At 70.4% G+C, this 91,109-nt stretch carries 80 protein-coding genes and 4 pseudogenes; 47 read left to right on the top strand and 37 right to left on the bottom strand.

What is annotated here, in order from left to right; genetic code table 11:
* Positions 1 to 139 precede the first annotated feature (139 nt).
* Complete coding sequence (locus ACZ53N_RS27125) at positions 140 to 502, bottom strand: SPDY domain-containing protein (protein WP_469143417.1); 363 nt, start codon at positions 500 to 502, stop codon at positions 140 to 142.
* Between the two features lie 548 nt (positions 503 to 1,050).
* Positions 1,051 to 1,314, bottom strand: a complete 264-nt coding sequence (locus ACZ53N_RS27120; RefSeq protein WP_469143416.1) for a hypothetical protein — start codon at positions 1,312 to 1,314, stop codon at positions 1,051 to 1,053.
* Positions 1,315 to 1,421: 107 nt separating this feature from the next.
* Here ACZ53N_RS27120 and ACZ53N_RS27115 point away from each other — a divergent pair, with 107 nt between their 5' ends.
* On the top strand, positions 1,422 to 2,570 hold the full coding sequence (locus ACZ53N_RS27115; protein ID WP_469143415.1) for a hypothetical protein: 1,149 nt from the start codon (positions 1,422 to 1,424) through the stop codon (positions 2,568 to 2,570).
* A gap of 233 nt (positions 2,571 to 2,803) precedes the next feature.
* Here the strand turns inward: ACZ53N_RS27115 and ACZ53N_RS27110 are convergent, their stop codons facing one another.
* A complete protein-coding gene (locus ACZ53N_RS27110) occupies positions 2,804 to 3,940 on the bottom strand; it encodes a helix-turn-helix domain-containing protein (RefSeq protein ID WP_469143414.1) in 1,137 nt (378 codons plus the stop codon).
* A gap of 877 nt (positions 3,941 to 4,817) precedes the next feature.
* The gene (locus tag ACZ53N_RS27105) at positions 4,818 to 5,858 is read right to left on the bottom strand and encodes an MSCRAMM family protein (protein ID WP_469143413.1); all 1,041 of its coding nucleotides are present in this window, start codon (positions 5,856 to 5,858) and stop codon (positions 4,818 to 4,820) included.
* Between the two features lie 328 nt (positions 5,859 to 6,186).
* Here ACZ53N_RS27105 and ACZ53N_RS27100 point away from each other — a divergent pair, with 328 nt between their 5' ends.
* The gene (locus tag ACZ53N_RS27100; RefSeq protein ID WP_469143412.1) at positions 6,187 to 6,384 is read left to right on the top strand and encodes a hypothetical protein; all 198 of its coding nucleotides are present in this window, start codon (positions 6,187 to 6,189) and stop codon (positions 6,382 to 6,384) included.
* Positions 6,385 to 6,408: 24 nt separating this feature from the next.
* Here the strand turns inward: ACZ53N_RS27100 and ACZ53N_RS27095 are convergent.
* The 18 genes and pseudogenes from ACZ53N_RS27095 to ACZ53N_RS27010 all read right to left on the bottom strand — a co-directional run.
* A pseudogene (locus ACZ53N_RS27095) lies at positions 6,409 to 6,522 on the bottom strand (hypothetical protein); the annotation flags it as partial.
* Between the two features lie 273 nt (positions 6,523 to 6,795).
* Entirely contained in the window at positions 6,796 to 7,290 is a 495-nt protein-coding gene (locus ACZ53N_RS27090; RefSeq protein WP_469143411.1) for a hypothetical protein, read from the bottom strand.
* A 32-nt stretch (positions 7,291 to 7,322) separates the two neighbouring features.
* On the bottom strand, positions 7,323 to 8,183 hold the full coding sequence (locus ACZ53N_RS27085) for an SPDY domain-containing protein (protein ID WP_469143410.1): 861 nt from the start codon (positions 8,181 to 8,183) through the stop codon (positions 7,323 to 7,325).
* A gap of 45 nt (positions 8,184 to 8,228) precedes the next feature.
* Positions 8,229 to 9,494, bottom strand: a complete 1,266-nt coding sequence (locus ACZ53N_RS27080) for an MFS transporter (RefSeq protein WP_469143409.1) — start codon at positions 9,492 to 9,494, stop codon at positions 8,229 to 8,231.
* Positions 9,491 to 10,066, bottom strand: a complete 576-nt coding sequence (locus ACZ53N_RS27075) for a hypothetical protein (protein ID WP_469143408.1) — start codon at positions 10,064 to 10,066, stop codon at positions 9,491 to 9,493. The genes ACZ53N_RS27080 and ACZ53N_RS27075 overlap by 4 nt, the downstream gene beginning before the upstream one ends.
* Positions 10,063 to 10,956 (bottom strand): winged helix-turn-helix transcriptional regulator, encoded by an 894-nt coding sequence (locus tag ACZ53N_RS27070; RefSeq protein ID WP_469143407.1) that lies wholly within the window; start codon positions 10,954 to 10,956, stop codon positions 10,063 to 10,065. The genes ACZ53N_RS27075 and ACZ53N_RS27070 overlap by 4 nt, the downstream gene beginning before the upstream one ends.
* Before the next feature lie 32 nt (positions 10,957 to 10,988).
* Positions 10,989 to 11,402, bottom strand: coding sequence for a hypothetical protein (locus ACZ53N_RS27065; RefSeq protein ID WP_469143406.1), 414 nt, complete (start codon positions 11,400 to 11,402; stop codon positions 10,989 to 10,991).
* 12 nt (positions 11,403 to 11,414) lie between these two features.
* Positions 11,415 to 11,849 carry a hypothetical protein gene (locus ACZ53N_RS27060; protein ID WP_469143405.1) on the bottom strand — a complete coding sequence of 145 codons (435 nt, stop codon included), beginning with the start codon at positions 11,847 to 11,849 and terminating at the stop codon, positions 11,415 to 11,417.
* A gap of 8 nt (positions 11,850 to 11,857) precedes the next feature.
* Entirely contained in the window at positions 11,858 to 12,313 is a 456-nt protein-coding gene (locus ACZ53N_RS27055) for a hypothetical protein (protein WP_469143404.1), read from the bottom strand.
* A 100-nt stretch (positions 12,314 to 12,413) separates the two neighbouring features.
* Entirely contained in the window at positions 12,414 to 12,755 is a 342-nt protein-coding gene (locus ACZ53N_RS27050) for an SH3 domain-containing protein (protein ID WP_469143403.1), read from the bottom strand.
* A 188-nt stretch (positions 12,756 to 12,943) separates the two neighbouring features.
* Positions 12,944 to 13,663, bottom strand: a complete 720-nt coding sequence (locus tag ACZ53N_RS27045) for a hypothetical protein (RefSeq protein ID WP_469143402.1) — start codon at positions 13,661 to 13,663, stop codon at positions 12,944 to 12,946.
* Between the two features lie 165 nt (positions 13,664 to 13,828).
* Positions 13,829 to 14,557, bottom strand: coding sequence for a hypothetical protein (locus ACZ53N_RS27040; protein ID WP_469143401.1), 729 nt, complete (start codon positions 14,555 to 14,557; stop codon positions 13,829 to 13,831).
* A 14-nt stretch (positions 14,558 to 14,571) separates the two neighbouring features.
* Positions 14,572 to 15,297, bottom strand: coding sequence for a hypothetical protein (locus ACZ53N_RS27035; protein WP_469143400.1), 726 nt, complete (start codon positions 15,295 to 15,297; stop codon positions 14,572 to 14,574).
* A 27-nt stretch (positions 15,298 to 15,324) separates the two neighbouring features.
* Entirely contained in the window at positions 15,325 to 15,537 is a 213-nt protein-coding gene (locus ACZ53N_RS27030) for a GNAT family N-acetyltransferase (protein WP_469143399.1), read from the bottom strand.
* A gap of 189 nt (positions 15,538 to 15,726) precedes the next feature.
* Positions 15,727 to 16,335, bottom strand: a complete 609-nt coding sequence (locus ACZ53N_RS27025; RefSeq protein ID WP_469143398.1) for a DUF3631 domain-containing protein — start codon at positions 16,333 to 16,335, stop codon at positions 15,727 to 15,729.
* Entirely contained in the window at positions 16,332 to 16,811 is a 480-nt protein-coding gene (locus ACZ53N_RS27020; RefSeq protein WP_469143397.1) for a hypothetical protein, read from the bottom strand. The genes ACZ53N_RS27025 and ACZ53N_RS27020 overlap by 4 nt, the downstream gene beginning before the upstream one ends.
* Positions 16,808 to 17,428, bottom strand: coding sequence for a DUF4913 domain-containing protein (locus ACZ53N_RS27015; RefSeq protein WP_469143419.1), 621 nt, complete (start codon positions 17,426 to 17,428; stop codon positions 16,808 to 16,810). Before ACZ53N_RS27015 ends, ACZ53N_RS27020 begins: the two co-directional genes overlap by 4 nt.
* 189 nt (positions 17,429 to 17,617) lie before the next feature.
* Positions 17,618 to 18,373, bottom strand: a complete 756-nt coding sequence (locus ACZ53N_RS27010) for a DNA-methyltransferase (protein WP_469143396.1) — start codon at positions 18,371 to 18,373, stop codon at positions 17,618 to 17,620.
* A 533-nt stretch (positions 18,374 to 18,906) separates the two neighbouring features.
* Between ACZ53N_RS27010 and ACZ53N_RS27005 the strand changes: the two genes are divergently transcribed.
* The 13 genes and pseudogenes from ACZ53N_RS27005 (at position 18,907) to ACZ53N_RS26945 (ending at position 32,441) form a co-directional block, all read left to right on the top strand.
* The gene (locus ACZ53N_RS27005) at positions 18,907 to 20,043 is read left to right on the top strand and encodes a C40 family peptidase (protein ID WP_469143395.1); all 1,137 of its coding nucleotides are present in this window, start codon (positions 18,907 to 18,909) and stop codon (positions 20,041 to 20,043) included.
* 137 nt (positions 20,044 to 20,180) lie between these two features.
* On the top strand, positions 20,181 to 20,489 hold the full coding sequence (locus tag ACZ53N_RS27000; RefSeq protein WP_469143394.1) for a DUF6112 family protein: 309 nt from the start codon (positions 20,181 to 20,183) through the stop codon (positions 20,487 to 20,489).
* The gene (locus ACZ53N_RS26995) at positions 20,489 to 21,169 is read left to right on the top strand and encodes a hypothetical protein (protein WP_469143393.1); all 681 of its coding nucleotides are present in this window, start codon (positions 20,489 to 20,491) and stop codon (positions 21,167 to 21,169) included. Before ACZ53N_RS27000 ends, ACZ53N_RS26995 begins: the two co-directional genes overlap by 1 nt.
* Positions 21,170 to 21,204: 35 nt before the next feature.
* Entirely contained in the window at positions 21,205 to 22,593 is a 1,389-nt protein-coding gene (locus tag ACZ53N_RS26990; RefSeq protein ID WP_469143392.1) for an SCO6881 family protein, read from the top strand.
* Between the two features lie 98 nt (positions 22,594 to 22,691).
* Positions 22,692 to 24,164 carry an SCO6880 family protein gene (locus tag ACZ53N_RS26985; protein ID WP_469143391.1) on the top strand — a complete coding sequence of 491 codons (1,473 nt, stop codon included), beginning with the start codon at positions 22,692 to 22,694 and terminating at the stop codon, positions 24,162 to 24,164.
* 26 nt (positions 24,165 to 24,190) lie between these two features.
* Positions 24,191 to 24,775, top strand: coding sequence for a hypothetical protein (locus ACZ53N_RS26980; RefSeq protein ID WP_469143390.1), 585 nt, complete (start codon positions 24,191 to 24,193; stop codon positions 24,773 to 24,775).
* A gap of 27 nt (positions 24,776 to 24,802) precedes the next feature.
* Positions 24,803 to 25,270, top strand: coding sequence for a DUF6238 family protein (locus ACZ53N_RS26975; protein ID WP_469143389.1), 468 nt, complete (start codon positions 24,803 to 24,805; stop codon positions 25,268 to 25,270).
* Between the two features lie 28 nt (positions 25,271 to 25,298).
* Positions 25,299 to 26,813: an ATP-binding protein gene (locus ACZ53N_RS26970; protein WP_469143388.1), complete on the top strand. Its 1,515-nt coding sequence runs from the start codon at positions 25,299 to 25,301 to the stop codon at positions 26,811 to 26,813.
* Positions 26,814 to 27,368: 555 nt separating this feature from the next.
* Positions 27,369 to 27,533: a hypothetical protein gene (locus tag ACZ53N_RS26965; protein WP_469143387.1), complete on the top strand. Its 165-nt coding sequence runs from the start codon at positions 27,369 to 27,371 to the stop codon at positions 27,531 to 27,533.
* Positions 27,534 to 27,649: 116 nt separating this feature from the next.
* A pseudogene (locus tag ACZ53N_RS26960) lies at positions 27,650 to 28,224 on the top strand (glycosyltransferase family 2 protein); the annotation flags it as partial.
* Positions 28,225 to 28,297: 73 nt separating this feature from the next.
* Positions 28,298 to 29,083 carry a glycosyltransferase family 2 protein gene (locus ACZ53N_RS26955; RefSeq protein WP_469143386.1) on the top strand — a complete coding sequence of 262 codons (786 nt, stop codon included), beginning with the start codon at positions 28,298 to 28,300 and terminating at the stop codon, positions 29,081 to 29,083.
* A gap of 874 nt (positions 29,084 to 29,957) precedes the next feature.
* The gene (locus ACZ53N_RS26950) at positions 29,958 to 30,287 is read left to right on the top strand and encodes a hypothetical protein (protein ID WP_469143385.1); all 330 of its coding nucleotides are present in this window, start codon (positions 29,958 to 29,960) and stop codon (positions 30,285 to 30,287) included.
* 204 nt (positions 30,288 to 30,491) lie between these two features.
* Positions 30,492 to 32,441, top strand: a complete 1,950-nt coding sequence (locus ACZ53N_RS26945) for a tetratricopeptide repeat protein (protein ID WP_469143384.1) — start codon at positions 30,492 to 30,494, stop codon at positions 32,439 to 32,441.
* 165 nt (positions 32,442 to 32,606) lie between these two features.
* On the opposite strand, the gene ACZ53N_RS26940 is transcribed toward ACZ53N_RS26945, so the two are convergent.
* Positions 32,607 to 32,912 (bottom strand): hypothetical protein, encoded by a 306-nt coding sequence (locus ACZ53N_RS26940; RefSeq protein WP_469143383.1) that lies wholly within the window; start codon positions 32,910 to 32,912, stop codon positions 32,607 to 32,609.
* 713 nt (positions 32,913 to 33,625) lie between these two features.
* Positions 33,626 to 34,369, bottom strand: a complete 744-nt coding sequence (locus tag ACZ53N_RS26935) for a hypothetical protein (protein ID WP_469143382.1) — start codon at positions 34,367 to 34,369, stop codon at positions 33,626 to 33,628.
* A gap of 568 nt (positions 34,370 to 34,937) precedes the next feature.
* Here ACZ53N_RS26935 and ACZ53N_RS26930 point away from each other — a divergent pair.
* The 22 genes and pseudogenes from ACZ53N_RS26930 to ACZ53N_RS26825 all read left to right on the top strand — a co-directional run bounded on the left by ACZ53N_RS26930 (position 34,938) and on the right by ACZ53N_RS26825 (position 54,332).
* A complete protein-coding gene (locus ACZ53N_RS26930) occupies positions 34,938 to 35,402 on the top strand; it encodes a hypothetical protein (protein ID WP_469143381.1) in 465 nt (154 codons plus the stop codon).
* The gene (locus ACZ53N_RS26925) at positions 35,399 to 35,752 is read left to right on the top strand and encodes a hypothetical protein (protein WP_469143380.1); all 354 of its coding nucleotides are present in this window, start codon (positions 35,399 to 35,401) and stop codon (positions 35,750 to 35,752) included. Before ACZ53N_RS26930 ends, ACZ53N_RS26925 begins: the two co-directional genes overlap by 4 nt.
* Before the next feature lie 398 nt (positions 35,753 to 36,150).
* The gene (locus ACZ53N_RS26920) at positions 36,151 to 36,834 is read left to right on the top strand and encodes a hypothetical protein (RefSeq protein ID WP_469143379.1); all 684 of its coding nucleotides are present in this window, start codon (positions 36,151 to 36,153) and stop codon (positions 36,832 to 36,834) included.
* Between the two features lie 93 nt (positions 36,835 to 36,927).
* Positions 36,928 to 38,184, top strand: a complete 1,257-nt coding sequence (locus ACZ53N_RS26915; RefSeq protein ID WP_469143378.1) for an MFS transporter — start codon at positions 36,928 to 36,930, stop codon at positions 38,182 to 38,184.
* A 28-nt stretch (positions 38,185 to 38,212) separates the two neighbouring features.
* Positions 38,213 to 38,710 carry a hypothetical protein gene (locus ACZ53N_RS26910; protein ID WP_469143377.1) on the top strand — a complete coding sequence of 166 codons (498 nt, stop codon included), beginning with the start codon at positions 38,213 to 38,215 and terminating at the stop codon, positions 38,708 to 38,710.
* 108 nt (positions 38,711 to 38,818) lie between these two features.
* The gene (locus ACZ53N_RS26905) at positions 38,819 to 39,262 is read left to right on the top strand and encodes a hypothetical protein (RefSeq protein ID WP_469143376.1); all 444 of its coding nucleotides are present in this window, start codon (positions 38,819 to 38,821) and stop codon (positions 39,260 to 39,262) included.
* On the top strand, positions 39,259 to 40,044 hold the full coding sequence (locus tag ACZ53N_RS26900; protein ID WP_469143375.1) for a hypothetical protein: 786 nt from the start codon (positions 39,259 to 39,261) through the stop codon (positions 40,042 to 40,044). Before ACZ53N_RS26905 ends, ACZ53N_RS26900 begins: the two co-directional genes overlap by 4 nt.
* A gap of 873 nt (positions 40,045 to 40,917) precedes the next feature.
* Entirely contained in the window at positions 40,918 to 41,613 is a 696-nt protein-coding gene (locus tag ACZ53N_RS26895; protein WP_469143374.1) for a hypothetical protein, read from the top strand.
* 30 nt (positions 41,614 to 41,643) lie between these two features.
* Positions 41,644 to 42,405, top strand: a complete 762-nt coding sequence (locus ACZ53N_RS26890) for a hypothetical protein (protein WP_469143373.1) — start codon at positions 41,644 to 41,646, stop codon at positions 42,403 to 42,405.
* The gene (locus ACZ53N_RS26885) at positions 42,402 to 43,064 is read left to right on the top strand and encodes a hypothetical protein (protein ID WP_469143372.1); all 663 of its coding nucleotides are present in this window, start codon (positions 42,402 to 42,404) and stop codon (positions 43,062 to 43,064) included. The genes ACZ53N_RS26890 and ACZ53N_RS26885 overlap by 4 nt, the downstream gene beginning before the upstream one ends.
* Positions 43,065 to 43,091: 27 nt before the next feature.
* Positions 43,092 to 43,490: a hypothetical protein gene (locus ACZ53N_RS26880; protein ID WP_469143371.1), complete on the top strand. Its 399-nt coding sequence runs from the start codon at positions 43,092 to 43,094 to the stop codon at positions 43,488 to 43,490.
* 101 nt (positions 43,491 to 43,591) lie between these two features.
* Positions 43,592 to 43,744, top strand: a complete 153-nt coding sequence (locus ACZ53N_RS26875) for a hypothetical protein (protein ID WP_469143370.1) — start codon at positions 43,592 to 43,594, stop codon at positions 43,742 to 43,744.
* 33 nt (positions 43,745 to 43,777) lie between these two features.
* A complete protein-coding gene (locus ACZ53N_RS26870) occupies positions 43,778 to 44,161 on the top strand; it encodes a hypothetical protein (RefSeq protein WP_469143369.1) in 384 nt (127 codons plus the stop codon).
* Positions 44,158 to 44,967 (top strand): SPDY domain-containing protein, encoded by an 810-nt coding sequence (locus ACZ53N_RS26865; RefSeq protein ID WP_469143368.1) that lies wholly within the window; start codon positions 44,158 to 44,160, stop codon positions 44,965 to 44,967. Before ACZ53N_RS26870 ends, ACZ53N_RS26865 begins: the two co-directional genes overlap by 4 nt.
* Before the next feature lie 156 nt (positions 44,968 to 45,123).
* On the top strand, positions 45,124 to 45,717 hold the full coding sequence (locus ACZ53N_RS26860; protein WP_469143367.1) for a hypothetical protein: 594 nt from the start codon (positions 45,124 to 45,126) through the stop codon (positions 45,715 to 45,717).
* Positions 45,714 to 46,481 (top strand): SPDY domain-containing protein, encoded by a 768-nt coding sequence (locus ACZ53N_RS26855; protein WP_469143366.1) that lies wholly within the window; start codon positions 45,714 to 45,716, stop codon positions 46,479 to 46,481. The genes ACZ53N_RS26860 and ACZ53N_RS26855 overlap by 4 nt, the downstream gene beginning before the upstream one ends.
* 31 nt (positions 46,482 to 46,512) lie before the next feature.
* Complete coding sequence (locus ACZ53N_RS26850) at positions 46,513 to 48,315, top strand: type IV secretory system conjugative DNA transfer family protein (protein ID WP_469143365.1); 1,803 nt, start codon at positions 46,513 to 46,515, stop codon at positions 48,313 to 48,315.
* Positions 48,316 to 48,507: 192 nt separating this feature from the next.
* Positions 48,508 to 49,383: an adenine nucleotide alpha hydrolase family protein gene (locus ACZ53N_RS26845; RefSeq protein WP_469143364.1), complete on the top strand. Its 876-nt coding sequence runs from the start codon at positions 48,508 to 48,510 to the stop codon at positions 49,381 to 49,383.
* Entirely contained in the window at positions 49,380 to 50,648 is a 1,269-nt protein-coding gene (locus tag ACZ53N_RS26840) for a DNA cytosine methyltransferase (protein WP_469143363.1), read from the top strand. Before ACZ53N_RS26845 ends, ACZ53N_RS26840 begins: the two co-directional genes overlap by 4 nt.
* Positions 50,648 to 51,790, top strand: a complete 1,143-nt coding sequence (locus ACZ53N_RS26835; RefSeq protein ID WP_469143362.1) for a DnaB-like helicase N-terminal domain-containing protein — start codon at positions 50,648 to 50,650, stop codon at positions 51,788 to 51,790. The genes ACZ53N_RS26840 and ACZ53N_RS26835 overlap by 1 nt, the downstream gene beginning before the upstream one ends.
* Before the next feature lie 50 nt (positions 51,791 to 51,840).
* Positions 51,841 to 52,065 (top strand): annotated as a pseudogene (locus ACZ53N_RS26830) (IS5/IS1182 family transposase); the annotation flags it as partial.
* A gap of 518 nt (positions 52,066 to 52,583) precedes the next feature.
* Positions 52,584 to 54,332, top strand: a complete 1,749-nt coding sequence (locus ACZ53N_RS26825) for a hypothetical protein (RefSeq protein ID WP_469143361.1) — start codon at positions 52,584 to 52,586, stop codon at positions 54,330 to 54,332.
* 356 nt (positions 54,333 to 54,688) lie between these two features.
* On the opposite strand, the gene ACZ53N_RS26820 is transcribed toward ACZ53N_RS26825, so the two are convergent.
* On the bottom strand, positions 54,689 to 55,411 hold the full coding sequence (locus tag ACZ53N_RS26820; protein ID WP_469143360.1) for a helix-turn-helix domain-containing protein: 723 nt from the start codon (positions 55,409 to 55,411) through the stop codon (positions 54,689 to 54,691).
* A gap of 68 nt (positions 55,412 to 55,479) precedes the next feature.
* Here ACZ53N_RS26820 and ACZ53N_RS26815 point away from each other — a divergent pair, with 68 nt between their 5' ends.
* Positions 55,480 to 56,133 carry a flavin reductase family protein gene (locus ACZ53N_RS26815; protein ID WP_469143359.1) on the top strand — a complete coding sequence of 218 codons (654 nt, stop codon included), beginning with the start codon at positions 55,480 to 55,482 and terminating at the stop codon, positions 56,131 to 56,133.
* Positions 56,134 to 56,308: 175 nt separating this feature from the next.
* Positions 56,309 to 57,736, top strand: a complete 1,428-nt coding sequence (locus tag ACZ53N_RS26810; RefSeq protein ID WP_469143418.1) for an IS1182 family transposase — start codon at positions 56,309 to 56,311, stop codon at positions 57,734 to 57,736.
* A gap of 491 nt (positions 57,737 to 58,227) precedes the next feature.
* Here the strand turns inward: ACZ53N_RS26810 and ACZ53N_RS26805 are convergent, their stop codons facing one another.
* The 10 genes and pseudogenes from ACZ53N_RS26805 to ACZ53N_RS26760 form a co-directional block, all read right to left on the bottom strand.
* Complete coding sequence (locus ACZ53N_RS26805) at positions 58,228 to 59,118, bottom strand: DUF5655 domain-containing protein (protein ID WP_469143358.1); 891 nt, start codon at positions 59,116 to 59,118, stop codon at positions 58,228 to 58,230.
* A gap of 678 nt (positions 59,119 to 59,796) precedes the next feature.
* On the bottom strand, positions 59,797 to 60,924 hold the full coding sequence (locus tag ACZ53N_RS26800; protein WP_469143357.1) for a hypothetical protein: 1,128 nt from the start codon (positions 60,922 to 60,924) through the stop codon (positions 59,797 to 59,799).
* Between the two features lie 22 nt (positions 60,925 to 60,946).
* Complete coding sequence (locus ACZ53N_RS26795) at positions 60,947 to 62,515, bottom strand: cell surface protein (RefSeq protein ID WP_469143356.1); 1,569 nt, start codon at positions 62,513 to 62,515, stop codon at positions 60,947 to 60,949.
* On the bottom strand, positions 62,512 to 63,690 hold the full coding sequence (locus tag ACZ53N_RS26790) for a hypothetical protein (RefSeq protein ID WP_469143355.1): 1,179 nt from the start codon (positions 63,688 to 63,690) through the stop codon (positions 62,512 to 62,514). The genes ACZ53N_RS26795 and ACZ53N_RS26790 overlap by 4 nt, the downstream gene beginning before the upstream one ends.
* Positions 63,687 to 67,337 (bottom strand): hypothetical protein, encoded by a 3,651-nt coding sequence (locus ACZ53N_RS26785; protein WP_469143354.1) that lies wholly within the window; start codon positions 67,335 to 67,337, stop codon positions 63,687 to 63,689. Before ACZ53N_RS26785 ends, ACZ53N_RS26790 begins: the two co-directional genes overlap by 4 nt.
* 53 nt (positions 67,338 to 67,390) lie before the next feature.
* On the bottom strand, positions 67,391 to 69,637 hold the full coding sequence (locus ACZ53N_RS26780; RefSeq protein WP_469143353.1) for a hypothetical protein: 2,247 nt from the start codon (positions 69,635 to 69,637) through the stop codon (positions 67,391 to 67,393).
* Between the two features lie 20 nt (positions 69,638 to 69,657).
* Entirely contained in the window at positions 69,658 to 72,855 is a 3,198-nt protein-coding gene (locus ACZ53N_RS26775) for a DUF6603 domain-containing protein (RefSeq protein WP_469143352.1), read from the bottom strand.
* 352 nt (positions 72,856 to 73,207) lie between these two features.
* Positions 73,208 to 73,321: pseudogene (locus ACZ53N_RS26770) on the bottom strand (ISAzo13-like element transposase-related protein); the annotation flags it as partial.
* A 1,060-nt stretch (positions 73,322 to 74,381) separates the two neighbouring features.
* Complete coding sequence (locus tag ACZ53N_RS26765) at positions 74,382 to 77,693, bottom strand: hypothetical protein (RefSeq protein WP_469143351.1); 3,312 nt, start codon at positions 77,691 to 77,693, stop codon at positions 74,382 to 74,384.
* 95 nt (positions 77,694 to 77,788) lie between these two features.
* Positions 77,789 to 78,508 (bottom strand): helix-turn-helix domain-containing protein, encoded by a 720-nt coding sequence (locus ACZ53N_RS26760; RefSeq protein ID WP_469143350.1) that lies wholly within the window; start codon positions 78,506 to 78,508, stop codon positions 77,789 to 77,791.
* A 1,238-nt stretch (positions 78,509 to 79,746) separates the two neighbouring features.
* Between ACZ53N_RS26760 and ACZ53N_RS26755 the strand changes: the two genes are divergently transcribed.
* Complete coding sequence (locus ACZ53N_RS26755) at positions 79,747 to 81,240, top strand: ABC1 kinase family protein (protein ID WP_469143349.1); 1,494 nt, start codon at positions 79,747 to 79,749, stop codon at positions 81,238 to 81,240.
* 767 nt (positions 81,241 to 82,007) lie between these two features.
* On the top strand, positions 82,008 to 82,181 hold the full coding sequence (locus tag ACZ53N_RS26750) for a hypothetical protein (protein WP_469143348.1): 174 nt from the start codon (positions 82,008 to 82,010) through the stop codon (positions 82,179 to 82,181).
* Between the two features lie 690 nt (positions 82,182 to 82,871).
* On the opposite strand, the gene ACZ53N_RS26745 is transcribed toward ACZ53N_RS26750, so the two are convergent.
* Positions 82,872 to 83,171 (bottom strand): polyhydroxyalkanoate synthesis regulator DNA-binding domain-containing protein, encoded by a 300-nt coding sequence (locus ACZ53N_RS26745; RefSeq protein ID WP_469143347.1) that lies wholly within the window; start codon positions 83,169 to 83,171, stop codon positions 82,872 to 82,874.
* Positions 83,172 to 83,189: 18 nt separating this feature from the next.
* Positions 83,190 to 83,432 carry a hypothetical protein gene (locus ACZ53N_RS26740; protein ID WP_469143346.1) on the bottom strand — a complete coding sequence of 81 codons (243 nt, stop codon included), beginning with the start codon at positions 83,430 to 83,432 and terminating at the stop codon, positions 83,190 to 83,192.
* 587 nt (positions 83,433 to 84,019) lie between these two features.
* On the opposite strand from ACZ53N_RS26740, the gene ACZ53N_RS26735 reads away from it, so the two are divergent.
* The 6 genes from ACZ53N_RS26735 to ispH form a co-directional block, all read left to right on the top strand.
* Positions 84,020 to 85,906, top strand: a complete 1,887-nt coding sequence (locus ACZ53N_RS26735) for a 1-deoxy-D-xylulose-5-phosphate synthase (RefSeq protein WP_469143345.1) — start codon at positions 84,020 to 84,022, stop codon at positions 85,904 to 85,906.
* A 188-nt stretch (positions 85,907 to 86,094) separates the two neighbouring features.
* Positions 86,095 to 87,102 carry a terpene synthase family protein gene (locus tag ACZ53N_RS26730; protein WP_469143344.1) on the top strand — a complete coding sequence of 336 codons (1,008 nt, stop codon included), beginning with the start codon at positions 86,095 to 86,097 and terminating at the stop codon, positions 87,100 to 87,102.
* A 2-nt stretch (positions 87,103 to 87,104) separates the two neighbouring features.
* A complete protein-coding gene (locus ACZ53N_RS26725) occupies positions 87,105 to 88,103 on the top strand; it encodes a terpene synthase family protein (RefSeq protein ID WP_469143343.1) in 999 nt (332 codons plus the stop codon).
* 190 nt (positions 88,104 to 88,293) lie between these two features.
* Positions 88,294 to 89,424, top strand: coding sequence for a flavodoxin-dependent (E)-4-hydroxy-3-methylbut-2-enyl-diphosphate synthase (ispG, locus tag ACZ53N_RS26720; RefSeq protein ID WP_469143342.1), 1,131 nt, complete (start codon positions 88,294 to 88,296; stop codon positions 89,422 to 89,424).
* A complete protein-coding gene (locus ACZ53N_RS26715) occupies positions 89,421 to 90,509 on the top strand; it encodes a polyprenyl synthetase family protein (protein ID WP_469143341.1) in 1,089 nt (362 codons plus the stop codon). The genes ispG and ACZ53N_RS26715 overlap by 4 nt, the downstream gene beginning before the upstream one ends.
* Positions 90,506 to 91,109, top strand: a 604-nt coding sequence (gene ispH / locus ACZ53N_RS26710) for a 4-hydroxy-3-methylbut-2-enyl diphosphate reductase (protein ID WP_469143340.1), incomplete at its 3' end; no start/stop codon positions are given. The genes ACZ53N_RS26715 and ispH, both read left to right, overlap by 4 nt.

Below are 91,109 nucleotides of genomic sequence, written 5' to 3'. Positions count from 1 at the left end.
CCATCGGGAAGAACGGATTGATGGCCAGATGGACCGTCGCCGAGCGGTCACAGGCGGACAAGCGGTCGATCAGCTCGCCGACCGTCATATGCGGGGTGTGCGGGTTCAACTCGTTGCTCCTTGCGATGGAGGTCCCGGGTCAGACGGGGGAAGCGAGGCGGGACGTGGCCAGGACGCAGGCCACAGCGGCGGCGACGACCTCAGCAGGGGTCTCGGCGTCGAAGGAAACGTGGTAGCCGGGCACCTTGGCGGTCCCGGTGACGGAAAGCCGCCAGCCCTCACCGTCGCTGCCGGGCCGGCCGGCGGGGAACCATCCGAGGTAGAAGCGGCCGTCCTTGCTGCCGATGTGAACATCGGCGCGGTCGTCCACGATCAGATGGAAGTCCTCCGACCCAAATTGGTCCGTCACGAGCCCCGGTTGGCCGGGACCCAGCCGCCACTGGCGCAGTCGCAGCGCGTCGATGCTCGTCGAGAATCCGGGACCGGCTACATCCACGGTCACAGCGCAATCACCTCTCTGACCTGCGGGTTTTTCACGAAGGCGTCTACGTTGACATGCCTCGCGAGCCTTGGCCAGCCGTTTCGCGATCTTTCCTGTCTGCCCGAGGCGAACTGCTAGGCCGCGCCGGTGTTGTAGGGTCCAGAATTTTGCGACACAGCCTCAACTGCGATGGCACCAGAAGGCACTTGTGCCGTCCACCTGAGATCCGCAGGTCAATCCGGTCATCCGTTCGGGTGATTCGACACGGTGCTGGCACCGCCGCGGATACCGCGCACTGATGGAGAAGATGACAGCCGCCTCCGCAATCCCGTGCTCAGCGCCGCCGCAACGCAGCGGCAACCGAGGCCGCCGCTTTGCCCGGTGCCCGTGCAGAGCGCGCCTAGCTGTGCGGACCCGCGGCGACAATGCGGCGTGCCCGCCCCGACGTGGTCGGCGAGAAGGAGGCGCCCTGATAGCACAGCAGCAGAAGCGACCCTCGGACCGGTTCACGGCCCGAGGCCCGCTCGTTTGCTGCGGTGGAAGGAACACACCGGTCGCGCGCCGGGAAACTACCTTCTGGAGATGGCGAGGAAGGCGGCGATCACACCCACGATCGTGACGACGAGGGTCACGCCAGCGACCGCGACTGTGAGCGGGGTCGCGAGCGAGGGATGCGCGATCGTCACGTAGAGCAGGCCGGCTCCGATGACGAGGACGACGAGGACGAAGACCAGGATCAGGAGAGGGAGAAGGGACGCGGCGGCCGGGCCTGCGGGAGCCGGACACTGCTGAGGCTGGGCGGAAGGCGTCTGGGTGGGGCTGCTGTTGGTCATGGCACGAGCATCGTTGCGATCGCCGGCAGATACTGCCCGACAAAATCGGGGGTGTTCTCCGGACGACCGCGACGGGGCCGGACGCGGGTTTGCGAGATAGTGGCCGTATGGCATTCGGGATGCGGTTCGGCGAGATCGAGATGGACCTCACCGAGACCGGCGTCACCCTGCGGAATCTCTACGGGTGGCCGGGGTGGGTAATCGAGGTCGACATCGACTGGTCAACCTGGAGCGCGCGCACCGTCCGGGACGTCCCTCCCCCTCGGACCCGGAGCAACGCCCGGCGACCGACCGACGACCCCGAACTGGTCCGACGCGTCAGGAAGGCGGCTGAGGCAGCCAAGGAACTCCCCCGCAGCTCGATCTGGGTGGTCTCCTTGGCCCTTCCCACGCCGCACAAGAAGAAGACGGATGGCGTGCAGCTGCGAGCCGCCGCCATCGCCACGATGTACAACTACGCGCGCAAGCTCGGACTCTCCCCGAAGCGCGCCATCTCGGAGGTCTACGACCTCCCTCTATTGGAACCCGAGGGTAAGCGTGCGCAGCCCTCCCGCAAGTTCGAGCGCTGGATCGAGCAGGCCCGCAAGACCATCAACCCAGAAACCGGCAGGCCGTACCTCCCGCCCTACATCAGCGAGCTCCACGCCCCCAGGCTGTGGCCGATCGGCCGCGGACACTCACTGGAGCCGCGCCGCGCACAACCAGCGTTTCCCGAGCCGGTCCGAGAGGGACCGTACGCCGGCCACGTCCTGACCTTGAGGGTGTCGAGAACGGCGCCGCCGGACTGGGCAGCCCAAGAAGCCCAGGAACGGGGATCCCGGATGATCGGCCCGGACCTGGTCATCGAGGGGAGCTGGTCCAACGGCAAGGAACCGCCGCCACTTCCCGTGATCCGGGACGTCTGCCCGGGGGAGACCCCCCGCCGGGTGCAAAGCCTGGTCAAGGAGCTGGAGGCGTGCTATCCCGGGGCGAAGGTCACGGCCACGGTCAGCGCCCAGGCAATGGGACAGCCCCCCCCAGGGCGGACTGATCAAGGTGTCGAACGGGGCCCCGGTCATACCCCGGAAGAGTTCCGCGGAAGGGCGTGCTCGGCAGGCTGGTTGAGTCGCTGCTATCGCCAGCGCTGTTCAAAGGTGCCGCGGTCACCGGCATGTGATCGGGACCGAACTGTCTCGGACGGCGCCAAGCCGACCGGCCGGTCCAGACCACAAGGAAATGCCGCGCCCGTGAGACTGAACCGCAGGCCATCGCTGTGAGACAGCTTGAAGGCTGCTGGCCAAGAGCCCGGCCTGTGTCGGCAGTCACCACGCCCCATGGTCCCTCCATCGCGCAGCCGGGTCTACGGCGACCGCTGCTCCGAAACCTGACCCGAACCGCGCATGTAGGCAGAGCAGTTCGCGGCCCTGATGGTGCCCGTGGCAGGCGTGGGACGGGGCTTCAGCCACGCTGTGCGCTCCATGGGCTACGACGGCACCTTCGCCCCTGACGCCTATCTCCAATAGGGAATGTAATCGGAGGAGCGCGGGGTGTTTCCTTTCGTCCGCCTGCATCCTCCCATCTGAGTAGGTGTGCCAGGTGTGGACCTCCCGACTGCTTGAGGAGGCAGGATGACGTGCAAGGCATCAGGGCTCGGCGGAATTTTACCGATACGCATGAGGGCCGCCGCGAGGCGATTTTTGCCGTCTGCCGTGAGACTTCCCCCGTCCAGATAGTTTTTTACGGACTTGGCAGGGAGTCCAGTGTGGTGTGCGAGAACAGGAATAAAGGTACCGCCGTAGTAGCGACCAAGGGCCTGTAGGTTATTTCTCATCACTTGGTGATCAACAGTGATCGCATACTTCATCCGCCACGCGGGGCGACCACGCTGCCAGTCCGAGGTATCCTCCGCGCCCAGACGCGTCAAGGGATTTGCGCTTCCATCACCACGACTTGGGGCCATAAGGCTTCTAAGTCGTTCCTGCTCCAGCGCCGCGTCCATCGCTCGGCGGGGGCTGGAGCTGGTGCGTTCGAGAAGGTTTAGCCATTCGATCTGCTCGGAGAAGGTGAGGACACCACACGCCTGCAAGAAAGCCGTTAGTCCTCGGACCGTAACAGGTTGATGTCCACGACCCATGGCGGTGAGAGTCGAATGGGAGTAGTCGCTCTTACGCGCAAGAGCCCGATACGAAAGCGACCGGTAATTACGCAGGCTCTCCAGCCAGAACGCCAAGGATCTGGAGCCGGAGGCGTGGGATGGAGGCGTGAGCTTCTTCGTTCGCTCCCAGCGTTCCCACGTGGAGCGCCATGCCTGAGGGTGACGGTCGCTCCGCGCAAGGGCTCTCCGCTGTTGCGACTTCCGCTCGGCGTGGTCGGCTGCATACTCGCGCGCTGCAGCCTCGCGGCGTGCGAGCCAGGGGCTGGGGTCGAGTTCGCCGCAGGCGAGCACGTAATCCATCACCGTTCTCTTACTGGGTGCCAGAAGACCACCTTCCGCTGTCGAAATGGTGCCGGTCGACAGACCCGATAGTTTCGCCAGCCGCTGCTGCGTCAGACGCTGGCCATGCCGCAGTTCACGTAATTGCTGGGCAAGTAAAACGCGGTGGGGCGCTTTATCGGTCGCTGGAAGTTCGTTACTGAAGCGGGCCACGGCTCTACCTCCGTCCAGGAAGCCCGAAAGGGGGCGCCCCCATCGGCGCCCCCTCGGCGGTCAGGTCAGACGGTTCCGCAGTTCCGCCGCAATGAGGCCAGCGCTACCAATTGCGCACAGCGCAGCGGACGCGGACCACCCCAGCGCAGCCAGAAGGAGCAGAGCCACGAGAATGAGGCTCAGCAGGGCCAGTGCCATCAACGGCAGGTCACACAAAGGCGCCTGCCCTTCCCCCTGCTCGGCAGGGACGTGGACGCAGGGAAAAAACCGGCGAGGCTAGAAGCGCTAATGTCGAACACGAGCATCCTTCACAATCGGGGGACGGCATGTTCGCCGCCCCGGATGAAAGAGGGTCTACTGATCCGGACAAGGGCTTATTCCGGCCGGGACGGTTGACGCCGCTCGGCCGACTACCGTCATCTTCCACGCTCTGAGGCCAGCCAACAACCCACTCTGACAGAGTTTGAAGAATGCGCGTCCCCTTTCTTCAAAAATTGTAACCTGAAGCGCATTTTGAAGAATCGTTCTCTGGATGAAAACGGCCATGTCAGGGCAGGTCTTGAGGGAGCGCCTGTCAGGGATCGTCTTGACAGGTCTTAGGCGGCGCACGGCAAAGTGTGTTCAACGTCGGGCGTCCCGTGGATGCTGGCGTGCCACTGGGCATCCCTGTCTCTTGATCCGGACAAGGCCCCCTGGCATCCCCGCTTGGTTGTTGACGCGACCTGCGCGGCACGGGCCGGATGAGCGGCTCTTTCCCGCTCATCCGGCCCGCTGATCAATCTGTGGCTCCGTCTTCCGGGGCGACGTCTAGGACGTGCGACGACCCCCAGGGTCTGGACAGATCCCGGGAGCCGTGTCAGCGGTTGGTCAGGTTATGTCAGCTTTCGGCAGGGTGGTCGTCGCCCTCGTTGTCCGTACAGCGTCGGCGCAGCGCGAAGACCGCTCCTGCGCCGGCGACGATGAGAAGGCCGGCTCCGCCGAGCAGCCAGGGGGTGCTGTTGGCGCCGGTGTGCGCGAGCGCGCCCTCGGGCTCGGCGGCTGCCGGGGTGTTGGAGGCGGTCTCGTCGGCGGCCGGGGTGCCGGAGGTGGACGAGGAGGGGGCGGTTGCGGTTGCGGAGGGCTTGTCCGGTGTCGGCTTGTCCAACGGCTTGCCCGGGGTGGTGGTGTCGGGGGAGGCCGGCGGGGTGGTGGGCGGCTTGGTCGGCTGGTTGTTCGCGGTGTCAGCGAGGGTGGCGGTGACCGGTGCGCCGGGCTTCGCGGTGATCTTTGCCGGCGTGGCGTCCATCTGGTAGCCAGCGGGAGCTTTGGTCTCCGTGGCCGTGTAGGTGGTGCCGGTGCGGGAGGAGACGGTGACCTTGGTCGAGGCCGTGCCGTCCTTGCCCGTGGTCAGGGTGATGGAGTCGCCCTTGTCCGTGGGCGCGATGTTGATGACGGCACCGGCCAGGGGCTTGCCGGTGGCCTTGTCGGTCTTCTTGACCGTCAGCTCGGCGGGCTTGAACGGATCGATGGTCGTCAACGGCGTGTCCTGGCCGGCAGTGACGATGACGTCCTGGTCCGGGACAAGCTCGTGCAGAGCGCTGCCGGTGGAGATCTCCTTGAGGCGGTACACGCCGGGGGTGACGCCGTCGAAGCGCAGGACGCCGTCGCCGTTGGTCTTGCCCTGAAGGGCCTTGGTGCCGTTGACGGTATCGAGGAGGCTGAATTCCGCGCCTCCGAGGACGGCTCCGCTCGGGTCCTTCTTCGTGATCTTGACGCCTCCGGTCGGTGTGTCCGGCGCGGTACGCGAGGGGGCCGTCGCGGTGGGGGTGGGTTCGGGGGCGTGGGCGGAGGCGGTCGGGGCCCAGGCCAGGGTGCCGGTGACAACGGCGGCAACGGTGAGGGCCGCGGCAGGAAGGCAGCGGGCGGAAGGGCTGTGCAAGTAGGAACTCCAGGGAAGGGGCAGAGCGCCCGGGACGGGTGAGGGTGGCCAGCGGGCCCGGCTCGGCCCAGGGGGCGCAGGTGGCGTGGCGACCGGTGAAGGGACCGGTGTTGGCTTGGCCGGTGTTGTTGCCACGATGAAGACCTGGCGGCGGGTGTGGAATGGGACCTCCTTCACCGTGCGGGTCACCGGTAACCAGTGATGTGGTGAAGGCCGTGACCAGCGTCGTGGGTGTGCCGTGGGAGAACTGGGCGCCCCAGTGGGGCTCGCTCAGGTATCCGCCCCAGGCCGACCAGATCGGCGAATTGGTGCTGGTGATGGCGTAGCGGTGCTGGACAACGCCGAGGGTATGGGGGTCGCGGAAGAACTGCCTGCCGTCGGTCTTGATCTCGTGATTCCAGCCGCGGGCGAGGAGAAGTGCGTATGCCTCGTGCGGTGCTGTGTCGTCGTCGAGCAGCGGGTCGTGGTCGCTGTGGCGGCCTTCGAGGTAGAGGTCGAGCAGTTCGGCGTGGAAGTCGTGGAGTAGTTCGACGGGGGTGGTGGCGTCGAAGGTGATCTGCCAGGCGGCGGGGGCGTGGCGCCGGTCGGCGGTGACGGTCCACTTTTCCCCCCCCCCGCGGGGCTGTCGGGGTCGGGGACCAGGCCGGTGAACAACCGCAGGCAGGGGCTGGTGGCGAGGGCTGCCCCGCCGACGGTCTGGTGGAGGGACCAGTCCTCAGGGAAGGGCCAGACTGTCCGGAGGTCGGCTGCTCCGGGGCCGGCTAGGTGGCGGGGCAGGACCTTCACCTGCTGATCCGGGGCGAGGTGGGTGAAGGGATCGGTCGACATGGGAGGTCCTCGGCTGCGGCGAGCGGGGTGAGCCCGGCAGAACGGCGCGGTGGGCTGCCGGCGGTCCGTGTGGCGGCACCTATCGGGAGGTTTCGTCTGCCCGAGCAAGTCAGCGGGTGCACGCGGGCGTGCGGCCAGCTGGTGCGACCGGTGGTCGCCCCGCCGTCGGGGCAGGCGGTGTGCGGGACCGGGCGGCGGCCGTGGCGGCGCCGGGGAACCACACCTGCGCGTACTGTTCGATCGCGCGGCGCAGTCCGCGGACGTCGGCTCCCTGCCAGGGTGGTTCGCCGCCGCGCTGCCAGTCGCGGATGCGCGCGTATCCGTCCCTGCCGGGACGCACCTCTCGAGCGGCATCCCGTCGGATGAAGGTGCCATGGTCGGCGAAGGTGAGGATTGCGGTGTCGACCACCCCCTGCTCAGGGTGGATCACCCGTAGGTGCAGGCCGTCGTACTGGCCCTCGAAGATGGTGCGCGCGAAGTCGATGCGCAGGCGCAGCGGGGAGCCGGGGGTAGGGGTGGCGTAGTAGGTGTCGCCGACGACGGTGTTGTCGTCGAAGGGGAGTTGGAGGTGCTCGGTGAAGAACTGGTGTGCGTGCAAGGGCACGGTCAGGGGCCTTCCGGCGGAAAGAAACAGGGTCAGCGGCGGGGGCCGGCGGCGTGGCTCGCGGGAGGGGTGGCGGGACGTGAGGTGGTGCTCCAGCGGGGGACGCTGACCGTGCCGAGGGCTGGTGGGCGGCGGGCAGCGGTGCGGCGTACGTCGAGCGGAGTGGGGGCCGGCGGCGGTGGAGGCGTGATGGGGGTCAGCTGGGCGGTTTCGCGCAGGGAGCGGGGCATCGCAGCCTCCCAACGCGGAAGCGGGGCCGGGTCGCAGACGGACGTGGTGATCGCGGCGACCAGGGGGACGGGGGTGTGGGAGGAGGCGGTGGCGTACCAGCGGGCTCCGGCCGGGCCACCCCACAGGTACCAGCGGGCCTCCAGCGTCGTCAGCTCGCGGGCGGGGTCGAGTTGGACGGTGGCGTACTCCAGGCCGGCCATGCCGTCGGCGCTCTTCACCTCCATGGCGCCCCCGCGCGGTGGCTGCAGTGCCCAGCCGCGGTTGATCAAGGGCACCACGGCGTCGAACCCCGGCGGCCTGCGCGCAGAGTTGGTGAGGTAGGTGTCGGGTCCGTCGGTGTACGCCTGCGCTAGGGCGGTGGTGAAGGCGGTGACGAACTCGGTGGGCGCCGCGTCGTTGAAGCACACGCCCCAGTGCGGCTGGGCGAACACGTCGTTGTAGGCGGAGATCCGCCACAGGCCGTCGTCCTCGCCTTCGGGGAGGTAGCCGAGGCGGACCTTGCTGTCAGGCGAGGAGAGGTAGACGTTGCCGTACTCGTCGTGACGCGTCCGCCAGCCCAGCGCGAGCAGGGGCTTAAGGGCCGGATCGCCGGTGAACGTGCTGCCGGCGAGGTAGCGCGGGGAAACGTAGACGTCCCCGTCGATCTCGGGGGAATCGAACATGAGCACCTAAAAGGGGTCGGGCCGTGGACCAGTGAAAGCGCACGGTCAACTGCACAGCGGGACACCGCTCCGCCGGACCTTCGTGGAGTGCGGGCCGGGAATGGTGCGTAGCCGGGCGAAGGTCACGGTCAGGCCGAGCGCCTGGATCACGGCGCAGGCGGTGACGACGCTGCCCAGCGCGGGGGCCGGGGTGAAGGCGACCAGGAGGCCGGCGAGGGGGAAGGGCAGCAGGAAGATCAGGATGGTCAGGCCGAGGGTGGCGCCGAAAGTCTCGGGCGGAATGAGGTGGGAGCGCAGGGTGCGCAGGACCACGGACATGCCGCCTTCGCCGGCCATGAGGACGGCGATCATGATCAGGTAGGCGGTGTAGGTGTGGGCGGCGGCGACCGCCAGGCCGGCGCCGCTGACCACCGCGGCGGAGGTGGCGCCCACGGCCCACAGTCCGTACCGGTCGATCGCGGTCCGGCACAGGGCGATGGCGAGGAGGGAGGTGAGGGCGGCGGCCGACCAGATCAGGCCGACTTCGGCGCTGGAGTGGCCGAGTTGCTTGACCACGATGACCGGGGCGGCGGCCTGCATGAGGCCGACGCCGAGGTTGGCCAGGGTCATGCCCGTCACCAGCCAGGCCAGGGCCGGCAAGGAGCACAAGGTGTCCCAGCCGGTTCGCAGCCCCTTCATCACCGGAGCCGGTTCGTCCGCAGGCTGGTGAGGCCGACGGGGGGCGAGGGCGGCGGCGGCCAGGGAGAAGGCGGCGAGGGTGGCCAGCATGCCGGCGGCGCCGGTGTGCTGCAGCAGCAGGCCGGCGAGTGCTGGTCCGGCCAGGGTGGCGGCCTGGTCGATGCTTAGGAGTACCGTCTGCACGCGGTGTGCCCGCTCGCCGGCCTCACGGCTGGCTGTAGCACCGGCGGTCTCGGCCGCGATGTAGCTGAATTCGGTGAGCACACCGGTGACAGCGGCCAGCAGCATGACGGTGGCCGTCGCAGCGAGTCCTGTGGAATGGGCCGGGAGCACAAGGGCGGCGGCCAGTACCACCAGGGCCCGGGCCACCGAGGCGCAGCGCAGGACGCGCGTGGTGCCGTACCGGTCCACCATGGCGCCGGCGAGGGCGAAGGCGGAGAGGCGGGGGATCCACTCCAGCGCGAATGCGACTCCGGTCAGGGTGGTCGAGTCGGTGGTGGCCAGCACGAGTAGGGGGATGCCGTACGTGGTCATCGCGAAGGCGCCGGCGTCGGCGGTGCGCGGCAGGTAGACGGCCCGCACGATGTTGGAGACCGGACGGCGGGCGTGCCGTGGCCCGGAACCAGGTCTCAACGGGTGCTCTCCCTCCGGGCCGCGGTGGCGGAGCGGCGGGCGGGGCCGGCGAGGACGGAGGGGTTCGCCGAGGCCCAAGCGGAGACGGCACTCCATGGCCGGTGCAGGCTGAGCACCTCGTCGGCATCGGTGAGCCGGTGGGCCTCTACGGCCTGCGGCACCCGGTGCGGGCCAGTGGTCTGGCCGGTGGTGCCACCGAGCACAAGGTCGTGGCGGAGCAGCGCGAGGGTGTGCTGGACGCGGGTGATGAAGTCGCTGGCCGGCGCGGGCGCCTGCTGGGCGCGGGCCCAGCGGGCGAGGGCGTCGTAAACGTCGGCGAGGTCGGTGCCGCGGGCGGTGAGCACGTAACACGGTTCCCCGCGGTGGTCGGCGCGCAGGAGCTGGTGGGCGCGTCCGATCTCCAGCGCGGAACGGAGCTGGTGGCGCGGTAGGTCGGCGAAGTTCCGTCCGAGCATGCGGCGGTGAAGGGGGCCGTTGTCGTCGATTTCGGTGACCAGCCGGATCAGCCCCGGATGGGAGAGCACGGTGATGGCGCGGGCCGCCTGCGCGGCTGGGAACGCGGGGGTGGTCACCGGCGGGGGCCTCCTGCCGGCGGGGCCGCGATCGGCCGGGCGGGTATCTGGTGGGAGAACAGGTCGCCCGACTGCCATCGGGCCACCGGCCACTGCGTCGTCGGCGACACGGGGGCCGCAGAGGCGGCAGATACCGGTGGTGCCGGGCGCCGCTCCTGGTGGGTGACCCACGTTCCGGTCCGTCCCTGTGACGGGGACAGCGCCTGCCCCCACAGCGCGTGGGCGGGGGCGTTGGTCACCGGGCGTCCCGCTGCCCATGCCGACAGGGCGCCGTAGACCGGGGCCAGGGCGTGGCCGGTGGCGGAGAGCCGAAAGGCCGAAGCGTCGGTGACTTCGACGAGGCCGTCGTCGATGAGCTGGCGCAGCGGCGGGTAGACGGTGCTGAGGTTGTAGCCCGGCATCGCTTCGACGGCCAGCTCCTTGGCGCTGCTGGTGCCGCGTGCCTTGAGCGACCACAGCAGCGGGGTGGCGTGGCGGGGGGTGAGCAGAGCGAGGGTGTCTTCGATGTTGTCGGCCGCTGGGATGCGCTGGGGCTCGAGTTCGCCGGTCTTGGCATTGGGCACCAGGTCCTTCTCCAGGTGCGTGTTTCCCCAGGTGGCGATCACCATCAGGGCGGGCATCAGTTCGGCGCCGCGGGTGGTGAGGCCGTAGGTGACGTGCCGGGGGGCGTATGCGGTGCGTTCGACCAGGCCGGCGTCGGTGAGCTTGCGGAGCCGGGGGTGGAGCTGGCCGTCGGCGAGCCACGGCAGCTTCGGCTTGATCTCCGCGTAGCGCAGCGGCTGTTCGGCGAGCGTCATCAGCACCCAGACGCTCCAGCGCGGGGCGATCATCTCCAGTGTCTCGGTGACGCGGGAGAGGTCGTTGGTGCGGGGCAGATCGGTGGTGGCCAAAGGGGGACTCCTGAACGAAGGGGGCGGAGCGGTCAGCGGGTGCGGGCGGCGGCAGATGCCGCTGGTGCCGGTACTGCAGTCGGGGCCGCCGTGGGGACCTGGGTGTCCGGGACAGGCAGGCGGCGCAGGCTCGCGAGGACCGCACTCACGCTCTTGGCGTGGGCGTCGCGGACAGCGACGGATTCGGTGATGCGGCGGGCGCAATCGAGGATGTGACCGGCATCGAAGTGGCCGATCTCGCGCTCCGGCTCGCTGAGTTGCTGGAGCCGTGCGAGTTGGAAGGCGATGTTCCGTTCGGCGAGGGCGAGGCTGGCGTGGCTGACGAGGAGGGCGGCCAGCATGCTGTCGTGCGCCGTGGCGGCGGCGTGGGCTTCGAGGGCGGCGAGCGGCTGCCCGTAGAGCGCTTCGATACGTTCGGCGATGGTCTGGGACGTGGGGTGGGGCAAGCGGCTGGTCTTTCAGAGACGCCGGGTCCGCGCCGCCCCGGCACGGCCAGCTGCTGGGGCGGCCGGTGGAAGGGCTGTGGTGACCCTCGGCTGGACCAGCTGCACTGGCCGCGTCCGGTCGGGGAGCGACGAGGGCATGGTGTGAAGGAGTTCGTCCAGGGCGACGCGGTAGCCGTCGCGGGCGTCCAGCGCCGCCTCCAACCAATAAGCGTCCACCCGCAGGTCCTCCGCCGACAGCTCGCCCATATCGCGGTCGGGGCCGGTGGCCTGATGGACACGGTCGCGGACCCGGGCGACCTGTTCCTCCGCAAGGGCGAGGAAGCTGCGCAGCTCCATGGCGCGTCGCAGCGCCGCCGGTGATTCCTCGGTGAGCGCCCTTTCGTACAGCACGCCGATGATGGACCCGAAGGCATCCTCCAGCCGGCGGTCCTGGCTGCTGGGCCTCATGCTCACACTCATCGCCTTGCTCCCCGTGCCGGAACCGCCGGGGCCGACGGACGGGTCGGTGGGCTGGTCTGCAGGGCCGGCCCCTGGCCGGTGGCCAGGGCGGCGCCGCGCCGGGGGCCGGATCCGTGCCTGGCGGGGGCGGCGGAGTCCAGGAGGTGGCGCACGACCAGGGCGCGGCCGTCCCGGACCGTGACGGCCGCATTCACCCGGTGGGCACGTTCCATCGCCGGATCGTCGAGCGGTACCGGATCCTGGATGAGGACCGCGACGAGGTCGTCCTCGGCTCGCTCCAGCACCGTCTGGGACTCCGCCAGCAGGCCAATCCAGTGCACAACTTCGGTCGCCTGCTGGTTGGCATGCGGGGCAGCCATCACGGCCCGGCGCAACTCGGGCAGGCTCATGTGGAATCGGGTCTCGATCTGCTGGGTGATGACGCCCATCACATCGTCGACGTCGTCGGACACGGCCAGCTCCTCACAGTGAGTATTCCGACGAGGCAAAGGGGCCCGGCCTGCCCCCTCGAAAACGCTTTGAGTGGCAGATCCGGCTGCTAGGGATGGGGAATTAGTCCAGACAGACGTAGACCTCGTTGTAGACGTAAGTGCCCGAGACCCAGCCGGTAACGCCCGTCGTTCGGTCGGTGATGTAGCGCCAGCCCCCGCTCGACTTGTGAACGGTGAACTTGTGGCCCCGGTACAGAATGCCGACGGCAGTGGAGTTGCTGGTGGCCCTGGAGCGGATGGTGACCGCGCTCGCGTCGATCACCCACGGGCCGGTTCGGTGGCAGTATTCGGGCGCGACGGTCGGGGCTGCAGCGGGCGCTGCATGGGCCTGGGCAGTGAAGGCGAACGGCAGGGACAGCGCCCCGAGGACAGCGGCGTGGACAGCGAATCTGGAAGAACACATGGAGAAGTAACCCCTGGGAAGATAGGAGGAGATAGGGATATGCCCCTCCGGAATGCCGATGGGGATGGATACAAGGGTCTGGACAATTCCCGGTTTCGCTAACCGGAGATGGGCTGCTATGTTCCGGCCCTCACACGAAGGCCAGTGCTTTCCGACAGCAACCCGAAGTCATCGCGCCGGCCGCGCCGTCAACGCCCGCGGCCACGCGGTGGTACGGCCGGTGCGGGCTGTGCGGGCGTGAGGGGCGCCGGGCGGCGGTCTGTGGGCGGCGCAGCCGTCGGCAAAGCGGGGGCCTTGCCAGTCAGGTGGTCCTGGCACCACTCCGCCGCGGCCTTGTAGGTGGCGAAGCCTCCTTCACGCAGCCTGCGTGTGCCCTTGTCGGGGTCGGCTTTCTCCAGCAGGACGCGGAAGGGCAGAGGTGCCCGTTCGTCCAAGGCGCGCAGCAGGACCACGGTCTCGGGCCGGTCCGTGGTGTCGTCAGTGTGGCTGCGCAGCAAGGCGAAATGGTCGCCGTCGGTCATCAGCCGCTCTTGCAGGATCCGGGTAGTCTCGTCGTCGGGGCGTGTGACCATGCCGTCCAGCAGGCCGATCGCCTTCTTGGGGCAGCCACGGGCGATCAGCCAGGACTGGGCCATCACCGCCAACGGCAGTACGGTGCTTTGGAATCGGAAGGTGTGAGCGGCACGGTCGCGCTGCAGGTGTAGGGCGACGATCTGCGGATCGCCGGGAATTTCGGCTCCGTTATGGAGGACGTAGAAGCTTTGTCCGGCATCGTCGGTGTGGTGCTCGGCCAGCACCGTGAAGTAATCCTGATCGAAGGCGATGTGCTGCCGGAACTGCTGCTCGACATCCGGGCTTTCGGCTTCGTATCCGTTGAGGCGGAAGAGGTCTGGATCGGTGTGCTGCATAGTGGCTTTCAGAGAGACGCTCCCGGGGAATGCCATCGGGGACGGACGGATACGGGTCTGGGAATTTCCCGGTCGCGCTAGACAGGAATGAGCTGCTGTGGGCCAGCTCTCGCGTTGGCTGGTGCCCTCCGTCGGCAATCAGAGGTCGCCGCAAGGGCCGCACCGTCAGCGGCTGCGGCCACGCGGTGGTACGCCCGACGCCGGCCGTGCAGGCGTGAGGGGCGCCGGGCGGCGGCGTAGGGGCGGCGCAGCCGCCGGCAGGGTGGGAGTCTCGCCGGTGAGGTGGTCCTCGCACCACTCCGTCGCGACCTCGTAGGTGGCGAAGGCGCCTTCGCGCAGCGTGTGGGTGCCCGCGTCGAGGTCGGCTTCCTCCAGCAGAATCCGGAAGGGCAGAGGTGCCCGCTCGTCCAGGGCCCGCAGCAGGACCACGGTCTCCGGCCGGTCCGTGGTGTCGTCGGTGTAGCTGTGCAGCAGGGCGAAGTGGTCGCCGTCAGTCATCAGCCGCTCTTGCAGGGCCCGGGTGGTCTCGTCGGCGGGGCGTGTGCCCATGCCGTCCGGCAGGCCGATCGTCTCCTTCGGGCAGCCACGGGCGATCAGCCAGGACTGGGCCATCGTCGGCAACGGCAGTACCGCGTGCTGGAAGCCGAACGCACGAGCGGCCGGGTCCCGCTGCAGGTGCAAGGCGATAATCTGCGGCTCCCCCGGGACGCCCCAGGTCGCGGCGCCGTCGTGGAGGACGTAAAAGCTGTGCCTGTCATCGTCGGTGTGGTGCTGGGCCAGCACCGTGAGGTCGGCCTGATTGATGGCGATGTGCTGCCAGAACTGTTCCTCGAGGGCTGGGCTTTCGGCTTCATATCCGTCGAGGTGGAAAGGGTCGGGTTCGGAATGCGGCATGGCGGCTTTCGATGTCAGGGGCGGTGGCCGGAGGCCGGATCGTGGCGGACATGGGCCGCCTGCGGCACCGGCCAGGCCCCGGCCCGCCGGCCGGGCACGGCGGGTGGGCTCGTGCGGCGCGATCCGGGCAGCGCCGCGCGGCCGGCTTCGGTGAGGGTGACGGGTTGTCCCGCGTGCACGGGGTGGGAGGTGTCGCGTTGGACGAGACCGGCGTCTTCCAGGCGCTGAAGTTGGCTGTAGGGAAACCGGGTTCCGGAGGCGGTGACGACCGACAGGCGCTGGGTGAGCAGGTGCTCGTGCAGCTTGGCGCCCTGGGCGATGGCCAGTAGCGCGGCGATATCCGGTGCCGTCATCTCCCGGCCGTCGAACGAGGCGTGCTCACGGGCGGCCGTCTCGAGCGGCTCCAGGACGGCCACCAGGTGCTGTTGGCGTTCGCCGCGGGTGGCTGTTGCCTGCTTCAGCTGATCGACGGTGCGGCCGATGCGCGCGAACAGGGCCGCATCGACGGGGAACTCGCCGGAGGACAAGCGGTGCAGCAGGACACGGTGGAAGGTCACCGAGGTTTCGGCCTGGGCGAGGCCGCGATGGGCGTCGACCAGACGGCGATGGGGCTCGTCGAGCAGACCGCGGTCGCGGTGCTCCCACAGCTGGTCGACGCTGCGGCCGGTGGCGCCCTCGACGCGGTGATCCAGTGCCGTCAGCGCCTTTCGTGCCGTGGTCGGCGCGCGAGTGGTGGACATGAGGTGCAGGGGTTCCTTGAGGTGATGTCATAGCGCACGGCCGAGGGGAATCCGGACGTCGATGCGGGTGCCGTCGCGCACGTGCTGAGCAGGGCCAAGGTGCTGCAGGAGGCGGAGCATCGGAGTGTTGGCCGCGTCGGTGTGCACGACCAGGGTGTGCACACCCCGGGCATGGGCATGCGCGGCGACGTGCCGGACCAGGGCGGTGCCGATGCCGCGGCGCTGATGGGCGTCGGCCACCTGGAGGGCGGGTTTCCTGGCTGATCCAGCAGGTGCTGTGCTCCAGCAGGCGTTCGAGATGGCGGCGAGTGACGCGGGTACGGCCCCATCGGCGCAGAAGGTTCTCCGGTGAGCAGCGCCGGTGCAGGTCGTCGACCAGGTGCCAGTCCGCCGCCCGTACAGGCCGGGTGAGATGAACGGCGGGGTGGTTCAGCAGCGGCGGTCCCGCAAAGCAGTCTGGAGGGCTGCACGCCGGTAGGACTTACGGCGGCGGCCGTCGGGGAGGGTGATGTCGCGGGGGGAGACCTCGTACCGGGACAGGAGCCTGGCCAGGCGCGCCGGGGTGAGATCGGCGTAGCGCCAGCGGTCCTCGGCGACTCCGGGAAGACTCCGCAGTGCGGCGACGAGGTCGGTGGAGGCCATGGCGTCCGGGTCGCCACGGTCGCCGAAGACCTTCAAGCACGCGTCGACGATGCAGTCCGACGGCTCGGCCCGGCCCGGGTCCGGGGCATCGGTGGCGTCCCTGGGTGCGCCGTCTGCTGTTGCGCGGGTGCAGCAGCAGGCTGACGACAGGAGCGCTCGCAGCTCGTCTCCGGCGTGCAGCCGGGCGAGGAGCAGGGCCGTGAGGTCCACCAGGTCATCGAAGGGGCAAGCTCCAGCGCGCGTGCCGCTGTCCACGATGTCGAGGATGTGCTCGTCGAGGAGCTGGATGGTGAAGAAGGTATCCAGCAGCCATCGGTGGTGCGGGTTCTCCTGGAGCGGTTCGTCCTCCAGCAGGCGGCTGACGAGCGCTTCGAGGAGGGCGGGGGACGTCGTCAACGGAGAGGACCTTTCGACAGGGTGGGTGTGTTCGCGGGTTGGGGCAGGCCGGGCATCGCGTACGGCGGGCCCGGTTTCGGGGTGGGCCGGTGGGTGCCCATCTGCGGGGAGCGGGCGCGGGCGGCGTGGGTGCGCGTGCTCATGGGGCCCCGGGTGATGCCCAGGCGGGCCCGGGCGGTGTCATAGACGTCGAATTCGGCGCGCTGCCGTACCGCGACGACGTGGATCTCCTTGCGGTGGGCAGAACCGGCGGGGGCCGGGCGCTGCGCGTAGACGATGCGCCAGGCGTTGCGCGAGTCGACGTAGACCTTCCGGTAGCCCTCCAGGTCGCCGGCCAGCTTGCCGCCGAACATCCGCGCGTTGACGACGTCCTGGAGCTGGGCGAGGGCGAGGTCGCGGATGTCGCTGGGGGCCTGGAGCAAGTCGGTGAGCGCGCGGGGGTCGAAGCTCAGGCCGAAAGCCGGCTGGTCCGTCATGAGCCGGCCTCGGCCGCGTCTGTGTTCTCCTCCGGTTCCTCGGAGTCGGCGCGTACCGAGCGGAGTGAGGGCTTCGGGCCGGGGAGCAGGCGGTGGGCGGGCCGGTCGGGGTCGGTCATGCACGCCGAGAGCGGTCCGCCCGGTGCCCGGACGGTCGTCATGGCGTGGGTGAGGAAGTCGCGGTGCCACACGAACGGCCCCGAGGGGCCTGCTTCGGGGTCCTTGTGCTGCTGGTAGGCCATCCACAGGGCGTGCAGCCAGGCGACCACGTCGTCGTGCTCCTGCCACTGCTGGCACCACGGGGAGGCGGTGGTGACCTCGGCGCCGTAGGTGGGCATCAGGAAGTCGTCCACCCAGTCGGAGAGGGTGTCCAGCTCGTTCTCGTACTCCTCGCCCTCCAGCTCCAGGATCGGCCGGGGCTCCGGCGGTGCGGTGGGCAGCGGGGGCATGCCGGGCAGACCCGGCATGCCGAAGGCGGGAAACGGCGAGGGGGACGGGTCGGGGGCAGCGGCCAGGTGGTCGAGCTGCCGGGCCTGCTCGGCTGACTGTTCCATCAGCCGGCGGACGCTGGCCTCGATGCTTTCCAGGTTGGAGTCCGGGAGCCGGATCGGCTCCATTTCCCCCTCGTCACGGGGGTCGACGGATTCAGGCACGAATGGATCTCCTTGCAGCCGCGGCCATAAGTAGTGAAGTGCGGCTCCAACCATCCGGGCATTCCCCGGTTTCGCTAACCGGGGAATGCCTGCTATAAAGCGCCGGCGCACGGCACGACAGCCGCTTCCACGTTCCGTACGCCGGACAGCGGTTCAGGCGGAGAGTGCGACGTCGTCCTGGGTGAGGGTCTGGCGCAGGGTGTCGGTGAGCCGGTCGGCGGCGATTCCGGCGTAGTGCTTGGTCTTCTCGATGCCGATGAAGTCCCGGCCCTCAAGTAGGGCGGCGACTCCCGTCGATCCGGAGCCGGCGCAGAAGTCGAGGACGGTGCCGCCCAGCGGAGCGATCTGTACGAGCTCGCGCATCACCTCCACGGGCTTTTGCGTGATGTGCTGCCGGTTCTTCCCCGAGGGCTGCGAGGCGCTGTACAGGCCAGGCAGGTATACGGGGTTGGCCGAGCCGTCAATCGGGCCGTTCGAGGCCCAGACGATGAATTCGCAGTTCTGCGTGAAGCGTCCCTTCTGCGGCCTGGCCTGCGGCTTGTGCCAGGTCAGCACCCCACGCCACAGCCAGCCGGCGGCCTGGATGGCGTCCGTGGTGATGGGCAGCTGCCGCCAGTCGGTGAACAGCAGCGCGGTACCGCCGGTCCTGGTCAGGCGATGGGCCTCGGTCATGATCTGCGTGAGCCAGAAGCCGTAACTGCGCTGGTCCATATTCTCGCCCGTGAAGTCCGGCAACTGGTGGCCTGCATCGGCGGAGGTGTACTTCTGCCGCGCGGTTCGACTCGTGCGCTCCTTCGCTGTCCGGCCACCGGAGTTGTAGGGCGGGTCGGTGATGACGGAGTCGACGCAGTTGTCCGGCAGGCTGGACAGCACGCTCAGCGCGTCGCCCTGGTGAAGAGAAAAAGGCAAAGGGAATCCCCAATCCGGGTCCGGGAGATGAGAGAGAAGGCCGCTCAGGCCCTCGCATGATCCCCGCGTATGCATGCGGGCATAGGGAAGCCCACGAGCCGAAGTGGCGGGGTGCGAGGGGGAGAGTGCCAAAATTGTAGGCCACGATCCCCGGTTGAGCGGTACCGCCAGCCGTAAGTGCCGGGCTCGGGCTTTGACCGCCCGGCTTTTTCGCCAACCGGGAATCGCCGCTTACTGTTTTGGAACCGCCAGGCGCACACCGCCGTTGGCGCCTCCTTCCCTCTCTCGTGCCCTCACGGAGGTTCACCCTGTCCCGGCCCACTTGACCTGCCCGCTGGCCCGGGCGTCGAGCTGCCACTCGCGCCCCGTCTGCCGGCCTCGGTTCACCCACCACCCCGGCCTCCGAACCCTTTCCACCTTTTCCACGCGTGCGCGGCCGGGCCTCACTTCGAAGGAATCACAGTGATCCACCGCTTCCCTCTGCTGCCTGAACGGCCGCCGCGTTCCCAGCGCCTTCCGGGAGGCGGAGCGGGTTGAAGGGCATAGTCGCCGTCCTCGGCGTCGTCTGCCTCTCCCCTCTCCTGATCGCCGGCGCCGCGGCGACCGCCGCGGCCGGCTCCGGCGGTGCTCAATCCCAGGCCGCGAGCTGCACTACCGGCGCTGACGTCGACACCGACGCCGTCGCCAAGCAGGTCGCCTCCATCCTCGGCGGCAAGGGCTCGAAGAAGGATGTCCACGTCGAGGGCCTGGAGCTGCCCGCCGAGCAGATCCCGAACGCCAAGACCATCGTGGCCACCGGCCTCTCCTTGAAGGTGCCCGAGCGCGGACAGATCGTCGCGCTCGCCACTGCCACGCAGGAATCGCGGATCCGCAACTTGAACTACGGCGACCGCGATTCGCTCGGGATATTCCAGCAGCGCCCCAGCCAGGGATGGGGCACCCCCCAGCAGATCCGCGACCCCGTTTACGCCTCGACGAAGTTCTACAAGGCGTTGCTCGAGGTGCACGGGTGGCAGCAGATGACCGTCACCCAGGCCGCGCAGGCCGTCCAGGCGTCCGGGCTTCCCGACGCGTACGCGCAGTGGGAGCCGCTGGCCCGCGCCCTGCAGCAGGCCATCGTCAAAACGCTCCCGAACGGCGGCAAGAACGCCGCCGACACCAAGAACAGCAAGGACACGCCGGCCCCGCCCGCCGGCGGAGGGTGCAAGCCCGGCGAGGACGGATCCGGGTACGGACCGATCCCCGAAGGGGCCGTACCCAAGGGCTACTCGGTTCCCAAGGACGCCAACCCCAAGGCGCGCAAGGCCATCGAGTGGGCGATGCACCAGCTCGGCACCATGTACCAGTGGGGCGGCGAGTGCACCAACCCGCACGGCCCGGACCCGATGGGGCGGTGTGACTGCAGCTCGCTGATGCAGCAGGCGTACGCCCATGCCGGCGTCCAGCTCAGCCGCACGACCTACACCCAGGTCAACGAGGGCAAGTCCGTCTCGCCCAAGAGCCTGCAGCCCGGTGACCTGCTGTTCACCCGCGGCACCGCCGCCGTCCCCGAGCACGTGGGGATGTACATGGGCGCCGGTCTTGTGATCGAAGCGCCGCGCACGACCCGGCCGGTGCGGATCCAGCCGGTCAAGGGCTGGGACATCCTCGCCGCCCGCCGGGTCATCTGAACGCCCCTCCCGCCACCGCCCGGCCGCGCACCGGCGCCCGGCGCCCGGCGCCCTCCCGGCTGCCGCCATCCCCTCCGCTTCTCCCCCTCACCGCGGGCTCCCGCCTGCCCGCGTCTGCAAGGAGTTCCGCCATACCCATGTCTCTCGCAGACCGCGTCATCACCCTCGCCTACGACCCAGGTGTCACGCCCAAGGAGGGCGGCCTGCCCGGCCTGTCGGTGCTGAAGAACGTGGTCAGCTCGATCAACCTCTTCGGCATCGTCGCCGTGGTCGGCGCGCTGGCCGTCTCGCTCGGCGTGTGGGCCTGGGGCCACCACACCGGCGGCCACCAGGCCGAGGCCAACGGCAAGAAGGGCACGGTCGTCGCGGCCGGCGCCGCCCTCGGCCTCGGCGCCGCGAACGGCATCGTCGCCTTCTTCTCCGCGCTGGGGACGCAGGTCCACTGATGCCGCGCTTCCCTTCATCCCTCTCCAGCTACGGCACCACCTGGTCGGCCAAGGCCCGCGTCCTCGCCGGTGTCCTCGTGCTGAGCGTCCTGCTCGCCGTCGCGGGCCTGGCCGCGTGGGCCACCGGCAGCGGCGGCCAGGACCACGACGACACCGCCGCCCCCTCCCCCAGCAGCACGTCGGCGTCACAGTCCGTGCCGAAGACGACCCCGGGGACGGGCTCGGTGCCCAAGCCTCCGCAGCTGTCCGACCCGCTCGCCTACGCCAAGGCCGCCGCGGTGATGCTGTGGTCCTACGACACCCGCACCACCAACCGCGACCAGCAACTGGCCGGAATGGCCGCGTGGATGACCAAGGAGACCAAGTACACCGACTGGACCTCCATCTCCGCCCAGGTGCCCGACCCGGTGCTGTGGTCACGGATGGCCGACAATGCCCAGTACGCCACCGTGAAGATCACCGAGGCGCACTTCCCGTCGGCGTTCAAGCAGGCCCTGGCCGACAGCCCGTCCGCGATCACCGAGGCGTATATCTACGCCGTCACCGTCACCGGCAAGCAGCAGATCACCTGGAAGCAGGGCGGCGGCGGAGCCGAGGACCGCTCGGTCACCCTTGCCGTGCAGTGCCGCCCCTCCCGTGACTGCTCCCTGGTCTCCATCGCACACCGCGTCGCCCCGTGACGGGCCACTGACCCAAGAAAGGAGGAAACGTTTCAGTGGACTTCTGTTCCATCCCCATCGCGGGCAAGGTCTGCGCCGCCGCCGATGCCATCGACTTCGCGTCCGACCCGGGCAAAGCGATCACCGAAGGCATCGGCAACTGGATCGCCAAGAGCACCGGCCAGCTGGCCGCCGCGGCGGCCGATCTCGCCGCTGAAGCCGTCAACAAGACCACCCAGGTCGATTTGGGTGCCGGCTGGTTCCGCAGCAACTACGAACTGATCTTGCCCATCGGCCTCGTGCTGCTCGTCGCCACCTTCTGCGCCCAGCTCATCCGAGCCGCGGTCAAACGCGACGGCCAAGCCCTCGGTCAGGCGTTCACCGGCACCATGTCCGGCGTCCTGTTCGCCTTCTCCGCCATCGCCGCCACCACCGTGGCCATCGAAGTCGTCGACGCGCTGTCCGACGGCCTGTTCAAGGCCGCCGAATCCTCGCTGTCCGACGCCGTGCGGCGCATGGTCAAGGTGTCCCAGCTCGGCGCCCTGGGCCCGCTGGGCTGGCTGGTGTGCGCCTTCTGCGGCATCGGCGCCGCCATCGGGGCGTTCCTGTACTGGTGCGTGATGATGGTCCGCAAGGTCGGCATCCTCGTCATGGTCACCCTCGCCGTGTTCGCCGGAGCGGGCGGCGGCTGGGAAGTCGCCCGCCGCTGGAGACGGGGCTGGATCGAAGCCACCGCCACACTGGTCTGCAGCAAGCTGTTGATGACCGTGATCTTCCTCCTGGGCATTTCCGCCATGGGCAAGGCGGATTCCAAGGACGGTCTCGGCGCACTCGCCGACGTCATGTCCGGCATCGTCATCATGATCCTCGTCCTGCTCTGCCCGTACGCGACCTTCAAGTTCGTCCACTGGGCATCGGAAGGCACCAACGGCGAGGACATCCACCGCGCCGGCGGAGCCGGTGCCCAGATGGCCAAGCAGCACACCGAACGAGCCGCCCGCAAGGGCGCCCAGGCCGCCGCAGCGGCCGGAACCGGTGGCGCCGCTGCCGGAGCAGGTGCCGCCGGCGCCGCGGCACCGCAAGGTCCCGACGCGATTCCCGGCGGCTTCCCCGGCGACATCGCCCCCACCAGCAGCGGCGGCCAGGGCGGCGGCGAGTCCTCCGGAGGCGGCGGGGTGAAGAACGGCCTGAAGCAGGCTGTCCAGCCTCCGCCGACCCGCCCGACGGATGACACCAGCGGCCAGTTCGGTGGCGGCCCCGGCCAGGGCGGAGGCGGCGGCAACGGCGGATCAGGGTCCGCGGCCGCGTCTGGACAGGGTGGCGGATGGATGTCCGCACCGCCGACCGGCGCCACGCCCCCGCCGCAAGGCGCCCCGCCAGCCTCGTCCACGGGGGACGCGGTGAACGGGCCCGTCTCCCCGACGCCGCCGCCCACCGGCATCTGATCCTCCGCCCCGCCCAACGTCAGGGGCGGGACGCACCGACCACTCAGCCGGTGCGTCCCACCCCCGGCCCCGCCCCGCGCACCCTCCCGGAACAGCTCATGTCTGATCTCTCCGTCGCCCCCCTGACGGTCAAATTCCCCCACCGGTCCCGACGGGGGGTCCTGCTCGGCCTGTCCCTGCCCCAGCTCGTCCTCGTCTCGTGCACCCTCGCGCTGCTGCTGATCACCGTGGTGAGCACCGGCCTGGTCGGCGCCGTCGTGCTCGCCCCGCTGTGGGTGACGAGCGCGTCCCTGGTCACCATCCGCCGAGGCGGCCGGTCGCTGATCGACTGGGCCCCGATAGTCACGCGCTACGCCCATCGCCGGCGTACCGGGCAGACGCTGTGGCTGGCCCGGCCGGTCTCCCGCCCCCGCCAGGACGGCCTGCTGCACCTGCCGGGCACCACCGCCTCGCTGCGGGTGGTCACCCCCGGCGACTCGGCGAACGGCGCCGCCGCAGTACACGACCCACACCACCAGACCCTGACCGCCGTCGCCCGCGTCTCCTCCCGCGCCTTCGCCCTGCTGGACCCCGCCACCCAGAACCACAACGTCGCCGCGTGGGGACGCGCCCTGGCCGGCATCGCCCGCACCGGCCACGTCGCCACCGTGCAGGTCCTGGAGCGCACCGTGCCCGACTCCGGCGACACCCTCGCCCGCCACTGGGCCCAGCAGGGCCGGCCCCAGACGCCCGTCGCCGGACAGGTGTATGCCGACCTCGTCGCCTCCGCGGGACCGGCCGCCGCCCCGCACGAGGCGTACCTGGCGATCTCGCTGGATATGAAGGCCGCCAAACGGCTGATCAGCCAGGCAGGCGGAGGATTGCCCGGGGCGTTCACAGTGATGGAGCAGACCACCGCCTCCGTCGCGCAGGCCGCCCGCAACGCCGGGCTGATGGTGACCGGCTGGCTCACCGCGCGCGAGATCGCCGCCGTCATCCGCACCGCCTACGACCCCAAGGCGCTCTCTGCCCTGCAGCAGTGGTCCGACACCGGACGGGCCGAAGCCGACCCGGCAGCCGCAGGCCCCGTGGTCCAGGTCGAGGAGTCCGACCGGGTGATCACCGACTCCGCCCGCCACGCCACCTACTGGATCGAGGACTGGCCCCGCACCGAAACCTCGCCGGGCTTCCTGCACGGGCTGATGTTCACCGCCGGCGTCCGCCGCAGCCTCTCCCTTATATACAAGCCCCAGGGGCTGGAGTCCGCCCTGCGCGACGTGCAGCGCAAGAAGGCCGCCATCATCGCCGACGCCAACGAGCGCGCCCGCCGCGGCCAGGTCGACAACGAAGCCGATTCCATCGAGTACGCCGACGTCAAGGTCCGCGAACGCCAGCTCATCGCCGGCCACGCCGACGTCGCCCTGACCGGCCTGCTCACCGTCAGCGCGGAAACCGACGCCCTCCTCGACGCCGCCTGCGCCCAGATCGAAACCGCCGCCGTCACCGCCCAAGTCGACCTGCGCCGACTGAACTACCAGCAACCCGACGCCCTGACCCTCGGCGCCCTGCCCCTGGCCCGCACCGCCCTGTAGCCCTACACCCACCCTGGGATGCGCTCGTGACAACAACCAGCCCCACTGACCTGATTGACAGGCTTCGGGAGCTTCTGGCCGACTACCAGGACCTTGCCGCCAAGCACAAGGAAGAGCTCGACCGCTACCGCGACTCCGACGGCAATGTAGTGGAAGACCGCTACGCCGAATACGACGAAGCCCGGTTCACCGCGGCCATCGAGTCCAGCGAGCACCTCGACACACTCGTCGACCAGCTCACCCGCCTTGTCGGGCCGCTGCCACCTCGCACCTTCACTCTCACCTACAGCGGGCTGGAAAGCATCGACGGGGAAAGCCCCTCGCAGTTCGCCGTTCTGGGCACCGACCTCAACTCCGCCCGCCATGCTCTCGAGCAGCTCCCCTCCTTCCAGGAGTGGCGCACGGACCAAATTCCGCACAACAGCCCGGGGGCTGCGCCGGTCGTCCAATTCCGTCCCGACCGGAGCCGCCCCGGCCTGCCGACACCTGATCCGTACATCGATCTTCGGTCCGAGCAGCAACGCCTTGCCGCAGCCCGCTCGCGGATCACGCCTCTGCCCGGATGCCCCTCGCCCACCCCGGTGAACGCCGCGCGTCACCGCCACCGCTGACCCCTTTCCCCACAGCAGCAAGGCCCCATGTCTTCCTCCCCCTCTGCAACCGCCGAGTCGCACCCTTATCTCCGCGCCGCCACCGCCGGCATCCGCCACCACACCCACACTGTGGCCCAAAGAGCCCCGGCCACGGCCGCCGACCGCGTCCAGCTCGACGTGCTGCACGCGCACCTCACCGCGCTGCACCAGCTGCTCGACCACCTCGCCGGCGCAACCCGGCCCCCGCTCCCGGCCGCAGGCCGGCACCTTGCCACGGCACACGCCCGGCTGTGGCAGGCCACCGCCGCCGTGCACGACGCCTTCCACCTCCTCCCCCCAGCACCCAACGGCACCGCAGGCCCCGAGTGCCGGCCCGAGCGACTGCCGGAAGGACCGCCGGTGCTGACCATCTGCCAGCGCCACCTCGGCGCCGGGCACGCCATCCGCCGCAGGACCACCCCTACCGATCTCAACACCCCGCTCCCCGGCCACACCGTCGAACACGCCGCATGAGCGGGCACCGCCGAATCGAGCACGACCGATGACCCACCGGCCCGCCCGCCGCGCCCGCCGCGCCTCGGCCTCTCCCCTGTTCACCCCGCACGGCACCGACCGCGCCGCCCGCAAAGCCGCCCGGCGCCAGCTCGCCGAGGCCGCTGCCAAGGCCCGCGCCGAAGCTGCCGCCCATCCGCACGGGCAGGAACCCACCGAGCAGGAAGCACCCGCTCCCCTCTACCCGCTCCGCGGAAGACCGGGGCCCGCCTCGGCCCGGGGCAACAGGCTCAAACTGCCCGCCCACCGGATGACCACCGCCACCGCGAGCGGCGCCTACCCCTTCCTCGCCGAAGGCGGCCTCGGCGCCGAGGGCATCTACATCGGCCGCGACGTCCACGCCGAAGCGAGTTTCTGTTTCGACCCGTTCGCCCTCTACGGCAAGATCGAAGGCTTCACCAATCCGAATGTGCTGTTGGCCGGCGTGATCGGGCAAGGCAAGAGCGCCCTGGCGAAGTCCTTCGCACTGCGGTCGGTCGCCTTCGGCTACCGCGTCTACGTCCCGTGCGACCCGAAGGGCGAGTGGACGCCCGTGGCGAACGCTCTCGGCGGCACCTCCATCGCCCTCGGGCCCGGCCTGCCGGGCAAGCTCAACCCCCTCGACGCCGCTCCCCGGCCGAACAGCGTCTCCGAGGCCGACTGGGCGAGCGAGATCCGCAAACGGCGCCTGCTGCTCCTCGGCTCGCTGGCCCGTACCGTCCTCGGACGGGACCTGATGCCGATGGAGCACACCGCGCTCGACGTCGCCCTCGACGCCGTCGTCCACCACGCCACCGCCACCGGACGCACCCCGCTGCTCGGCGACATCGCCGCCACCCTCAACAACCCCACCGCCCTCGATGTCGCCAGCGGCAGCATGTCCGGCCACCTCGGCGACGCCGCCCGCGACCTCGCCCACGCCCTGCGCCGCATGGTCCACGGCGACCTCGCCGGCATGTTCGACGCGCCCAGCACCGTAGGGTTCGACCCGAACTCACCCATGCTGACCATCGACCTCTCCCGCTTGGGCGGCTCCGGCGACGACACCGCCCTCGTCCTCGCCATGACCTGCGCCTCCGCCTGGATGGAATCCGCCCTCACCGACCCCAACGGCGGACGCCGGTGGATCGTCTACGACGAAGCCTGGCGCCTGATGCGACACCCCGGCCTCCTCCAGCGCATGCAGTCCCAGTGGAAACTCTCCCGCGGCCTGGGCATCGCCAACCTCATGGTCATCCACCGCCTGTCCGACCTGCTCACCGCCGGCGACGCCGGATCCCGCGGACGCGCCCTCGCCGAGGGCCTCCTGGCCGACTGCTCCACCCGCATCGTCTACCGGCAGGAAACCGACCAGCTCCACGCCGCAGCCGCCCTCCTCGGCCTCACCTCCGTCGAGACCGAAGCCATCGCTCACCTCAACCGAGGCCGCGGCCTGTGGAAGGTTGCTGGACGATCTTTCATCGTCCAGCACCTCCTCCACCCGCACGAAAGCCGGCTCTTCGACACCGACGCCCGCATGCACTGAGCACCGAATTCGCTGGGTGAACCGGCGGCTTGCTGACCACCGGCGACACATCACCGAGCCACCGCTCCGCGTCGCGCGCGCCGGCCTCGCTGCCCGCTGCTGCTCACCGATGCCGCGTCCTCCCCCAACTCATCCCGGAGGCCCCCTGGCCACGCGCCCTCTCATCGCCCGCCCCACTAGTACAGGATTCACCGGCGTCTACATCCACTGGGACGGCTACCCCAGCCACCACCTCCCCCTCCTCCTCGCCGCCTACCAGCACCGCTTCGCCGGCGACCTGGAGACCATGTCCCAGCACCTCATCGACAGCGTCTCCGTCGGCTGGTCCGAGCTGGGCACCGACCTCCTCGACGGTGCCCCCGACCCGCTGCGCCAAGCCCTGGCCGGGGGCGAGAGCCACCCCAGCAGCCAGCTGGACAACCTCATCACCCCCGACGGATCCCCGCCGCAGCGCATGACCGTCACCGAAGCCTCCACCGACGGTCTGAACTGGGGTACATCCTCCGCCCGCACGGCATCGAGGTCATCCCGCAGTACGAGGACCACGGACCCGTCGTGGACTGGAGGACCGACCCCCGCGCCCGGTTCAGCGACAGCTATGCCCTGTGGACACCCGGTGGCCCCGTACCGGCCACCATGCCCCCGCGCACCTCCCAGCCGCCGACACCCGTCAAGCCGATCACCACCACGAGCGTCGTCCGGATCTCTGTACGCCGCTGACTCGCCCCTGCCATACCCGCCACCTGGAGAACTTCCGACCCGTGTCCGAACGCCCCGAGATCACCGTCGTCATCGCCACCCAGCTGCGAGAAGACCGGCTCGAATACCTGGCCGCCATGCACGCCAGCCTCACCCGGCAGTCCGTCCCCTGGGAGGCCGTGATCGCGATCGACGGTGCCGACCCTGCTCGGCTGCCCGCATCTCTCGCCCGCGACCCGCGGGTGCGCACCCTGGCACTTCCGCACCCCGTCGGAGCCGCGTGCGCCCGCAACCTCGCCCTGAACGAAGTACGCACCCCGTACTGCAACTGGCCGATGACGACGATGAGTTCCACGGCACGGCGATGGCCGTCCGGCTGCGGGTGCTGAAGTCGGAAGAGGTGGGCTGGGTCGCCGGGTACAGCGAAGACCTCCACCCGGACGGGACGACCACCCTGTGGAACTGCCCGACGCCGCCCGGAAGGCACGGCGCTGGTGATGTCTGGACGTACTGGAAAGACCCGCAGGACACCATCCCCATCGGTCCGACGACGATCCTGGCTCGCATCAAGCTAATGCGCGCGGCGCCCATGGGCGGTCTCGTCCAGGGCGAGGACTACGTCGCGGCCGTCGGCGTCACCAGTCTTGCCCCCGGCATCCTCCTCCCCCTGCCGGTCTACCGGTACCGCAAACATGCAGGTTCCCTGTCAAGTCCTGCCTGTTGAGCGTCAGCCAAGTCGCCTGATCCTTCCCGCCCCGCTGCTTTCGCTCTGGAGTCCCACCCTGATGCACCCCCTCAACGAGCCTGCCGTTGCTGTGATCACTCCGACCGGCCTGCGGTCGAATCGACTGCCGTTTCTGAAAGAGCTTTATGAGAGCCTCCTTGCCCAGGAAGACGTGACCTGGGAGTGGATCGTCGCTCCCAACGGGCCGCAGGCCGACCCGGGCTTGCTCCCGCCGGCCATCGTCAAGGACCCGCGAGTGAGCGTGGTCGCACGGCCGGGTCCGGGCCCCGCGCCCGCGCGCAACACGGCCTTGAACTACGTACGAGCTCCCCGTGTTGCCTTCGCGGACGACGACGATCGGCTGCCCGCTTCGTCGCTGGCCATCCGCAACGAGCATGCGATCACCACGGGGCTGCATTGGGTCGCCGGTCGGTCGGCTGACTGGCACGCCGAGTCGGGGAGCCTCAGGACCTGGATGTGTCCTACCCCTGTGGGGCGCCACGAGGCCGGCGATGTCTGGGCGTTCTGGCCGGATCCGATGGCGAGCAAGCCGCCAATCGGCCACTGCATGTTGCTCACCGACACTCGCCTCGCGCGCGCGGTGGGTCACGGCGGCCTTCACAAGGGTGAGGATTACAAGTTCGCCCTCGGCGTGTGTGGCCGCAGTGCCGGTCTCATGCTCAGCGACGTTGTGTACCACCGGCGAGTTCATGATCAGCAGTGGAGCGCCGAGGACGCCTACCGGGACGAAGTCGAGTTCGATGCGCGACGTCACGCCTGGTTGCTGGGGCGCGCCGAACGTGAACTGCAGGCCGAGCAGGGCGGTGTAGGTTCCGCGATTTCGTGAGCAATTCCGCGTGATCATGAGCACCGTCGGAGCAATTCCGCGGTTGGGTGAGTAGTCGATCTCGAGACCTGCAGGTTCGTCGAGCCCGTGGGCTCGGTCCCTGGCTCCGCGACCGTCCTGGTGCTCATGATCGGCCGAAATGGGTAGTGCTCACGAAGCCCGGATTCCGGCGTTTCCGCAGGAACCAGTGCGCATGAACTCGCGGAACCTACAGGCGGTCTAGGTTCCGCATTCTCGCGAGCACTTCCGTCTGATCATGAGCACCGTTCGAGCATTTCCACGTGATCACGGGCAGCGGTAACGCGCAGTAGCTGTCAGCCGTCGCCCGTTAGCGATCTTCCGGTTTGGGCGGTGCGCCGACTCGGACTGGGTCTCGGTACATGAAGCGCCGTGACCCTGGGGATTGAATCTGTGCCCGTTCCTGTCCTGGGCCGCCGACGTCGGCGGCCGGGGCAGTGCCGGTGAGCGCGCTTCGGGAGGGTTCGTGATCGAGGACGGGGTAGCCGGAGTCGGGCAGCCGCAGCACCGAGCGGCTTCGGGGGATATGGCAGCGCTGGTGGTACGGGCTCAGGTCCGAGGTGGTGCTGAGCTGGCGGTTCAACGTGGTGAACCTGTCGCCCGCGGTGGTAGCGCATCACCCGGATCAGACATCTTCGACTGTCTGGAGAACCGTCCCAGTCCGAGTTGCCCTTCGCTGGCACCCTTCCAGGGCCACCGTCGTGTCCGAGGGCATCCTGTCTGTCGGGGAGCAGGGGAACCGCCGTGAGCGCGTGGACCGTCCTTACCTCGCGTGCCAGTTGGCTGGTGCTGTCGATAGGCAGTGGCGGCGCCGTGAGAGGAAGGACAGAGCATGTCAGGTGGGCGGAGAGCTGCGGTGACGGTTGCTGCCGTGTTGTTGATCGTCTCGACCCCGGCTTTCTGGCTGTTCGACGGGCCGGACACAGGGCAACTGGTGGGGGCCTCGGTGCAGGCCGCCACGGGCGTGGGTGCCTTGCTGTGGGCCTGGATCCAGCTGGCCGCCGGAGCACGGGATATCGCCGCGCGGACGGGACGGGCTGAGGCGAGCAGCGGCGGAAGGGCCCATACCGGCATTCGCCGTCGTCGCGCTGGCGGCAGCGGAGCGGCTCGTGTTCAGCAGAGCGGGGATGCGGTTGCCCGCGGGCAGGGAAGCAGTGCCGGTACCGGCATCGATTACACCGGATAGGGCTGCCATGACTGTGGGTGGACGGCGGGAGGGCCGATGAGACGGTTTCGGATGGGGCGTGCGTCGGGTGCCCGGGAGGGCACGGGCGAAGCGGTGCCGTCCGCCAGCGTCAGTGAGAGCGGTGATGCCCTCGCCGCGGGTGGTGGTGACGCGCTGAGCGGTTACCGCGGCCCGGAGCCGCAGTCCTCGGCGGGTGCAGGGGCCGTGCGGGTGGAACGGTCGGGCGACGCGATCGCCTCGGCCGCCCATGCGGTGGCCATCAGCGGTCACGTCAGCCAGGTGATGGTCTCCGCTCCGCCACCGCTCAGGCCATTGCACTGGCCCATCCGGTTGGGCTCGGTGCCGGTGCTTGCGTCCGCGTTCCAGGACCGATCTGCAGTGCGTGACCGGATCGACCGTGCCAGGGATGGTCATGCCACGGTGGTGCTGGCCCAGGTTCTGTCCGGCGGCGGGGGCGTGGGCAAGACCCAACTCGCCTCCGCCTACGCCCATCAGGCGTTGGCGAACGGCGTCGACCTGGTGGTGTGGGTCGACGCCAGTGACATCGAGCAGGTCATCGCACGCTATGCCCATGCCGCGCACGCCGTGGAGGCGGCTGCCGATCGTCTTCTCGGGAAGGGTGCCGAGTCCGACGCCGGGCTGTTCCTGCAGTGGCTGGCGACCACCCGGCACTCATGGCTGATCGTTCTCGACGATCTCACAGACCCGGAGGCGATGCAGGCGTGGTGGCCGCCCTCCTCCGCTTTCGGATGCGGCCGCGTCGTGGCAACGACCCGCCGCCACGAGGCGATACTGTCCGGCGGCGGCCGGGCCGTGGTGGACATCGGCACCTACAGCGCAGAGGAGGCCGAGGCCTATCTGCAGGACCGGCTCGGCTCGGCGCATGCGGACCATCTCCTGGACGAGCAAGCGGTCGTGCTGGCCGAGGCGCTGGGCTTCCTGCCGCTGGCGCTGTCGCACGCCGCCGCCTACATGGTCAACGAGGACGTTCCGTGTGCGCAGTATCTGCGCCGCTTCAACGACAGTGCCGCACGACTGGACCATCTCTTGCCGCGTGAGGCGGACACAGAGGGGTATGGGCGGCATGTGGCCGCAGCTCTCCTGCTTTCGTTGGATGTCGCACAGGCAAGCGAGCCCGTCGGCTTGGCCGTTCCGGTCATGCGTCTGGCCGCAGTCCTGGACCCGGCCGGACACCCCCGTTCGTTGTGGGCCAGTGACGCCGTCATCCGCTACCTCAGCACCCAGCGCGCCATACACACGGACGGTGCTCCCCCGGCAATCGGTCCCACTCAGGCCCAGGCAGCACTCCGGCTCCTGCACCGCTACGGCCTGCTCACCGATCACGCGCAGGCTGGCTTTCGGGCGGTGCGGCTGCACGCCCTGACTGCTCGCGCCGTGCGCGAGTGCACCCCTAATATCGCGGTGCCGGAAGTAGTGAAGACCGCTGCTGGCGCTTTGACAGAGGTGTGCGGCAAGGTCCCCTGGAACGACCACGAGACGACCGCCGCGCTGCTCACCAACATCGACAGCCTCGACGGATGCGCAGGGCATCTGCTGTGGCAGGTCGACGGTCACTACGTCCTGCGCTGGGCCGGGCGCAACATGGCCCTGGACACGGCCGTCCCCTATTGGCAGCGGCTGGTCGGCACCAGCGAACAGCAGTTGGGCCGGGCTCATCCCCTGACGCTCGTTGCTCGGCGCGATCTCGCCTTGGTCTGCTTCCTCAACCACTGTCACAAGGACGCCTTCGGCGTGCTGCAGGAAGACTTCCCCTACCAGGACAGCAGGCTGGACCTGGACCGTCCGGGGCCTTCCGCTGCTGCTCCGGAGCCCATCGACGTTGTTGCGTTGCTGGAGGACACTGTCGCCGTTCGTCTACGGCTGTTGGGCTGGGCGCACCCGGCGACCCTCGCTGGCCAGGTCAACCTCGCCCGCAGGCACTGGTCCCGGGGCGACAGGGCGGCGGCCGTCAGTGTGCTGGAGCGTTCTCTCGCCGGCTTCCAGGCGACGTTCGGCCCCCACCATCCGGCCACCCTCTCGGTGGCTCACCGGCTGCACAGCTGGCGAGGACTGTACAAGAGGCGCTGGTGGAGACTCACGCGCAGCCCGTCCGCGCAGGCCGAGGCTGCGGAAGCGGTCGACATGACGCGCTGACGTGGCAATGGCCGCTCGCGGTGCGACGGGGGAAGGGACCGAGGTCGGGTAGCACCCTGCGCGCCAACTAACCGGAACACCCCGGCCGAACCAGCCGGTGAACCGGCAACCGCAGCCATGACACGCCTGTGGGTGGCACAACATCCGGTGTCCCGCCCCACATCCCTATTGAGCGGGGTCCGGCAGCCCTGCGGCGGGCAGCAGCCCCGCCTCGATCTCTTCGCGGGGAAGACGGATGCCCAGATGCTCTCCCACCGCATGGAAGGCGCGGGGAAGCAGGTCGTCGCCCTGCCACACCACACCGGCCCTGCGCAGGGCCTCGTCCAGCGCGGCGGCCTTGCCCGTCGGATCGTGGCGCTCGGGGTAATCCAGCAGGCTCTCCTCGCCGATCCCCATGCTCCACACCTCTCCGCCGCCCGGTGAGTACAGCAGCTTGGGCGGGGAGACTGATGATGGTTCAGCGTCACGCACACCAGCTCCTCTCCCGGCCGGGGCATGGCGTCCTGAACCTCTTCGATCCAGGCCAGGTGCCACGTGGCGCACAAGAAGTCCTCCAGCAGGAAGGTCCATTCCCCGCTGGTACCGAACATGCATTGCCCGTCTTTGAAATCGCCCCCTGACCACTGCGCAGCGATGTCCTTGTACAGGATCCCTCGCTCCAGCACGTCCTGGTCTGCCCCCATCCGTACAAGGAAATCGACCGGATCCGTGCTGCGTACAGCGGTGAGCGAGATACTGCCGAGCATCCCGTCCACGGTTCCCCTGGCGTCATGGGCATGATGTCCGATCCACGCCAGACCGTGGTCCGTCTGCTCTTCGGTCATGTCCGACACCGTAGAACATCGCTACACCGGTGGCTGTACTGCCGGTCCCGCATACGCCGCCGCCTGCTTCGGACAGACGGCCACGCGGCGGCAGGTGCATGCGGGCGGCGCCCCGGATCGACAGTCGGCGGCTGGTAAACGGCTCGGATCCTGACGCCGGAGCGAGAGGCCGTCTGGTGCTCCCTGTGGCGGCTTTTGAAGCGCGGCCCTCATCCCGAAGGCGCTCCCCATCCTGCGTAGCCGGTGATCCCCGGTTAGCGAAACCGGGGATCACCAAGACGATGGATGTCTCACTCGTTGTCATCATCTCAACCGCAGAGGCATCAGCAATTGCTCACCACTCACCAAGACCGTTGAAGGTCACCGTGCCCGGATATCGGCGCTTCCGCAGGAGCCATTACTGAGGAGGTTCGGACAGGCACCAACGCGGCGTAAGGCCGAGCCGGACTTGCCCCCTTCGACTGTCAGGACCATATGTCTCCCCACCAACCCGCTGCCCAAATCACCCTCGCGTTCAGCCGCACCGCCGGCATCGTGGCCTTCGCCAGCGGCGAGCAATACGCCTGGACCCAAACCGCCCTCACAACGTCCGGCTTCCAGCGGCATGACAACGGCACCTACGCCCTTGCGCTGGCCGATCCGGAGGCCGCTCACGCCACGGTCACGGGGCTGGTCCGGTCGGCGCACCGGCACCAGGCCGTTGTGACCACCAGCAGCCGCCGCTACCTCGGTGATGTCGCCGACGACATTGCCATGCAGTTGCCCGATTCCTGGAGCGCGACGGTGGAGGTCTACAGCCACCCCGTGTGGCAGGAGGACCTCGTGCCGTTGGTGTGGGACGCCAGCGAACTCACCAATGCCGTGCAGAACGAACGGGTCCGGTACGCGGCCAGGCTGAGCAATGGAGCCGACATCGACCTGCTGTTCGCCGAACGGCCCGGCCACCGTCACGGATATGTGGTCGGCGCGTTGGCACCGGACGGCTTCGACGACAACTATGAGGAGCCGCACGCACCGCGTGCCGTGGTCGTTCCCGCCGCCTCGGGGCTGGCAGCCCGCGCGATCACCGACCGGTTTCTTCCCGCCTACCAGCAAGCTCTTCATGCGCGGCGCGTCACCACCGTGGCCGCCGCGCTCGCCAGCATCCGCGAGGAGCACGAGACCTGGCAGGCGATCACCGCATCCGGTCGCTACAGCGACGCCACCCCCATGGACCCCAGCCACCTGCCCGGCCTGGCGGCCAGGTTCGGCGACCACGCCTGGTACGGGTTCCGCGACATCCTGACCCACGCCTCGTCCCTGCTGGAGCGATGCCAGCCTGCCGACACCGCATGGCCCGAGGACGCAACAGCCCTCGACCGCCTGCGCGCCGCCCTGGAGCAGGGCGCCGCGGTTCTCACAGACTGGAACACCAGCCTGAAGGTCCTGCGGCAGACGCCCGCAGCGCTGCCAACCGAGACCTACACCGACGCCAAAACGCGACGGAACGCCCAGGCACGGCCGGTGATCGAAGCCTGGCTGGCTGACGGCGACGTGCTCATCCGCCAAGCCCGCGCCGCCACACCCAGCCCCCGCCCCACCCTGCGGGCGCTGGACCACGGCCTGGTTACCGCCCTCCCGGCCCGGACTGCGCCACCCAGCGTGGCCCCGCCGGCCGCTGACCCTCTGACAAATGGATTCGCCACTGTCCCAGCACCACTTCCACTTCGGCACCCATCCCGACCACGGCTACGTCGCCACGTTCTCCGCCACCATGCCCGCGCACCTGGCCGACTGGTTCCTGACCCGCGAGCAGTTCGAGCGAGTCCCCGGCGCCCCGGGCCTGTACCGCCTCACCAGCCCCGAGCAGGACGGCCAGCGGCGTACCCGCCAGGCCGTACAGGACCTGCGCAAGCACAGCTGCAGCGTGCAGGCCGACCTCCCCCTCGACCAGGCGGTCACACCCGCCCCGCCGCCGTTGGCCGTGCGCAACGGGCTGATGGAGCAACGTAATCGCATCGCACAGGCGGCCGTCGCTCGCTCACCGCAACAGGGGCCGGCACTCACCACATTGCGCGGCACCAGGCCGATCACACTGCGGCCGGCTGTGCCGACCGTCGGCGCTGCGCAGTCCGGCGGGCCCGGGCGGAGCCGATGAACACGAGCAGCGAACCGATCCGCATCACCCGGGGCGGGGGTGGCGAGGTCGATGTCGAAGGCACGATCGACGCCTTCGCCGCCCAGATCCTGAACCGGGCCGGATTCCTCACCTTCCCCACTCTGCGCGGCTCGTGGATCCGGCTGCCCTTCGACATGGGCACCACGTGGGAGAACGAACACGCCAGTTGGGCAGCCGACATGCTCACCACCGCCCGCTACTCAGTCCACCTGGACCCCGACCTGCGCAGCACCCCGCCCACCACACCACCACCGGCGCCACGCCGTACGAAGGCGGCAATGACCGCGCACCCTGCACCCCCGCCTGCCCTGCGGCGTCCCCGCCGCTGACCCGCGAACCGGAGCTACTCCTGACCTCCTCCGCCGAGATCATCCTCCACCTCCGACCACCCGACGGGATCGTCGCCCTATCTAGGGGAGTCGGCCACCTCTGGGCCGATACCGCCCTGAACCTCGCAGGCTTCACACAAGACGACGACGGACTCCACTTTCTGCCTCTCAACGACCCCGTCAGGGCGCGAGAAGCCCTCACCCACCTCAACCAGGCCGCCCGCGACTGCAAGGTAAGCGTCACCACCAGCAGCAGCCCTTACCTCGGCGACATCGCCCACGCTATCGCCGCACAGCTACCCGGCCGCTGGGAGGCGACCATCGAGAAGCTTCCGGAGCAGCGGCATCAGGAAGCCATGTTGCTGTGGCTGTGGGACGACGATCTACTGCCTCCCGCCATGAAGAGATCTCGCGTACCTGTCTGCGCGATCCTCCGCGACGGCAGAGGGACCGACCTCCTGTTGATCGAACGCCCCTCGGACGGGCGGTACCTCGTTGGCGCCCTGGTCCCCAGCCCCGACAGCGTCAACGCGACGGCCTCGCCTCCGCGCACCGTTTCCGCGCCCAACGCCCTTGTAGCGGCGGGCGCGGTGAGGACCCAGCTCCTGCCTGTGTACGAACGCGCCGTCCTGCTCTCGCGACTCAGTGAGGCCGAGGAGGACCTGCGATGGGCGCACGAGACGTACGAACCCGGCGGCGTGCGCACTCCGTACCCCGTAGACCTGGATGCTGCACTGGACCGATTCTGCGCCCACGCACCGGAGTTTGTCACCGCCCTCCGTCGGCAGAGTGGCAGGCCGCTGACCGCGCAGGAAAATGCGTTCCTCGACCACTTCGAGGGCGGTCTCCAAGCAGCGCGTCAGGACGACGGAGGCACTGCGCACGGCGCGGACGGCGCAGCGCCCTCGGCCGATCCGATGGCGTTGTGGCTCACCGAAGGCGAACAACTGCTGGAAATGATCCGCACCGCCACCACGCCTCCCTCCTCGGCCTCCACTTCCAGCCGCAGCCAGGGTGCCGTACGGACGTCTCTGCCGCCCCAGCCCCCGCCCCCGGCTGCCACCTCCGGGCTGCGCCGCTGACTCGCGTCCCAACCGCACCCGAGGGCCCAACCCCTTGATCCACCCGCCCGCACCGTAGGCGTGCCGTCGCCCCACCACGGAAGGCCCCTCGCGTTGACCACGACCGACCACCCGACCGCGCCGCCCGGTTCCCGCCCGGTGTTGGCCTACCCGCACGTCGCCCGACTCCTGCTGGGCACCCTGATCGGGCGGCTGCCCAATGGCATGGCGCCGGTCGCCATCCTCCTGCTGGTCACCGACCAGGGCGGAGCCCTGTCGCTGGGCGGTTCGCTGTGCGCCCTTTACGGTCTGGCGTCCGCCGGGGGACAGCCGCTTCTCGGCCGGATGGTCGACCGGCGCGGCCAGACCCTTGTCACCTCGGCAGCAGTGATCGTCACCACCGTGTGTCTCATGCTGCTGCCCGTGGTCGACGCCGCAGCGCGGCCGGGCGTCGCGGCGGGTCTGGTCGCGGTGGCCGGGTTGAGCACTCCGCCGTTGGAGGCCGGTCTGCGGGCGCTGTGGCCGCAGGTGTTGCCCGATCCGCAACAGCAGCGGGCCGCCCTGGCTCTGGACACCGGCACCCAAGGGTTGATCTACGTCGCGGGGCCCCCGCTGGTGGCTGCCCTTGTCGCCGCCACCGGCCCGGGCACCGCGATGACCGCGAGCGCCTTCCTCGGGCTGCTTGGTGCGGCCGTCGTGCTGACCGCGTCGCCGTCCCGGACGTGGATGCCCACATCCGTCGGCGGGTCGGGCGGGTTGGGGCCGCTGCGGCACCGTGGACTGCTCCTGCTCTTCGTCGCGCTGACCGGCGTCGGCTTCGCCCTGGGTGCCATGAACGTGTGGGCCGTGGCGATGGCCGACCGGCACGGGATGAGCCTGCTGTCCGGGCTGATCCCCGCGGCGCTGTCGACCGGAAGCCTGCTCGGCGGGCTTCTCTACGGGCGGCGGACCTGGCCGGGGACGGTCACCACCCAGCTCACCGTCGCCGCTGCGGCGTTCGCGGCCGGGTGGCTGCCGCTGATGACCAGTCCCGGGCCGATCCCGGCGATGGTGTTCACCGCGCTGCCGGGCCTGTTCCTTACCGCGTTGATCACCAGCTCCTTCCTGACCGTCGACCGGCTCGCCCCGGCCTGCGCCACGACCGAGGCGTACGCGTGGCTGATCGCCTCCGTCGGCGTCGGGCAGGCTGCCGGGACCGCCCTGGCCGGCGCCACGGCCACCCATCCGTTCACCGGATCGGCGCTCCCGGCGGCGGGCGCCCTCACCTGCCTCGCTGTGCTCGTCGCCGCCCACCGCCGGATCGCCCTTGCAAGCGCGATCCAACGACGAGGCCGGCACCGCCGGATTCCCGCTCACGCCGCCCGTCCCTGACCCCTTTCCACTTCAAGGAGATTCACCCATGGCTGTCCGTACGACCTGGACCATTGCCCACAGTTGTGGCCACAGCGTGGAGCATGACCTGTCGAACCGCCCGGCCGACAAGCGCGCCGGCTTCGCCCGCTGGCTCGCCGGCAAGGACTGCACCGACTGCTGGAAGGCCGCCCGAGACGGCGACGGCGCCGGCAAGGAGGAATGGCTCGCCACCAAGCGTGCCGAGGAACAGCAGGCCGCCACCGCGTGGGCCGACCAGTTCCAGATGCCGCCGCTCGAAGGCCCCGACAAGGCCCTGGACTGGGGCGAGCGCTCCCGCCACCAGCTGGTGACCGCCGCCTACACCGCTCTGGTCACCGAAGGAACGTGGGATGAGGCGGACTGGGCGGAGCTGGAGGAGAAGGTCCGCGCCGTCACGCGCGCGGGGTGGTGGATCGACCAGCGGGACGCCGAGGCGGCGGACCTGCCGGAACTTCTGGAAGCGGCCACCGACGACGACCGCGGCACGGAGAACCCGTTCCGGTAGGAGCACGGGCGTATACCCGAGGATCCCCGGTTAGCGAAACCGGGGATCCTCCGGACCATTGATCCTCCCACCGCCACCCCGTGCCGCCCGTGGAAGGATGCTTCCGAAGTGCCTGACGCCCCCGCGCCCCGCCCGCCACATATCCCCGCCATCTGGGCACCGGTCCCCGACCGCCTCACCCCCCAGCGCGACATCACCCACGCGCACTTCCGCTTCGGTGAACAGGTCGTCATCGTCAAGGGTGTCGCCGACGGCGAGCTGTGGGGCGACGCCATGACGGTCGTCACTCCCTCGTGGCACACCCCGACCGACGAGGACGGCTGGCGACTGCGTGACCCCAACGGCGGCGAGCGCACCTACATCACCGCCCACCCCCGCTACATGATCCACCTGTCCCGGCGCTGTGCCGACTGCCTGATCCACCATCGCGCCCTGAAGGAACTCCTGCTGCCCGTGTACGGCGCGGCGACCGGCATCGTCGACTGCGGCTGGTACAGCGTGACCACCCTGAACCAGCTGGTGCACGTCGATGACGCCCGGAACGGCCGATGACCGCCACCACAACGGCCCCCGAACGCACCGCCGTTCTCCAGCAAGTTCGCGCCGCGGCAGCCTCCGCCGTCGCTTCCGGGGACACCTGGCCGGACGTCCTCGCGTGGCTTCTCAGCGACATCGAGGCAACTTGGCAGGAATCGGCCGAGGTCTGCGCCGACATCGCCTGGCAGGCCCGCGCTACGGCCACGAGCGTCCTGCTCGCGCTGCGCGCCGAGCACATCACCGACCCGGTCTCCGATCTGGTGATCGCGCGGGCGCACCGGCACCTGTACCTTGACGGCCTGCGCTACGACTTCCGCTGCCCCAGCATCGAGGCGCTCTTCGACCGCATGCCGCCGGCGGTCGTGCACCAGCTGGACGCCTACAGCCGCGCCCTGTGGGCCTTCGCCCTCCTGGGTCAGTCCCGCACGGACGGCCTCGCGCTGATGGACCAGGTACTCGAGGACGCCGGCGACCACCCGAAGGTCCTGCAGGTTCTGCTGCACGGGCTGTGGCTGGGGCACCGCCTGCCCGGCCGCGAGGAGCGCATGCTCCAACTGCTGGCCCGGCCGCCGTTCGCGGACCGTACGGACCCGGTTGCTCTCTTCCGGGAGGCCGCGGCCCTGCGCGGGCTGGGTAACTACCGCAAGGCGCTGGACGTCATCGACCGGGCACTGGACCTGCTGCCACCCGGCGACCCGACCGTGCACGCCGACTTCGTCCGTGAACGCTCTCTGATCGCCGCAGCAGATGACTGGGCCCGCCTGGCCCGGCCGTCCGACACCCCGGCCCAGCGGTGATCGCGCGCGTTACCGGCTCATTCCGGTCCTTCACCGAAGCTCTGTGCGACGTCACCGGCCACACCCGGGCCTTGGACGAGGAGCTCACCGGCGAGACGGTCCTCGCCCACTCCCCTGGCCTCGCCGTCACCGATCGCGAGAGCCCGGCCCGAGCGGCAGGGCCGTGGCGGAGCACCTCTCGGCCCCCGCCCGCCGAGACGGTTACAGCCCGCACGAGGAACGGCCGTTCGTCTTCCACCTCGCCGTGCGCCTTCATCCAGATGAGCGCACCTTGACGAGGACGGAGTGGTCGCAGGTCGCCCACCGGCTCGCCCGGACCACCGGCATTGCGCCGCCAGGAGACGAACAGGCGTGCCGCTGGATCGCCCTCCAAGCCCGGCCCGGCCGTCTCCACCTGCTGGCCAACCTCATCCGAGAAGACGGCAGCCGCGCCCGCCAGCCACGACCACTGCACACGCACCTAGCGTCCGAGTGCCGCCGCATCGCCTCCGACCTCCAGCTCCGTACCGCCGGAAGTATCCCGAGCGCATCCAGTGCGTCCGCGGTCGCCGGCGCGGCAGCGGCACAGGCAGAGTTCCTGCACCGGCTCGCCGAGGAGAGCGACGGTCCTCTGGCCACCGTCCGCCGGCAGATCGAACAGGCGGCCTACCGCGTCGCCGGCCTACCCGACGGTCAGGGCGGCGATGCCGGACGGCGCCTGGAGTGGGTCGCCCGCCGCCTGTACGCCCTGCAGGAAGACCTGAAGGACACCGCCATCGGCCTGGGCTCCAGCGCCCAGTGCCTGCCCTCCGTCGTCTCTCCGGTTCCTGTGGCACCCTCCGCCGTCCCGGTCCGCCTTCCCGATGACCGCGCCACTCCAGAAAGATCCCGTTCTTGGCTCTTGCCGACCTATTGCTCACGCTGCGGCGCGATGTGCGCTCCGGCGAAGTCCTCGCCCGCGGCGGCGATGTGGAAGCGCACAGCATTCTCCAGCGCAGCGGGTTCGTGCCCGTCGTCCGCCTGCGTGAGGACTACCACCGCCTGCCCAAGGGCCTCGACGCGAGCGAGGAGACCCGCCTTGCCACCCGGGCCGTGGCCCGGCTGCGGGCCGTCGGCTTCCACGTCGACTGCGACCCGGCGTTCGACACCGAGCGCCGCGAGCCGCACTACCTCAGCCTCGGCGCGCAGGTCGCAGCCATCGCCGACCGCATCCGCACAGCGGAAACCACCGAGGACGCCGCCGACGCCCTGACGGAACTGACCGCCGCCCACGATGGCATCCTCGACGCGCTGCACGACGTCCTCATCGCCACCGCCGACTTCTACCAGGACCTCGGCCAGGGCCCCGATCCGTACTACGCCAAGCGTCTGCGCTTCCTCGCCGACAAGCGCCTGGGCGCCATCGCCTCCGACCTGCGCGGGCTGCGCAACGACCTCGCCGACCGGCACGCGCCCCACCCGCAGCGCACCACCTGCGCCGGTGACATCCCCGCTACGGAGCGGGAGGCGTCCGCCGTGTGCGCCTGCCCTCCCCCGCCGCCCTGCGTCGCCTCCGCACCCGCCGCCGCGGCCGGCGGACGCCGCCGCTGAACACCCCCACCTACTGTCCCTGAGGAGAACATGCCCGACCCCGCAGACATGCACGACCTCGAGTCGTTCGCCCAAGTCCTCGCCGGCGAGCTGCCCGGCCGCTGGACCAGCGACTACCACCGTCATGCCGAGTTCGCCGACCAGTTCTCGGTCGCCGAGGACGTGTGGGACATGGACCTCGTCTCCGGCGCCGTCGCCGAGTACGTCCTCGGCCACGACGCCGTCCTCACCCGCGACGACGGGGCCCGCCTCTACGTGACCGGCCGTCCCTGCCAGCCGGAGGAGTACCTGGTCGGCGCGATGGCTCCCTCCAGCTTCGAGCCGGATGCGTTCCGAGGTGTCCGTGAGCCGGATGGTATCGCCGTCGCCGCCGACCCCTTCCGCGCGGCACACGAGGTCGCCTCCGACTTGCTTCCGCGCTACGACAAGGCCGTCGCCCAGGTCCAGCACAACGCCGCCCACCCCCGGCCGCCGGCCCCCGCTCCGGCCCCGGAGCCGGAGCGCGTGGTGATGACCTGGTTCGGCGACGGCATGCTGGCCGCCAAGCCCGAGAGCCCGCAGGCCGCCACGGTCCTACACGAGGCCGGCTTCGTCTACGACCCGCGCGAGCAGGCGTTCGTCCTCTCCGGCGACGACACCGCCCTGCAGGCGCAGGCCGTGCGCGCCGCCGGGGCGCAGCTGGCCGCTCATGGCATCGGCGTCATCCTGCGCCACCCGCCCAGCCGGCCCACGCTGGAGACCACGGCCGTCCCGCCCGCGCACGGGCACATCAAGTCGGCACGAGCCCGATGACCGCCGTCGACGACCAGGAGCCGCGGTTCTCCGCCCTGGATTACGTCACCATCACCAGGGATCCGCGCACCCAGCTCGCCGTCGCTATGGGCGGCGACAACCAGGCGGCCGGCATCCTGCAGACCACGGGCGGCTTCATCCCAGCCTGGGGGCCACGCGGCACCTACCACCGGCAGCCACACACGCTGCCTGTCGAACAGCAGCGCCAAGGCGCGACCGCTGCCGCCCACGCCCTGCTCCTGGCCGGACTCAGCGTCTACCTCGATCCGACGCTCAACACGCTCAGCAGCCCTGACGGCGACCGGCAAGCCGCCCACCGCTACCTCGACCAGCTCGCCGACCGCGCGCACACGGCCGCCGACGATCGCGAGGTCGCGAGAGTGCTGACGGAGATCGTCGCTCCCCACCAAGGACTGCTCCCGCGCCTGGTACAGACACTCGTCGCTACCTGGTCCCCCTGGACCAAGCGCCTCACCGCGGCAGGCATCGAACCAGTCCTACCGGAGAAGCTGATGGTCACCGTCAGCCACTTGTCCGACCACGTCCGGCAGATCGAAATGATCCGTGACCAGGCGGCGACCCAGCCCGCCCCGCGCCCCGAGATCTCCCCCATGCCTCCGCCTCCGCCCGATCAACGACCGCCCGCCAAGGGCCGATGAAGTCCCCGCCGACAGGAGGACCACCGCTTGGGAAGCCGAGCTGACCAGACCGGCAACGACGTCGAGATCTACCGCCGCCCCTTCGACGACACCATCTACTTCGATACAGGCAAGAGGCCGAGCGAGAAGCTCCTCGCCACGCTGGACCGCCTCGGACTCGAGCGCCATGGGGAAGCGATCTACGTCTGGCACGAAGTCCCCCAACAGCTCTCCGAAGACGAGCGGAAGAAGCTTGCCACCCGCGCCATCCCCACCCTGCTCCTGGCCGGTTACAGCGTCGATATCCACCCCGATCTCTTCGAGGAAGTCACCTACCGCGAGGCAGTAGCTGAGGTCAGGGCCAAGCAAGCGGCAGCCCTCACCACCGCTGCCCCGGCTCCACGAAGTGCGCCACGAGCGCAACGCGCCGCCCGCCGTAACGCCTGAACGCCTGCGCTGCCCCGGCCGCGCCTGGCCGGGGGGCGGCGCCCCACCACCCACGTCAAGGATCACCAGTAATCCCCGCGCCCGACCGCACCCCGCCCCCGATGACCGCCACACGCCGGCCCCGCCTGGCCGTCTTCCTCTTCCGCCGCTACCTACACGCCTGCACCATCGGCAGCCACGAGCGGACCACCCCGCTCGCCACCGGCCCGTACGCGGCCCTCGACGAATCCCGCCGCCGCGGTCAGCAGCCCTGACCCCCGCCCTGCCCCCTTTCGTCCAGGAGGACCATGCCCGACTCGACGCCCTACCCCGTACACCTCGCCCGCGACATCTCCCGCCGGATCGACCAGCTCACGGAGCACCTCGCGCAGGCCACACCTCGGCAGGCCGCCCAGATCCTCGGCCAGGTCCTGGACGCCGAGCACGGCGTCCTCGGACGGCTGACCAACCTGGTGGCCACCGCCTCCCACTTCGCCAAGGATCACGCCCAGGCGGGCACGTTTCCGCCTGAGGTGTGGCTCGCCCTGGGCCGCGCGGCGAACGACCTTTACGACACGAGCCTGGACCTGGACGAGCACGCCGACGACTTCCGTCATCTCGCCACGCCCCCCTCGGTCACCAGCGTGCCGGCGCCAGTCGCCTCGGCCCTCGTCGCGCGGAGGCACCGGTGAAGAAGCAGCAGTGGTCCGGATGGGGGCAGGCCGGCCAGCAGGCCGAGCAGCACTACCTCATCGAACCCCGGCACCTGGCCGGCGGCGGCGATCTGCGGCACGTCACCGAGTTCCTGCGTGCCTCCGGCTGGCAGGAACGCTCGCCCAAGGCCGGCGTCCCGATCGTCTTCGACAGCCCCGACCGGACGGTCCGCGTCGGCTACGATCCGCACACCCAGCCCGGCGGCTGGACGGTCCGCAGCACCGCCACCGGCCGGCAGGAAGCCTGGCACGCGACGCTGGGCAAACAGGTCCCGGTCGAGATCGTCGCCGGATTCACCGACGCCCTCACCCGCCCCCGCTCCGCGCACGCCCCTAACGTGTGGCAGCCGCTGCAGCAGCACGGGTGGCGCACCGAGCAGGGGCAGCACGTCACGGCGATGAGCCCGGACGGCAACGCCTTCGTGCAGTTCCACCAGGACGGGCAGGGGCAGGCGTACTGGTGGGCCGCGGCCCAGACCGAACACGGCCCGGCATGGAACGCGGTGTTCACCCCGACCACACCGATGCATCTGGTGCAGGCGTTCACCACCGCCCTGTCCGACCCGCAGCCGGTGATGCGCCCGCGCGGACATGTCCCACCCACCCAACGCATCCGCAGCACCTCCGTCTCGGTGCTGCCGTCCCAGCTCAGTGCCTGGCAGCAGGCTCGTGTCGCCGCCGCCCGCGCCGCCACCTGGGCTCGCAGCTCCTGGGCCAGCACCCGCCCCCGGACAAACACCACCGGCCCGTACGCCGCCTCCGGCGGCGCGCGACCCCGACGCTGATCAACCGCTCCGGTCATCCACCGGGAGGCCGACCGAGAAAGCACCCCCGCGCGTGCACCACCCCGAAGCCCTCCGCCCGACGGGAAAGGGGGAGGGCCACCGACCGCTCTCCCTCTGCCCGGCCGCTTTCGTTCCGACTTCGGAGACTCACCGACTTTGACGACCGATCCCACCGCGACCCACCGGTTGCTTCTTGAGCAGCTTGCCGTCTTCATCAAGGAGAGCGAGCAGATCCTGGCCGACTGGGACGCCTACTCAGACCAGCACTCCGACCTCGACGGCTGGCCCCACGACGAGACCGCCTACGGGTTGCGCGCCAGCCGCCGGGATGCCGATACCTGGCGTTCGTTCAACCGTGTCCGCCACGGCGCGAAGGCGCTTCTCGCCACCGCCGGCGCGCAGTTGAACAAGCTGCCCGCCTCTCGTGTCCAGTCCCGGTGGGCGTGGCAGCTCAGCACCCTGGACGACGCGCTCGATCAGCTCGCCGCCCTCCAGCAGCAGTGGCTCCAGACGCGGGAGGCGCTGCCGCCGTCAGCCGTGCCGGGCACCGAGGTGCACGACGACGCACTGGCCGAGCGCAACGCCGAAGCCTGGGCCTACCTCAACGAGTGGTCCCTCCACGGACAGACCGTCCTCGACATCCACACGGCGGCCCAGGACGAGGCCCCCTCCCGCACGACGCCGGTCGCCCCGTCACGCGCCCCGGCCGCCCCCGTGCAGCCCCCGAAGGCACCGGGGGTCCGCCGATGACACCCGTGCCCGACGACATCGAGCAGGTCCTGATCGCCCCGCGATACCTGGCCGGCGGTGGCGATCCCGCCTGGATCACCGTTGCGCTCCACCGAGCCTGCGGCTGGAGCCATGGCAACGACCCGCTGATGCCCCGCGTCCACCTGACCAGCCCCTACCAGCAGGCCCTGCTCCGCCTCGAACCCACCCCGGACCAGCAGTGGTGGACCGTGCAGCATGCCCGCACCGCGGCGTCGCCGGCTTGGTCGGCGTCTTTCGACGTCCGCACCCCGGTGGAGATCATCGCCGCCGTCACCGACACCCTCACCAACCCGTCGCTCCCCGCCTGCTCGCTCGACACCGACCCGTACGAGCCGCTGCGCCAGGCTGGATGGCACGAAGACGCACACCGCTACGGCCTCACTTCGCCCGACGGTCTCGTCCGTGTCGAGCACTTCACCGACGGCGGCGGGAACAGCTGGTTCGCCGACGCCGTGGACGAGGAGCGGCATGAGCGCATGTGGCGGGCGTACTTCGGCGGGAGCACCCCGCCGCATCTGATCACCGCCTTCACCCGCGCTCTCGCCGACGAGTCGCCGCTGCCGCGCGACCCGCTCCACGTCCCCCTCCTGGGCCGCCGCCACGCGCGCAGCACCACTCACCAGGTCCCGGCAACCGCCGTCGCCGCAGCCCTGGAAAAGCGTGTCAAGTCCCTTGCCGCCCGCGGCACACCGATGCAGCCGCCGAGGACGTCGGGCGTGCCTCCGCGCCGCCGTTCGCGCTGACCACCGACCCGCCCCCCCTGGAACCGACTCCGTGCCCCCGTCCCCCTCAGCTCCTGGCGGCAGCACCGACGGCTACGACATAGCCTTCCGCGTCCTGCTCGTCGTCCTCGCCATCACCGTCCCCCTGTCCGCCCTCGCCTGGCTGGGCGGCAACATCACCGCCTATGTCACCGACTCCGGCCCCTGGGTCGACTATCAGCCGGTCCAAGCCCTCCTTCACCCCGAACGCCTCTGGCCCCGCGTGGGCGAAACGTCCCTGCTGATCGGCGCGCGCATCACTCCGGCCGCCACCCTGCTCGCCCTGGCCGTCCTCGGCGCCGTGCTGTGGTCGCGGCACGGGGGCGGAGCCGGGGGCCGGAGAAATAAGGTCTCCGGGATGGCGAAGCAGAAGGACATCGAGCCTCTGCTGGCCAAGTCCATCGCCGCCAAGGCCCGCTCGCTGCGCCCCAGCCTGAAGGACGCCAAGGCCGTCGAGGCGAAGGACACCGGCATCCTGCTCGGCAACCTCCAGGGCACCCGGCACGAGGTCCGCATGGGATATGAGGACGTCGCCGTCGCCATCATGGCGCCCCGCTCGGGCAAGACCACCAGCCTGGCGATCCCCTCGATCCTGGGCGCGCCCGGCCCCGTCCTACTCACCTCCAACAAGGCCGCCGGCGATGCCTACACCGCGACGCTCGAGGCCCGGGCGCAGGTGGGCCGCACGTGGTCAATGGACCCGCAGCAAATCGCCCACGCCCAGCGGGAGATGTGGTGGAACCCGCTCGCCGACGCCAGGACCCTCGACGGCGCCGGCCGACTCGCCGGGCACTTCCTCGCCGCGAGCGTGGACGCTTCCCAGCAAGGCGACTTCTGGTCGAAGGCCGGCTCCAACATCCTCTCCCAACTCTTCCTGGCCGCGGCGCTGGACGAGCGGCCCATCACCGACGTGATGCAGTGGCTGGCCTTCCCCGCCGACCGCGCCCCGCTGGACATCCTGCGTGACCACGGCTTCGCGGCTGTCGCCGCCCAGCTCAAGGGCACCGTCGAAGGGCCGCCCGAGACGCGGGACGGCATCTACGAAACGGCTCGCCAGTACGCCGCCGCCCTGCTCAACAGCGAGATCGCCGCCTGGGTCACCCCGCAGAAGAACATCGCCGAGTTCCGGCCGGCCGACTTCGTCACCTCCCGCGACACCCTCTACCTGCTGTCGAAGGACGGTGGCGGCGGCGCCAGCGCCTTGATCGCCGCGTGCGCGGACTCGGTGATGCGGGCCGCCACCGCCCAGGCCGAACGCGCCGGCGGACGCCTGGACCCGCCGATGCTCGCGATCCTCGACGAGGCCGCCAACGTCTGCAAGATCAGCGACCTTCCGGACCTGTACTCCCACCTCGGCTCCCGCGGGATCATCCCGATCACCATCCTGCAGTCCTACCGCCAGGGCCAGAAGGTCTGGGGGGACGCGGGTATGGACGCGATGTGGTCCGCCTCCACGATCAAGGTGATCGGCTCCGGCATCGACGACCCCGACTTCGCCGACAAGCTCTCCCGCCTGATCGGCGACCACGACGTCGAGACGAAGTCCACCTCCACCTCCGAGTCCGGCAAGTCCACCAGCATCAGTATGCGCCAGGAACGCATCCTGCCCGCCGACGCCATCCGCGCCCTGCCCAAGGGCACCGCCCTGTGCTTCGCCACCGGCATGCGCGCCGCCATGCTCGACCTGCGCCCCTGGTACCTCGAACCCGACGCCGAGGAACTGGCCGCCGCCTCCGCCCGCGCTTCCAAGGGCATCACCACCCGCGCGGTGGCCAAGGCCGCACCGAAGCAGACGGACTTCGGCACCGCCGCCTGACCGGACGGCGCCCGGGTTGCCAGCGCCGCCGCGGAGCGGACGTTCTCCCGCCCTCGCTCCCCCGCCGCGCCCTGCCCGACGCCCGGCACAGCCAAGGCACGAACTCGCTGACTTACTGCTCAAGGAACGAACATTTCAAGCTCTCCCCGATTCCGCGCCATTTCCCTCGGCGCCGGTGTTCAGTCCAGCGCCATGCTCGCGCTTTCAGCCGAAGGGATTCTCCCCAAGGCCCACTACGCAATTTTCGCCGACACCGGCTGGGAACCGGCCGCCGTCTACGCCCACCTCGACCGCCTTGAACGGGAAATAGCCAAGCCCGCCGGAATACCGATCCTGCGCGTCTCCTCCGGAAATATCCGCAACGACGCGCTGGACCCTGACCACCGATTCGCCTCCATGCCGCTCTATATCCTCAACCAGGACGGCAAGCCCGGCATGACCCGCAGGCAGTGCACGGGCGAATATAAAATCAAGCCGATCAAGAAGAAGGTCCGCGAACTCCTCGGCTACCCATATCCGGCCCGCATCCCGAAGGACGTCTTCGTCGAGCAGTGGGTGGGCATCTCGACCGATGAATTCCATCGAGCGAAAGACGCCGACGTCAAGTACATGCGCAACCGGCATCCGCTCATCGACATGGGCTGGTCGCGCACTGACTGCATCCGCTATTTGGCCGCGCTCGGGTTCGGCGACACCCCGAAATCAAGCTGCCTGGGCTGCCCGTTCCACGGAAACGCCCAGTGGAGGCACATCCGCAACACCTCACCCGCGGAGTGGGCGGACGTCGTCGCATTCGATGCTGCGATCCGTAAGGGCAACGCACGTGCCAACGCCACCGGCAACCGCCTGCTCGGCGAAGCGTTCCTCCACCGCTCCCGCCTGCCGCTTGATCAGGCCCCGATCGACCACGTCACCGCCGCCGAATGGGCCGCCCTCCAGCAACAACCCGGCGCATCCGCGGTGGATGCCGAGGAGCTGGAACAGGGCGTGGAGAACGGATGCTCCCCGTGGGCGTGCCGCGGCGCCGAAACGGAGGACGTACAGCACGACTTCGGGCTGGCCGCATGATTGTTGTCGATCTCTTCGCCGGTCCCGGCGGGTGGTCACACGCGCTGTCCCTGCTCGGCATACGGGACGTGGGGCTGGAGTGGGACGCCTGGGCCTGCAAGACGCGCGCGGCTGCTGGACAGTTGACCATTCGCACCGACGTGACGCTGTATCCGGTGGCGCCCTTCGTCGGAAAGACCGCGGGATTCATCGCGAGCCCGCCCTGCCAGGCGTGGTCGATGGCCGGCAAGCGCCTCGGCCTGGTCGACCAGCCCCTCGTTCACCAGGCCGTCGCCGACCTCGCCCGCGGCCTCGACACCCGCACCGGACTGCTGAACGCGTGCCGGGACGAGCGCTCGCTGCTGGCCGCCGAACCGATGCGCTACCTGTACGCGCTCAAGCGGGCCGGCGAGCCGGAATGGGTCGCCATGGAGGAGGTCCCGGACGTCCTGCCGCTGTGGAAGCAGTACGCCGTGATCCTGCGCGGCTGGGGCTTCTCCGTATGGACCGGCGTCCTCAACGCAGCCGACTACGGCGTGCCGCAGACCAGGCGGCGCGCGATCCTGCTCGCCTCCCGCACCCGCACCGCCGAACCGCCGCCCCCTACCCACGCGAAAGTCACCGAGCCACAGACCCTTTTCGGGCCAGGTCGGGCACGGTGGGTGTCCATGGCCGAGGCGCTCGGCTGGGGCGCCACCGACCGTCCCGTCCCCACCGTATGCGCCGGCGGCGGCCCCGGTGGAGGTCCCGAGCCCTTCCCCTCCGGCTCCCGAAAAGCCCTCGCCGACGCCCGAAGCCGCGGAACCTGGAAAGACCACGCCGCCCTGGCAAACGTCATCCTCCCGTCGCGGCGCCGAGGCTCGGAGCCGACCGGGCGACACGGCACTGGCGAGCACCGGCACGCCCACGCGTCCGGCTGCATGGTCGAAGCGCCTCGTTGGTCTTGGTCGCTGCGCAGCAACAGCCAGTCCAACGCGACGGTGCGGCGCGCGGATGAGCCGGCCGGGACCTTGTTCTTCGGGCACCGCGCGAATGAATGCCTCTGGGTGCCCGAGCCGGCGCCGGGCGGGTCCGGTGCGGCAGCGCCGGTGCCGGAGTCGGTGCGGATCACCGCGGCCGAGGCCGGGGTGCTGCAGACCTTCCCCGCCGACTACCCGTGGCAGGGGAACAAGGGGCAGCAGTTCTCCCAGATCGGCAACGCGGTCCCGCCCCGGCTCGCCGCCCATCTGCTCGCGCCGCATCTCGGCAAGACCCTGAGCCGCGACGACTTCACCCTGGCCGCCTGATGGCCCGCCTCGAACCGCCGCACGAGGAGATCGACCTGGGGGAGCCGCTGCCCCCATCGGCCGTGCACTACGCCGAACAGGCCCTGCTCGGAGCGCTGCTCCTGGAGCCGCACCGCCTCCAGTCCGTCACCGCTCTCACACCCGAGCACTTCGGCGACCCCGCGCACAGCGCCCTCTTCGCGGGCATGCGCACCGTGCCGGCTCCCGTAGCCGAGGAGCACCGCAGGGACCCGGCCTGGCTCAACGCCGTGCTGACGGCAGCGCGTCCCGAAGCCGCTGGGCTCAGCCCGTCCTACCTGCACACGCTGGTCGACGCCTGTCCCTGGCCTCAGCACGCGGCGGCGTACGCGCGGATGGTCCGCGCCGATCACGCCCGCCGGACCCTGCGCATGCACGCCGAGCGCCTGGCCCAGGCGACCGTCGACACCGCCGGCCCCAACCCGGCCGTCGCCGCCCTCGCCAAGGCCGACACGCTGACCCGGTTTCTGGACGACCTCGCCGGCCAGTTCCCCCCGCACCCCGGCTCCCTCCCACGCACCCCGCTGCCCCCACTCCCTCCACGTGATCGCGGTGAGGAGGCGCTGTCGGAGGAGCAACTGCTGCTGGCCGCCGCCACCACGCGCCCGGGCGAACTGAAGACCGTGTGCTGGCTGCAGGCCGACGACTTCGCCCTGCCCCTTCACGGCACCATCTTTCGCAGCCTGACAGCTCTGGCCCACCGGGGTGATCCCGTCGATCCGGTCACCGTGCTCTGGGAGGCCCAGCAACGCGGCCTGCTCGCCGCCGACCTCGCGCCGGCCGACCTCATGGCCCTGATATCGAACCCCGTCGGCTCGCCGGAACACTGGGGTGAGCGCATCCTTCGCCGCGCCCTGATCGCCCACGCGCACCTCGCCGCCCTGCGGATCCAGGCGTTCGCCGACGACCCGGCCAACAGTCCCCACCAGCTCATCACCGGTAGCCGCCGTGCCCTTGCCGAGCTGACCGCCGTCCGGGCCCGTTGGCAGCGCGCCGTCGCACCCCCAGCGCCACCGAGTCGCCCGCACGTGCCCCGCGCGCCTGCAGCCGCCCGGGTCGGGCCACCCCGCGCGCCCCGCGTCGCCGGTCTTCCGGCATCCTCCCCGCAGCGCGTCCCCCGATGACCCCACCGCCCGGCCGGCACCCCGTTCGGCCGGGCCCCGCGAATCGAGCACTGCCTGAGCCGAGGAATCAGCAGGCCAATCGCTTGCACCGTGGAAGCCGAGGCGGCCGGCCCACCAGCTTCGAGAAGGCCCGCTACGTTCGCAGGAACGAAGTGGAGCGGCTGATCGGAAAGTTGAAGATCAACCGGGCGGTTGCCACGAGGTTCGACAAGCGGGCCTATGTCTTCTACGGCACTGTAACCGTTGCGGCCACACGCCTATGGCTTCGTGCCTGACCCGCCAGACGGAACCTAGCCCTCGCCTTCCATAGCGGGAGGCTGTGGGCCTTCCACCGTGGCCTGAGCGGCAAGCTCAAGGCGGCGACCCACAGCGACAACACCTGGACCGGCACCCATCATGTCGGCGGCGCCAAGCCCATCTAACTGATGGACGAACCGGCCGCCGCCTCTCATGACGGCAAGCGGTACGTGATGTACCGCCGCTGATCCCCGTCCAGAAATCCTGGCTCCGGTGCCGTGTGGCGCCGGGGCCGACGGGTTGGCGAAGGCCGTGGGCGGCTGAGCCCATAGGTTCTGTCGCTTTGCCGGCCGCGCCGATCGCGCCCGCTCCTCACAGCCCCAACGACCAAGGCTGCTTTCATGTGGGCGCATTGCTTCAGTACGGCGACGCGGAGCGACGCTGTGAGGATGGGGACGTCCGTGGATTTTGGCCGGAAGGCCCTCTCGTGTGGTGATCACCACGCTGGTTGGCTGGACACGCACAGTCCTTCTGGATGTACGAGGAGCGATGTCGTATGGCGATTGATCCCCGGACCAAGCCGGCCGCGCCGACTGAGCCGGTCAAGCCGGTCAAGCCCACCGAGCAGGTCGTGCCGGCCCCGGAGGAGGCGACCGGGGAGTACACGATGGAGTGGGCGCCCGCGCCGGATCAGTACACAGTGATGAAACGCTTCATCGTGCGTCTGGTGCCGCCGAAGAAGAACGGGCCGAGCTGGGAGGGCTATGACGACGCATCTTTGAAGGCGGCCTTGTCGGACGCCTCCGAGTACGCGAAGACGCACACCTTCGAGGAATTCCGCACGTATCTGGTCGCGAAGGGGACGCTCCCGGAGTGCATCGCGGAGGAGGATTACACCGCCATCCGCGCGGGCCGCGGACCCAACATAGGGATGATCGGGAGCCAATTCGGTGCCTGGCATTACGGCCGCTGGTCGACGTATTACTACGGGATCTCACGCAAGGCCGGCCCGAAGCGGTACTCGGCGAAGCAGTTCCAGGCAGCCGGTCTGACCGACTTGGTGCCCACCTACACCGAGGCAGCGTCCCAGCAGCAGTACCTGGAGACGATGACCGCACAGGCCGAGGAGGCCAACCGCAAGGCCATGGAGCCCTACGAGGCGGCCATGGCCCAGTACCGGCAGGACATGGAGGCCTACTCCAAGGCCGTGGATGTCTACCGGCAGGACTTGGCAGACTATGAGACGTGGCTCCGTGACAGCGGCCTGTGGGTCACGCGGGGGCAGTACGAGTTCTGCGAGCCGGGCAGCGCGGCGGACGCGCAGATCGAGCCGGCCGAGGCTCCGGCGAACGGTGTCACCCGCCTGCTCGATCCGGCCGCCGACCGGGCCCGGGCGGGCTGGGGCCATATGGGCAGCTCGGGCAGGTTGGACGGCTGGCGGGCTGATGCCCAGCTGATCGTCGACATCACGCCGGTGTCCGGCACCACGGACGTCACCGTCACCGCCCGCGTCCGTGGCGTCGGCATCAAGCGTGACGGCAACGGCGTGTGGAACCGGACTGCTCCGTACCAGGCGGGAGGCTGGATCAACCTGCTGGCCCGGGACATCAATGGCAACTTCGGGGTCATCTCCCGCGCGAAGGCCGAGGACCGCGTCCACGTCGCCGAGAGCACCGATCCGGTGGTGGCATGCACCCTGACCTACACCGTGCCGCGTGACGCCCTGGTCGACTACGCCGTGGACTGGGCGTTCCGCGCCGATGAGCAGAACAAGCCCGACGGCCCCATCATCTCCCGGGCGGGCACCAAGGGGCTGCGCGTGCTGTTCGTGCCCCCGTCCCTCGACGGGTACCGGCCGGGCACGGTCCGCGACCCCGCCTCCGGCGAGCAGGCCGGGCAGGGCACAGGCCGGGCCACCCCGATCCAGCACAGCATCCGAGGTCACGCCACCCTCACCACCACCGCCACGAAGGACCCGGCCAGGACCACGATCAGCGCCGAGGTCTACGCCGAGATCCGCGGCATAGCCGGACTACCGGAAGTGGCCACCAAGGTCGACCTCGACATCGTCAGCACCCTCAAACGCTACGACGCCGCCACCGACCAGTGGAACAACGCCGCCTCCGGCTCCACCCGCGCCACCAAGTCATACACCGAATTCTCGGTGACCAGCGGCAAGTTTTCCATCGAGGTCCCCACCAGCGAACTGAACCTCTACCGCTACACCTGGCGCGCCAGCGACACCTTCCAGGACGGCTCCTCCATCGAGGGAACCATCTTCCCGATCTACCAGACCGGCAACTGACACCACGCCCCACCTGCTGGCGCCCAGCCCGTACTGCTGGACGCAGGTCACCACGCCGTCGTCGGCTGACGACGGGCCGGTGCCTTCATCGGCCAGAAGTTCGCGCGCCCACACCTCGCGCGATGGGAATGGGATGGGATTGGCCCACTGGCCACTGCCCGTACGGCCGAGGACGGCGCCGCGAACGCGGTCGGCGAGCCACTGCGCCTGGTCAGTACGGGCATCCACCACCGTCGCCTGAAAGACCGAGTGGGCATCCTCGGCCTGGTCCGCTAGGAGCGTGTCTCAGTAACACAGAAGGGTGCGGCGCGGTGAGGCGCGGGTAGCGGCAGCGTCTGACCGGGCGGGATCGGTGTTCAGCTGACGGGAGTGCCCGTCTCGTCGGACAGGCCGAGGTGGTCCTGAAGCGTACGCCGGCCGATCTCGGTGAGATCGACGGCGCGGCCGGTGCCGATCCGAGTGATCCAGCCGGAGTCGAAGGCGTGGCGGCACAGGGCGGCACCGACGGCACCGGCCAAGTGGGGGCGGCGTTCGGTCCAGTCCAGGCACGCGCGGACGGGCGGACGCCGTGTGGCGGGCGGTAGCGCGATGCCGAGACCGGCCAGCCAGGCGATCCCGTTGCCGGTGAGCGTCAGCCCCTGCTCCCAGTCCAGCAGCCCCCGGTCGGTCATCGCCTCGGTGATCGCGACCCCGAGGGCACCCGCGAGGTGGTCGTAGCACGTGCGGGCGCGGGCCAGCGCCCGGCTCCGGTTGACGGCGGGCAGTGAACGGGGCGGATTGACGCGACGAGGCGCCATGGAGGCAAGGGCCTCGATCAGTTGGGCCGTCTCGGGATCGGCGAGGCGCACGTAGCGATGGCGACCCTGACGCTCCTGGGCGAGCAGTCCTCCGCCGACCAGGAGGTTCAGGTGCTCGGTGGCCGTCGAGGCGGCCACCCCGGCATGGCGCGCCAACTCGGTCGCGGTCCATGCCCGGCCGTCCAGGAGGGCCAGGCAGAAGCTTGCGCGGGTGCCGTCCGCCAGGAGTCCGGCCAGAGCGGCGAGGTCCGGGCCCTCCAGGTGCGCGTCATGGTTTCTCATCACCGTCCATCATCCACCAGCGATCCTTCGGTGAGGGCCGAAGTGTCTTCACCCTACGGTCGACTCCCATGGACACCGCTACACGCAGCACCACGCCCGGCAACACGTCGGCCGCCCATGTGACCCTCGAGCCGAGCATCCTGTACTTCGGCACGCCGGTCGTACTGCTCTCGACAGAGAACGAGAACGGCTCCTTCAACCTCGCGCCGATGTCCTCGGCCTGGGCACTCGGCCACGTCATCGTCCTCGGTCTGGGCCCCGGGGGACAGACCGCGCACAATCTCCGCAGCCGACCCGATCTCGTGGTGAACCTCCCTGAGCCTGCCCAGTGGCCGGCGGTGGAGCGGCTGGCGCCGCTGACCGGACGCACCCCGGTACCCGTGGACAAGCGCGACACCTTCCGTTTCGAGCCGGACAAGTTCGCCGCAGCCGGCCTGCGACCTGAACCCTCCGAGCTGGTCCGGCCGCCCAGGGCCGCCGAATGTCCTATCCAGCTGGAGGCACGCGCAGCCCGGGTCCAACCCGACGCCTCCGGGGCGTTCCTCATCGTCGAAGCCCACGTGCTCAAGGTCCACGCCGATCCGCGTATCGTCGTCCCCGGCTCCCAGCACGTCGACCCGGCCACGTGGAGCCCGCTGATCTACAACTTCCGTCACTACTACGGACTGGGCCCTGAACTCGGCCACAGCTTCCGCTCCCAGACACCCCGGCAAGCCCACTGACCGATCTCGAAGCCGGTAAACGTAGGGGCAAGGAAGACTGAAGTAGGGTCGCAACCGGCAACCCGCCTCCGTTGTGTGATCATTCATGCGAAATAATCCCGGTATGCGTGATGGGGAGGGCCTGTTCGAGGCCGAGCCGGTCGAGAAGAAGCGGCCACAGGCGCGTGCGGCGGCGGTGGACAAGCGGTTCAGGGCGTTCGACCCGTACCAGGTCCTGCTGCTACCGCCGTTGCTGGACGACTGGCTGCCCGAAGACCAGCTGGCCCGGTTCATCGCCGACCTGGTCGACCAGTCTCTCGACCTCTCGCCGATCCTGGCCGGCTACACCGAAAAGCGCGGCTACCCGCCCTACCACCCGCGCCTGATGGTCCGCCTGCTGATCTACGGCTACCCCACCGGCGTCCGCTCCTCCCGGGCGATCCAGCGCAAGTGCGTCGACGACGTCGCCTTCCGGTTCCTGGCCGCCGACCAGGCCCCCGACTTCCGCTCGATCGCCCGGTTCCGCCGCCGCCACCTCGACGCCCTCGCCGACCTGTTCCTCCGGTCCCTGCACCTCGCGCAGAAACTCGGCATGGTCAAGATGGGCCGCGTCGCCCTGGACGGCACGAAACTGGAAGCCAACGCCTCCAAGCACAAGGCCATGAGCTACGGGCGGCTGGTCGACAAGGAGGAACGGATCGAGGCCGAGATCGCCGAGTGGGAGGCCAAGGCAAGGTCCCTGCTGGCCGACGCCGAGGCCACCGATACGGCCGAGGACGAGCACTTCGGCGTCGACGGCAAGGACACCGACCTGCCCGCCGAACTGGACCGCCGCGAGAAGCGCCTCGCCAGGTTGCAGGCCGCCCGCGCTCAGATCGAGGCCGAGGCCGCCGACAAGGCCCGCCGCCATGCCGAGGACAAGGAACGCCGCCGCCAGGCACGTGCAGGCAGCAGCGACGAGCAGGCCGTCACCGACGCCGGCGAGAAGGCCGCCACGACGGCCCGCCCGAAGCCGAAGGCCCAGGCCAACTTCACCGACCCCGACTCGCGGATCATGAAGAACAGCGACGGCGCCTATATCCAGGCCTACAACGCCCAAGCCGTCGTCGACGAGCACCATCAGGTGATCACCGCCGCCGACGTGACGACCAACGCCTCCGACGCATTGAACTACACCCCAATGCTCGACCAGTCCCACCAGAACACCGGCATCCACCCCGAACAGGCCCTCGTCGACGCCGGATACTGCTCCGAGACCAACCTCGAAGCCACTAGGGGTCGCCGAGTGACCTGCGGCACCGACACGTTCATGGCCACCGGCCGGCTCGGGCACGACGAGCAGGTCCCGCCCGCACCCCGCGGATGCATCCCCAAGGACGCCACCCTCAAGGAGCGCATGGCCCGCAAGCTGCGGACCAAGCCCGGCCGGAAGGCCTACAGCCGCCGCAAGGCCATCGTCGAACCCGTCTTCGGGCAGATCATGACCTGCCAGAACGGCCGCCGGCTCCTCCTGCGCGGCGCGGTCGGCGCCCGAGGAGAGTGGCGTCTTCTGACCGCCTGCCACAACTTCCGGAAGATCTTCCGACACGTCGGAACCGCCGGACTCGCCGCCGCGATCGCCTGACCGGCCCGGACCACCGGCCCCTCGGGCCGCTTCCCGGACCGGCAAGACCCGGCCACCCCGGCAGCGTGCAGGTCGGGCGACGGCAACCGACCTCGGCACCACTATCACCCGGTCAGTTGCCGGTTACTGGGACACGCTCCTAGGGGGGCACGCGATAGCCGCGTTCGCCGAGCCGCACCTCCGGATGCTGCTGCCCCTAGGCGCGGCGGAGCTCCGTGGGTAGCGATGTGGTGCCCAACTTATTCGGGTGGCATGGGAGCTGCATGCTGGTCGGTCTAGGGACTGTCCGGCAGGCGTTCACGCCGACCGGAACGGCACCAGCGCGGCTCGGTCACGCGTTCCGTCGGACACGCCTTAGCGAAACCGGGGATCCACCGCACCATGGGAAATCCACCGCCAGTCCACGACCGCCGCGTCGAGAGGCCGTAACGAGACCAAACCGACAACTCCATACGCCGTCGCCCGGGCATAGACCAAGCACACGCCGGTGCCTACGCCGCGGTGTAGCTGAGCCGGAACAGGTCCTGGGCACGCTCCAGGTCGCGGTCCGTGCGCAGCTGCACTTCCAGGTCGCCGGTCCCGTGGTGGCCGAGCGCCGTGACGTCCCGGGTGAATCCGGGGACGAGGTCGACTTCCTTGGGGTTGACCTTGAGGTAGACGAGCAGCTTGTTCTTCTGCGGCGGGCAGACGCAGGCGAAGTTCCGCAGGCGCTGGTACGCGCGGTAGGTCTTGCGCTGGACCTTGGTGATGTCATCACCGAGCCCCAGCAGAACCTGGTCCACCTCGGCGTACAGCTCCTCCATCGCGCTCTCGGCCGCACGGACACCAGGTGCCGCGGTCTCACGCGCCTGGCGGGTGCGCGGCGCCGCCGTCTGGGCGGCGACGGAGGCGACGGTCTCCAGGCCGAAGTGGTCGGCGCCGAAGAAGCGGTAGCGGACCAGGTCGATGCTGCGCCGGTGCTCGCGGATGGCGTGTACGTCGTAGCGGGTGAAGTCGCCAGCGACACAGATCAGCCTCGGTGCGCTCCACAGCACCTGGGCCGCGACCGCTGACCCGAGCCGGTGGCGCACCAGGTGCCCGAACTCGGCCTTGTGGTCCATCAGCCACGACAAGTAGAAGAGGCCCTGGTTGATCACGCCGGCGTCGGTGCCGCGCTTGTACTCGACGATCACCGGAGCGCCGTTCTCATCAAGGCCCAGCGAGTCGATCCGCCCACCGTGCACAGGGCCGGTGCTGTACTCACTCGCCAGGAAGCGCACGCCGAGCATCGTCTCCATGTGCGCCTCGACGAGGTCCTGCACGTCCGCCTCGACCTCAGCAAGACGCGGCACGACCTCGGTCACGCCGCTATTCGTCGTGTGGAAAAGCTTCAGGCCCGACACCTTCCCCTCCTCGGCTCGGAGATCACCAACGCCGGGCGGGGGCAGGTTTGTTTCCAGGAGGGGCTTCGACCTTGTGAAGATGGCGTGAAGCTACCTACGTACAGACCGCCGGGGCGCTCACCTCACACAACCTCATGGGACAAGCACCGCCGCATTCCTACGCCTAACCAGGATACGACTAGCGAGACTTGGCAGGCTGTGGCAGTGCGTTGGATATCGCCTCGCCAGGCCCAGTGCTCACCCGCCTGAGACGAAGCTTCACCAGACAGCACCCCTGTGCGGATACGCAGATGCAACCGCATCGGACACGAGCTCATAGCCACGCTCTGTTAGCGGACCTGAAGCCGGTACAGCGCGATCGCCCTGATGGCGGTTGTCTGCACCAGTTTGTACTTCATCTTCAAGCGGCGCGACTGGCTCTAGACTTCTCACGCTTTGAACAGCCCTCCTTCATGCTGCTCTCGCATCGATAAAGGATCGGGTGTAATCGGCCCTGGGGAGCCTGGAGAGAAGAGACGCGAGTCATCTCCTCGCGCTGTCCCTGACGAGCCCTTGGCCAGGACATTTGGGCATCCAACGAACGCTGGGGAGAATCGACTGGCGGCCCACGCTGAGCCAGCGCCTGCGACCGCCTCTGCAAGATCTAATGAGACGGGACGCCTGGATCCGCGGGCGGGCTCAGGCACCCTCCCTCAATTCGCCGGTGCCGAAGGGCTGCCAGGACAGCCGGTGCATGCTCGGGGTGGTGCCCGCGCGGGTTACGGAGACCGTGGAGCCCTTGGGGACGACGGCGGCGAGGCGGCTGCCCGGGTCGTCGGGGGCGCGTTCGGCCTTGCGGGACTGGACGCCCGTCCTGCGGTCGACGCCGGCGGTGGTGACCGTGACGCTCAGTGTCGGAGCAGGGTCCTCGCTCTCCGGTACGTCCGTGTCGGCGCGGACGTACCCCACGAGGAAGCCGTCGGTCTCGGCGGTGAACGCACGCGCGAACTCCCCCTCCCCGAGGGTGAACTCCACCGGTTCGGTGGTGAGCGTGCCGTGGCCCCCCACGGTGAGGTCGTTGAGGACCAGGTCCGGGCGGCCCACCGTGACGGTGGTCGTCATCGCGTACACGGCCTTGGCGTCGGAGTCCCTGGACTCCACCGTCACCACGAGAGCGAACGTGGAGTCACGGTGCAGCTTCGGGGACGGCCAGGAGCGCATGCCGGTGACGTTCTCGGGCTCGCCGCCGTGCAGCATCATGTACGTGGCGCCGTCCCTCGACTCGCCCCGCCACCGCAGCTCGACCGAGTTCCCGCTCTGGACGAGGATGCGATCGGGCCTGAAGTCGCCGACGGTGAACCCGGCCGGCACCTTCGCCAGTGGCCACTCCTCGGAGTGGGGCTCATCAGCGCCCACGATGCGCTCGGTGACGAGCAGGCTGCTCGTGCCGACCGCCCGGTTGACCTCGATGTTGGCGATCGTCAGCTCCACCTCGTCCCCGGGCGGAATGGGCGCGTTGGAGCGCTTCGGGGTCAGAACGAATGTTCCGGGAACGTCCGGGTCGGGCTCGAAACGCCACTTCCTGGCGTCGCTCACCTGCGGCTCAGCACTGCCCGGGTTGGCCGTCAGATCACCGGGTCCGGTCCCCACGGGGAACGTGAAGCGGACCTCCTCCGGATGGACCGCGCCGCGCAAGGGGTTGGCGACCGCGATGTCGAGGGTCGCCTTGGCCGGTGTGCCCTCCTCTGAGACCTGGACGGGCGCCGGATGGGTCTCCACGTAGTAGGTGAGCACACAGTCGCTCTCGTCGGGGCGTCGTACCGCCACGGCGCTTCTCCCTTCCGTGCTGTCAGCCCCACGCCGGGCCGACGGCGAGGTACGCGTTGTTGCCCAGGGCCTGCCCCAGCGGGAACTCCGCGACCGGGTCGCCACCGGACACCGGCACCTTGTGCACGGAGTCGGCCCGCTCACAGGTGACGTAGACGTACTGCCCGTCCCGCGACACCGCGACCGCGTTCGTGCGGTCCCGCACCCGGATGGGCGGCTTCACCTCGATGGCGGCGGCGACGTCGATCACCTTCACCTCGGCACCGCGGTTGGCGACGAACAGATACCGGGAGTCCGGCGACGCCGCGAGCTGCTCCGCGGACTGCCCGACCGGGACGAGCGGAGGTTCACCGCTGCTCGTGGTCCTGACGACCGCGACCATGTTGACGGGGCTGTCACCGAACCCCAGGACGGCCCCGTCGGGGGTGACCGCCAGGCACGACGCGGTGCCGTTGCCACCCATGCGCCGGGTCACGCCGTGCGTCGCCGTGTCCACGACCGCCACGCAGGGCATCTCGTCGGTGCCGACATAGACACAGTCGCCTGCGGGTGAGGCCGCGATGCCGTCAGGCCGCCGACCGACATCGATACGGACCTTGGCGCCGGTGGCGAGGTCGATGGCGTGCACGTGCTCGTCCAAGGGATTGGTGACATAGGCGGCGGAGCCGTCGGGCAGGGCTGTCACCCGGTTCGGCCACACCCCCGCCGTCACCGTGCGGAGATTCTCGGCCGTGATGTCGAAGAGGGCCAGGTTTCCCTCGCCCCCGCCGGTGCCCTTGACGGTCACCAGCGCGCGGAAGCCGTCGGGGGAGATCACGACACCGCCTGAATCGTTCCCGACCTGGGTCTGCCTGAGGGCTTGCCCGGTGTCCGCGTCGAAGACCCACAGCTTCCCGCCGTCCCCGTCGAGGACGCTCAAGAACGTGCGGTACGGCCACCGGTCCCGCAGTACCTTCCCGGCGGAGGTGACGTAGTGCCGGTCCGTGTCGCAGTCGGCGTAGCGCTTCCCGTCGGGGGTGACCAGGTAGCCGTTCTTGGTGGCGGGGTGGCTGAACGCCGCCGCCACGCCGCCGTAGACCTCGGAGCCGGGGTGGGCGGGGTTGTGCCAGTGCTCGGCGATGCTCCCCTGTTCCAGCACCTCGTCGGTGTCGGCGTCGTAGTTGACCCACCGGTCGCCCCGGAAGAGGTGGAGCGTGCCGTCGAAGGCCGGACATCCGGCGTCGATGCCTTCGACGAAATCGGGCGCGTCCTTGCCCAGCCCGGGGAACTTGTTGCCGATCGGAGCGGAGCCCCCCACCGGCTCGGCGCCTTCCACGTCGAACTTCACGCAGTTGGCACCCTTGAAGAAGTACACGTACCGGGTGCCGGTCCCGCACGCGGCGTCGATGCCGCGGAGGTATTCGTAGGGCAGCTTCGGCCACAGCTCGGTCAGCGGCTTGCCCTGCCGTGGCGGCGCGACCGACCCGGCATCGTGCCGGACCGCCCAGCCGCCCCGGATCATGTAGACGGCAGCCGGTTCACCACCGATTTCCGGGACGCTGAACGCGGCATCGATCCCGGTGGGTGTGAGGTCGGTAGTGGTCTCGTTCATCGCTGGGGCTCCTCGCTGAGGTGGGCCGGATCGGTGATCCCCGGGGCGGCGCCGCTGCGGGCTCCGGCCGCCGGGTCGAGCTCCTTCAACTCCCCCGCACCGAAGGGGAACCAGGTCAAGGACGCGGTGAACCCGGCGTCGCCCTTCTGGACCACCCTCGCCACCGAGCCCCGGGGCACGGGCACGAACAGGCTCGCCTCCTGGTTGTCGGCGCCGCCGCGGGCGTCCCAGGACTGGGCGGCGAACTGCTGCCGCCGCAGGCCCGGGGGTGTGACGAAGACCCTGAGGTACGCCGGTGCCCCGTCCTGGGTGGTCTTGACGTAGCCGGTGAGCACGCCATCGGTGACCGCTTCGTATGTCTTCGGCTCGGCCTCGGTGCCTCCCGCGACCTCGCAGGCCTGTCCGAAGAGGCTGACGGTGCCGTTGACGTCGATGTCGCCGACCTCCAGGTCCGGCACGTCGACCGTCACGGCCGTGGTCAGCCCGTAGGTGACCGGCGTCCCGGCCTGCACGGTCGAGCCCAGCAGCATGAACGCCGTGGCGCGGTGGAGGGGATCCGACGTCCAGCTGCCGTTGCCGTGGGCGTCGATGCATCCGTTGACCAGTTCGCGCTGGTTGTCAGCGTAGAAGAGCTCGTACTCGGGCCCGACCTCGCACTTCCAGGTCAGGGTCACCGTCTCGCCCCTGGGGACCTCGACCCGGTCCGGGGCGAAGTCCTCCAGCATGGCGGTCGGGCTCGCCTTGGCGAGGAGCTTGCTGCGGGTGGCGCCGGAGCCGCTCGCCCGGCCCGGCGCCGCCGTCTCACCGATGTCGAGCACGACGGTGCCGAGCGTCCGGTTGACGACCAGGCCGTCCAGAGTGATCACGAACTGCCCGCCGGGCTTGAGCTCCGTACCGGCCGAGACCGGGCGTACGGCGAACACGCCGCCACCCTGGTGCTCGGCCAGCCAGCCGGCGGGATCGTCCGTCGTCGCGCGGATCGTCTCCGGTGCGTCCGTCAGCGCGCCGGTCCCCTGACCGGTCGGCAGGCTCACGGTGATGGTGTCGCAGGTGACGGAATCCGCACCGGGGTTGGCCACGGTGATCCGTAGCGTGGCCTCGCCGGTGGCCGTGTCCGTACTGACCCGCAGCGGCGCGGGGGTGGTGTGCACGGTGTAGGAGAGCGCGGTGGTCATGAGGTGCTCCCGGGTTCCTGGTCCTTCTTCTGGTCCTGCGGCCGGCTGTGGCCCTGTGCGGGGTGTCGCCGGCCGGCCTCGCCCAGCGCGTCCGTGAGCTGGAGGAACCCGGTCCGGGCGACAGGCGTGGTGTCCGTGAGGGCGAGGGCCGGATCCGGCGCGGTGAGCGGGTAGGCGGTCCAGCCCTCGGGACCGGCCGCGGTCAGCCGGGTGCCCGCTGTGGGTTCCGCCCACGCCCATGTGCCGCGCCAGCCGGACGGGCCCGGCATGACGACGTGCTCGGTGGGAGCGGTGTCCTGGTCCTCGGTGACCGCCCGGGTTCCGGCGAGCAGCGGGCCCGCCCTGAACGACAGCTTCATACGGGCCAGTGGCTCGCGCACCCAGGTCGGCGGGAGCAGCAGCCGGTTCACGGGGAGGATGTCGGTGACGGCGTGGACGGCGGCCCAGGGGTCGGTGAGGAGGGTCACCCACGCCGCGGTCTCGTCCTGGTCCCGGGCGACCGGTGACGTCGCCGGCTTCGCGGGGACCGCGATCTCCTGGCCGTCGATGGGGACGACGTACCCCGACAGTGCGGCCCCGGCTTCGGGTTCGGGCTCGGGCACGGCGTGCAGACGGCTGTAGTCGGTGCCGAGATAGAACCCGGCGAGCCCGTCGCTGAGCATCTTTCCGGCCCCGAGCCGGACGTTCCAGAGGTACTCGGTGAACTCCGGTTCAGGGAGCTCCGGGTCGACCACGTCGTGCCAGGCCGGCGACGTCATCGCGGGCCCGTCGAGCTCGCACTTCAGTCGGGCCCGGAGCAGCGCCATGGGGCGGCCGACGAGGGCGGCCAGGCTGTTGTCGTCCTCGCCGGGCGCGGTGGTCGACATGCTGTTGTCGAGCGCGTCGAGGAACTCGGCGTAGGCGGCGGCCCCGCCCGCCAGGAGGCCGGTGACGAAGCCGTGCAGGTGGGGCAGGTCCGCGGCGAAGGCCCGGCCGGATTCGGTGGCGGGGTCGGGGTCGGGGTAGGGCGAGTCGGGCAGGGCGTGCCAGGCGGCGAACGGCTGGTGCGCGGTGTCCAGGACCGTACGGATCTCGCCGAGGCCCCGGCCGTCCGGTGCGTGGACGAGCAGCGAGCGCGAGAGGTGGTTGGCCAGCAGCCACCCGCAGACCGGGGTCTGTCCCGCCGCCTCGCGCGGCCCCGCGTCGACGTCGATCCGCCGGTGGTCGTCGGCGGCGGAGACGAAGTCGAAGCGCAGGCGTGCCGGCTGGAGCAGGCGTGGGGGCAGCTCGATGAAGCGGTAGGCGTTCTCGGGGACGACCGGGATGCCCGGGGTGACGCTGTCCGCGCGTCCGGGCCGGTACTGCTGCACGTTGTCGGGGCTGATGACCGTGAGGGACCGGCCGAACCGGTCGATGACGTGCAGCTGTTCGAAGGCGAGCTGGGCGGCCCTGACGGGCTGGTACCGCCGCTCGGCGGGGGCGGAGGCCGGGCCGGGGTCGGGGACGTCGCTCAGCGAGACGCGCGAGGTGGTGTTGTCGACCAGTTCCCCGAGCGTCTCGCCCGGCATGAGGTTCGTCGACGAGGACTGCTGGGACAGCCAGCCGTTGACGCCGTCGATGCGCTGGGAGAGCCGGTCCCAGTCCTGGGCCTGGCCGCGCAGGGTGAGCAGCTTCTCGACCGGGCCGCCGGGGTGGGTGGCGGCGTGCTGGGCGAGGCGGGCGCGGTCGTTGAAGTCCGGCAGGGGGTTGAGCAGGGCGCGTCCGGTGAGGGTGCCGGTGTCTCCTACGGGGCTGTCGGGCTGCCAGCGGTAGCGGGTGCCGTCGAACCGCCAGTGGTCCGTACCGTCGCTGTGGTAGGGGGTCGGGTAGCAGTTCGTCTTCCAGATGAGGTGCAGCGGCGACCAGGGTTGGCGCCATGCGCGCGTCCAGCGGGCGAGCGTGCCCGTGACGTTGGCCTCCGGGGCGGCGAGCGCGTCGTCCAGGGCGGTCTCGCCTTCCGTGCCGCCCGGTGCGGCGGCGGCCCGGTCGAGGAGGAAGAACTCGCCGAGGAGCGTGTCCAGGGCGGTGCGTTCGGGCAGGCCGGTGAGCTCGGGGACGGGCGGGGCGGCCGGGGCCGGGATCATCCCGCCGCCGATGCGGATCTCTGTGACGGCCTCGGCTGAGGTGCGGCAGGCCAGGTCGCTCTCATCGGTGAGCGGCCGGTCCAGCCGTGCCCCGCGGACGATGACCGACGGGTCGGGGGTGCTGTGGAACGCGGGCTCGGCGCACCGCTGGAGCTCCCGCCCTGGTGCGAGACCGTGCTCGGCCGCGTAGGCCCCGACGGCGGCGGCGAGCTCCTCGGCGGTGTCGCCCCACGGGATGCGTGACCGGAGGCCGCCCTCGCCGAAGAGCGAGGTGAGCCGGTCCCGGACGTGCCGGGCGACTGTGTTCGCCCCGCCCGGGTCCACCTGGGCCCGGTACAGGGCGTCCCAGCCGTCCGGCCGGTTCGTACGGCCGCTCAGCCACCACAGGCCGTACAGTCGCCGCTGGAAGTGGGCGAGTTCGCGGGTGGTCGCGTCGTGTGTGGCCTGGGCCTCGTTGAGCCCGGCCAGCCACTGGCGTTCCCGGGCGGCCTCCTCCGGCGCCGGCGCGGGCCGGGCGGCGTCGCCACCGGGCACGGGGGCGTCCACGATGCGCCAGGTGTAGCCGCCCGGCTCCGCGCCGAACCACGTCCGGCGCAGGGCCTGGTCGAGCGCGGTCTCGCCCTCGTCGTCGAGGACGTCCAGCAGGTCGTAGGTGAACGCCTCCCACAGCAGGGCGGCCTCGGGGTCGTCCGAGGGGCCGGTGGGCAGGGCGGTCTGGGCGTCGGTGACGATGTGCCCGACGGCGACGTCGACGCGGTCGTTGGTGCCGGGCTTGTCCGACCCGGGCGGGGCGGCCTGGGGGTCGGGGTCCCAGAGGAGGTGGAGCACGCTGCCCGCGTAGAGGGAGCGCGTGGGGTGGAACGCGTTGTCGGTGGTGGCCCACCGCAGGGAGTCCAGCAGGGCCCGGACGTCACCGCCGGGCACGGTCGCCAGGATGTCCCAGGCCGGGTCCGAGTACCAGCCGATCACCAGGTAGCTGAGCAGGGTCGGGCCGTCCAGGCCGGTGAGCCGGTCGTGGAGGGAGAAGACGTCCTCGTTGTACGGCTGGAAGGTCGCGAACGTCGGCAGCCCCGGCCCGACCGCGGTGAGGAACGGCCGGCGGCCTTCCGGCTCCGTCCACGCTCCCTCGGCGAGGTCGTGGGTCCGGCCGATCCAGGTCGGTTCGAGGCCGTCCGCCCAGGGGTCGAGGAACGGCGTGGTGCCTTCGCCGTGGTCGAGGAAGTCGCTGTCGACGATCCAGCCGGTCGCGGCGGGGGTCGCGTCGGGCCGGTCCGCGGGCCTGCTGTAGCGGACGACGAGCCAGCGGTTGGGCACGAAGGGGAACTCCACCCGCCCGGCGGGCCCGTCCTGACGGCCGCGCCGCAGTGCGTCGGGCAGCAGCCACTGCAGGTGGATCCCCTTGTCCCGTTTGACGGACACGGAGCCCTGGAAAGGGTCGGGCTCGGGTGACTTCCGCTTGTCGAGCTCCTCGAAGTCCGGGTACCAGTAGCGGAACGGCTCGTTGTCCCGGACGCGCTGGTTGACGAGCAGCGCGTCGACCTGCACGGGAACGATCAAGGGCGATGAGGAGTGGGGCTGGGACTGAGGCTGGGGGCTCGTCATGCTGGTCCTCGACTCTGGCCGGACTCTTCCGGGGTGAAGGCGATGCGCTGCGGGGCGTTGACGAGCTCGACGGCGAGCGCGCCCGGGGAGAGCTCCTCGTCCTGCTCCAGTTGCCCGGCCTCCCGCAGGACCGCCGCCATGGCCGGGACGAGGGAGTCGGGGCCGGCGGCGAGATCGAGGATCTCCTTGTCGCCGCCCTGGGCCGCGGGGCGCAGGAAGCGGCGCATACCCTCCTGCCCCGCGGGCGGGAAGGACACCCCGAGATTCGCGCCCACGGGGAAGGTCAGCCGGCGCAGGCCGATGTGGTCGTCCTCGTCGACGCCGAAGTGGATGCCTTCGTGGGGCTCGCGGAACACCACCTCGTCGGGGACGCCGTCGAACAGGCACAGCAGGAGGTCGGACCCGATGACGGTCCGGTGGACGATGTCCATCAGCTCCGCCTTGCCGGCGGCCCCGGCGAAGGGCTCGACGACGACGTCGGGCCAGCCGCGGACGAGCGTGGAGCGCATCAGCAGCCCGGACAGTTTCCGGGGCGGCGAAAGCGTCTCCTGCACGAGGGCGTTGACGGCTGCGTCGAGCGAGGTGGCGAGCCCCGTGCTGAGCACTCCGTCGCGCAGTGCCTCACACCACTGGGGGTCGACGTGGAAGAAGCGCAGGCTCTCGGGCGGCAGCATGCGGGCGTCGGGGACGAGGTGGTGCAGCGGGGTCGCCGCCAGCAGGGCGACCTGATCGACCGCGGTCGCCAGCGGGCCGACGTGCTCGGCCAGTGTGCTCCCCAGCAGGCCCCGGACCGCCGTTCCGCCGCCGCTCAAGCGCCGCCGCAGGTCCTTGACGGACGGCGGCCGTGGCACCCCGCCGGTCTGCGGGCGGGGCGGCGGCGCGGCGCGGGTGCCCGGGGGCGCGGTGGCGGCCGCGTGCAGCCGGTCGCCGAGTCCGTCCTCGATCAGCCGGTGGAAGCGGTCGCGGGCCGGGTGCCTGGCCGCCCCCGCCGTGATGTCGACGGTTTCCCCGGTACGGGCGCGCATCAGCGCCCGCCCCGCCGCCCGGCGCGACCGCGAGCGGAAGGCGGTCAGCGCGGCGGCCAGGGCGGCGTCGGAGAGTGCGAGGGACCGGCCCAGGGTGAAGGCCGTCGCGTAGCTGACGTCGAAGACGCCGGTGTCGCTGAGGTACACCAGCGCCTCGTCGGCGTGGGTGTAGTGGTCCACGGGTTTGGGGACGGTCTGCGGCACGTCGGGGCCGAAGGGGCCGCGGTACCAGGCGAAGGTGTGCTCGCCGGACGGGAGGCCGTAGCCGACCGGTGCGTAGCCGAGGGCGAGGCGGTCGGTGACGGCATCCGTTCCGATGGCCGCCGGCCGCTGGGGGTGGAGGCGCAGGCCGAGCCCCGCGGGGTCCTCGGCCAGCTTCCGGATCAGCGCGGCGAAGTGGCGCGTCGGATCGGGTGACGACTCGAAGGACCAGGTCTGCAAGGACACCACGCGGACCGTGGGCCGGGTGGGCGTGCTGCCGTCCAGGAGTCCGGCGAAGCCCTCCAGCGAGACCAGGTGCGCGGTGTAGCGTCCGGCGGTGCGCGGGAACCGGTTGGCGACGACCACGGCGAAGTCGCCGGCTTCCAGTTCCTCTCCGGCACGGCCCCGGACGCGGGCGGCCTGCCGGTCGCGGACCTTGCGCACATGGCAGAGGAAGGGCAGGTCGGCGCGGCGCGGGACGACCGTCGCGAACACGGCCGAGGGCACGTCGATGGTGGCACAGGCGCTGTCGTGCAGCTCCGGGGGGACGTCGCCGAGGCTGATAGCGGGGGCGAGGACGTCGCCCGGGGCGCTGCCGAGGAGTTCGCGGACCGTCCGGGTGCGGACGTGTCCCTGGGCCTTGGGGTCGTCGGGCAGCTCCTCCTCCGCGAAGAGGAGCAGGGCCATCCAGGGCACCCGCGGCTGCTCCGCGTCGGGGGTGCGCTCCCACGGAAGGATCAGCCGGTTGAGGGTGAGGTGCGGCAGGACGTACTCGAAGGCACCGCTCGCGCCGGGCGCCGGGTGCACGGCGTGAACGAAGGAACCGTCCAGGGTGAACTGCGGGGCCCGGATCTCGAATTCCTGTTGTACGGGCGGGAGGGAGTCGGATCCCACCTCGGCGCCGGACACCTGGTGTTCGAGGGTGAGCCGGTAGAGCCCGGCGGGCGTGGCGGTGTGGTCGTCGTGGAAGTGGACGCTGAACCGGGGGTCGTTCCCGGCAGCGGTGGGCTGCGTCATGGCGGATTCCCTCGCCCGGTTCAGATCGTCATGGGTTCGGCGGTGAACGTACGGCTCGCGAGGCCGGCGAAGCCGTCCAGGCTGTCGTGGGACGGCGGCGCGAGGCCGAGCGCGGAGAGCGTGGAGTGGAGGGCGTCCCGGGCGGGGGCGGTGGTCGTGGCGATGCCCTCGGCGATGACGCCGACGCTGGTCGGGCGGCCCGGCTGCCAGGGTTGCGGCACCGGCCCGGTGGCCTGGTCGCCGGGACCGATCGGCAGGGTGGCGCTGGGGTCGAGGTCCTCGTGTCCGAGGGAGACGTCGGTCATCTCGCCCGGGGAAGGTCCGTCCTCGGGCGGCGGAACGGTGAGGGTGAGGCCGGTGAGCTGGCCCGGCAGGAGCTCGTCCGCCGCCCGGGAGGGCTCGCCGGTGCCCCACAGCGCCTGGGGCACGTTGGACGTGACGCGCGCGATCCGCCAGTCGTGTTCGGCGGGTTCGAAGGGGGCGCCGTTGAGCCGTACCGTCAGCCGGTGTTCGGAGGCCAGCGCTGTGACGTCCATGGGCCGGATGTCGAGCGTCTTGTCACCGTCGTACTTCGCCGATCCCACGTGGGCGGACGAGGCGGGCAGCGCGGTGGCGGTGGCGAAGGAGAAGCCGTCCGCGGAGACCACCCAGCGGTCGTCGCCGACGTTCCGGCGGCGGGCGCGGACGCTTTCGTCCTCGGGCAGGATGCCGGTGAGCGGGGTGATCCGCAGCATTTCATCGCGGGCGGGGAGCTGTTCCTGGAACTCGCTCCAGGTCGCCGGCAAGGGCTTGCCGCCGGCGTCGGGCCCGAAGGACACGTCGAAGTCGATGCACCACAGATGCACGGTGGCGATGCCGCCGACGGGCGGGCCCCACAGGTCGAGGTCGACGCCGACCTCTCCCCGTACGGTGAACAGCCACAGGTCGACGGCGAAACCGATGCGGACGCCGATGCCGAAGCGGAAGTAGAACGGCTTCCACTGGATCAGCGCGTCCATGCGGGCGGCCAGCCAGGCGTCGACGATGCCCGAGTGGAACGCCACCTCCAGTCGGCCGCCCGCCATGAACGCGGACGGGGTCAGGGCGCAGTATGCCTCGCCGCGGACGGTGACGCAGTCGGAGATGCCCCAGGTGAAGCCGAGCCGGGGCACGTCGGGGTAGTGGGCGGGCGGGTCGAAGTCGCGGTGGTAGCCGCCGAGGGAGAAGACGAAGTCGCCCTCGTGCGGCCCGCTGAACCAGGTGCGGTACGCGAGTCCGCCGGTCAGCCGGCACTCGGGGTCGAGCACGAACGACTCGGGCGTGAGCTCGGCCGCCAGGGCCAGCATCCCGTCGGAGGAGGTGTAGAGCGCCTGCATGGCCAGCTGCACACGGGCGTACGTCGGCCCGGGGGTGCCACGGACGGGGAACGAGGCGGTGGCCAGCCCCAGGACCGCGACGGTGAAGTCCTCGCCGAACTCCACCAGGGCCAGCACCTGGCCCTCGATGAGCCGGAAGACGGTGAAGTCCAGTCCGAGCGCGAACCAGATCTGCCCCGAGGCCGGACTCAGCCACGGAGGACGCCCGCCCGTGCCGTCGAGCAGGTCGTCCAGGACTTCGAGGGGCGGACGCTGCTCGCCGCCACCGCCGCTCGCGAGCTCCGCCACGAACGGGAAGTACGGGGTCTCGCTCGGCGCGGGAACACGGACGGAGCTGTTGTAGCCGAACCCGGCGGCGATCCCCCGGATCTGGAACGGGGGCGGGCCCAGCCCGTTGCGCCCGCCCAGGACGCCGTAGAGGAAGAGGGACGGGTAGCCGCCGTCGGAGGCGCGGGCGTAGGCGCCGAGCACCTTGACGGAGACCGCGCGCGCCTCGATCACGGCCATGCCGGCGAACAGCATGTCGTAGGGCGGCTCCGCGTCCTTGACGAGGAACGCGCCGCCGATGCGGACCGGCGTCCGGTCGTACGTCAGACCCAGTCCCGCGAGGGTGGGCCGGAAGCTCCAGTCCCCGTCGGAGAGGGCGGCGGAGAAGCCGAGCCCGGAGGCGCTGAGCTCAATGCCGCCGGCGTCGACGGTGGCGCCGAGGGTGAGACGGGCCCGGCCGTCGGCGTAGGACAGGTCGATCTCGGCGATCCGCAGGGGCCCGAACTCCAGGCCGAGCCGGATGCTCGCGTGGGCGGGGACGTCCTCCTCGTCGTCGAGCGGCGGCCCGGACGCGGCGGATCCCAGGCGCGGCGGCGGGGTCGGGCCGGGGACCGGCTGGCGGCGGCGGAGCGGGAACACCGGCCCGTAGGTCTTCTCGGTGACGGCGAGGGTGCCGGTGAGCGCCAGTGATCCGCCGGCGGTGAGGGTACGGACCGGCAGACCGAGGTCGACACCGGCTTCGGCCCAGAGCTCGTTGAGCGCCTTGACCTTGCGGGGCTTGACGGGGTGGGAGAGGTGGAACGCCTGGAGCCCGGCGAAGACGAGGTCACCGTCGAGTGGGACGTACTCGCCGACGGTGGGCAGGGTGCTGAGCCCCGCCTGGTACGTGCCCTGCAGGAGGACGGCGCGCAGGCGGGGGCCGGGGGTGGCGGACCCGGTGCCCGCCCTGTGGGGTAAGGAGGCGTACGCGAGCTGGACGAACTCCGTGCGTGCCGAGAAGGCGAAGGCCTTCTTCCGCGAGGCGTAGGCGAAGGAGATCTTCTTGAGGACGGGGACGAGGGCGGGCGGCAGGTCGGCCGGGGCGGTGCCCAGCGCCCTGGCGACGTCGTCCCAAGACAGCCCGTCCTCGGAGGCCCATTCGCCGGCCAGGACGCCGCCTTCGTAGGAGGCGGTGAACGCCATCTCCTTGGGTTTGCCGTCCGCGTCCGCGAACTTGAGCACCAGTGACGCGGACAGCTGGGTGCCGGCGAAGAGCACCAGGTGGGGCGCGAAGGAGTCCTCCTCGCCCGCGTCGTCCTCCGTTGCCGGGAGGGTGAAGTCGAGCTCCATGCCGGCCACGTTCCCCCCGGTGTCGCCGGAGAACGACACGACGACCGGACAGGGCCCGTCGACCACCGTGAAGGAGAACGTGCCCTGCAGGACGGGCTGCCCCGGGGCGGGTATCGCCACCCCCACGACCAGGTCCGCCGTATCCAGCCAGGTCGCGATCAGCGGGCCGATGCCGTCGATGTGGCCGAGCCGGTCGATGGGGAGGCGGAAGTCCTCGCCCTCGGCGGGGAAGAGTTCCTCGATCAGTTCGCGGAGCGAGAGAGCCATGCGTTCTCCCCGGGCGTGGGCAAGGGACGAGGGACAGGAGACGTGCGGGTGAGATGCGTCCATGAGCTACGCGCACGAGCCGTTGGCATGTGAGAGGTGGGCATGCGCTGCGGGCCCCAGGCGGGCATCATGGCACGGGCGCCTTCCGGGCTCGGCCGTACTGTCAGTAAATGCCTGCCTGCGCAAGCGAGTTCAGGTCACCACGCAAAGGCGGACATATCCATGACGTGCGCTCCGCCCTGTGGGACGGTGCTGGGCGGCCGTACGGACGCGGCGGAGCCGCCGGCGGTGGTCCCGTCGCGGCGGCTTGTGCCGACACGTCCGAATGAGGCCGGATACAGCCGGACGGACCCCCGGCCCTCCGGTCATTCGCGGCAATGCTGTTGACGATGACTTCGTGGCTGGTGAGCGCTCCGCCGCGCCAGTTCATGGTGATGCGGGAGAACAGTCGGCGTTCGGCCTTGTTCCCATCGGCGAGCTTGGCCACCTTCGCCCGCAGCGGGAATCCCGCGGTAGCCACCGGGCAGCGCCGTCCCGTCCGGACTGTCCCCACGGTGCGAGATCAGCAGCATTGCACGCCTCGCCACCTGTACCTTGACCGGAGCTTCCACCACGGCGGCCTCCGCCTCGGCCCGAGCCTGCTCGCCCAGCCGGCGCGGGACCCGCTCGACGATCACCAACTCCTCCCGCTCTGCCTGGACTTCCTGAAGATGCCTGCCCAGCTCCAGAGTGCTCGCCAGACCTCTACGGCAAGTACTGCAGAACCCGAGAACCACTCCAGCTGATCGGTCGGACGATCTCCGCCGTGGACACCGGCACCGACCAGCACGAGTCCCCTTACTGCCCCTCACGCCACACCGGCGACCTGCAACTTCACGATGCACACTACTCAATGGGCATGGCCTCGCCACGCCGAGCGCTCCCCCCGCCCCCGCCTGGACGACTCCTTCACCAGGCAGCCCCCCTGTACATGTACGCCGATGCAACCACATCGTCCGGGAGCTCACAGCCACGCTCTGTTGGCGAAACTGGTGCCGATACGGTGGGAGAACTGCGGCCCGGAGGATGCAGCAACCGCCTGTCCGCTGGGGAGAATCTGGGGAGTTTCCGTAGGCGCTGGGGAGCACGTGGGGAGAATCGGCTGCATAAGGCAGCATGACGCTGAAAGTCTACGAGATAGGCTCCGCCGCAGGTCAAAGACCCAGGACAGGGAATTTCCGCAGGTCAGGGCCATGCGGTAGATGGCATCAAGAAGATCTTCTCGTGGGCTGCCATCCTCACCGTCTCAGCACCAAGAACCGGATCCTCGCGAACCGGGCTCGGCGCACGCGGACAGACATGACCAGACGCTGAGAAGAGCGAAGCGGGGCCCAGCACTGGAATCCCTTCGAACGACCGCCCCACAGAGCAGCCCTGACAATGCGTTGTTCCAGGCCTGGGCAGTGGTCGAACCGCCATCCCCAGTTAGCGCCTCGGGTCCTCAGCCACACGGCTCCGGCCTCGATCTTCAATAGCCGACAACGCTGTTAGCCCTCCGCCAGTACGAGGTCCGCCAGGAGGGGCAGGTGCTCCGGCGCCACACCGGCGATCTCCTCAGGTACCTGCTCCCACGGGCCCCAGCACAGCGCCTCGACCAGCACGAGGCGCCCCTCCGGGCAGGGGCCGAACGATTGGGCGATCGCTGCGAGCGCCTTGCTGCGGTGCTCGGGCGCGGTGAGGGTGTAGCCCAGGGCGCGTGCCGCCGCGCGGGCACCCACCCGGCAAAGCGCCTTGACGACGGCTGGCGTGGCCGCCTCGCGCAGGACAGGGGTGCCGATCTCGTCCAGCAGCGCCGCGGCACGGGCGACGTCCCCCGTGGCTGCGGCGCCCGCAGCGAGGTAGCCGAGGGCACGACCTTCGTCTCCTTTCCAGTCGATGATCAGCTCTGCTACGGCCAGATCACCGGCGTCCACGAGCTTTTTTACGACATCGGCGAGGACCTCGTCGACCGCGTCCTCCGGCAGGCCGTCCTCCAGTTCGAGCACCGCGTCGATATCACCCGCCGCGAGGAGTGCACCGGCTGCGGCGCACGTGTCCCAGCACCGGCGGGAAGGGCTGTCGGCAGCGCCTGCCAGGCCCAGGATCTCCTGAGCCAGCTCTGCTGCTCCGTCCGGATTCCCGATGTGGCCGAATGCCTCGGCCACCCGTCGCAGACCCTCGGTGCGCTCGCCAGGATCTGCCAGAGTCCGGCTCTCGTGGAGTAAGCGGCGCAGGAGTTCGTCCCCCTCCGCAGGGTGACCCGTGTAGTGCAGGCCCTCGGCTACCTCCGCGAGGTCGAGGACGTGTCCGTAACCGGCGGACGCATCGGCGGCCTGTTCGGCGCGGTGGATGAGGCGGGTCGCGTCGCCCCGCTGCCCGGCCCGGCCGGCCGCGACGGCCAGCTTGATGAGGGTGCGCACCCCGGGTCCCCGCCCCCTCCGCGCCACGTTCGTCGCCCGCTTGACCACGGCGTGGGCGCGTTCCTCCTGGCCCGCCCGCAGCAGGAAGTCGGCGGTGTCGGCCGACAGCGCCACCCGCCAGTGGAGGTGGCGCACCTCGTCGGTGGCGTCGCGGGCTTGCCTGGCCAGGCGCAGCGTCCACTCCGGGTCACGGGATCCCACCGTCTTCCTGCCGACGGCGTTGAGGACACGCGCCCGGTAGATGGGTTCTGTGATCCGCTCGGCCAGCTTGACGGCCCGGTCGAGGTCACCGGCTTCCGCGGCCACAATGCCGATCTCGACCAGACCGTCCTCCGGATCGTTCAGGAAACGGCTGACCAAGTCCATCGCCTGCTGGTGGTGCCCGGTCGCCTCCAGAGCCGCAGCGACCTGGGGGTAGACCCAGTCCACGCCGCCGGGGTCGTCGAGGTCCGCCGCCAGCCGGGCCGACGCCACGGCGAACTCGGCGGCCTGCGCGGCGAACCCCGGCCCCGTGGACATCCCCCGGGCCAACAGGGCAAGGCACTGCGCACGCCGGACCGCGTCACCGGAGCCGGCTGAACAGGACACGACGCGCTCCACCAGCGCTAGGGCCCGGCGATGCTCACCGAGCCGGGAGAGCGCGGCGGCCAGCGAGGCGCCCAAGGCGCTCCGGGAGACGGTGTTGGGTACAGCCATGACCACGTCAACGGCTTCCAACGCCCAAGAAACCGCATCAGCGTCCGGGGCCCCGACCCCCTGCTGAGCCGCTGCGGCGTTGCTCGCTACCCCGGCCAGGGCCCCGACGACGGCGACGGTAGATTCCGCCCTGCGCTCCGGGTCGCTGATGCGGCGGGCCCGCTGCAGGGCCTCGGCGGGTTGGCCGGAGTCCGCCAGGCCCTTGGCGATGGCCGCCAGGAAGTGGTCCCGGTCCTTAGTGCTGTCCGCTCCGTCGAGCAGAGCGGCTGCCTGATCCGGGTGCGCGACGACGGCCAGGACGTCGGCGATGGCGCTCAAGGCGGCCACCCGGTTCCGCGAGTCGTGCTGCGACTCGGCCAGGTGAAGGGCGCGCGCCGTGTGCCCGCACCGGGCCCACAGGGCGATCAGGTCGGAGGAGAGGGGCGCCGTCCGATCGTGCAGCCTGTCCCGCGCGGCGGCGAGACGCAGGGCCACGGACACGTCCTGATCGCCGCGGCGAGCGCCGTCCGCGAGCACCAGGTCGAACGCGGCCGACACCGCGCTGAGCGCTTCCAGGTCCGCCCCGGACGCCCGCCACAGCCGCTCCTGCCTCCGGGTATCACAGGCCAGCGCCACCAGCCTGGAAGTGTCCCCCTGTTCGCGCAGCAACTGGGTGTAGCCGCGCAGCAGGTACTCGGGGGTGCCCTCCGGCCATCCGGCGCTCCGGTAGGAGTCAGCCCACCGGTGCAGACGGCTGCGGTGGGCCGCCAGCTCCTGGTCCGTGACCAGTTCCGCCGCGCCACGCCGGATCTCCTCGTGCGCTAGGAGAAAGACGGGCGGACCGGCGGACGTCCAGTGCCCGGAGCGCCGGCGGAAGCTGCGGCCGTTCACCGCGGACAGCTCGCGCTCGACCAGCCGTACCAAGCTCCCGGTCAGCTCCGCGAAGTCGGGCGCGCTCAGCCCGCCTCCGGCCGCGACGGTCAGAGCGGCCAGGTCCCAGCCCAGCCCACCGCAGTCTCGCAGTCTCAGCAAATCCCGTTCCGCGTCCCAGCGCGCCGCGCAGGCGTGCGGGGACGGCTCCAGCAGGTGGTCGATCCGCGTGGTCCGCAGGGGATGGTCCACGGGCACGTCCCCCGGTACCGGCGGATGCGGACGGCTGGCGACGACGATTCGCATGCCGTGCAGGGGAACGCGGGGCAACAGCGCCGCGATGCTGTGCCCGTCGGCGCCGGCGGTCACGCCGCGGTCCTCGTCCAGCCCGTCCACCACGAGTACGAGCCGCCGGCCGCGCGCCGCGCACCCCTGTGCGGCGTGGTGCAGCGCTAGCAGCATCTGCTCGTCGCGCGTGGCGGGGGTACTCAACGGCTCCTCCTCGCCCAGCAAGGCGTACACCTGCCGCTGGACGACCTCGCAGAACGCCGCGGCGTCGTTCTGCGAGGCCATGCGGGAGGTGATGAAGAACGACACTACATCGACGCCGGGTGGAGGATGCAGGACGAAGTGCGCCAGCAGGGCGGACTTCCCCGCCCACGCCGGGGCCACCCAGCGCCAGTAGCTGGCGCCGGGACGGACCGCGGGGGCATCGTCCCCACAGAAGGCGGCCAGCTCGGCGAGTTCACTTTCACGCCCCTGGAAGTCGGCGGCGGCGAGGGCCTGTTCCACCTGCAGGAGATAGCCGGAGACGGCGGCGCGCCCCGCGAACACCTGCACGGAGCTGTCAATCATCACGCCACTGTTGGCAAAGGCCCCGGCTCCCTCGGCGGACGATCCGCCCGACTTGCGCACTGCGGCGCGGCTGCGGAAGAACATCGAATACGCCGCTACTCCTGCCGCCGGTAACCGGTGTTCGCGCTGCCGCCGTCCGCCCCCGCGTCACCGGTCTCCCCGACGGAGACCGCACCGGCGGACGAGGAGGCGACGGCACCCGTGTTGGCGTCCCCGCCGCCGGTGGCCGTGGCACGCCCGGTCCTGGACACCCGTACGGACGTGCTCCCGGACGGGGCCAGCAACGTGCAGACGCCGACCCCCAGGGCGGCCACGCCGACCACTGCGGAGACGACCCCGGCCACGTGGTTCGCCCGGTCCCAGCTCAGCAGCGACAGTGCACCGGCGAAGACCGCGATGGCCAGCACCGTCGTGACCAGGACAGCGCGCCGGTCACCCCGCACAGGCACCCTCTCCACCCCCCTCACGCCCCCGTCGAGCGGCGGAACCGCACCGAGCCCGGTACGCGCCCCGCCGCATGCCGAGCCCCACCATACGGCCAGGCCTGCGTCGCTGTGAGGGAAAAGGGGCCCCAGAACCGCTAGTTGGAGGCGGTGTTCGCCCGGGCAGCGGGGCGGAACCCCCCGACGCCGTACGAACTGCTGGCGCAGCACGGCCGCGCTCGCGTAACCGACCCGGCGGGCGATCTCCTCGATGGGCAGGTCCGTGGTTTCCAGGAGTTCCTCGGCTCTGCCCAGTCGCAGGCTCTGCAGCCAGGCGTGCGGGGTGGTGCCGGTGGCGGCGGTGAAGCGCCGGGCGAAGGAGCGTTTGCTCATCAGGGCGCGGCGGGCCAGTTCCGTTACGGGCAGCGGTTCGTGGAGGTGCTCGCGGGCCCAGCTGAGGACTTCGGCGAGCCGCTCGTCTTAGCCGTCCTCGGGGGACGGGCGCGGCCACGTACTGGGCCTACCCCCGTCGCGGGCGGCCACTACAGCGGAAAGCCGCCGTCGCGGGAGCGACGGCGGCATGAGCACTGAGAGATACAGCCCCAGTGTCATCACGGGGGTCAGTCGGCCGGGATGACGATGAGCGAGCAATGCTCAGATCCTGTGGATCGGCTCGGGGGCGCATCAGGAGGTGCCGGTGCACTCCCCCCGGCTGCCGAGCGCGCCTGGCGATCCCCTCGCCAGTACTGGAGGCTGGGTATGCGAACCGTGGACGAGAACATGGAGCCCATCGGGCCGAGCACGAGGTGCACCGGCGCTGGGAGGTCTGCGCCAAGATGAAGCCGCATGTGGAACAGAGATGGACTCCGATGCGGTCATCGCGGACGAGATGTACTCGTGCCTACCCTCCCTCCATCCTTGCGCGGTTGGGACGTCCCGGCGGTGCTTCCCGAGCGGTCCGACGAAGCCAGCACCTGTTCGTGATGCAGAACGAAATCTTTTCCCTGGACCCGAGGGATCGGCCGCGACGCCGCAGTGATGAACCACATTCGGTCCTCCGACATCTCGAAGGCATGTCGCTCGAAGTGGCCTGTGCGGAGGTCGCCCGCCGGAACGGCCGCTACGTCCGGGAGGCGACGTGCCTCCACGTCGCCCTGCGCGAAGCGCCTCCACTGGAAGCAGCCGCGAGACGATCGGCCGCTCGGCCACATGCCTGGAGGCGATGCTGACAGGGGCGAACCAGTGGTGCCGGAAGGGGCACAGCGTCCCGTTCGCCGTAAGTGGCGGCCTACCAGGAACCGGTACTCCGACACACGACGAACCGGGGCGGCCGCGTGAGGGCGCCGGTGCCCGGTCCACGAGCCAAGCGGCAGCTGTACGCGAGGTGTCGTTCCGGGCAGAGGGCCGCGCGGAATCACGGACGGAGATAGCCGGGTGCCCGCACGCCGTTTCCGGTCGCCGCGCGCCTCCCCATACCCTTCGCGTGCCGCCGGGTGCGGAGTTGTCGGCCGGCGCTGCGTGCCGTGGACTGTAGGTAGCCGGGAGAGAAGGAAAGCAGGGAGGCACCCGCCCCCGGTGTGGGGGCGGCCGTACCGCCGGTTCCGGCGCGGGTCGTGCACTGGGGAGGGTCTGTGGGCGGTGGCCGCACACGGCACGTCGCGCGTGTGGTGGGGCGCCTGCTGGCCGAGCAGGTCCGCGCCCGCGGGGCGAAGCCCGGGGAAGGCGCCGAGGAGCAGGCGCGGGCCGTCCGGGAGGCGCTGCAGGAGCTGGGTCCGTTCTACATCAAGGTGGGGCAGATGCTCTCCACCCGGCCGGACTTCGTGCCGCCGGCCGTCCTGGAGGAGCTGGGGCAGCTGCACGACCAGGTCACCCCCGCGCCGTTCAGCACTTTCGAGGCGGTGCTCGCGGCGGAGTTTGGGCCTCGGTGGCGGCGGCTGTTCAGGGAGATCGACACCTCGGCCCCGCTGGGTGCCGCCTCGCTGGCGCAGGTCTACCGGGCGCGGCTGGCCGACGGCGCGCTCGTCGCGGTCAAGGTCCAACGGCCAGGTGTGGAAGAGGTGATGGCCGGGGACATCCGGCTGCTGCGCCGGGCCGCCCGCGTCCTGGCGCGGGCCGCACCCCGGTTCACGACCGTGGTGGACGTGCCCGCGATGCTGGGCGTGCTGTTCGAGGCCATGGAGGCGGAGACCGACTTCCGGGTGGAGGCCGGCCACATGCGCCGGGCCCGTGAGCTGTGCGAGGAGTTCGCGTACCTGTCCGTTCCCCGGGTGCTGCTGCCGCCGACCCGGCGGGTGCTGGTGCAGGCCCTGGCCCCGGGCGTGTCGATCCGTGACGCCGAGCCGGGTGCGTTCACCGCCGCGCAGCGCACCGGCATCGGCCGGGACCTAATGGCGTTCATGTTCCGCGGCTACTTCCTCGACCGGTTCTTCCACGCGGACCCGCATCCGGGCAACGTCTTCGTCGCCCCGGGCGAGCCCGCGCACCTGATCGACTGGGGCATGATCGGCCGTATGGAGAGCGGTACCAGCCGGCACCTGGTGCTTGCCCTGCTCAACCTCGCGGCCAACGACGGCGCGGGCCTGGCCGCGACCTGGATCGACATGGGAACCGCCACGACCTGGGCCGACATCGCCGGATTCCGCTCCGACATCAGCCTGCTCGTCCCGAAGATCGCCTCCGTCACATTGGAGGAGCTCAACTTCGGCGTCACCCTGACCGCCGTCCTCGCCCACGCCACCCGCCGCGGCATCCGCACCAGCCCGGTGATCTCGCTCTTGGGCAAGTCCTTCGCCAATCTTGAGGGATCCATTCGCTACCTGTGCCCGGAACTGTCCATCACCGACGTCTTCGCCGACAACCTCCGCACCGTCGTCTTCGGCCTCGCCCGCGAGACCCTTTCCGAACAGCAGGCCGCCCGCACCGCCCTCGACCTCATGATCGCCGCCCCGGGAGCCCTCCAGCAGACACGGGGGATCCTGCGGGCCATCGCCGAGCAGGACCTCACCTTTCACGCCAAGGTGGCCGGTGAGGACGACCGGCGGAAAAAGGCGACAGACGCCGGGTCCTGGCCCTTCTGGGCCGCCCTCGCTCTCGCCGGCTACCTCGCCCGCGGCAGGAGGGGGTGATCCCCCGCCATGGCGGGGGATCAGCCACCGCCCTGCGGGAGCCGCGGTGCCGTGCCCGCGCGGCGCACGGCCCCGGACGCGGACGCGGACGCGGACGCGGACGACGGATAGCGGGCATACGGAGTCGACGGCCATCGACACCCGTAGCAGCTTCCCCGCGAGGCGGCCAGACGGCACGTCCGCCGCGCACGCCGCCCACAGTGTGCCGTGCGCGCCCGATGCGCTTGCGCGCCGCCTGGTACGGGGTTGTCGGCAAGGGGCGGCGTGGCGTGCACTGGAAAGAAGTAGCCCGGGCACAGGAACCCGGGCAGCGGCTCAGTGCTGAGAGCCGGCGGTGCGGCCCCCGAGCGGTCGCGGACGCGGGGACTCACCCGGTGGCTGTACCGACGTTGTGGAGGATATGTGGCCCGTAGCCGCGCTCGGTACGTCGTACCGGTGCCGGGACGGTCGGCCAAGAGGCCGGGCCGCCGGGGCTGCTTTGGAAGGCGGGCCCGAAGGCCGTCCTCTCCGCGGAGGCCGACGCCGCGCGCACCCTACCGAACTCGGTGCCCTCTCCCCCACCGACATCGTCGAATGCCCTTGAGCCGCCAATTGCCCCGATGTCGTCGGATCCCCAGAAACCGCCGACGCGGCCGCCCGGCGGAGGAGTGCATGGCCGCCGGTCCCCCACCTCGCCCCCGTCGCCTGCCCCTCGGCCGCGCCCCGCGCTCAAAGCGGCAGGAGGACGTGAGCCTGGAACACACCGCCCGCCACGAAGGGTAAACCCCTTGCTGTCGCGTCCCCACGGTCTCTTCTTCTGGCTGATCGTGATCATCGTCCTGTTCTTCATCGCGACCGCGCCCGTCGCCACCGCCCACGCGATACTGGCCGTCTGGCGGGCGGTCATCACCCTCTTCACCGGGCTGAAGACATTCATGAGCGTGCTCAGCTCCGCACGGTGACGGCAGTCGGCCGGCTCGGTAGCCGCCTCCGGCCTCGCCCCTTGTCCCGAGGCGGGGCAGAAGTCCGCTTTCCCCTCGCGCCGAGGCGGCCTGAGAGCCGTCCCGAGCAAAGGAGTTCCTCGGTGCGGTTTCCCCGCAACGCCTTACGACGCACCCTCACCGCCGTGTCTCTGGCGGCGGCCACCGGATGCGCTTCGTTCAGCGCCACGTACGTCGAGCCGGTCCCGCAGCGGCCGTCCGCGGTTGCGTCACCGGCACCCGGCAGGAGCGGTCCGAGCACACCGGCGGCCTCCACCGCGTCGCCCTCCCGGTCCGCGGCCCCGTCCGCCGGCGCATCACGGCCGGGCTCACCACCCGCCACCGCGTCCACCCCGGCCCGCGACACCCCGCCGACGCCCTCGGCGGCAAGCCGGGACATCCTCTGCCAGCGCTCCGCGACGCCGCTCAAACCCCATCCCAATCCCAACGGGAGCAACGGGGCCCCACCGAGCCGCAGCCGTGCATGGGACGAACCGTCGCCGACCACCGAGGCCACACCGCCATGCCGCCGACCGACCCCGGACGGCACTACGCCGTTCGACCGGCCTACGGCCGACGAGACGCCGCCCGCCTCCCCATCCGCCGGTGCCAGCCCAGGGAAGCACGACGTGCCGGACGGCACCGCCGACGACGACTGCATGTGATGCCGTGTCAACTCCGTTCGGGCGCCAACAGGGCGGTGATCGCAGCGGACGGCGCACTCCCGCGTCCGAACGGGGCGGGCAGCCAGGAAAGCGCCCCAGCGAGGACGGTGGTCAGGACCTGGTAGGTGCAGTCCTGGTCCGTGGCTGCGTCCCGCGCCCGAAAAGTGGCACCCGCGCGTACGTCGTCCGCCAACTCGCCGAGCGAGACGGGCCGGCGAGCGGTGGCGTCGTGCAGCGAGCCGTCGTGGTGGCGGGTCAGCTCACGTACCGCCCAGGCCCGTTCGTGGCGCGGTGCGTCGTCACGCATCAACGTACCCTGGGCCCGTCAGGCCTGGGTGTTCTTGCCAGCCGCCGCCTGCCGGGTGCCGGCGTGGCCGGCCCGGGCGGGCGGCCGGTAATCGTCATCCTTGTCGGGCCGGACAGCGTTGCTCGCCGCCTTGCGCAGGTCGTGCTCCAGGTCGCGTGCCCGGTCCAGGCACTCGTCGGTGAAGTCCTTCGCGTCATCGAGCACGTCGCCGATGAAACGGATGAGGCCGCTTCGGCGGCGGCCCCTCGAGCGGGTGGTCATCACTGGCCCCTTCTTCTGCGCCGGCTCTTCCCGGCCGGCGCGCGCGGGCAGGGGTGCCGTGCCCATGCGGCGCTCTCGCGGGCGGGCCCGGCCACTCCTTCCATAACGACACACGCCGCCCGTCCCGTCCAGACGCGCACCGGCCCGGCCGGCGGCACTCGGATGCCGTGGGAGGGGCGTGGAGGCGTACGGCGTGGTTGCCCGCCCCGTGGCTCCCGACGCGCTCCGACGGTGTTTCACACCACGCTTGTGGCCGCCTCAGTGCTCCGGCGCGAGGAGGCCGGGACGAGCCGGGTGGCATGCACGGTGGGATCCCGGCCGGCACCGTCCCGCGCGGGCGTTCGCGGAGGCACCGCTGTGCTTCACCCGGTCGGCGAATGCACCTGCCGCTCCGGGTCCGGGCTGGTGGAGGCTGGGCATGCGCACCGTGGACGACGACACCGGCTCCCGCCGCCTGGTGGTGGTCGCAGGACCCGTGGCAGGGCGGTCCGGACGAAGCCGCACCGAGCAAGAGCACGGTGTCGGTCACCGCATACGGGCCTGCCGCCACAGGCGGGGTCCCTGATCATCCCAGCGCGGAGGCCCCCATGCAGAACTCCCCCGGCAATATGTCGAACGTACCGCCGCACCTGGCCTCGGTGACAGGCCCGGAGGTCTTACGCGCTCTCCCCGCGGAAGCGCTGGCGGCGCTGGCGGAGGACATCCGGCGCTACCTGGTGGCGACGGTGTGCGCCTCCGGCGGCCACCTGGGCCCGAGCCTGGGGGTAGTCGAACTGACGATCGCCCTGCACCGCGTCTTCCACTCGCCGCGCGACAGCATCCTGTTCGACATCGGACACCAGGCTTACGTCCACAAGTTGCTGACGGGCCGCCAGAAGGGTTTTGCGCGGCTGCGCCGGGCCGGCGGCCTGTCGGGGTACTGCTGCCGCGCGGAGTCCGAGCACGATGTGATCGAGAACTCGCACGCCTCCACCGCCCTGTCCTACGCCGACGGCCTGGCCAAGGCCCGCGCTCTGGCGGGCGAGCGGGAGCGGGCGGTGGTGGCGGTCATCGGTGACGGGGCACTGACCGGGGGCATGGCATGGGAGGCACTCGACAACATCGGCGCCGCCTCCGAGCGCCCGGTGATCGTCGTTCTCAACGACAACGGCCGCTCCTACGCCCCGACGACCGGGGCCCTCGCCACCCGACTGACCGGGCTGCGCGCGCCCGGCCTGCGCCAGGACGACAACGGTGACGTCTTTGCCGCGCACGGTCTGACCTGTCTCGGGCCGGTCGACGGGCACGACATCCCCGCGCTGGAGGAAGCTCTGCGCCAAGCCCGCGCCCTGGCCCGACCGGTCGTGGTCCACGTGGTGACGGTCAAGGGCAAGGGCTATTCGTTCGCGGAATCCGACGAGGCGGACTGCTTCCATGCCGTCGGAGTGATCGATCCGATCACCGGCCGTGCCCCGGCCACCGTTCCTCCGGCCGTGCGGCAGCCGGCCACCTGGACGGAGGTCTTCGGCCAAGAGCTCCTGGCCCTGGCCGAAGAGCGTCCGGAGCTGGTGGCGGTGACCGCCTCGATGCTCCGGCCCACCGGCCTGCACCCCATGGCCGTGGCCCACCCCGGCCGGGTCTTCGACGTCGGGATCGCCGAACAGCACGCCGTCACCAGCGCCGCGGGCCTGGCCATGGGCGGCCTCCACCCCGTCGTCGCGATCTACGCCACATTCCTCAACCGCGCCTTCGACCAAGTCCTGATGGACGTGGCCCTGCACCGCCTCCCCGTCACCCTTGTCCTGGACCGCGCCGGGATCACCGGCCCCGACGGCCCCTCGCACCACGGCATGTGGGACGTCAGCCTCCTCGCCCTCGTCCCCGGCCTGCGCGTCGCCGCCCCACGCGACACCACACGCCTCAAAGAACTGCTGCGCGAAGCCGTCGCCAGCGATGACGGCCCCACCGTCTTGCGCCTGCCCAAAGCCACGGCCGGGCCGGATCTGGAGGCGCTGGCACGGATGGACGGCGTGGACGTCCTCCACCGCAGTGCCAGCCGTTCCCTGGACGTCCTCCTCGTCTCCGCGGGCCCCACCGCGGGCGCCGCCGTGGCGGCGGCCCGGCAGTTGGAAGAGGACGAGGGTATCGGCTCCACTGTGGTCGACCCCCGCTGGATCACCCCCGTCAACCGCACCCTCGTCCACCTTGCCGCACGGCACCACCTGACCGTGACCGTGGAAGACAACATCCGCACCGGCGGCTTCGGCAGCCTGCTCGGCCAGGCATGCGCCGACGCCGCCCTCACCACCCCAGTGCGCTGCCTGGGCCTGCCCCGCGCCTTCCTCCCCCACGGCACCCGCACCGACCTCCTGGCGGACGCCGGACTCGACGCCGATGGCATCGCTGCCTCCGTTCTGCGCGCCCGTACCGACTTCCTCACCTACGACGTCGTCCCCCTCAACGGCCCGGTCAACGGCTGGCGGCGGTCACGATGACCACCCGCCTCCGGATGCCCGCCCGGCCCTCGGCTCCCCCCGAGCCGTCGGAGCGGCGCCCGGCCCGGCGAGCCCCTGTCGCCGCGGCCCTCACCCCGGGCGGCGCTCCGGCCTCGGAGCTGACACCCCGCCGGGATCCACCGGGCGACCACATTTCCCGCCCGCTGCCACGACCCGAGGAGCGGCCCGTGCTCGACCGTGAGACATCCGCGAGGCTGCGGTATCCGTTCCCCACCCTGGCCAACCCGCACGCGGCCGCCATGCAGGAGTACACCGACCGCGTGTGGATCGACGGCGAATGGGCGCAGTTCGTCCCGCCGGAGATCGCAGAGCGCTTCAAGAAGACCCGCACCGCCTACATGACGGCGTACTTCTACCCCATGGCGACCTGGGAACGGCTCAAACCGCTGGCGCGGATGATGCTCTTCTCGCTGTACCAGGACGACATCTACGAACGGGCCCGGCCCGAGGTCGTCCGCGCCGTCCGCGAACGCACCGTGGCAGTGGCCCGGGGCCACATCGGCGCGCGGGAAGCCGACGTCATGCTCGGTGCGCAGATCGAGACGCTGCGGGGCGAGCTGTTGCATTTCCTCCCCGCCGAATCCCTCCACCGCTGGGCGGAGGATTTGGACCTCTACTTCGAGGGGCTGGAAGCGGAGGTCACCCACCTGGAGGCGGGTTCCTTCCCGTCGGTGGAGGAGTTCTTGTGGATTAGGGAGCGGGCGCTGATGCTCCACGCCTTCTTCGCACTGAAGGAGGTCGAGACGCGGGTCGTCCTGCCCTCGGAAATCCACGATCACCCCACGGTCCGGAAATTAAAGTCCCTGGCGGTCCGACTGCCCGGATGGTTCAACGAGTTCCAGTCCTACGACAAGGAAACACGGACCGGAATGGGAAATCTCAACCTCATCAACGTGGTGCGCCATGAACGCTCCTGTTCGCTGGCGGATGCCCGTGAGTGGGTATTCCGTCTTCACGAAAGGGAACTGGGCGAGTTCGTAGGGATCCAGCAGAACCTGCCGGACTTCGGCACATGGCACGACGCCGTAGCCAACCACATCCACCACTTCTCCTTCGTGGTGTCCGGCTGGCGCGGCGTGGACGCGGAAATCTCCCGCTACGACCGCGGCACCTACGCCGACCGGCAGCGGCTGGCAGCAGCAGCGCACATATCCAGGCCCCAGACGATGGGATGACCATGCCCTACGCGTCCCCGGTCCCTGATCTCTCCTACCCGTTCCCGACCGTCGTCAGCCCCTTCGAAACGGACGAGTCGTTCCACGACGAGGAGGAGTGGTACGACACTTATTACGGGTTCCTCTCCGACGAGGAACGTGCCAAATACAAGAAACACGACCTCGCCCGAGGCGCGGCGTACATGTCGCCCACCGTCACCGACCCCGCTCGGATGCGGGCCATGGCCCGGTGGTTCATCTTCCTCACCCAGATCGACGACTACCACGAGTTCCATCCGGTCCCCGCGCTCGTGACCGTGCGGGACCGCGTGTGCAGCATTCTGACCGGAGAGGAACCCCGTACCGGGGAACCGGGCTTCCTGCACTTCCTGGCCCGCATGCGGGGGGAATTCCAGGAGTTCATGCCGCACTTCTGGCTGGAACGTCTGGCACATTCCTTCCATGAGTTCTTCACCTATGGGGTGATGGAGGAGGCACCGTACAAAACCGGAGAGCGTTCCGGCCCGCTGTCGCTGGTGCACTACCTGCTGGTCCACGAATACTCCATCGCCATGCGCCCCTACGGCGATCTGGTCGACGCGGCCATGGACACTGTCCTGCCGGTGGCCGTCTTCCGCCACCCGGTCGTCCAGCGCCTGCGCTCGCTGGTCTGTCGGCTGATGTCGATCCAGAACGACCTGCACTCACTTGCCAAGGAAGAAGCCCGTCCGTCGGAGACCTTCAACATCGTCCCCGTGCTGCGCCACGAGCTGGGGTGTTCACGCGACGAGGCAGTCAACGAGGCCGTGCGGATCCTCAACTCCTTCGCGACGGAACTCGCCTCCCTGGGAAGCCAGTTGCCCGACTTCGGACCGCACCAGAAGACGGCCCAGGAGTACTTCCGCCAGTTGGAACTCATGATCACCGGGCTGGAGCGCTGGTACCGCCACTCCCGCTCCACCCGCTACCGCGTCCCCGGCGCCTTCCCGGGCGTCAACACACAGACCTCCCGACACCCGTGACAGCGCGCCGCGGGAGCCCGTCGCTCTTACCGACGGAAGTCCGCAGCCCGCACCCACACCGAACGGAGTCCCTCATGCCCCCGCCACCGCACGACAGCGGCATCCACGGCCGTGACCTCACCGACAGCCCCCGCGGGCGGCCGTCCCGCGCACCGGCCGACGAAGCCCACCGCGTACCGGAGACATCCTGATGACCACCCACCTCGGGCTGCCCACCATCCCCCCGAAGGCACCGCAGCGCCGTGCGTCGCGGCGGATCCGGGTCGGTGACGTCCCTGTCGGGGACGGCGCCCCGATCTCCGTCCAGACAATGACGACGACCACGACGGCGGATGTGGACGCGACGTTGCGGCAGATCGCGGAGATCACGGCCGCGGGCTGCGACATCGTGCGGGTGGCCGTACCGTCGCGGGACGACGCCGACGCCCTGCCGACGATCGTCGCGAGGTCTCCGCTGCCGGTGGTGGCGGACATCCACTTCCAGCCCCGTTACGTCTTCGCCGCGATCGACGCCGGCTGCGCGGCGGTGCGCGTCAACCCGGGCAACATCAAGCGTTTCGACGACCGCGTCGCCGACATCGCCAAAGCCGCCTCGGCCGCGAAGGTGCCGATCCGCATCGGCGTCAACGCCGGCTCCCTCGACCCCCGGCTGCTGGCCAAGCACGGCGCCGCCACACCCGAGGCGCTCGTGGAATCGGCGCTGTGGGAGTGCTCGCTGTTCGAGGAACACGGCTTCCACGACCTGAAGATCGCGGTCAAGCACCACGACCCGGTGACGATGGTAACGGCCAACTGCCTCCTGGCCGCCGCCTGCGACTACCCCCTCCACCTCGGCGTCACCGAAGCCGGCCCCGCCTTCCAGGGCGCGATCAAATCCGCCGTCGCCTTCGGCATCCTCCTCGCCGAAGGCATCGGCGACACCATCCGCGTTTCCCTCTCCGCCCCACCCGTCGAACAGGTCAAAGCCGGTACCCACATCCTCCAGTCCCTCGGCCTGCGCCCCCGCCAGCTGGAGATCGTCTCCTGCCCCGGCTGCGGCCGCCTTCAAGTCGACATTCACAAGCTCGCCGCCCAGGTCCAGGCCGCCTTCGACGGCTTCCCCCACCCCCTCCGCGTCGCCGTCATGGGCTGCGTCGTCAACGGACCCGGCGAAGCACGCGAAGCCGACCTCGGCGTCTCCTGCGGCAACGGCAAAGGCCAGATCTTCGTCAACGGCCACGTCGTACGCACCGTCCCCGAACACCGCGTCGTCGACGCCTTGCTGGAAGAAGCCCTCCGCCTCACCGAACTACCTCCCCCTGAAACGAGTGACCCGGCATGAACCCGCCCCCCACCTTGACCACCGAACCCCCCGACCTCGCTCACCTCCGCCACCGGGTCGAAGAGGCCCTGACAGCCTTCGTCAACGCCAAACGCGACGCCACGCGCGCGGCCGGCATGCCCGGGAAAGCGACCGAGACCCTGGCCGACTTCGTCCTCGACGGTGGCAAACGCCTGCGCCCCCTGCTGTGCCTGCTCGGCTGGCACACCGTTACGGCGACACCCCCACCCGCTCCGGTCGTCCGAGTGGCCGCCGCTCTGGAGATCTTCCACGACTTCTGCCTCATCCACGACGATGTCATGGACCACTCCGCCCTGCGCCGCGGCCACCCCACCGTCCACCGTGTCCTGGCGGCCCACCACCGGCCGGCCCGCACTCCGGCCGGCGCCGACGAACTCGGCGCCCACGCCGCCGTACTCGTCGGCGACCTCGCCTTCGTCTGGTCCGACGAACTCCTGCACACCGCAGGCCTGACGCCGACGCAGACGGAGGCCGCCTGGCCGCTGATCGACGCCATGCGCGCCGAGGTCGTCCAGGGCCAGTACCTCGACCTCGTTCAGGGCGACGCGCCCGACACCGACCTCGACGCCCCGCTGCGCGTCATCCGTTACAAGACCGCCAAGTACACCGTCGAGCGTCCCCTGCACATCGGCGCCGCCCTTGCCGGGGCAGGCCCCGTCCTCCGCCAGGCCCTCAGCGCCTACGCCCTCCCGCTCGGCGAGGCCTTCCAGCTCCGCGACGACCTCCTCGGCATCTTCGGCGACCCCGCCCACACCGGCAAACCCAACCTCGACGACCTCCGCGAAGGCAAGCACACCGTTCTCATCGCCCACGCCCTCCGCCACGCCGGCCCCGGCCAACGTGAACTCCTCCGCCATGCCCTGGGCGACCCCGGCCTGAGCGAAGACACCGCCACCCGCGTCCGCGCCGTCCTTGTCTCCACCGGCGCCCGCGCCACCGTCGAGGAACTCATCCGCGACCGTCGTGAACAGGCCCTCAACGCCCTCGACGACCTCCCCGTCCCGCCCGCCGCCCGGCAAGGCCTGCACAACGTCGCCTTGGCGGCCACTATGAGGCACTCATGACCGCCGGACGGACCCGCCGCCGGGTCCTGCTGGCCTCACCCCGCGGAGTCTGCGCGGGAGTCGACCGCGCCATCGAGACCGTACTGAGGGCCCTGGAGCAGTACGGCGCGCCGGTCTATGTGCGCCACGAGATCGTCCACAACAAATACGTGGTCAAGTCCCTGGAGAAGAAGGGCGCGATCTTCGTCGACGAGACGTTCGAAGTACCCGAGGGCAACATCGTCATCTTCTCCGCGCACGGCGTCGCCCCGGCCGTTCACGAGGAGGCCGCCCGCGGGAAGCTGGCCACCATCGACGCGACCTGCCCGCTGGTCACCAAGGTCCACAAGGAAGCCGTCCGCTACGCGCGCGAAGGCTACGACATCCTCCTCATCGGCCACGAGGGCCACGAAGAGGTCATCGGCACCTCCGGCGAGGCCCCCGACCACATCCAGCTCGTCGACGGCCCCGACGACGTCGCCAACGTCGAGGTCCGCGACCCGGACAAGGCCGTCTGGCTCTCCCAGACCACCCTCTCCGTCGACGAGACCATGGAGACCGTCGGCGCCCTGCAGCAGAAGTTCCCCAACCTCCTCTCCCCGCCGTCCGACGACATCTGCT

It is taken from the genome of Streptomyces sp. NPDC033229 (assembly GCF_055576875.1).
The sequence above is the reverse complement of the archived record's forward strand: the minus strand, read 5'-3'. Positions and strand labels throughout refer to the sequence as shown.

Bases quoted from the DNA above. Each gene is read 5' to 3' on its own strand.
- ACZ53N_RS26970 (WP_469143388.1), top strand. From the start codon at position 25,299: ATGACCCACCGGCCCGCCCGCCGCGCCCGCCGCGCCTCGGCCTCTCCC.
- ACZ53N_RS26890 (WP_469143373.1), top strand. From the start codon at position 41,644: ATGCCCGACCCCGCAGACATGCACGACCTCGAGTCGTTCGCCCAAGTC.
- ACZ53N_RS26975 (WP_469143389.1), top strand. From the start codon at position 24,803: ATGTCTTCCTCCCCCTCTGCAACCGCCGAGTCGCACCCTTATCTCCGC.
- ACZ53N_RS27085 (WP_469143410.1), bottom strand. From the start codon at position 8,183: ATGTTCGATTCCCCCGAGATCGACGGGGACGTCTACGTTTCCCCGCGC.
- ACZ53N_RS26775 (WP_469143352.1), bottom strand. From the start codon at position 72,855: ATGGCTCTCTCGCTCCGCGAACTGATCGAGGAACTCTTCCCCGCCGAG.
- ACZ53N_RS26955 (WP_469143386.1), top strand. From the start codon at position 28,298: ATGCACCCCCTCAACGAGCCTGCCGTTGCTGTGATCACTCCGACCGGC.
- ACZ53N_RS26885 (WP_469143372.1), top strand. From the start codon at position 42,402: ATGACCGCCGTCGACGACCAGGAGCCGCGGTTCTCCGCCCTGGATTAC.
- ACZ53N_RS26925 (WP_469143380.1), top strand. From the start codon at position 35,399: ATGAACACGAGCAGCGAACCGATCCGCATCACCCGGGGCGGGGGTGGC.
- ACZ53N_RS27000 (WP_469143394.1), top strand. From the start codon at position 20,181: ATGTCTCTCGCAGACCGCGTCATCACCCTCGCCTACGACCCAGGTGTC.
- ACZ53N_RS27015 (WP_469143419.1), bottom strand. From the start codon at position 17,428: ATGGAGCCGATCCGGCTCCCGGACTCCAACCTGGAAAGCATCGAGGCC.
- ACZ53N_RS26920 (WP_469143379.1), top strand. From the start codon at position 36,151: ATGAAGAGATCTCGCGTACCTGTCTGCGCGATCCTCCGCGACGGCAGA.
- ACZ53N_RS27035 (WP_469143400.1), bottom strand. From the start codon at position 15,297: ATGTCCACCACTCGCGCGCCGACCACGGCACGAAAGGCGCTGACGGCA.
- ACZ53N_RS27120 (WP_469143416.1), bottom strand. From the start codon at position 1,314: ATGACCAACAGCAGCCCCACCCAGACGCCTTCCGCCCAGCCTCAGCAG.
- ACZ53N_RS26735 (WP_469143345.1), top strand. From the start codon at position 84,020: ATGCAGAACTCCCCCGGCAATATGTCGAACGTACCGCCGCACCTGGCC.
- ACZ53N_RS26820 (WP_469143360.1), bottom strand. From the start codon at position 55,411: ATGAGAAACCATGACGCGCACCTGGAGGGCCCGGACCTCGCCGCTCTG.
- ACZ53N_RS26835 (WP_469143362.1), top strand. From the start codon at position 50,648: ATGGCCCGCCTCGAACCGCCGCACGAGGAGATCGACCTGGGGGAGCCG.
- ACZ53N_RS26935 (WP_469143382.1), bottom strand. From the start codon at position 34,369: ATGAAGAGCTTGCTGGTAGGCGGGAAGAAACCGGTCGGTGATCGCGCG.
- ACZ53N_RS26745 (WP_469143347.1), bottom strand. From the start codon at position 83,171: ATGCGTGACGACGCACCGCGCCACGAACGGGCCTGGGCGGTACGTGAG.
- ACZ53N_RS26855 (WP_469143366.1), top strand. From the start codon at position 45,714: ATGACACCCGTGCCCGACGACATCGAGCAGGTCCTGATCGCCCCGCGA.
- ACZ53N_RS27060 (WP_469143405.1), bottom strand. From the start codon at position 11,849: ATGAGGCCCAGCAGCCAGGACCGCCGGCTGGAGGATGCCTTCGGGTCC.
- ACZ53N_RS26740 (WP_469143346.1), bottom strand. From the start codon at position 83,432: ATGACCACCCGCTCGAGGGGCCGCCGCCGAAGCGGCCTCATCCGTTTC.
- ACZ53N_RS26715 (WP_469143341.1), top strand. From the start codon at position 89,421: ATGAACCCGCCCCCCACCTTGACCACCGAACCCCCCGACCTCGCTCAC.
- ACZ53N_RS27045 (WP_469143402.1), bottom strand. From the start codon at position 13,663: ATGCAGCACACCGATCCAGACCTCTTCCGCCTCAACGGATACGAAGCC.
- ACZ53N_RS26870 (WP_469143369.1), top strand. From the start codon at position 43,778: ATGCCCGACTCGACGCCCTACCCCGTACACCTCGCCCGCGACATCTCC.
- ACZ53N_RS26790 (WP_469143355.1), bottom strand. From the start codon at position 63,690: ATGACCACCGCGCTCTCCTACACCGTGCACACCACCCCCGCGCCGCTG.
- ACZ53N_RS26930 (WP_469143381.1), top strand. From the start codon at position 34,938: ATGGATTCGCCACTGTCCCAGCACCACTTCCACTTCGGCACCCATCCC.
- ACZ53N_RS26815 (WP_469143359.1), top strand. From the start codon at position 55,480: ATGGACACCGCTACACGCAGCACCACGCCCGGCAACACGTCGGCCGCC.
- ACZ53N_RS26985 (WP_469143391.1), top strand. From the start codon at position 22,692: ATGTCTGATCTCTCCGTCGCCCCCCTGACGGTCAAATTCCCCCACCGG.
- ACZ53N_RS27115 (WP_469143415.1), top strand. From the start codon at position 1,422: ATGGCATTCGGGATGCGGTTCGGCGAGATCGAGATGGACCTCACCGAG.
- ACZ53N_RS26995 (WP_469143393.1), top strand. From the start codon at position 20,489: ATGCCGCGCTTCCCTTCATCCCTCTCCAGCTACGGCACCACCTGGTCG.
- ispG (WP_469143342.1), top strand. From the start codon at position 88,294: ATGACCACCCACCTCGGGCTGCCCACCATCCCCCCGAAGGCACCGCAG.
- ACZ53N_RS26780 (WP_469143353.1), bottom strand. From the start codon at position 69,637: ATGACGCAGCCCACCGCTGCCGGGAACGACCCCCGGTTCAGCGTCCAC.
- ACZ53N_RS26760 (WP_469143350.1), bottom strand. From the start codon at position 78,508: ATGAGCAAACGCTCCTTCGCCCGGCGCTTCACCGCCGCCACCGGCACC.
- ACZ53N_RS26875 (WP_469143370.1), top strand. From the start codon at position 43,592: ATGACCGCCACACGCCGGCCCCGCCTGGCCGTCTTCCTCTTCCGCCGC.
- ACZ53N_RS26845 (WP_469143364.1), top strand. From the start codon at position 48,508: ATGCTCGCGCTTTCAGCCGAAGGGATTCTCCCCAAGGCCCACTACGCA.
- ACZ53N_RS26725 (WP_469143343.1), top strand. From the start codon at position 87,105: ATGCCCTACGCGTCCCCGGTCCCTGATCTCTCCTACCCGTTCCCGACC.
- ACZ53N_RS27020 (WP_469143397.1), bottom strand. From the start codon at position 16,811: ATGACGGACCAGCCGGCTTTCGGCCTGAGCTTCGACCCCCGCGCGCTC.
- ACZ53N_RS26900 (WP_469143375.1), top strand. From the start codon at position 39,259: ATGACCGCCACCACAACGGCCCCCGAACGCACCGCCGTTCTCCAGCAA.
- ACZ53N_RS26795 (WP_469143356.1), bottom strand. From the start codon at position 62,515: ATGAACGAGACCACTACCGACCTCACACCCACCGGGATCGATGCCGCG.
- ACZ53N_RS26910 (WP_469143377.1), top strand. From the start codon at position 38,213: ATGGCTGTCCGTACGACCTGGACCATTGCCCACAGTTGTGGCCACAGC.
- ACZ53N_RS26840 (WP_469143363.1), top strand. From the start codon at position 49,380: ATGATTGTTGTCGATCTCTTCGCCGGTCCCGGCGGGTGGTCACACGCG.
- ACZ53N_RS26825 (WP_469143361.1), top strand. From the start codon at position 52,584: ATGGCGATTGATCCCCGGACCAAGCCGGCCGCGCCGACTGAGCCGGTC.
- ACZ53N_RS26765 (WP_469143351.1), bottom strand. From the start codon at position 77,693: ATGATTGACAGCTCCGTGCAGGTGTTCGCGGGGCGCGCCGCCGTCTCC.
- ACZ53N_RS27050 (WP_469143403.1), bottom strand. From the start codon at position 12,755: ATGTGTTCTTCCAGATTCGCTGTCCACGCCGCTGTCCTCGGGGCGCTG.
- ACZ53N_RS27040 (WP_469143401.1), bottom strand. From the start codon at position 14,557: ATGCCGCATTCCGAACCCGACCCTTTCCACCTCGACGGATATGAAGCC.